General features: G+C 64.5%; 67 protein-coding genes and 1 pseudogene. 44 read left to right on the top strand and 24 right to left on the bottom strand.

Annotated elements, in window-relative coordinates; genetic code table 11:
• From DVDV_RS03535 to DVDV_RS03515, 5 genes are all read left to right on the top strand, one after another.
• Window positions 1-310, top strand: a 310-nt coding sequence (locus DVDV_RS03535) for a response regulator (RefSeq protein WP_139311503.1), incomplete at its 5' end; no start/stop codon positions are given.
• A 2-nt stretch (window positions 311-312) separates the two neighbouring features.
• Entirely contained in the window at window positions 313-2,673 is a 2,361-nt protein-coding gene (gene pbpC, locus DVDV_RS03530) for a penicillin-binding protein 1C (protein ID WP_075353334.1), read from the top strand.
• The gene (locus tag DVDV_RS03525; protein ID WP_075353333.1) at window positions 2,670-2,972 is read left to right on the top strand and encodes an MTH1187 family thiamine-binding protein; all 303 of its coding nucleotides are present in this window, start codon (window positions 2,670-2,672) and stop codon (window positions 2,970-2,972) included. The genes pbpC and DVDV_RS03525 overlap by 4 nt, the downstream gene beginning before the upstream one ends.
• Before the next feature lie 173 nt (window positions 2,973-3,145).
• A complete protein-coding gene (locus DVDV_RS03520; protein ID WP_075353332.1) occupies window positions 3,146-3,877 on the top strand; it encodes a hypothetical protein in 732 nt (243 codons plus the stop codon).
• 150 nt (window positions 3,878-4,027) lie between these two features.
• A complete protein-coding gene (locus DVDV_RS03515) occupies window positions 4,028-4,780 on the top strand; it encodes an N-acetylmuramoyl-L-alanine amidase (RefSeq protein ID WP_075353331.1) in 753 nt (250 codons plus the stop codon).
• On the opposite strand, the gene DVDV_RS03510 is transcribed toward DVDV_RS03515, so the two are convergent.
• A complete protein-coding gene (locus tag DVDV_RS03510) occupies window positions 4,781-5,767 on the bottom strand; it encodes a chemotaxis protein (protein ID WP_075353330.1) in 987 nt (328 codons plus the stop codon).
• 200 nt (window positions 5,768-5,967) lie between these two features.
• On the opposite strand from DVDV_RS03510, the gene DVDV_RS03505 reads away from it, so the two are divergent.
• Window positions 5,968-6,771, top strand: a complete 804-nt coding sequence (locus DVDV_RS03505) for an ABC transporter substrate-binding protein (protein WP_075353329.1) — start codon at window positions 5,968-5,970, stop codon at window positions 6,769-6,771.
• Between the two features lie 21 nt (window positions 6,772-6,792).
• Here the strand turns inward: DVDV_RS03505 and DVDV_RS03500 are convergent, their stop codons facing one another.
• Complete coding sequence (locus tag DVDV_RS03500) at window positions 6,793-7,242, bottom strand: metal-dependent hydrolase (protein ID WP_075353328.1); 450 nt, start codon at window positions 7,240-7,242, stop codon at window positions 6,793-6,795.
• A gap of 125 nt (window positions 7,243-7,367) precedes the next feature.
• Between DVDV_RS03500 and DVDV_RS03495 the strand changes: the two genes are divergently transcribed.
• From DVDV_RS03495 to DVDV_RS03480, 4 genes are all read left to right on the top strand, one after another.
• Window positions 7,368-7,724 (top strand): glutaredoxin domain-containing protein, encoded by a 357-nt coding sequence (locus tag DVDV_RS03495; RefSeq protein ID WP_075353327.1) that lies wholly within the window; start codon window positions 7,368-7,370, stop codon window positions 7,722-7,724.
• A 74-nt stretch (window positions 7,725-7,798) separates the two neighbouring features.
• Window positions 7,799-8,968 (top strand): pyridoxal phosphate-dependent aminotransferase, encoded by a 1,170-nt coding sequence (locus DVDV_RS03490; RefSeq protein ID WP_075353326.1) that lies wholly within the window; start codon window positions 7,799-7,801, stop codon window positions 8,966-8,968.
• 59 nt (window positions 8,969-9,027) lie between these two features.
• Window positions 9,028-10,677: a class I SAM-dependent methyltransferase gene (locus DVDV_RS03485; protein WP_075353325.1), complete on the top strand. Its 1,650-nt coding sequence runs from the start codon at window positions 9,028-9,030 to the stop codon at window positions 10,675-10,677.
• Between the two features lie 70 nt (window positions 10,678-10,747).
• A complete protein-coding gene (locus DVDV_RS03480; protein WP_075353324.1) occupies window positions 10,748-12,202 on the top strand; it encodes an MFS transporter in 1,455 nt (484 codons plus the stop codon).
• Between the two features lie 9 nt (window positions 12,203-12,211).
• On the opposite strand, the gene DVDV_RS03475 is transcribed toward DVDV_RS03480, so the two are convergent.
• Both DVDV_RS03475 and DVDV_RS03470 read right to left on the bottom strand, forming a co-directional pair.
• Window positions 12,212-13,951 (bottom strand): cation:proton antiporter, encoded by a 1,740-nt coding sequence (locus DVDV_RS03475; protein ID WP_075353323.1) that lies wholly within the window; start codon window positions 13,949-13,951, stop codon window positions 12,212-12,214.
• A 114-nt stretch (window positions 13,952-14,065) separates the two neighbouring features.
• A complete protein-coding gene (locus tag DVDV_RS03470; protein ID WP_075353322.1) occupies window positions 14,066-14,263 on the bottom strand; it encodes a hypothetical protein in 198 nt (65 codons plus the stop codon).
• Between the two features lie 147 nt (window positions 14,264-14,410).
• Between DVDV_RS03470 and DVDV_RS03465 the strand changes: the two genes are divergently transcribed.
• Window positions 14,411-14,890: a MarR family winged helix-turn-helix transcriptional regulator gene (locus DVDV_RS03465; RefSeq protein ID WP_075353342.1), complete on the top strand. Its 480-nt coding sequence runs from the start codon at window positions 14,411-14,413 to the stop codon at window positions 14,888-14,890.
• A gap of 91 nt (window positions 14,891-14,981) precedes the next feature.
• Window positions 14,982-16,952, top strand: a complete 1,971-nt coding sequence (locus DVDV_RS03460) for a monovalent cation:proton antiporter family protein (RefSeq protein ID WP_075353321.1) — start codon at window positions 14,982-14,984, stop codon at window positions 16,950-16,952.
• 181 nt (window positions 16,953-17,133) lie between these two features.
• On the opposite strand, the gene DVDV_RS03455 is transcribed toward DVDV_RS03460, so the two are convergent.
• The 5 genes from DVDV_RS03455 to DVDV_RS03435 all read right to left on the bottom strand — a co-directional run bounded on the left by DVDV_RS03455 (window position 17,134) and on the right by DVDV_RS03435 (window position 26,148).
• Window positions 17,134-18,012 carry a delta(1)-pyrroline-2-carboxylate reductase family protein gene (locus DVDV_RS03455; protein ID WP_075353320.1) on the bottom strand — a complete coding sequence of 293 codons (879 nt, stop codon included), beginning with the start codon at window positions 18,010-18,012 and terminating at the stop codon, window positions 17,134-17,136.
• Between the two features lie 251 nt (window positions 18,013-18,263).
• On the bottom strand, window positions 18,264-21,338 hold the full coding sequence (locus DVDV_RS03450) for an efflux RND transporter permease subunit (protein ID WP_075353319.1): 3,075 nt from the start codon (window positions 21,336-21,338) through the stop codon (window positions 18,264-18,266).
• Between the two features lie 2 nt (window positions 21,339-21,340).
• On the bottom strand, window positions 21,341-22,558 hold the full coding sequence (locus DVDV_RS03445; RefSeq protein ID WP_075353318.1) for an efflux RND transporter periplasmic adaptor subunit: 1,218 nt from the start codon (window positions 22,556-22,558) through the stop codon (window positions 21,341-21,343).
• A 198-nt stretch (window positions 22,559-22,756) separates the two neighbouring features.
• Window positions 22,757-23,875 (bottom strand): transporter substrate-binding domain-containing protein, encoded by a 1,119-nt coding sequence (locus DVDV_RS03440; protein WP_075353317.1) that lies wholly within the window; start codon window positions 23,873-23,875, stop codon window positions 22,757-22,759.
• Entirely contained in the window at window positions 23,875-26,148 is a 2,274-nt protein-coding gene (locus DVDV_RS03435) for a mechanosensitive ion channel domain-containing protein (RefSeq protein ID WP_254845221.1), read from the bottom strand. The genes DVDV_RS03440 and DVDV_RS03435 overlap by 1 nt, the downstream gene beginning before the upstream one ends.
• Before the next feature lie 232 nt (window positions 26,149-26,380).
• On the opposite strand from DVDV_RS03435, the gene DVDV_RS03430 reads away from it, so the two are divergent.
• Window positions 26,381-27,679: a M23 family metallopeptidase gene (locus tag DVDV_RS03430; protein WP_075353315.1), complete on the top strand. Its 1,299-nt coding sequence runs from the start codon at window positions 26,381-26,383 to the stop codon at window positions 27,677-27,679.
• A gap of 277 nt (window positions 27,680-27,956) precedes the next feature.
• Here DVDV_RS03430 and DVDV_RS03425 read toward each other — a convergent pair whose 3' ends face one another.
• From DVDV_RS03425 to DVDV_RS03415, 3 genes are all read right to left on the bottom strand, one after another.
• Window positions 27,957-31,544: a PEP/pyruvate-binding domain-containing protein gene (locus DVDV_RS03425; protein ID WP_075353314.1), complete on the bottom strand. Its 3,588-nt coding sequence runs from the start codon at window positions 31,542-31,544 to the stop codon at window positions 27,957-27,959.
• A 77-nt stretch (window positions 31,545-31,621) separates the two neighbouring features.
• Window positions 31,622-35,317, bottom strand: coding sequence for a pyruvate carboxylase (locus DVDV_RS03420; protein ID WP_075353313.1), 3,696 nt, complete (start codon window positions 35,315-35,317; stop codon window positions 31,622-31,624).
• 69 nt (window positions 35,318-35,386) lie between these two features.
• Entirely contained in the window at window positions 35,387-36,334 is a 948-nt protein-coding gene (locus DVDV_RS03415; RefSeq protein ID WP_075353312.1) for a biotin--[acetyl-CoA-carboxylase] ligase, read from the bottom strand.
• Between the two features lie 64 nt (window positions 36,335-36,398).
• Here DVDV_RS03415 and DVDV_RS03410 point away from each other — a divergent pair, with 64 nt between their 5' ends.
• The 3 genes from DVDV_RS03410 to DVDV_RS03400 all read left to right on the top strand — a co-directional run bounded on the left by DVDV_RS03410 (window position 36,399) and on the right by DVDV_RS03400 (window position 38,362).
• Window positions 36,399-37,583 carry an HD domain-containing protein gene (locus tag DVDV_RS03410; protein ID WP_075353311.1) on the top strand — a complete coding sequence of 395 codons (1,185 nt, stop codon included), beginning with the start codon at window positions 36,399-36,401 and terminating at the stop codon, window positions 37,581-37,583.
• A gap of 67 nt (window positions 37,584-37,650) precedes the next feature.
• Window positions 37,651-38,070 (top strand): HI0074 family nucleotidyltransferase substrate-binding subunit, encoded by a 420-nt coding sequence (locus DVDV_RS03405; RefSeq protein ID WP_075353310.1) that lies wholly within the window; start codon window positions 37,651-37,653, stop codon window positions 38,068-38,070.
• On the top strand, window positions 38,063-38,362 hold the full coding sequence (locus DVDV_RS03400) for a nucleotidyltransferase family protein (RefSeq protein WP_075353309.1): 300 nt from the start codon (window positions 38,063-38,065) through the stop codon (window positions 38,360-38,362). The genes DVDV_RS03405 and DVDV_RS03400 overlap by 8 nt, the downstream gene beginning before the upstream one ends.
• Window positions 38,363-38,468: 106 nt before the next feature.
• Here DVDV_RS03400 and lon read toward each other — a convergent pair whose 3' ends face one another.
• From lon to DVDV_RS03350, 10 genes are all read right to left on the bottom strand, one after another.
• On the bottom strand, window positions 38,469-40,928 hold the full coding sequence (gene lon, locus DVDV_RS03395) for an endopeptidase La (protein ID WP_075353308.1): 2,460 nt from the start codon (window positions 40,926-40,928) through the stop codon (window positions 38,469-38,471).
• A gap of 133 nt (window positions 40,929-41,061) precedes the next feature.
• Entirely contained in the window at window positions 41,062-42,315 is a 1,254-nt protein-coding gene (gene clpX, locus DVDV_RS03390) for an ATP-dependent Clp protease ATP-binding subunit ClpX (RefSeq protein ID WP_075353341.1), read from the bottom strand.
• A gap of 54 nt (window positions 42,316-42,369) precedes the next feature.
• Window positions 42,370-42,984: an ATP-dependent Clp endopeptidase proteolytic subunit ClpP gene (gene clpP, locus DVDV_RS03385; protein ID WP_075353307.1), complete on the bottom strand. Its 615-nt coding sequence runs from the start codon at window positions 42,982-42,984 to the stop codon at window positions 42,370-42,372.
• 161 nt (window positions 42,985-43,145) lie between these two features.
• Window positions 43,146-44,468 (bottom strand): trigger factor, encoded by a 1,323-nt coding sequence (tig, locus tag DVDV_RS03380; RefSeq protein ID WP_075353306.1) that lies wholly within the window; start codon window positions 44,466-44,468, stop codon window positions 43,146-43,148.
• A gap of 188 nt (window positions 44,469-44,656) precedes the next feature.
• Window positions 44,657-46,222, bottom strand: coding sequence for a hydantoinase B/oxoprolinase family protein (locus tag DVDV_RS03375; protein WP_075353305.1), 1,566 nt, complete (start codon window positions 46,220-46,222; stop codon window positions 44,657-44,659).
• A 16-nt stretch (window positions 46,223-46,238) separates the two neighbouring features.
• A complete protein-coding gene (locus tag DVDV_RS03370; protein WP_075353304.1) occupies window positions 46,239-46,982 on the bottom strand; it encodes a hypothetical protein in 744 nt (247 codons plus the stop codon).
• 153 nt (window positions 46,983-47,135) lie between these two features.
• Window positions 47,136-49,112 (bottom strand): hydantoinase/oxoprolinase family protein, encoded by a 1,977-nt coding sequence (locus tag DVDV_RS03365; protein ID WP_075353303.1) that lies wholly within the window; start codon window positions 49,110-49,112, stop codon window positions 47,136-47,138.
• Window positions 49,113-49,371: 259 nt separating this feature from the next.
• Window positions 49,372-50,523, bottom strand: a complete 1,152-nt coding sequence (gene icd / locus DVDV_RS03360) for an NADP-dependent isocitrate dehydrogenase (protein ID WP_075353302.1) — start codon at window positions 50,521-50,523, stop codon at window positions 49,372-49,374.
• Between the two features lie 56 nt (window positions 50,524-50,579).
• Window positions 50,580-50,990, bottom strand: a complete 411-nt coding sequence (locus tag DVDV_RS03355; RefSeq protein ID WP_075353301.1) for a hypothetical protein — start codon at window positions 50,988-50,990, stop codon at window positions 50,580-50,582.
• A 138-nt stretch (window positions 50,991-51,128) separates the two neighbouring features.
• Window positions 51,129-52,505, bottom strand: coding sequence for a M23 family metallopeptidase (locus DVDV_RS03350; RefSeq protein WP_075353340.1), 1,377 nt, complete (start codon window positions 52,503-52,505; stop codon window positions 51,129-51,131).
• A 101-nt stretch (window positions 52,506-52,606) separates the two neighbouring features.
• Here DVDV_RS03350 and DVDV_RS03345 point away from each other — a divergent pair, with 101 nt between their 5' ends.
• Window positions 52,607-53,161, top strand: coding sequence for a 3D domain-containing protein (locus tag DVDV_RS03345; RefSeq protein WP_254845220.1), 555 nt, complete (start codon window positions 52,607-52,609; stop codon window positions 53,159-53,161).
• Window positions 53,162-53,173: 12 nt separating this feature from the next.
• Here the strand turns inward: DVDV_RS03345 and DVDV_RS03340 are convergent, their stop codons facing one another.
• Both DVDV_RS03340 and DVDV_RS03335 read right to left on the bottom strand, forming a co-directional pair.
• On the bottom strand, window positions 53,174-54,613 hold the full coding sequence (locus DVDV_RS03340) for a sugar transferase (RefSeq protein ID WP_075353300.1): 1,440 nt from the start codon (window positions 54,611-54,613) through the stop codon (window positions 53,174-53,176).
• Between the two features lie 164 nt (window positions 54,614-54,777).
• A complete protein-coding gene (locus tag DVDV_RS03335; RefSeq protein WP_075353299.1) occupies window positions 54,778-56,136 on the bottom strand; it encodes a glycerate kinase in 1,359 nt (452 codons plus the stop codon).
• Between the two features lie 143 nt (window positions 56,137-56,279).
• Here DVDV_RS03335 and nudC point away from each other — a divergent pair, with 143 nt between their 5' ends.
• The 27 genes and pseudogenes from nudC (at window position 56,280) to DVDV_RS03205 (ending at window position 84,618) form a co-directional block, all read left to right on the top strand.
• The gene (nudC, locus tag DVDV_RS03330; protein ID WP_254845219.1) at window positions 56,280-57,224 is read left to right on the top strand and encodes an NAD(+) diphosphatase; all 945 of its coding nucleotides are present in this window, start codon (window positions 56,280-56,282) and stop codon (window positions 57,222-57,224) included.
• A gap of 94 nt (window positions 57,225-57,318) precedes the next feature.
• On the top strand, window positions 57,319-57,774 hold the full coding sequence (locus tag DVDV_RS03325) for an Rrf2 family transcriptional regulator (protein ID WP_075353298.1): 456 nt from the start codon (window positions 57,319-57,321) through the stop codon (window positions 57,772-57,774).
• Between the two features lie 138 nt (window positions 57,775-57,912).
• Window positions 57,913-59,215 (top strand): annotated as a pseudogene (locus tag DVDV_RS03320) (cytochrome ubiquinol oxidase subunit I).
• A gap of 80 nt (window positions 59,216-59,295) precedes the next feature.
• Window positions 59,296-60,324 (top strand): cytochrome d ubiquinol oxidase subunit II, encoded by a 1,029-nt coding sequence (gene cydB, locus DVDV_RS03315; protein ID WP_075353337.1) that lies wholly within the window; start codon window positions 59,296-59,298, stop codon window positions 60,322-60,324.
• Window positions 60,325-60,548: 224 nt separating this feature from the next.
• Entirely contained in the window at window positions 60,549-60,809 is a 261-nt protein-coding gene (locus tag DVDV_RS03310) for a hypothetical protein (protein ID WP_075353297.1), read from the top strand.
• A 28-nt stretch (window positions 60,810-60,837) separates the two neighbouring features.
• Window positions 60,838-63,069 carry a heavy metal translocating P-type ATPase gene (locus DVDV_RS03305; protein WP_075353296.1) on the top strand — a complete coding sequence of 744 codons (2,232 nt, stop codon included), beginning with the start codon at window positions 60,838-60,840 and terminating at the stop codon, window positions 63,067-63,069.
• Window positions 63,050-63,490, top strand: a complete 441-nt coding sequence (locus tag DVDV_RS03300) for an HMA2 domain-containing protein (protein WP_075353295.1) — start codon at window positions 63,050-63,052, stop codon at window positions 63,488-63,490. Before DVDV_RS03305 ends, DVDV_RS03300 begins: the two co-directional genes overlap by 20 nt.
• 22 nt (window positions 63,491-63,512) lie before the next feature.
• Entirely contained in the window at window positions 63,513-64,208 is a 696-nt protein-coding gene (locus tag DVDV_RS03295) for an HD-GYP domain-containing protein (protein WP_254845218.1), read from the top strand.
• 117 nt (window positions 64,209-64,325) lie between these two features.
• Window positions 64,326-65,756, top strand: coding sequence for an outer membrane homotrimeric porin (locus DVDV_RS03290; RefSeq protein ID WP_075353294.1), 1,431 nt, complete (start codon window positions 64,326-64,328; stop codon window positions 65,754-65,756).
• A 167-nt stretch (window positions 65,757-65,923) separates the two neighbouring features.
• The gene (gspD, locus tag DVDV_RS03285) at window positions 65,924-67,960 is read left to right on the top strand and encodes a type II secretion system secretin GspD (RefSeq protein WP_075353335.1); all 2,037 of its coding nucleotides are present in this window, start codon (window positions 65,924-65,926) and stop codon (window positions 67,958-67,960) included.
• A 4-nt stretch (window positions 67,961-67,964) separates the two neighbouring features.
• Window positions 67,965-68,978 (top strand): GspE/PulE family protein, encoded by a 1,014-nt coding sequence (locus DVDV_RS23140; protein WP_254845217.1) that lies wholly within the window; start codon window positions 67,965-67,967, stop codon window positions 68,976-68,978.
• On the top strand, window positions 68,968-69,786 hold the full coding sequence (locus DVDV_RS23135) for a GspE/PulE family protein (RefSeq protein ID WP_254845216.1): 819 nt from the start codon (window positions 68,968-68,970) through the stop codon (window positions 69,784-69,786). Before DVDV_RS23140 ends, DVDV_RS23135 begins: the two co-directional genes overlap by 11 nt.
• Window positions 69,787-69,886: 100 nt before the next feature.
• Window positions 69,887-70,480 carry a TetR/AcrR family transcriptional regulator gene (locus DVDV_RS03275; RefSeq protein ID WP_075353293.1) on the top strand — a complete coding sequence of 198 codons (594 nt, stop codon included), beginning with the start codon at window positions 69,887-69,889 and terminating at the stop codon, window positions 70,478-70,480.
• Window positions 70,464-71,474 carry a sialate O-acetylesterase gene (locus tag DVDV_RS03270; RefSeq protein WP_075353292.1) on the top strand — a complete coding sequence of 337 codons (1,011 nt, stop codon included), beginning with the start codon at window positions 70,464-70,466 and terminating at the stop codon, window positions 71,472-71,474. Before DVDV_RS03275 ends, DVDV_RS03270 begins: the two co-directional genes overlap by 17 nt.
• Window positions 71,475-71,542: 68 nt before the next feature.
• A complete protein-coding gene (locus DVDV_RS03265) occupies window positions 71,543-72,811 on the top strand; it encodes an efflux RND transporter periplasmic adaptor subunit (RefSeq protein ID WP_075353291.1) in 1,269 nt (422 codons plus the stop codon).
• Window positions 72,808-75,957 carry an efflux RND transporter permease subunit gene (locus DVDV_RS03260; RefSeq protein WP_075353290.1) on the top strand — a complete coding sequence of 1,050 codons (3,150 nt, stop codon included), beginning with the start codon at window positions 72,808-72,810 and terminating at the stop codon, window positions 75,955-75,957. The genes DVDV_RS03265 and DVDV_RS03260 overlap by 4 nt, the downstream gene beginning before the upstream one ends.
• 69 nt (window positions 75,958-76,026) lie before the next feature.
• Window positions 76,027-76,476, top strand: coding sequence for a MarR family winged helix-turn-helix transcriptional regulator (locus DVDV_RS03255; RefSeq protein WP_075353289.1), 450 nt, complete (start codon window positions 76,027-76,029; stop codon window positions 76,474-76,476).
• Window positions 76,477-76,616: 140 nt separating this feature from the next.
• Window positions 76,617-77,597, top strand: coding sequence for a tetratricopeptide repeat protein (locus DVDV_RS03250; protein ID WP_254845215.1), 981 nt, complete (start codon window positions 76,617-76,619; stop codon window positions 77,595-77,597).
• A gap of 25 nt (window positions 77,598-77,622) precedes the next feature.
• A complete protein-coding gene (locus DVDV_RS03245) occupies window positions 77,623-78,096 on the top strand; it encodes a type II secretion system protein N (RefSeq protein WP_075353287.1) in 474 nt (157 codons plus the stop codon).
• A 6-nt stretch (window positions 78,097-78,102) separates the two neighbouring features.
• Window positions 78,103-79,332 (top strand): type II secretion system F family protein, encoded by a 1,230-nt coding sequence (locus tag DVDV_RS03240; protein ID WP_075353286.1) that lies wholly within the window; start codon window positions 78,103-78,105, stop codon window positions 79,330-79,332.
• A 20-nt stretch (window positions 79,333-79,352) separates the two neighbouring features.
• Entirely contained in the window at window positions 79,353-79,832 is a 480-nt protein-coding gene (gene gspG / locus DVDV_RS03235; protein ID WP_075353285.1) for a type II secretion system major pseudopilin GspG, read from the top strand.
• Window positions 79,833-79,848: 16 nt separating this feature from the next.
• The gene (locus DVDV_RS03230; protein ID WP_075353284.1) at window positions 79,849-80,520 is read left to right on the top strand and encodes a Tfp pilus assembly protein FimT/FimU; all 672 of its coding nucleotides are present in this window, start codon (window positions 79,849-79,851) and stop codon (window positions 80,518-80,520) included.
• 3 nt (window positions 80,521-80,523) lie between these two features.
• On the top strand, window positions 80,524-80,895 hold the full coding sequence (locus DVDV_RS03225) for a type II secretion system protein (RefSeq protein ID WP_075353283.1): 372 nt from the start codon (window positions 80,524-80,526) through the stop codon (window positions 80,893-80,895).
• A complete protein-coding gene (locus tag DVDV_RS03220) occupies window positions 80,892-81,617 on the top strand; it encodes a prepilin-type N-terminal cleavage/methylation domain-containing protein (RefSeq protein WP_075353282.1) in 726 nt (241 codons plus the stop codon). Before DVDV_RS03225 ends, DVDV_RS03220 begins: the two co-directional genes overlap by 4 nt.
• A complete protein-coding gene (gspK, locus tag DVDV_RS03215) occupies window positions 81,614-82,621 on the top strand; it encodes a type II secretion system minor pseudopilin GspK (protein WP_075353281.1) in 1,008 nt (335 codons plus the stop codon). The genes DVDV_RS03220 and gspK overlap by 4 nt, the downstream gene beginning before the upstream one ends.
• A gap of 26 nt (window positions 82,622-82,647) precedes the next feature.
• The gene (locus DVDV_RS03210) at window positions 82,648-84,111 is read left to right on the top strand and encodes a hypothetical protein (RefSeq protein WP_075353280.1); all 1,464 of its coding nucleotides are present in this window, start codon (window positions 82,648-82,650) and stop codon (window positions 84,109-84,111) included.
• A 141-nt stretch (window positions 84,112-84,252) separates the two neighbouring features.
• On the top strand, window positions 84,253-84,618 hold the full coding sequence (locus tag DVDV_RS03205; RefSeq protein WP_254845214.1) for a hypothetical protein: 366 nt from the start codon (window positions 84,253-84,255) through the stop codon (window positions 84,616-84,618).
• Window positions 84,619-84,628: the final 10 nt, after the last annotated feature.

Here is an 84,628-nt window from a genome sequence, read left to right as displayed (position 1 = left end):
CCAGGCCCTTGCCGTCCTGGCCGAGCACAACGACATCCGGCTGGTCATCACCGACTACAACATGCCAAACCTCGACGGGTTCGGGCTGATTGAGGAGATTCGGGCCGGCAAACCCAAGGATCAAGTGGCCATCATCGGCGTCTCGGCCGAGGGTGGCGGCCAGACCGTACGGTTTCTCAAGGTCGGGGCCAACGATTTCCTGGTCAAGCCCGTGGAAGTCGAGGAGTTCACCTGCCGGGTGCACATGCAGCTCGACATCCTCGATCTGGTCGCCCATTGCCGGGAGTTGGTCGCGAAAGCCAACGCATAGCCATGGCCTTTGCATCCGTTGCCGGTTTTTCGTTGCGACGCGGGCTGGCCATCCTGGCCTGCGCGGCAACGCTTGGTGCGGCCGGGTTTCTGGCCGCCAGATACGCCCGCCTGCCCTTTCCCCTGTCCGCGCTCACTCCGCCCCCGTCCACGGTGGTTGCGGCCCGTAACGGCCAGCCCCTGCGCCTGTTTCTGGCCCCGGACCAGGCCTGGCGCTTTCCGGTGCGCCTTTCCGGCGTGGCCCCCATCCTGCCGCAGCTGGTCCTGGCCGCCGAGGACCGCCATTTCCACCGCCACCCCGGGGTCAATCCCCTGGCTCTGCTACGGGCTGCGGCAACCAATCTCGCGGCCGGACGGGTGGTTTCCGGCGGCTCGACCATCACCATGCAGTTGGCCCGGCTGGCCCGGCCCCGGGAACGCACCCTGGCCGCCAAGTTCGACGAGGCGCTGGCCGCCCTGGCCCTGGAACGCCGGCTCTCCAAGGACGCCATCCTGGAGCGCTACCTCAACATGGCCCCCTATGGCGGCAATATCGTGGGTGTTGGCGCGGCCAGCACGCTCTATTTCGGCAAAACGCCCGACCGGCTGTCCCTGGCCGAAGCAGCGCTTTTAACCGTCCTGCCCCGCTCGCCCCTGCGCCTGGACCCGGTGCGCCACCCCGAGGCGGCCAGGGCCGCCCGCAACCGGCTGCTGGCCGCCCTGGCCCGCTCCGGGATCGTGGCCGACGCGGCGGCCCGGGAGGCGGCCGAGGCGCCCGTACCCCGGGCCCTTGTGCGCCAGCCCTTTGACGCGCCCCATTTCAGCCAGCTGGCCCGTGAGCTTGGCGGCAATGCCCCGCGCATCGACACGACCCTGGACCCGGGCGCGCAAAAGAGCGCCACGGATATCCTGCGTTCCCGGTCGCGCTGGCTGGCCGGCCAGGGCATCGGCAGCGTGGCCGCCGTGGTCCTCGATCCGGCCAGCCGCGAGGTCCGGGCCATGGTCGGCGGCACGGACTGGTTTGGCGATGCCCGCTTCGGCCAGATAAACGGCGCAACCATCCGCCGTTCCCCGGGCTCGACGCTCAAGCCCTTTCTCTATGCCATGGCCATGGACCAGGGGCTGGTCTTTCCCCAGAGCCAGATGCTCGATATCCCAACCAGTTTTGCCGGCTATATTCCGAAAAACTATGACGGGCTTTTCCTGGGCCGGGTCAGCGCCGAACAGGCGCTTATCACCTCGCGCAACGTTCCGGCGGTGCGGCTTTTAAACGAGGTCGGACCGGCCCCGTTTCTGGAGCTGCTGCGCCGGGGGGGCCTGACCAGCCTGGATAAGCCGGCGGCCCATTACGGCCTGTCGCTGATCCTTGGCGGCGGCGAGACCACGCTGTTGTCCCTGACCAACTGCTACGCCGCCCTGGCCGACGACGGCCGTGCCCTGCCCCCGGCCATCCTGGCCAAGCACCCGGCCGTCCGTGGCGAACGGCTCTTTTCGCCCGAAGCCTGCGCCCTGGTGACGGACATTCTCACCCGACTCGAACGCCCGGACCTGCCCACCTCCTGGGAACGCGCCCTGGCCGTGCCGTCGGTGGCCTGGAAGACCGGCACCTCCTTTGGCCATCGCGACGCCTGGGCCGTGGGTATCAGCGCCGAGCACGTCATTGGCGTGTGGGTCGGCAACATGGACGGCACGCCCATTGCCGGCATTTCCGGCGCGGTCCATGCCGGACCGATTCTCTTTGAGCTGTTTCGGGCCCTGGAGCCGCGCGGTTCCAGGCCTGCCATTAAAAATGGCCTCAATATCGCCGAAATCGAGGTCTGCGCCGACAGCCGGCAACTGCCCGGCCCGGACTGCCCACGGCGGATCACAGCCAGGATCATCCCCGGCCGCACCCGCCTGGGGCCCTGCCCGGTCCATCGCCGGATGCTGGTGGATGCGGCCACGGGCGAGCGCCTTGGGGCCGACTGCCTGGCCGGCCGCGAGGCCAAAACCGTGGCTGTGGCCGAGTATCCGGCCGAGCTGGTAAGCTGGTGGCGCAGTTCCGGCATCCCCTTTGAAACACCCCCGCCGCCGGCTCCCGACTGCCTGGGCGCGGCCGGAGACGGGCCGCGCATCGTCTCGCCGAGCCCGGCTACGGTCTATGCCGTGCGCCCGGACATTCCGGACGAATTCCAGCAGATTGCCCTGGCCGCCGACACGGCCGCCGCCGCCAGCCGCCTGTCGTGGTACGTGGACGGCGTTCTGGCCGCCCAGGGCCCCCCCGGACAACGCCTTTTCTGGCATCCAACCCCTGGCGCGCACCGCGTGGCCGTGGCCGACGACCAGGGCCGCAGCCACGCCGTGACCGTGCACGTCGAACCGTTCGCCAAGGAGCAGCAACCATGAGCACCATTCTGGATTTTTCGATCTTCCCGCTGGATAAGGGCGAGAACCTGTCGGCCTACGTGGCCAGGGCCATCCGCATCGTGCGCGCCTCCGGCCTGCCCTACGTCTTTTCCCCCATGTCCACGAGCATCGAGGGCGAATGGGACGAAGTCCTGGCCGTGGTCACCCGCTGCAAGGATGAACTGGAAAAGGACTGCGGCCGCATCCACGTGGCCATCCGCATCGACTGGCGAAGCGGCCCGGCCGGAAGGATCACGGCCAAGATCGAGGCCGTCGAGGAAAAACTGCGCCAGGGCTGACACGAGCGGCCGGGTACGGAATTGGTGTCTGGCAAAACCGTTGCACCCGTTGCCAAGGACCGTTCCCGAAGGTACAAGGTACACCGATCACAACAATTCCCGAAGACCCGGACCGAAAGTCGGCCCGGATCTTCGGGCCACCACGCATGCACCGAAACGCCGAGGAGAGGACCATGCTCGACCAGCTCGCCCAGATCAACATGAGCATATACTTCCAGACTGTCGTCTTTATTGCCCTCATGGCGATCGTCATCCGCCTGCACTGGAAAATGGGTTCTCTCACCCATATGGCCCTGTGCGCCGTCAAATACTTCGTCTTTGTCCTTATTTTCATCTATCTGTTTCTCAACTGGGCCAGCGACGTCAATCCATCCCTTCGAAACAGCAGCATCCTCATCATGACCCTGATCAACCTCTATATGCTCTGGCAGGTCGGTATCGCCGCAGTGGAGTTGCCCTATCGCCGCGCGCTCAATAGCTGCGTCGAAGGAGTATGCACCGCGACGGATATGGAACAGGCCTTTTCCACGGGCAAGCGGTTCTATAAGGTCCGCTACTTCTTCGCCGCCCTGACCAGCGGCACGGCTCCCTGGCATTTCCTGCGCGGCATCGCGGCCGAGCGCACCCGCGACGATCTGCACCGCGTCTTTATCGGCGTCGATTCCAAGGCCTCGGTGTTTGGCTCCAAGCTCTATTACCATTTCCTGCGCAACCAGCTGGCCGCCGACAAGTCCATGCCGGCCGACAAGCGTTCCGAGCGCCTGCGCGCCGTTGACACCCTGGAGCGGGACCCGTGGCTGACGGAAAAGACCAGCGTTTTCCTCAATAACCTGCTGACCGCCCCGGAAGACCTGCTCGACGCCGGCCTCAAGGATTCGCTCATTGACGAAGGCAAGATGGTCTGATCCGCTTGTCGTCCGGCATCGGCCCTGTCCCGCCCTCATCCGGTCGGGACAGGGCCGGGACAGGGACGGGACGCCCTGATGCCTTGTTGCGAACCGCTCCCCGGCCGCCGGCCATCCGCCGGGCCCATCCGGGCACAAGGACGCCGCGCCATGATCCCTCGCCTCCTCTTCCTGCTGGCCGGCCTCCTGACGCTTTTCCCGGCCGACTGCGCCACGCTTTGGGCCGGCTGTTCGCCAGCCGCCCTGGCCATCGCCGTGGATGCCGGGCACGGCCCCAAAATCCCCGGAGCAACCAGCGCCTCGGGAGTGGCCGAATACCGCTTCAACGACCGCTTGGCCGGCAAGGTCGTGGACGCCCTCCAGGCTGCCGGTTTCCCCAAGGCCTTTCGCATCGACCCCACCGGTCTCGACCTGCCCCCGGCCGGCCGGGCCATGCGGGCCAATGCGGCCAAGGCCGGCCTTCTCATCTCCATCCATCACGACTCGGCCCAGCCGCAGTTTTTCACCAGCCGCAACGAAAACGGCAAGGCCAGGCCCTATTGCGACCTCTTTGCCGGCTATTCAATTTTCTATTCCGGCCGCAACCAGCACCCCGACGACAGCCTGGCCCTGGCCCGGCTCATCGGTCGGCAGATGCGCCGGGAGGGGTTGCCCTTTACCAGCCACCACGCCGCCGACATCCCGGGCGAGCGCCGCCCCCTGGTGGACGACCAGGTGGGCGTGTACCGCTACGACGGGCTGGCCGTGCTCCACGCCGCAGCCATGCCGGCGGTGCTGGTGGAGGCCGGGGTCATCGTCAACCGGGCCGAGGAAACGGCCCTGGCCGGCGAGGAGCGCCAGACGCAAACGGCCCGGGCGATTGCCCGGGCCGTGGTGAACTGGTGTGCGGGAATGCGCCCGTAATCAGGCGCTGGTGACGGCCAGGCGTTCCCAGGCCAGGGCCCGAGCCTTTTCGGCCAGCTGGAGCATTTCCGGCTTGGACACCTGATCGTCGGCCCCGACGGCCTCGCCCTTGTGGCGCAGGCTGTCGGTGATGAGCGAGGAGAAAAGGATCACCGGCAGCTGCTTGAGCACCGGGTCCTCCTTGACCTTTCGGGTCAGGCTGTGGCCGTCCATGGCCGGCATCTCGATGTCGGACACAAGGATATGCACAAAATCGGTGATGGGCCGATTTTCAGTGGCCGCCGCCGCCTTCCACTCCAGCAACTGATCCCAGGCAATGCGGCCGTTTATGGTGCGCGTCACCTCGAAACCGGCCTTTTCCAGCGACGTGCCGATCATGCGGCGGATGGTGGTGGAGTCGTCGGCGATAAGCGCCTTGAAGACCATGTCCTTGTCCGGCAGCTCTTTTTGCCGCTCGACAAAGGCTTCCTCGTCAAGCTCCTTGAGCGCCAGTTCCGGGTTGAGATCGGCCACGATCTTTTCCATGTCCAGAATAAAGACCACCCGGGTATCGAGCTGGACCACGCCGGTGACGGAATTGCCGGAATAGGCCTGGACCTGGATGCTCGGCGGCTCGATCTGCTCCCAGCTCAGGCGATGGATGCGGGTGACGCCGGACACCCGGAATGCGCTGACCACCCGGTTGAATTCCGTCACCACCACCTTGTCCGAGGCATTGTGCGAACGATCCTTGCCAAGCCACAGGCTTAAATCCACCAGCGGCACGACCTTGTCGCGCAAATTAAATGTCCCCAATACGCAAGGATGCGGCGTCTGCGGCATCTCCGTCACCTTGGGCAGCCGGATGATCTCCAGTACCTTGGCCACGTTGACCCCGTAGTACCCCACGTAGGTCTTGCCCGACGGCGTCGGCTCCTCCAGATAAAATTCAACGATTTCGAGTTCGTTGGTACCGGATTCAAGGAGGATGTTGGTATTGCTGCTCATGCGGCGGAACTCTCCTTCGCACTCAGGGATGGGTGGAATGGACGATCAGCGTCCCTTTGATGATGTATGCTGTTCGTTTCAAAAAAAGCAAGGACTCCGACGAAGATGCGGCTATTTGACAGCACATTTTTTTTCCGCGATAGAAGGAAGGTGGACTGCCCTTTCCTCTGTTTAGCAGCGCGTCGACGCGGGAACATGCCATGTCCAGACGTCTGTTGTGTGCCATTTTTGCTTCACTGGCCGCCATGGCCCTCCAGTCGTGGCCCGGGCCACTTTTGGCCGGTGAATCAGCCGATCCCCTGGCAGTGCTCGTATTCCATCGCCCGCCCTATTACATGCTCCACGATGGAAAGGCTGCCGGAGGCTTTCTCCTGCTGGCTGCCCTGGAAGCCTTTGAGCGGGCCGGAATCCCCGTCACGGTACGGGAAATGCCGCCGGGACGCATCGTCGCCACTGTCGCCGACGGCAAAAGCCAGGTCTGCGCCGTGGGCTGGATCAAAACCCCGGAGCGCGAGGCCTTTGCCCGCTTCAGCCTGCCGCTGTACCGCAACCAGCCGGTGGCGGTGGCCATCGGCCGCGCCGTGCCAATGGCGTCGGCCCCGCCGCCGACCCTGGTCGACCTGCTTGGCGCGGAACTGCACTGGGGGCTACGCGAGGGATTTTCCTATGGGAAGTATTTCGACAAGGCCTTTGCAGAACACCCGCCACGCTCGGTCAAGCGCTTTTCCGACACCACCCATCTGGTGGAGCTTGTCGCCCAGGGCCGCCTCGACGCCATGCTGGTCGATCCTGAAGAACTGGCCTGGATCATCAGCCAAAAGCCGGACCTTGGCGCCCACATCCGGCTGCTCCAACTGGCTGACGCGCCGCCCGGGGTTGAGCGCTCGATCATGTGCAGCACGGCCGTCCCGCCCGAAACCATGGCCCGCCTCGATGCTGCCATCACCGAATTCCTCGCCACGGACCAATACCGCGACATGACCAGCCTGACCCTGCCGCACTGAGGCCGGGGCCGGGAGTCCCGGTCAGAACTTGCGGTCAAGCAGCAGATGGGAAAAGTAGCCGAGCACCGTGGCCACATAGTAGGGAATAAACGGCTTCCAGGGCAGCCCGAGCAGGAGCATGGGAGCCAGAAGGACGGAACTGGGGATCAACAGGGCCGCCCACCAGGAATGGGTCCAGCCCCGGTGGGAGCCGATGGCCGGCAGCAGGGCGCAAAACCCCAGGACGGCCGCGTAGCGATACTGTTCGCGAAAGATGAGAAACCCGTCCACCACCAGGGCCGCGCCGTAAAAAAAACGCCGTCCCTTGGAGTCGGTGTCCACATCGGGAAACAGCCCGCCCAACACGGAAAAAAGCCCGAGGCAGATCGAGGTCTCAAATCCGGGGCGGTAAAACCCAAGCCACGACACCCCGGCCACGGCCGCACCGGTGACCGCTGCCGCACCGGCAATGTGCATCTTGTATCCCGGCATGGGGGCCTCCCTAGCATCGCCGGCCCGGTTGGGCAACCGCCGGATGCGGGCAATTGTCGTCTTGACGCGGCCTGCTTCCCCCGGCTAGGACCAGTGCTTGCCAACCCTCAAACCGGAAGCACATCATGCCCCGTATCCGTTCCCTGGCCACCCGCATCATTCCCCTGGCCCTGGCCGTCCTGCTCCTGGCCGCCGCCCGGCTCGCCGCCGCCGGCCCCGTGGTGGAGCTTTACGTCACCAGCTGGTGCCCCTACTGCACCAAGACCAAAGCCTTTTTTGACGGCAAGGGCATCGCCTATACGATGTACGACATCGACAAGGACCCGGCCGCCAACATGCGCTTCAAGCGCTACGGCGGACGCGGCGTGCCCCTGGTCATGATCGATGGCACGGCCATAGCCGGCTATTCCGTGGCGGAATTTGAAAAGGCCCTGGCCGCCCCCAAAACGGCCCCGTCCCATCCCAAAATCGCCACGCCCTAGCCGTCCGTTCCCGTTTCCTGCCGCACACTGCGCCGGGCCTTCGCACAGGCCCGGCGCTTTCCCATGGAGTTGCCATGACCAGCCTGCCCTACCGTTTCAGCCAGCGCGCCCACAACATCAAGATTTCCGCCACCAAGCTCATGCCCATGCTGGCCAGCGAAATCGGGGGCTGCGTCTCCCTTGGCCAGGGCGTGCCGTCCTTTGCCACCCCGCCCCACGTGGTCGAGGCCGTGTGCCGGGCGCTGACCGATCTGCCCTCGGCCGGCAAGTATTCGCTCCAGCCCGGAACAGTGGAACTGCGCCGGGCCGTGGCCGATCTGCTGGCGGCCGAGAAACGGCTGCTGGCCGATCCGGAACGGGAAATCGCCATCACCGTGGGCGGCATGGAGGCGCTGCTGTGCGCCGTCCTGTGCCTGTGCGAGCGCGGCGACGAGGTCATCGTGCCCGAGCCCTTTTATCCCTCCCATGTGGAGCAGGTGCTTTTGGCCGAAGCCCGTCCGGTCTTCGTTCCCCTGCGCCGCCACGACTGGAGCCTTGATCCCGAGGCCGTGGCCGCGGCCATCACCCCGCGCACCCGGGCGATCATCATCAATTCGCCGCACAACCCCACCGGTTCGGTCTTTGCCAAGGCCGACCTGCTGGCCGTGGCCGAGATTGCCCTGCACCACGGGCTCTACGTCATCTGCGACGACACCTACGACGCCCTGAGCTACGAAGAACCGGCCTTTTCCCTGGCCAGCCTGCCGCAGTTGCGCCCCTGGCTGGTGGCTGTGGGCAGCTTTTCCAAACGCTTCGCCCTGACCGGCTGGCGCGTGGGCTATGCCTTTGCCCCGGAGCCGATCATGGGCCAGATGCTCAAGGTCCACGACTGCACGGCCATTTGCGCCCCCACCCCGTCGCAGATCGCCGCCCTGGCCTCGCTGACCGGCCCCCAGCGTATCTACGCCGATTTCCTGGCCGCCCTGGCCGCCAGACGCCGGCGCATCATGGAGCGCCTCGACGCCATCCCCGGCATCACCTACAATGCCCCGGGCGGGGCCTTTTACATCATGGCCCGCTATGAACTGCCGGGCGCACCCATGGATGTGGCCACCCGGCTGATCCGAGAGGCCCGGGTGATCACTATCCCGGGCGACAGCTTCGGTCCGGGCGGGGCGCAAAGCCTGCGGCTGTCCTTTGGCGGCGACGAGGCCGAGATCGACACGGCCTGCGACCGCCTGGGCGAGTGGCTGGGCCGGCAATAAACCGGCCCACCCACCGGGCATCCCGCGCCTGTTGCCAAAACCGCCGCAAAGGACAGGACATGACCAACGGGGATGACGCCGGCATCGGCTACAGCGACGGCTCGGAAGCCTGGCTGCTCAAGTTTTTTACAGACCACACGGTCAACGAATACGAGCTCTATCCCAAGGATGCCTCCTGGGCCGTGCGCTACCATCTTTCGCCGCGCCGAAAGACCCTGCTCTCCTGGATCGATTTCGGTCCGGCCGGCCGCATCCTGGAACTCGGGGCCGGCTGCGGGGCGCTGACCGCCCATCTGGCCAGCCTGCCCCATCGCATAACAGCCGTGGAAGGCTCCCCGGACCGGGCGGCCGTCATCCGCGCCCGGTTGCCCGACGCCCCCAATCTGGAGATCATCACTGCCAACGCCGTGGGCCTGCCCTACGACGGCCTTTTTGATGTGGTGACCCTGGTTGGCGTGCTGGAATACGCCGGGGCCTTTGTGGAGGGTCCCGAACCCTACGCCCGGCTCCTGGCCGAGGCCCGGCGCTATCTCGCCCCGGACGGCTGCCTGATCCTGGCCATCGAAAACCGCCTGGGCCACAAGTATCTGGCCGGGCTGCCCGAAGACCACACCGGCCGGCCCTATGACGGCATAAACGGCTATCCCGGCCGGCCGGGAGTGCGCACCTTTGACCGGCCGGCCCTGGCCGCCATGCTGGCCCGCGCCGGCTTTGGCGCCACCCGCTGGCACTATCCCTCCCCGGACTACAAGATGCCCGACGCCGTGGTCAGCGAAGCGGCCCTTGGCCGCGACGGCTTTTCCGTCCTGCCGCTCCTGGAACTGCCCACCGCCGATCCGGGAGGCCGGGCCGTGCCGGCCTTTGGCGAACGCCAGTTCCTGCGCTCGGCCCTGTCCGGCGGCGTGGCCGGCCATTTCATGAACTCGTTTCTCGTCCTGGCAGCCAGCCGGGAGGACGCCCCCCTGCTCGCCGCCAACGCCGCAACCCTGGCCGTGGCCGTCAATGCCGACTCCTGCCCGCCGCATTTCCAGACCATGACCCGGTTTGTGGACAAGGGGGCAGGCGGCGTGGCCGTCACCCGGCGAAACCTCCACAACCTGCCGCCGCCGGCCTTTGCCGCCGGACGCCAGCAGATAAAGGCCGGCGAACCGTACCATCTCGGCTACGCCAGCTTTCTGGAAATGATCCTGGATGCGGTGGAAGACGGCGACCCGGCCCGGGCCGGCCGGCTGCTCATCGAATGGATGGAACTGGCCGCCTCCCGGGCCAGACCCGGCGACCCGGCCGCTGCGGCGGGCTTTGCCGCCTTTTGCCGCGGCCAGCTTGGGGCGGACCTCTACCCGGGGCACGAAAAGGCTCGCTGGCTGTCCGGCCGCCTCCTGGATGCCCATCCCGGCAATGTGCTGCGCCACCCGGCCACCGGCGACGTGCGCTATATCGACCTCGAATGGCAGCTGGCCTGCGACATCCCCCTGCAACTGCTCATTGACCGGGGGGTCAATCTCGTCGGCCAGAAACTCCAGGCCCAGGCAAAGTACCTGGGGCTGCCCGGGACGGCCGGCCTGCCCCCGGCCATGGACCGGATGCTCGCCCGCCATCCCCTGTCGCGCCAGGCCGACACCGACTCCCTGGCCCGCTTCACCCACTGGCTTTTTGCCGCCGTGACCAATGGCAGCCTGGACCATCGCCTGCCGGACGCCGCCCCATAATTCCCTTCCCCGTCGCCGCGCAGTGGCGTACACGGGGACCGGCATCGAGCCGCTCAAGGATTATACGTCTATGATACAGCTAAACGCCCCCGCCGGGCCGCAGCCGGGCACGCGTCCGGCCCTGGCCATGATCGGGGTCAATCTCATGGTCTTTATGGCCACGCTCGATATGAGCATCGTCAACGTGGCCCTGCCCACCCTGACGGAGAGCCTGAACACGGATTTCGCCACCATCCAGTGGGTCATCCTAAGCTACGTGCTGGTCATCGCCAGCCTGCTTCTCCTGATCTCGCGCCTGGGCGATATGCGCGACAAGAAACGCATTTTCTCCACCGGACTGGTCCTTTTCATCCTGGCCTCGCTGTGCTGCGGCCTGTCCCCGTCGGTGTATTGGCTGATCGGCTTTCGGGCGCTGCAGGGCATTGGCGCAGCCATGAGCCAATCCCTAGGCATGGCCATCGTGACCCAGATCGCCCCCCCGGCCAGCCGGGGCCGGGCCTTGGGCTTTATCGGCGGCACCGTAGCCATGGGCCTCATGATCGGGCCGCCCCTTGGCGGGGTGATTATCGGTCTGGCCGGCTGGCGGGCCTTGTTTCTGCTCAACGTCCCCCTGGGCCTTCTGGCCTATGTCGCGGTGCGCCGTTACATGCCCTCGCTGCCGCCGGTGCGCCAGGGGGAGCGCTTTGACGTGCCCGGGGCGGCGCTCGCCTGCCTGACCCTGGCCTGCTACTGCCTGGGCATGACCTTCATGCAGCGAAACGGCCCGTCCGATCCCCTTGCCCTGGGACTCCTCGGCATCAGCGCCGCCGGTCTGGCCGTTTTTGTGGCGGTGGAGCGCAAGAGCCCGGCCCCCATGCTCGACCTGACGCTCTTTGCCAATCCCCTGGTGTCGCTGCCCCTGGCCATGTCGGTGCTGGTCTTCATCACCGGGGCCAGCGGCTTTATCATGCCGTTTTTCCTGCAGTCGGCCCAAGGGCACACCGTCACCGAGGTCGGGCTTTTGCTCATGATCCTGCCGGCCTCCATGGCCCTGACCGCGCCACTCTCCGGCTCCCTGGCCGACCGCTACGGCACCCGGGTCATCAGCCTCGTGGGGCTTCTCGTACTCCTTGGCGGCTGTCTGGCCCTGGGGACGCTGACCGAACACACGCCCTGGTGGGGCTATCTGCTGCGTTCCATGCCGGTCGGCCTTGGCATCGGCATTTTCCAGGCCCCGAATAATTCCACCATCATGGGCCAGATGCCGCCCCACCGCCTGGGCGTCGGTTCCGGGCTGGCCAACTACGCCCGGGTGTTTGGCCAATCAACCGGCCTGCCGCTGGTGGCCACGATCTTCTCCGGGCTGGTGGCCGCCTCCGGAACCGTGGCCAGCCACGCCGAATTCACCAATGCCCCGCCGGCCGCCCTGGCCGCCGGCGTGGCCGGGGTGTTCCACGCCCTGGCCGGCCTGCTGGTTATGGCCATCGCCCTGGCGGCCTGGGCTTGGCAGTTGGAAAACGCCAAGGCCCGCAACGCGCGCTCCTGATCGCCGGCTTCAGGCCGGGACCGGACTGCCTGGCTCTGCCGGACTGACCGACTCGAAAAGCTCCCGGCGCACCCGTTCGCGCTCGCGGTCGATCTGCTCGTCCGTGGCCCCGAGTTCATGAAGCACATAGGCGGTCATGGACAGGGCGATCTCGCCCTCCCCGGAAAAGACCGCCTGGGCTCCGGCCCGACGCTGGGCAGCGGCCTCGCGCAGATAGCCGGCCCGACTGGCGATGTGAAGGCCCGGATGCAGATCCAGGGCCGCGGCCACGATCTCGGCCGCCGCCACTTCCGATGCGGTAATAAGCAGGCTTTGAGCCGACATGATGCCGGCATGGAGCAAAATCTCCCGGCTCGCGGCATCGCCGTGAACAACCGGCACGCCAGAGGCCGCCAGTGACCGCGCGGTTTCGATGTTCATCTCCACCACCACCGGCTCGATGCCGTTGTCGCGCAAAATGCGGCACAGCGTCGCGCCAACCGGCCCATAGCCCACCACCACGGCCCGGTGCCTGACGGCGTCAGTGGCAAACCCTTCCCCGCTTGGCGTCGCTTGCGCCCGGATAAGCCCCTTGCGCGAAAGCAAGGCCACAACCGGGGCCACGGCCTGATAGAGCCAGGGGTTTAAAATGATCGACACCACCGAGGCCAGGACCAGGGCGTTGGTGGCTTCCGGCGGCAAAATACCCAGGCTTGCGGCCAGGGCGGCCAGAATGAAGGAGAATTCGCCGATCTGGGCCAGGGCCACGGCCACGGACAGGGCGACCTCCAGGGGCCGGCGAAGGAGCAGCACGACCACAAGCGCGGCCAGCGGCTTGCCGAAAAGCACAATGCCGATGGTGGCCAGCTCCAGACGCCACTGGGCCACCACCGTGGTCGGATCGAGCAGCATCCCCACGGAAACGAAAAACAGCACGGCAAAGGCGTCGCGCATGGGCAAGGCGTCCGAGGCGGCCCTGGCCCCGAACTCCGACTGTCCGACGATCATGCCGGCCAGAAAGGCCCCAAGGGCCATGGATGCGCCGAAAAAGAGCGCCGAGCCCACAGCCAGCCCCAAGGCGGCGGCCAGCACGGCCAGGGTGAAAAGCTCCCGGGAACCGGTGCGGGCCACATGGCCGAAAAAGCGCGGCAGAAGCCAACGTCCGGCCACGGCCGTGACCGCAACCAGGGCGGCCAGCTTGGCCAGGGCAATGCCCAGGGTCAGGCCCAGGCCGTTGCCGCCGTCGGTTGGGCCATAGAGCGCCGGCAGCAGCACCAGCACCAGGATGGTGAACAGATCCTCGACAATGAGCCAGCCCACGGCAATGTGGCCGGTCGGGGTATGCAGCGCCCGGTTGTCGGCCAAAACGCGCGTCAGGACCACGGTGCTGGCCACGGAAATGGCCACGCCAAAAACGATTCCAGCCGTCCAGGACCAGCCCAGGGCATGGCTGACCACGGCCCCCAGGGCCGCCGAGGCGGCAATCTGGGCCACGGCTCCGGGCACGGCCACGCCGCGTACGGCCACCAGATCCTTGAGATGAAAATGCAGGCCCACACCGAACATGAGCAAAATGACGCCCAACTCGGCGAACTGGTTGGCAAGGCCGCCATCGGCCACAAAGCCCGGAGTGAACGGGCCGATCAGAAACCCGGCCGCCAGGTAGCCGACTATGGGCGACAGCGACAGCCGGCGGGCGGTCAGGCCCAGGATCAGGGCGGCCACCAGACCGCCGGTCAGGGTCAAAATCAGGTCAATATCATGGGGCATGACACCTCCTTGGGGGCAAAACGGCATAGCGCCGGCCCCGGAAGTTTCCGGGGACGGCTGCCGGCTGACCTGTTGGGGAACAAAACGTCCCCGTGGCCGCAGGTCTTCCCGCTGCTACAGTTGCAGAAATTCCAGGCTGCCGCACAAGGGGCAACAACTGCCACCCGGATGCTTTGTGCCGCAGCTGGCGCAGGCCACTTCCACCGGCGGCGCATCAGGATGTTTCTCGCCGCACATACGGCAATGCGTGAAATCCGGGTCGTTTTCAGCCTGGCACTTCTGACAGATCCACGGAGTCTTGGGCTGGGACATGGGATGCCTCCCGGCTGCGGCCACTGCCGGCGGCCACAGTCTCTGGCAGCAGTCTACACCATGGCCCGGCCAAACGCCATGGCGCATTCGTCTTTCTGCCTCTGGCGCATTGACAGTGCCGCCCGCGCTCCCTTAGGTGTGGGCATCATGTCCGACGTACCGTCCCCCGACGCCGATATCGCTGCCCGCCAGGCCAGACGCCTGCAGGAAGCGGTGGAAAATCTCTTTGCCTGTTGCCAGGCCCGCATCGCCATGCAAAGCGAGCGGTTCGGCCTGCCGCCGGCCGCCCTGCGCGCCCTCCTTGCCCTGGGTGAAAACCGCTATCTGGCTCCCGGCGAACTCGGCCGGCGCCTGGGTGTCACCAAAAGCCGGGTCACGGCCGTCGCCACCCAGCTCCTGCGGCAGGGGCTGATCGACAAACATCCCGATCCTGCCGATGCCCGGGTCACCTTGTTAAGCCTCACCCCGGCCGGGCGACGCGCCCGCGAGGATGTCCGGGCCTTCATGGCGGGCCTGTTCCAGAGCATGATGGAGCGGGTCGAACCGGCCCAACGCGAGGCCGTCCTGGCCTCCCTGGATGTCCTGCGACACTGCATGGAAGCCGCGCGCCAGGAAGCAAGCGCCTGAGCCAGCAAAACCGGCACGTTCCCCGAGATACCGCGTTCCGACAGCCCCGAAGCCCCTCCCCCTAAGCACCTTTTTGAGGCATACCCACCGTATGGATATCCCCGTCCTTCCAGACATCACCGTTGTTTTTGGCCTGGCCGTCGTGGTCATCCTGGTCTGCCACCGCATGAAAATACCGGCCCTGGTGGGCATGTTGCTGACCGGGATGTTGTGCGGCCCCCATGGCCTGGGTCTGGTCCGCTCGGCCCACGACGTCGAAATCCTCTCGGAAATCGGCGTCATCATGCTGCTTTTCACCATCGGCCTGGAACTGTCCCTGGCTGATTTGTCGCGGCTCAAGCGCCCGGTCTTCATCGGCGGCACGGCCCAGATGGGGCTAACCTGGGTGGTCTTTTTTGCCCTGGCCTTTTTCGGCGTGGATTTTTCCGGCGGCTCCTCAGTGCTGATCGGCATGTTGGCCGCCCTGTCCAGTACGGCCATCGTGCTCAAAACCCTCCAAGAACGGGCCGAGATGGAGGCTCCCCACGGCCGGGTGAGCCTTGGCATCCTCATCTTCCAGGATCTGCTGGCCGTGCCCATGATGCTGGCCGTGCCGCTCCTGACCGGACGCACCATCGGTTTCACCTCGTCCATCGTCTACACGGTGGGCAAGGGCGCGCTCATCCTGTTCCTGCTGGTGGTGATGTCGCGCAAGCTGATGCCGGGGCTGCTGCTGTCCATCGTTCGCACCCGCAGTCGGGAACTTTTCCTGCTGGCGGCCCTTGGCATTTGTCTGGCGGTCAGCCTGCTCACCGCCGCCATTGGCCTGTCCCTGTCCCTGGGCGCGTTTCTGGCCGGTCTGCTCCTGTCCGGGTCCGACTACCGCGAAAGTCTCCACGAGGCCGTGCTGCCGTTTAAAGACGTCTTTACGTCGCTGTTCTTCATTTCCATCGGCATGCTGCTCAATGTCTCCTCCGCCTCGGCCCATCTGGGCGAAGTGCTGGCCGCGGCGGCCCTGCTGCTGGCCATCAAAGCCGTGGCCGCAGGCGTGGCCACGCGCATCCTGGGCTACCCCACCCGCGTTGCCGTGCTGGTCGGGCTGGCCCTTTGCCAGGTGGGAGAATTTTCCTTTATCCTGGCCAAAGCCGGTTTTACCCAGGGGGTCATTTCCGAGCATTTCTACCAGAAATTCCTGGCCGCCAGCATCCTGACCATGGTCCTGGCCCCGTTTCTGATCGCCCTGGCCCCACGCGCCGCCGTACTCGTATGCCGGCTGCTCCGGGTCTGTGAAACGCCTGAGGACGCACCCACGGCCGAGTACAGCAACCACCTGATCATCCTCGGCTTCGGAGCCGGCGGCCGGCAGCTCGCCCGGGCGGCCAAGGCAGCCGGCATCGCCTATGTCATCTTGGAGATGAACCCGGACACGGTCCGAAACGAAGCCAAAAAAGGCGAACCCATCATTTTCGGCGACGCCTCCAAGCCCGGTGTGCTGACCCATATCTGTGTGCAGGAGGCCAAGGCCCTGGCCGTGGTCGTTTCCGATGCCGCCGCCGCCAGACGGGCCGTGGAGATTGCCCGGTTCGAGAACCCGGCCATCTATATCGTGGCCCGCACCCGGTTTAACACCGAGATCAAGGCCCTGCTCGACCTTGGGGCCAACGACGTCATTGCCGAGGAATTCGAGGCGTCCCTGGCCGTTTTCACCCGGGTGATGGACAAGTTCATGCTGCCACGCGACGACATCGAGCGCATGGTCCAGGACATCCGGCGCGAGGGGTACAAGGCCATGCTGCCGGGGTCCCTGGACGAGATGGTGGGGTTTGTGCCGGACAAGTCCCTGGCCGGCCTGCATGTGACCGTCTTTACCGTGGACACGGCCTCGCCCCTGGCCGGCCGGTCGCTGATGGACGTGCACCTGCGCCGGGAGCACGACCTGACCGTGGCGGCCGTCCGGCGCGGCGACGAATTCGTGCCCAACCCCGACGGCCCCTTCGTCCTGGCCGCCAACGACCGGCTCTACGTCATGGGCACGGCCGAAGCGCTCAAAAAAGGCGCAGGGTTGTTCCGGGGTGCGGCTTAGTTGACGAAGGGGGAGGAAGAGTGCCTCCGCGGCGGCCGGGGAGAAAAGGGAGAAGAGCCTCCGGCGGCCGGGGGCCTGAGGCCCCCGGACCCCCCAAATGGGCAAAGGGGGCCGGTGTTATCGCGACGGTGGGCGGGAGCCACGGGCCACGGGAAAAGGCCCTTAAAGCCTGGGGTATGGTTTACCGCAGACTCCCGGCAAAGGCATGGCGGGCCGCCGCCAGATCAAACAGGGCATGCCCAACCGTCTTAAAGACCACCGGACCGGCCGGACGCGGCGGTGGGCCGTCGAGCACCGCATCGAGCGGCGTGACCGTTCCCCAGTCCACGCCGGCGCGCAGATAATCCCCGGCCTCGACCTTGGCCGACTCCATATCATCGACATACAGGACGGCGCGGGCGACCAGCGAGGCCGGCAGCTCGGCCGCCTCCGGCGTGAATGACCCGACAGCCGAGACAAACGCGTCGCCGCGCACCACATCGGCCAGCACCGGCTCGCGGCTCGTGGTGGCCGTGACGATCAGGGCCGCCTGCCGCGCGGCCTGCTCCACTGCCGCACTATCCGTCGCCGCCTGTACCGTAATACCCGCCTCGGCCAGGGAGGCTGCCATGGCCTCGACCCGTGCCGGCGTGCGGCCGGCAAGGGTAATGGCCCGCACGCCAAGCCCCTGCCAAAAGGCCTCCACATGGGCTCTGGCCTGGACCCCGGCCCCGATGACCAGGAGCGGACCGGAAGGGTCCGCCGCCAGCAGACGGGCCGCCAGCAGGCTCACCGCCGCCGTGCGCCGGGCCGTCACGGTCGGGCCGTCAAGGGTCCCCAGACGCCGGCCCGTGGCCGCCTCGATCACGACCACCTCGCCCTGGATCACCGGCCGCTCCCGGTTGTCCGGATGGACGGTGATGGTCTTGACCACGGCGATCTGGTCGTCCGCCGCCGGCATACACAAGAGCACCCCACCCGGCACCGGCACGGACAGGCGTTCCGGGGCCACAGCCACACCAGCCAGCCGGGCGCGCAGCACAGCGGCAACGGCATCGGACAGCGCACGATACGCAAACATGGCATCTCCTGAGATCTTCCAGCCGGCTGGCCCGGCAGCAAAAATGCCGCCGGCCTCGGCCTTTGGACGTATGCACCAACCGGGCAATTGCACACGATCCGGCCCGGCATGGCAACCGACAAAGGCCGCAGCCCAAAAAACAGGGCCGGTGCGCCTTTCGACGCCCGGCCCCGTGCAACAACGCAATGCGGCAACTGCCCAGCCCTGCCGGGCTTCTCCAACCAGACGGCAAATTCCGGGCGGGCCGGCCTCTACCCTTCTTCCTTGTCGGCCTTGTGCCCGACGAGCCAGGTCTGCAACTGGTCCATGTAGGTGTAGAAGCACGGCGTCAGATAGAGCGTGACCACCTGGGAGATGATCAGTCCGCCGGCCACGACAAGTCCCAGCGGCTGTCTGGCGTCGCCGCCGGCCCCCATACCGAGGGCAATGGGGAAGATGCCGGCAATGGCCGCCACCGTGGTCATCATGATGGGTCGAAAACGCACGATACAGCCTTCGAAAACGGCTTCAAAGGGCGACTTGCCCTCTTTCTCCGCCTCAATGGCAAAGTCGATGACCATGATCGAGTTCTTCTTGACGATGCCGATCAGCATAATGATGCCGATAAATCCGTACAAGTCGAGCTGTCGGCCAAAGACCAGCAAGGTAATCAGTCCGCCAAGCGCTGCCGAGGGCAGACCCGAGAGAATGGTAATGGGATGGATAAAGCTCTCATAGAGAATACCCAGGATCAGATAGATGATCATGATGGCCAAAAAGAGCAGGAACGGCACGCTGGCCAGGGATTCCTTGAAGGCCGTGGCCTGCCCTTCAAAAATGTAGCTGATGTTGCTCGGCAGTTCTTTCTTGGACAAAACCTCGATGGCGGCCACAGCTTCACCAATGGAGTAGTTCCCGGCCGTGTTGTAGGAAATGGTGACCGAGGTGAGCTGGCCGGTGTGGTTGACCACCAGCGGCCCCACGCCCTCGGTCATTTTGACCAGACCGTTTAAGGGGACAAGCACGGCGTTGCCGTTTTTATCCACCTGGGAGGAACGCACATAGAGCTTGTTGAGCAGATCCGGCCGACGCTGGTACTCGGGCTGCACCTCGACGATGACCTTGTAGGTGTCGGTTGCGCCGTAGAGGTTGGTCAGCTGCCGGGCAGCGTAGGCGGTCATCAGGGCCGTTTCGATGGCCGACGCCGTGACACCCAGGGCTTGGGCCTTGTCGCGGTCGATCTCGATCTGGACCTGGGGGCCATCGATCTGCATATCGGTGTTGACGTCGGTGATTTCCTTGATCTTGCGCATATCCGCGGCCATCTTGCGGGCCACGGGATAGAGCTCGCCCGGATCAGGCGAGAGCAGCGTGTACTGGTAGAGCGCCTTGGTCTGCTTGCCGCCGATCTGGATCGAAGGCGGATTGTACATGAAGACAAAGAGGTCCGCCAACTGGGCCATCTTGGGGCGCAGATCGTCGATGATCTGCTGGGCGCTGCGTTTGCGGGTCTTCATGGGGCCAAGCAGCGGGAACATGGCGGCGTTGTTCATGGACGTGTTGGGCCCGCCAACCCCGACCACGCCGATGAACTTGAAGACGTCCGGATCGGACATGAAAATGCGCCCGACCTTGAGGACCCGGTCTTTCATGGTGTCATAGGAGGCGGATTGCTCGGCCATGCCGAAGGCGTAGAAGATGCCGGAGTCCGTGGCCGGAATAAAGCCCGTGGGCACGACGGTAAACAGCCAGAAGGTCAGGCCCAGGACAGCCACGGACAACAGCATGACGAAGAAACGAAACCGCAGGGCAAAGTGCAGGGATTTCTCATAACCCCGCTCGAACCATTTGAAAATCTTGCCGGACTCGGAAATTTTGCCCGAAAGAAAACGGCTGCACAACATGGGGGTCAGGGACAGGGTGACGAAGCCCGAAACAAGGATGCAAAGCGTAATGGTAATGGCCATCTCATTGAGCACGCGCCCCAGGATGCCGGCCATAAACATGATGGGGATAAAGACCGCAACCAGGGACAGGGTCATGGAAATGATGGTGAAGCCGATCTGGCGCGCCCCGTCCAGGGAGGCCTGCATCATCTTCTTGCCCATCTCGGTGTGGCGTACGATGTTTTCGATCATGACGATGGCGTCGTCCACCACGAACCCGACCGCCAGGATGATGGCCATGGCTGAAAGGTTGTCGATGGAAAAGTGGAAAAACACCATGAGCGAAAGCGTGCCGATCAGGGCCGTCGGCAGGGCCAGACTGGCGATGATGGTGGCGGGCAGGTTGTTTAAGAACAGATAGACCACAAGCACGACCAGCCCGATGGAGAGCATCAGGGTGAACTGGACGTCGTCGATGGCTTCCTTGATGGAGATGGAACGGTCATACAGGAATTCGAGGTTGACCGACGGCGGCAGCGTGGCCTCGATATTGGGGATCATGGCCCGGATGGAGTCCACGAGCTGGATGGTGTTGGTGCCGGCCGCGCGTTTGACGGCGATGACGATGCCCTGCTGCTGGTCGAAAAAGGCGGCGTTCCTGTTGTTGACCGTGGAGTCGATGGCCTCTCCCACGTCCTGAAGGCGCACCGGGCTGCCATTTCTGTAGGCGATGATCTGGCGGTTGTAGGCCGTGGCGCTGGTCAGCTGGCCCTGGGCCTTGATGGTGAAAAGCTTGTCCACGCCATAGAGCGAGCCGGTGGGCTGGAGGACGGTCTCACTGTTGAAGGCGGTGGCCACTTCGTCGATGCCAATGGACAGCGCCGCGAGTTTGTCGGGGTTGACCTGGACCCGGGGCGAATAGGTCTGATCGCCGTAGACCGCCACCTGGGCCACGCCGTTGATCATGGAAATGCGCTGGGCGATGTAGACCTTGGCGTAGTTGGTGACCTTGTACAGCGGCATGGTGTCGCTGGAGACGCGGATATAGATGATGGGCATGTCTGCCGGGTTGACCTTCTGGAAGGTCGGGGGACTCGGCATATTGGTGGGAAGGCTGCCCTGGGCGGCGTTGATGTAGGTCAGGACGTCCGTGCCGGCGCCGTCGATGTTGCGCGACAGGTCGAACTGGAGGGTAATGGTGGTTGTGCCCAGGGAGTTCGACGAACTCATGGACTGCAGGCCGGAAATGGACGTGAACTGCCGCTCAAGCGGCGTGGCCACGGCCGAGGCCATGGTTTCGGGGTCAGCGCCGGGCAGCGAGGCCGTCACCTGGATGGTGGGAAAGTCGATGCTCGGCATTTCGCTGATCGGCAGCGAAAAATAGGAGACAATGCCAAAGAAGATAAGCGCGGCCATCAGCAGCGTCGTGGCTACCGGCCGCTTGATGAAAAGGTCGGTCATGGCTAGTTCCCCTGACCTTCCCCGGAAGGCTTGGCCTTGTTTTTATCCCTGTCGGCCACGGCAGCCGGAGAAACCGGGCCTTCCTTGTAGGTGGCCGGCTGGACAATGGTCAGCGGCACGCCCGGAAAAAGCTTGATCTGTCCCGAGGTGATGACCCGCTCGCCCGGGGCCAGGCCCTTTTCGATGACCGTCTCGGCCCCGATCTTGCGGCCTGCCGTCACCGGACGGATTTCCACGGTGTTGTCCGGCTTGGCGATAAAAAGCGAAACGCCGTTTTGGGTGTTGGCCACGGCGCTTGAGGGCACAAGCAGGGTGTCGACGGTGTCGGCCAGGACCACGGTGGCGTCCACGAACTGGCCCGGCCACAGGGTGCGGTCGGTATTGGGGAACACACCCTGCAACGTGATGGTGCCGGTATTGGTGTCCACGGTGTTGTTAATCACGTTGAGTGTGCCCTTGGCAGCCACTTCCTGCCGGCCGGGATAGCGGGCCTCCACAGCCAGAGTCGCCTTGGCGGCGTGGCTGCGGATGTCGGGCAGATACTTTTCCGCCACCGAGAACTGGACATTGATCGGTTCGATCTGATTGAGGGTGACGATGATGTCGCTATTAGCCTCGATCAGGTTGCCGGTCTTGTACTGCTGCAAACCGACAACGCCGGTACAGGGGGCATAAATATAGCAATAGTCGAGATTGACCTTGGCATTGACCACGGCCGCCTCGTCCACCTTCACCTGCTCTTCGTCCTGCTGCCAGGCCGTGCGCTTTTGCTCATAGTCTTCCTGGCTGATGACGGCCTTGGCCACGAGGTCTTTATAGCGCAGCCACTCGCGTTTGGCCTGGGCGGCCGTGGCCTTGTCGCGAGCCAGGGTGCTCTTGGCCTCGTCCAGCTTGGCCTTGTAGGAATCGGGATTGATAACGAGAAGCAACTCGCCTTCCTTGACCACGTTGCCTTCGGCAAAAAGCGTCTTTTGCAGGACACCCGTGACCTGGGAACGCACACTCACCGTGCGCACGGCATAGACATGGCCGATGCCGTCGACATTGAGCGGCGCGGTGACGGGCTTGGCCTCGATGACGGTCACTTCAACCGGAGTGGGTTTCTCGGCCTGGGGCTTGGGTCGATCGCATCCGGCCACGGTCGCCAGCAGGGCCAAGGCCAGAGGGACGGCAAGGGAGGCAACGGACCGGGCGGCTGGACGGAAATTGGAAAAAGGCATGGATGCGGTCTCCTCTCGTTTGAAACACACTCCTGACGCGAGACGCCAAGCAGCGCATCCGTCATGAAGGCACTTGGCAAATACTGTTCGTTTCCACCAGTTATCACTGAAAGTCAAGATGTTAACCACCCACACGCCAAGATGTAACGCCGGCATTCGCTGCGTTGGCCCAAAGCGCCCGCCACTCCCCAAAAAGGGCTATTGAACGGCCTGCTTGCCCAAATACGCCCCGAACAGCCGGGTGCGGTAATCAGTATTTTCCAGCCGGCGCAAAATGGCCACATTGACGGATTTACGCAGCGCCGACCCGCGTGGAAAGGCGAAGCCATAGAGTTGGGGATCGAAAAAACCGGGCAGGATGCGGACATCGCCGGAGAAAGCCTTGTACTGGTAATAATGGAGGATGGGCTGGTCGTGGACAAAGGCGTCGAGATCGCCATCCACCAGAGCGGTCAAGCCCGCTTCCACCGACGGATACCGCCGGATGCCGATGTGGCTGGCCACGAGTTCTTCTTCGGCCGAACTGTCCGTCAAAACGCCGGCGCGCACCTTGTGCAGGTCATCTGGTCCCTGCACCCGGCCAAGCAGGTGCCCAACGGTCAGCGAGGAGGTGACGCCGGCCGTAAACGAGGCCAGCAGGGCGACCGAGGCGAACATCCAGATCATGGCCAGCACCCGGCCAACCAGGGTCTTGGGCGTGGCATCGCCATAGCCGACGGAGGTCATGGTGACCGCCGACCACCACATGCCGTCGCCGATGCCCTTGCCGCCGGGCCGGAAATGGCCGGGATTGCGGCGGCGCTCGACCGCCCAGATCAAAACCCCAACAGCGAGCAACAGCGCTGCCAAGGATCCGACGTAGAGCAACAACTGCTCGGAAAAAACGACCTCAACCACCCGCATAAACAGGGATTCCGTCTGGAGCGGCACAGCGATGCCCAGGCCCGAATAGTAAAAGGGCTGGGAGAAATCCATCGCCGTCTCGCGGTCGGGCGTAAGCGACAGGGCCGAGACGCCTACATCGACCGCGCCCAGGCGCACGGCCTCAAGCAGCCCTTCCAGGTTATATTCCCGGACGCTGAAGGTGAGGCCGATATCCCGGGCCACATCGGTCCACAGGTCATAGGCCACGCCGAAATACCGGCCATTGGCGTCCTTTTCCAGAAACGGCGGGGCAAGACAGACGCCCACCGTCAGGTTCCTGCCGGCCGGGGAGGGGTCAGGCAAGGGCAAAACCGTCTCGCAGCGCCCCTGCCCGGCCAGCACCGCGAAACACAATACTCCCCAAAGGACCAGTATCCCGACCAATCGCCGCATCATTCCTCCCCTGCGGCCACTGCCGCCGCCACCGGCCAGCGGCGTCTGGCATGGACCCGGCGCAACAGCCGCACCCGGCCAAACACCTGACCCCGCTTTTGCCGCAAGGCCTCCCGGCTGGCCTCCAGTTGCATCTCCTCGGTACCCTTGGGCTTGTATTTGACCTTGACGCCCTGAAACGGCACGAGGATTTTATTTTCTTGAAACGTCTGGTCAATGATGATGCCCAGTTCGGACTGGACCGCAAACTTTTTGATGAAGTTGTCGATCCACACCTGCAGATCAAACTCCAGCCCATACCGGCCAAGCGAACGCAGCAAGACCTCCGGACCCGGGTTTTTGAGCACGTCCTGATGGTCCTTGGCAATGGACAGCAGGAGCTTTTTGACCTTCTTGATCTTGGTGCCGGGAGCCACCGTCACCGGAATGGTCAGGCGCATGGTGGTGCCGTGGTAGGACAGGTTGACGATTTCGCCGCGCAGAAAACTCGAATTGGGAATGATGACCGTCGTGTTGTCGAGCGTGCGCACGATGGTGTTTCGCACCGACAGATCCACCACCTCGCCAAGGTTTTTGCCCTGCTGGATGATGTCGCCCTTCTTGACCGTCCCGCCGAACATGATGATCAGGCCGCTTATGAAATTGTTGACGATATCCTTAAGGCCAAAGCCTATGCCGACAGACAGGCCGCTGGCGATCCAGGTCAGCGCCCCGAGCGGCACTTCAAACAGGCGCAGGGCGAACAGGATAAAAAACGTCCAGGTCACATAGGCAAAGGCCGCGCCAACGGTATGGGCCAGTCCCGTATCCATGGGTTTGCCGCGAAAATTGACAAAGGCCAGAGCCTCTTGAAACCAGGCCTGGATGAGACGCAGCAGGAAAAAACTGATGATCAGCCAGGCCACGGCATCCAGGGAAACAACCGCCTTGCCGATGGAGAAATGCAGGGTGAAAACATATTCCACCAGTCCCGGCCCGCCCATGAATACGAGCATCCAGGCAATGTAGAGGGCCACCAGCAGGGTCGCGGCCAGGGGCTCGGCCAAATGGGCCAGGGACCGTTCCCGGCCGCCGGCCAGGATGCCAAGGCCCCGTTGCACGGCTCCGGAGATGTACACGGCCAGATGCAGCATGAACAAGGCCTGCACCACAACCACCGCCTGGGGTCCGAAACCGCACAGGCTGGCCCCGGCAGCGCCGGCAAGCAGCCACAAGGTCGGACAACGGCAACTCTCGCCCCGGGTCAGCCACCAGGCTCCAAGTCCGGCAACCGCCATCCACAGCGCACACACCAGCGAAGCCGGCACATTGAACATGTCCAAAACGACGCTGGCCAGAAAACAGGCAAACAGCACCGGCAGGACCCGGCCGCCGGAGGCCAGCCGGAACAGGCCGTAGGACAGAACCGTGACCCAGGCCAGGGCAACGAACTGGCTGGCGGTATAAAGGAGCGTGTAGCGGGCCGCCAACAGACCAAGGGCCAGGGCCATCCAGAGGAGCCCCGGTCGCAGTTGCAGCCAGGTGTCCGGACGACGGCGCAACAGCAACCGGAAAAACCCCAGGGCCACGGCACTGTCGAGGAGTGTCAGGCCGATAAACGCGCCCCAGGGCATGGTGGCCAGAATCGGTCCCCAGAAACGCGGCCCGGCATCGGCCCACTCCTTGAGATCATCAAGCATCCCATTCAAATTGGCCGGACGCAGCAGCGAACCCGACGAGGCAAAATAGGTTCGGCCAAACACCTCGATGAAACGGGCGACCTCATCCGTGCGGGCAGCCGCAATATCCGTCGACAAGGCCGCGGCCTGCCCCAGGGCCTCGTCCACCTCGACCTTGACCGCGTCCACATCGTGCTTGAGTTCCTTAAAGGCATGCCCGGGGCCGGCCAGTTCCTCGCTGACGAGCTCGGCATACTCCCGGCTGGCATTTTGGGCGCGTATCTGGCGCAGGGTGGTGTACTCCTGCTTGGTGCGGGCCAGGGTGTCCTGCATGTCCTCCAAGGGACTGCGGGCGGCGCTGACGGCATGGGACAATTCGGCCAACTGGAGCAGGAGTGTCCTGGAGGCCCAGGGGGTGTCCCCGGCCACGCCCCGCAGCAGGAGCAACTGGTCCAGGCGGCTGCTGATCCGGGACAGGTGCTCGGCCCACAGGAGCTTCTGCCCGGGCAGATCCTGCTGCATCCGGTCCAGCTCCTGGCGCTTGATCGCGATATTCTGGCTCAGTCCCTCGGCAATGGAACGCCAAAGGTCATCCTCGCCCGGCGTTGCCGCCAAGGTTCCCTGGCCGGAGACAAGAACCAGGAACAATGCAAAAATGCCAAGTCTGTGCCATCCTGCCTGCCTTCGCCCCATTGGTATGCTCCCGCCATCTGGATAGTTTCAGCCAAAAAACCCTAGCGCGTCCGGCGCATCCGACGCAAGCCCCGCTCCGGCGCATCGTCCGGGCTTGCGCTGCCAGGACCGGGCCGGTATGGAGTGACCTGCCCAATTGATGGAGAGGATAAAGATGAAAAGACTTGTTTTCGGCGTTTTCCTGATCCTGGCCCTGGCTGGCGGTGCAGCCGGCTATCTGCTGCTCACCGACCGGGGCAAACCGGAAATCGCCCTTTCTCCGGAAAGCGATGTGGCCGCGCCCAAGCGCGAATTCACCCTGACCCTTCGTGATGCCAGCTCCGGGCTTAAAAGCGCCAAGGTCGTGGTCACCCAGGCCGACAAGCAGATCACCCTGCTCGATACCACCTATGCCAATCCCGTGCGGGACGCCGTGGAAAAATTCACCCTGGAGCCGGCCGGGCTGCGCGATGGCCCCTTCACCCTGGCCATCACCGCCACCGACCGCTCCATTGCCAATTTCGGCGCCGGCAACACCACCTCCGTGACCCGGCAATACACCCTGGACACCACGCCGCCCCGGGTGGATGTGACCAGCCTGGCCCACAACGTGCGCCAGGGCGGGGTCGGAGCCGTCTCCTTCTCGGTCAGCGAAGCCCCGGAAAGCGCCGGCGTGGTGGTTGGCGACGACTTTTACCCGGCCTACAAGCTTGAGAACGGCAAGTACTTCGGCTTCTACGTGTTCCCGTACAACATGGACCCCAAAAACTTCGTGCCCAAAGTCAAAGTGACGGACAAGGCCGGCAACATCGGCGTGGCCTCTTTCCGCTATCAAGCCATCCCCAGGAAGTTTCGCCAGGACAAGCTCAATATCTCCGACAACTTCCTTGATTCGAAGATGCCGCAGTACTACGACATCATTACCGACACCCGGGACAATTTGCAGATTTACCTCAAGGTCAACAACGACATCCGCCGGCAAAACAGCGTGTTTCTCAAAGAGCTGGCCAAAAAAAGCGCCCCGACCATGCTCTGGGACAAAAAAGCCTTCCTGCGCCTGCCCAATGCCGCCCCCCGGGCCGGTTTCGGCGACCATCGGACGTATATGTACCAGAACCGGGAGATCGACCAACAGACCCACATGGGCGTGGATCTGGCTTCGCTTGAGGGCGCGCCGGTGCCGGCGGCCAATACCGGCAAGGTGGTCTTTGCCGGATTTCTCGGCATCTACGGCGAAACCGTGATCATCGACCACGGCCTGGGCCTGCAGACCCTCTACGCCCACTTGCGCCAGATCGACGTCAAGGTCGGCCAGGACATCAAGAAAGGGGAAGTTCTCGGCAAAACCGGCGTGTCCGGCCTGGCCGCCGGCGACCACCTCCATTTTGGCGTCCTGGTCGATGGCCAGGAAACCTCGCCCATCGAGTGGTGGGACCAGCACTGGATCGACGACAACATCTTAAGCAAGCTGTAGGCACGCGTGCCCCGGGGCCGGCTTCCGCCCGGCCCCGGCCTCCCCGCGTACCCGACCGCCGGCAACACGCGCGCCGTTGCCCTGCCCCGGAGTGCAGGCTACCCCATCCCGACATCCAGGTCCGGTCCATGCGCCCGGCAGTTCCCCCCCAATCGCCAAGCGCCTTCCACTCCCGACAGGTGCCCGTCCACCCTGCCCGTCCCAGGCCCCAGCCCCGGACCATAAAAAAGGCCTCCCGGCGAACCGGGAGGCCTTTTCCTTGAAGGCTTGAAGCGGCCTACCACTTCTTGGCGCGCTGGGCGGCCAGGGCCGTGGCCTGCTCCTCGTAGCTGTCAAAACCGGCCTGGCGCAGGGCGTCAAACACCGTTCCGGTCCAGTCCCAGGTGGCATACAGGGCCGGCTTGTGGAACAGACGGCGGAAGTTCTCCATCTCCTGGCGGTAGAAATTGGCCTTGGCCGTTTCCAGGTTTTCGCGCAACTGCTCGCCAAGGCGCGTCAACTCGCCGTCGTACCAGTCCTTGATGTCCGCAGCGGTGTCGTATTTTTTAGCGATGTGTTCGTATTTATTGTCCTGGAGCACCACTTTGAGCCGGGCCAGATGCTGCTCGCCAAGCCACTTGCCAAGGCCGTCCACGGCAATGCCCTCGGACTCGACATGGGCCATGTCGAACTTGGTCTGATAGTAGGTATCGGGCACGACCGACGCGCACACGATGCCGGCAATGGCGACCAGCCCCCGCAGGATGACGCTGTTGGACACGCCCTGGCCGCAGAAACCGACCTTCTTGCCGTACTTCTGGCCGGCAAAGATGGTGACCAAAAGCGCCCAGACCACGGCCGGGTCTTCTTCGTCATAGATGTGGCGCAGGGCCGGGTTGTCGCGGTCGGTGCCAAGCACCATCTGGGTCATGTCGTTGGAGCCGATGGAGAAGCCGTCGAACTCCTGGATGAACTGCTTGGCCAGGATGGCGTTGCTCGGGATTTCCGACATGATGAACATTTTGAGCCCATCATCGCCGGACTGGAGCTTGTGCACCCGCTCAAGATAGCGCTTCATGGAAGTGGCTTCCTCCACCGTGCGCACGAACGGCAGCATGATGTGGAGGTTTTTCCCGCCGTAGATGCCGCGCGCCAGCTTAAACGACTCGATTTCCCAGTCGTGGATGTTGCGTGACACGCCCCGGTAGCCGAGCATGGGGTTGTCTTCCAGCGCCTCGAACAGGTTGCCGCCAAGCAGGTTCCGGTATTCGTTGGATTTGAAATCCGTGGTGCGGTACAGGATCGGCTTGCCGTGGAAGGCCATGGCAAAAAGGCCCAGGCCCTGGGACAGGGTCTGGACGTAGAGCTCCTTGCCGCTGCGGAACCCGCGCGAAGTGAGCTGCTTGCGAATTTTGCCCAAAAGCGCGGTCAGATCGTCGAGCTGGCTCTTGATGCCGATCTGCCGGGCCACTTCCTGGCGCATGGCCGCAATCTTGGCCAGGGTGTCCTTGACCATGGGTTCTTCGGCCACGGCTGCCACACGGTCTTCGATGCGGGCCTTGATCTCGTAGCGGCGCTTGATGGCGTCGGGATCGACAGCCTTATGCTGCATCTCGTCCCAGTAGCCGAGAATAATGGCCACATGGGTTTCCAGGTCGGCCGAAGTTTTGAGCAGATCGAGCCGGCGGGTGACTTCTTCGAGATGGTGGTCGAGCTTTTTCTCGAACTCCCGAATGCGGCGATGGACCGCCATGACTTCGTCGGTGCCGCGGGCGCCGGAATGGTCGGCCAGGGTTTCCAGTTCAGCCGACAGGCCCGTTACCAGGCCGACGTAGCTGCGCAGCTTGATCTGGACGTTTATGAACCCGGCTCCGAGCTGGTCGCGCACGATCTTGGTCAGCTTGGCGTCGAGTTCCTTGACCTTGGTGTCAATGAGGGTTGGCAGCGTGCCGTTGTCATAGGCTTCAAGGGCCTGGGGATGCACGCCGATATTGCCGAGCATGAATTCGGCCCGAAGCAGCCCCACTTCAAAGTCCCCGACGCTGCGCAGACGTGACAGAAAGAGCGCCTGCCCGACGTCGGCCAGGATCAGGCCGACCTTGGTCTTGGTGTCGGGCAGCTTGGCCAGATCCATCTCGCCGCCGACTTCGACCAGCGGCAGCAGGCCGCGGTAGACACAGCCGCGCGAACCGTCAACCGTCACATACTGGCCGTCCAGGGAGCGCAGGGTCTCGGCGCGCTGGATGCCGATGATGGCCGGGATACCCAGCTCGCGGGAGGTGATGGCGGCGTGGCTGGTGTCGCCGCCGGCATCGGCCAGGATGGCCGAGGCCACGCGCATTCCAGGCACCATGTCCGGGTCGGTGCGCTCGGCAGCCAGGATGTCGCCCTTCTGGATCTTGTTGAGCTCCAGGGCCGAGCGCAAAAAGCGCACCATGCCCTGCCCGGCCCCGCGCGACGCGCCGTTGCCTTCGAGGATGACCTCGGCGGCCAGGGCCGCCCGCTTCTCCACTTCCATGCGGCGCATGAAAATGGTGTGGGGATGCAACTCCAGTTCGTCGTTCCAGCGGGTTTCCGGCCGAGCCTGGACAAACCACAGGCGGTCGGACTCATCGATGCAAAATTCCGTATCCATGATGCAGTTGCCGTAGGCGACCGAGATGGCGCGCACGCCCCGGGCCACTTCCTCGGCCTGGGCCAGGGACAGCGCCCAGCGGTAGGCTTCCTCTTCGGAAACCTTGACCAGCTTGGTGCCGCCTTCCTGGTCGTCGTAGACGATCTTTTTATCCTTGTAGCCCATGTTGCGGATGACGACTTCCGAGCCGTCGTCGCGCTGGAACACGTAGAGCTTGTCCGGGGTGACCATGCCGCCGACAACCGCTTCGCCCAGGCCGTAGCTGGCGTCGATGGAGACGAGGTCGTTTCGCGAGGTGCCCCGGCAGCCGGTGGCGGTATCGGCGGCAAAGGCCGTGCCGGAGATCACCGGGTTGATCATGCGCATGATGCACACGGACAGCGAGGTGTTCTCAATGGCCCATTCGAGCTTGGCCTGTTCGGCGATGGAATCGTCGCCGGTGCGCTCGGCCAGGGCCACGGCGTCGAGGATGGCCTCGCGGCGGTAGGTCATGGAACGCAGGTTGTAGGCCGAGGCGCAGTCCCACTGGTAGGCACGCACGCACTGGGCCGCGCCGACGATATTGAGATAGGTGTCCTGGAGTCCGGCAAAGGCCTTTTTGCGGCTGTCCTCGCCGGCGGCCGAGGAACGCACGGCCACGGGCACGTCTTCCAGGCCGGCCTCGCGGCAGATGTCGTTGTAGCCGTTGGATACGGCCTCGCGGACTTCGGCCGGCATATCCACGGACAAGATGGCCACCTGGACCAGGACGGAGCGTTTGCGCAGCTGGTCGATGCCTTCGGGGGAGGTGGCGAAGCCTTCGACCACGTTGTTTATAAACGTGCGCAACTTAATCGACGAACCCGGGGCGTCGGCGGTCTTGGAACGCACTTCCTCGGCCAGATCGCGCACGAGGTTTTTCATGTATTCCGGATCGCTGTTGACTTCCTCGTCGGTCCAGTTGACCCGGCGGTAACCGTCGTTGACGACTTCCCGGATAAGGGCCGCATTGACCTTGGTCTCGTCGAGAACGCGGTGGAAGGCCACCGAGGACACAGCCCGGAACTGGGGCGCCCGGATGCCCTGGATCTGGCTGATGAGCGCCGTATTATAATTCTTCCCACCGACCAGGATTTCGGCTTCTTCGCCGATGCCGACAATGTCGGCTCCCATCAGGATGAGCGTCTTGGCAGTATCGAAAGCCGCGTCCTGTCCCGGAGCGGACGCATTGTCGTCCTGGCGCGGTTTATCGTTGGCTTGGGTCTTGGCCATTCTCCCCTCCTTGTCTCTCCAGGCTCGGTGGTCCGGATCGTCTTGGCCGGCCACCGTTAACACGTTCGTGGTGAAATTTACACCTGCTGGCCGCAGTTGGGACAGAATTTGTAATGCTCTTCGCCTACAGGTTGATGGCAGGTCGGGCAGTCCTTGGTGACGGGTCCCAGTTCGACCAAAAGCTCCCCTTCCTTGACCGGAACCATCTTGCGGTCATTGGCGTAATCAGCATTCTTGATCACCCGCTTGATAATGCCGTCCAAGGGCGCGGCCACGGTCTTTTCCTGCTTCATGACGGAGATGTTGAAGAGCTCCTCACCGGTCTTCACGTAGTCGTTGGGCGAGACGTGCATGACCCACAGGTCGCCGGAGACCGGCGCACCCACATGGTAGGGATTGCTGGGATCGGCCATCTCGACCTGGCTGGCCGGGCCGCCCTGGGCGGCAGCCACCGGGACCTGGTGGCTGAGGATTTCCGAATCCAGGACATACCGCACGGTGGCCATGCCGCTGACGTCGGGACGCGAAATGTCAAGGAGCGAGAGGTGGTGCGGCTTGTCCTGGCTGTCCGAGAACGTCAGCTCTTCACCCTGCTCCAGGCCCTCGAACCAGACATCCAGGGGCAGGCGGTTGGCATCACCAAATTTCTTGCGAAATTCCATGGTCTTGAGCGCATCGCCCGGATGGTTGAGATAGAGCACGAACTCCTCATTGGAGGGTTCCCGGCCAAGCTGCTTGGTGAGCGCCGCCATCTCGGCGTCCATGTCGATCTCGCCCAGGGCATCCAGCGGCGACTCCTCGGTGCGTGCCTCGATGGCCCCCTTCCAGTCGGCCCCGAAAGCGCTTTCGTAGACCCAGTCCGGCGGGAACCCGAGCGGCATCTTGCCGAACTTGCCGAGAAGCAGATTGCGGAAGGCGTCGTTGCAGTTGGCGTAAAGCAGGAGCCGGTCGTGCTTGGCCGCCGGGGTCAGGCACTCGTCAGGATGTTCGGACACAACCTCGAGGACTTCGAGCATGTCCTTGACCGCCCGCTCGCCGCCGACCTTGTAGGCGCTGGTGACGGCCAGGAAGGCGGTATTCCAGGTGATCTGGGAACCGGGCGTGACGTCATGGTAGCGAACGATCTTGCGGGTGCCGGCCAGGAACTTGAGCATATAGGGCAGCAAGTGGATGTAGCCCTGCTTCATGGCCCCTTCCTGGGACGAGCTGGTGGCCCCGCCGGGCATGGCGTGCTCCACGACGTCGTAATCGATCCCCTGGAAGTACGGAGCGGTATAACGGTCGTAATAGGGCATGATCTGCTTGAGCACGAAGTTGGCGGCCCGGATCATATCCTTATTTTCATTGGTCAGGGCCACGGGCACACCGAGGTCTTCGCCGATGTAGGCCGCGGTGGAGAGCACCTCGCCCTGGCCGTACCAGCGCACGGATGCGCCGATGGCCGTGTCCACGATGTGGCAGCCGGCCTCGGCCGCCGCGCCCACGGCCGGAACGAACAGGCCGTCGGTGTAGTGGCGATGGTAGTCGATGACCAGTTCGGGATAGGCCTTGCGGATGGCGGTAATAAGTGCCTTGACGAAACGCGGCGGACACATGCCGGCCATGTCCTTGAGGCACAGGATAATGCTTTTGGCGGCCTTGGCCTTGGTCATGCCGCCGGCCTTGGCTGTCTGGTCGAGAATGGCCTCCAGCACACCCAGGTAATGGGGCACGTCAAAGCCCCGGGCATAGGACAGGGAGATGGCCGGTTCGAAGATGATGCCGGGCCGGGACAGGGCGACCTCGGCAAACGGATACATATTGTCGATGTGATTGAGGAAATCAAAGCAGCGGATGATGTCGTAATGCTCGCAGATCATCTCGCCCGTCAGCCGCATGAGGTTTCGCGGCTGGGGCTTGTAACCAAGCACGTTGGTCGAGCGGATGAGCAGCTGCTTCATGGTCTTGGGCGCAAACTCGTTCCACTTGGCCGCCTCGGTAAACGGGTAGGTCATGTTGGCCATCATGGCCACGTGGAAGTGCGCGCCGCCGCCGTTTTCGAGCGAGAAAAAGCCGCAGTTGTCGAGATACGGCCCGACCAGTTCGTCCTCGGCCAGCCGGAAACGGTTGCCGCTGTTGGACTGGGTGATGTCCCGGGTGGTGGTGTCCACAAAATGGACCTTGCCGGAGTCGCGCACCATGTCCAGGGCGGCCTGCCGGTCGCCGCGCGGGTAGGGGCTTTCCGGGCTGCGCAGGTCCACCTCGGGCAGATGGGGGGTAAACCGGCCCAGGCGGTAGTCTTCACGGCCCCGGTATTTGCCGAGCTGGACGTGGGGGTTGTAGCCACGGGCCGCGATTTCGGCCACGAGCCAGGACAGGCGCAGGGCTTCGGGCTCCTCGTCCAGGTAATTGAGCAGATAGGGATTCTGGTTGATGAACTTGGTGTCGAAGTCGCCCTTGATAAATTCCGGATGGCGCAGAATCTGGCGATGAAACGGAATGGTCGTCTTGAGGCCGCCGATGATGTACTCGCGCAAGGCCCGTTCCATGACCGAAACGACCTTGGGCCAGTTGCGGCCGTAGGAAATCAAAAGCGCCCCGGCCGAATCATACTGGGTGGGGAATTCGTAACCCGCCGTCAGGCAGGAGTCGAGCCGGATGCCCTGGCCGCCCGGGGACAGGTAGCGGGTGACGGTCCCGGCGTTGGGAGCAAAATTCTGCTTGGGGTCTTCGCAGTTGATGCGCAGCTGCATGGCCTGGAGCAGCGGGCGCGTATCAGCGCAGTTAAAGCGCAGCTTGCCGCCAAAGGCGATGTTGATCTGCTCTTCGACCAGATCCACGCCGTAGCGGCATTCGGTGATGCCGTGCTCCACCTGGAGCCGGGTGTTGACCTCGATCATGTACGGTTCGCCGTCGGCATCGACCAGAAATTCCACCGTGGCCAGGGAATAATATCCGGTCTCGCGCACAAGGCGCTCGCCGTAGTCCTTGAGGCGCTGGCGCAGTTCTTCGGTCATGCCGCGCCAGGGCGACGGGGTGATCTCCACGAGCTTTTGGTGGTTGCGCTGCACGGAACAGTCGCGCTCGTCAAAGGCGAAGACATTGCCGAAGCGGTCGCCGGCCACCTGGATTTCGATGTGGCGCACGCTGGTCAAAAGCTTTTCGACAAACAGGTGCGGGTTGCCGAACGAGGCCTGGGCCATGGCCGAGGCCTTGGAAAAGGCGGACTCGAGCTGGGCCTCGGAATAAATTTCGTAGATGCCCCGGCCGCCGCCGCCGCCCTCGGCCTTGAGCATGATGGGGAAGCCGATTTTTTTGGCAATTTCCCGGGCTTCGGGAATAGTTACCGAGCCTTCGGAGCCGGGCACGACCGGGATGCCCAGATTCATGGCCAGCCGACGGGCCTCGACCTTGTTGCCAAGGCTCTTCATGGCCTCGGCCGAAGAGCCGATGAAAATAATGCCGGCTTCGGCGCATTTGCGGGGGAATTCGCAATCTTCCGAGGCAAATCCCCATCCCGGATGGATGGCCACGACGCCGCGGGCCTTGGCTTTCTTGATGATGCCGTCGATATCCAGGTAGGCTCTGGGATCAGGGCCCAGGGTGATAAGCTCATGGGCTCCGGCCGTCGCCGGGGACGTCATGTCCACATCGGTGACGGTGAGCACGGGGATGGCGCGAAGCCGTTCACGGATGGAACGCAGAACCCGCCGGGCGGAAATGCCCCGGTTGGCGACCAGAATCTTCTTTCCTTCAACTTCGGAAAGCACTTCCTGAAACGTCTTGGCGATCATGCTGTCCTCTGACCCCTGGGGGCGACCTGTCCATTCGCTTAAAGAGTGACGATCCGGCGGGGGCCGGCATCAAAGGAGGGATATACTCCCGCTATGAAGCGTCAAATCCTGCCCTGGGCCGGAATCAATACGTCTCAGCCGAAGTCCCCCGTCCTCGGCCAAACCAATGATCCGCGCCCGAAAACCATCCGTCCCGCTCTCGCGCACAAACACTTCCCGGCCAAGCCATGCTAGGCGCTGCTCGACAAAACGGGATAAGGCATTTGAGTCTGATAGCGCAACGCACTGGAGGTAGCAGGTTTGCCCGGACTTCACAAGGTCGCTCCACAGCGTAACCGCGCCCGGGACCTCGCCAAACACCTGCAAACTGGCGGCCGGGGCGGCGTGATCCCGACGAAGCAACGCCGCATCGGGCGCGCTGGCGAAATTTATACCGATTCCGGCCAGGATCCGTCCACCCCGCTCTTCCAGCAGGATGCCGCCGATTTTCCGGTCGCATACCAGCAGATCGTTTGGCCATTTCACCTGGGTGGGAAACCCCCGGTCATACAGGGCATCCGACAGGCAGGCCCCCACCACCACCGGGGCCATGGCCGCCAGATTGCCGCTGGCCACGGGCCAGGCCAGGGCGGCGTACAAATTTCCCGGGGGCGAAACCCAGTCCCGGCGCATCTGGCCCCGGCCCCGGGTCTGGGACACGGCCACCACCGAGGCAAAAGGCGGCAGACACCCGGCTGCGGCCAACTCCCAGGCCACATCCAGGCTCGACGCGCACGGGCCGACAAGCAACACGGCGTCGGCCGCAGCCCCGCCCGGCCCCAGAGCCTCAAGCCAGCGCCCGGCCGCCGGCCCGTACTGCGGGCCAAGGACCACTTCGCGCCAGGGAGCCAGGCGAGCGGCATCGGCTGCCCAGATCGGATGGCAACTAGCCAATATTTCAGGCGAAATCTGTCCGGCCAGAGCCTCGTCCCCCGAGGTTCGCAGCCAGATGCCGCCGCCGGCGAAGGGGTTTTGCATTCCCTTTGTCTGTGCCCCTGGATTTTTCAAGGGTTTTGGGCCAATGTCCGCCCCGGAGTTAAGCATGAAACGGTATCTCGTAGGCGGCGCGGTCCGCGATATTCTTCTCGGCCGACCGGTTGTGGACCAGGATTACCTCATTGTCGACGCAACGCCCGAGGCGTTTGTCCGACGGTATCGAAGGGCACGGCAAGTCGGCAAGACCTTTCCGGTTTTCATGCTGGGCAGCGCCCAGTATGCCTGGCCGCGTGGGGATGACATCAACGAGGATCTGCTGGCCAGAGACCTCACCATAAACGCCATGGCCATGGGCGATTCCCGGCACATTGCCGGGCGGCTGCATTTCCATCCCCTGGCCCTGGCCGATCTGCGCGACCGGCTGCTGCGCCCGTGCGGCGAGATGTCGATGTTCGACGATCCGCTGCGGGTCTACCGGGCGGCCCGGTTTGCCGCCTCGTTGCCGGATTTCTCGCCCCATCCCGAGCTTATTGCCCAGATGCGGGCGGTTGCGGCCTGCGGCGCGCTGTCCGATGTTTTTGCCGAGCGGGTGGCCCAGGAAGTGCGCAAGGCCCTGGATGCGCCCATGCCGTCGCGATTTTTCTCGCTTCTGGCCGAAACCGGCTGTCTGCTGCCCTGGCTGCCCGAACTCGAGGCCGCCCGCCACATTCCGGCCGGGCCGCCCGAATTCCATGACGGCAGCATTTTTGCCCACATGCTCAAGGTGGTGGACAAGCTGGCCGGAGAACCGCTGGCCGGCTGGATGGCCGTTTGCCACGATCTGGGCAAGATCACCACGCCCCAGTGCGAATGGCCGCGCCATCACGGCCATGACGACCGGGGTGTGGCCATTGCCGAGGAAGTCGGCCGCCGGCTCAAGCTTCCCAACCGCGTGCGCGAGGCCGGGGTGGCGGCGGCCAAGCTGCACATGAAGGCGGCGCGCTACCAGGAACTGCGGGCCGGCACCCGGGTGGACATGCTCAGCTGGCTGCACAAGCATGAGATGGTGGAACCGCTTTTCGCGTTGGTCCAGGCCGACAGCGGCCATGACATCTTTCCCCTGGCCAAGCGCGACCTCAAGGTCATGCTCTCGGTGCATCTGCCCGGCCGCCAGCGCCAGCGCGGGCCGATCTCGGGCGAGCGGCTGCGCAACCTGCGCTGCCAGAAACTGGCCGAGCACGACAAGTCCCAGGGCCGCTCTCCCGAAGGACACGGGGACAGCGACGCCCCGCTGGAATTGCCGGGCGACTGATAGCGTGGGCAAAAGGTGTTTACGCCGTGACAGGATACGGTGACTCTTCGCCGCCAAGGAGGTTTCCGTGGCCCTCGACCTGACAAGCCTGGCCAAGGCCATTGATGCCCTGGCCCGGTCCCTCGACGCCACAGCAAGCGGCCTCGATGCCATCGACGAGGCCTTGCGAGACACCGTTCAGGCAGGAATTATTCAACATTTCGAAGTCGCTTACGAGCAGAGCTGGAAATATCTCCAACGATGGCTTCGGGAAAACGCCGCGCCTGACGCAGCGGATTTTCCCAGGTCCCGCAAGGACCTGTTTCGACAGGCCGCCCGGTACGGACTCCTGGACGATCCCCTGCCCTGGTTTTCCTTTGGCGAGGCCCGAAATCAGACCTCCCACACCTATGATGGAGCCACAGCTCTGGACGTGTACGCCGTGGCCCGGCAGTTCCTGCCCCACGCCCGCACCCTGCTGGCCCGGCTGGCCGAGCGCAATGATTGACCTTGACCCCGGACATCTGGCCGAAGTCCGGCGCATTCTGGCCGAACACCTGCCGGGAGTGGGCGCTTTGGCCTATGGTTCGCGGGTCCGGGGCACGGCCCGCCCCTTCTCCGACCTCGATGTGGCCCTGTGTGCCGCCGCCCCGCTGCCGCTTTCCCGCCTGGAGGCCCTGCGCGACGCCTTTGCCGCCTCCGACCTGCCCTTTCTCGTTGATGTTGTGGACTACAACGCCGTCTCACCGGCCTTTCGCCACAGAATTGACGCCTGTTGCGTCCCGGTTTTCCCGGCCTGACTCTGCCCCCCTGCCTTGGTCCATAAAAAAAAGCCGGGACGGCGAACCGTCCCGGCAGTGGATAGCTTTTGGATGCCGCAGTGTTGCGGCCAGCCCCGGAGTCGGCCTAGTGGCGATGCTCCAGGCGGTATTCTTCCTTGAGCAGCGATTCGGACAGGGGCGCGGCGTTTTCGTCGCGGCCGCAAAAAAGGCGGGCCTGCCCCTCGCACACCAGGGCGTTGGAGAGCACCTCGTCCATGCTCTCGACCTTGATGATCTCCATGTCCTTGAGGATCGGCTCGGGCACGTCTTTCAGGTCTTTTTCGTTCTCGGACGGGATGAGCACCGTACGGATAAGGCCCCGGTGGGCGGCCAGAAGCTTCTCGCGAAGGCCGCCGATGGGCAGCACCCGGCCGCGCAGGGTGATCTCGCCGGTCATGGCGATGTCGTTTCGCACCGGAATGTTGAGCAGGGCCGAAATGACCGTGGTGGCCAGGGTAATGCCGGCCGACGGGCCGTCTTTGGGAATGGCGCCCTCGGGCACGTGGATGTGCATGTCGATTTCCTTATGGAAATCCGACTTGAGGCCATACAGCCCCGAGCGCGAGCGCAGGTAGGACAGCGCCGCCCGGGCCGACTCCTGCATGACGTCGCCAAGCTTGCCGGTGATCTCCACCTTGCCCGTGCCGGGCATGATGGCCGCTTCGACCATGAGCAGTTCGCCGCCGACCTCGGTGTAGGCCATGCCGGTGCACAACCCGACCTTGGGCGAAGGCTCCATCTCGCCGTGGCGATGCTTGGGCACGCCGAGGTAGGATTCGAGGTTGGCCGAGCTGATCTCAAAGCCCCCTTCCGATTCCTTGCCCTCGACCAGCTTTCGGGCCACCTTGCGGCAGACACTGGCGATCTCGCGTTCAAGATTGCGCACGCCGGCCTCGCGGGTATAGCGGCGGATGATGGTCACCAGGGCGTCGTCGGTCAGGGTGATGTTGTCCCCGGACAGGCCGTGCTGTTCGATGTTTTTGGGCAACAGAAAACGGCTGCCGATCTGCGCCTTCTCGGTTTCGAGATAGCCCGGAATGCGGATGATCTCCATGCGGTCCTGCAGGGGCAGCGGGATCGAGTGCAGGGAGTTGGCCGTGGTGATGAAAAAGATCTTGGACAGGTCGTAGTCCAGATCGAGATAATGGTCGTTGTAGGCGTAGTTCTGTTCGGGATCGAGCACTTCGAGCAGGGCCGAAGAGGGATCGCCCCTGAAATCCGTGCTCATCTTGTCCACTTCGTCCAGGCAAAAGACCGGGTTGTTGAACTTCACGCGTTTGAGCGACTGGATGATCTTGCCCGGCAGCGCCCCGACATAGGTGCGCCTGTGGCCGCGAATCTCGGCCTCGTCGCGCACGCCGCCAAGGGACAGGCGGACGAATTCCCGGCCCATGGCCCGGGCAATGGACTTGGCCAGAGACGTCTTGCCGACGCCCGGAGGGCCGACCAGACACAGGATGGGTCCCTTGATGCGGTCCACGAGCTTTTGCACGGCCAGAAACTCAAGGATACGTTCCTTGGGCTTGTCCAGGCCATAGTGGTCGGTGTTGAGGATGGCCTCGGCCGCCAGGATGTCGAGATCGGTGTCCTGGTAGACCTGCCAGGGCAGATCCAGAATCCATTCCACGTAGTTGCGCACAACCGTGTATTCGGCCGAAGACGGCGGGATCTGGCGCAGCTTTTTAATCTCGCGCAGGGTCTTTTCCCGCGCCTCCTCAGGCATGTTCTTTTCTTCGAGGCGCTTTTCGAATTCAACGGCCTCGGCAGCAGGATCGTCCTCGCGGCCCATCTCTTTGTTGATGGCCTTTATCTGTTCGTTTAAATAGTACTCTTTCTGGTTCTTCTCCATCTGCTGCTTGACGCGGTTTTTGATCCGCTTTTCGATGGAGGATATTTCGATTTCGCCCTGGAGAAAGGCATAGGTCTCTTCCAGGCGGCGCATGGGTTCGAGCTCTTCGAGCACGCCCTGCTTCTTGATGTAGTCCACCTTGAGGTGCGGCATCACCGCATCGGCCAGACGGCCCGGGGAGGTGATGGAATTGATGGCCAGAATGGTTTCCGGGGCCAGCTTCTTGTTGATGCGGCCGTAGTGCTCGAGCGACTCCTGGGTGGCCCGGATCAGCGCATCGGATTCGGGACCATGGGTCTCCTCTTCCGGCACCCGGCGCACCGTGACCATGGGATAATTGGCGTCCTCGCCCATGGTCATGGTCTCGGATTCCCACTCGGCCCGGTACAGGCCCTCGAAAAGCACCTTGATGGTGCCGTCGGGCAGGCGCAGCATCTGCAGAATCTTGCTCACCGTGCCCATCTCGAAGAGGTCTTCGGAGGTGGGCTTTTCGGTTTCCGGCGAACGCTGGGCGACCAGAAAAATTTTCTTGTCATGGGCGGCGACGGCCTGTTCGATGGCTTTGATCGAAGCCTCGCGGCCGACGAAAAGGGGGGCTATGGAACGCGGAAACATCACGACTTCCCGCAGGCTCATCATGGGCAGACGTATGGTCTCGGCGGCGAACCGGTTGTTATCGAAGGTAAATCCAGTCATGCAACCTCCCGCTCACGGGGTTTATTTCGGCTCGCGCCACCGTCGGACCGGGTGTCACCCGATCCGGCGGCAAGGCGGCAGAAAGTGAGGTAAGGCCGGATAACCCGTTGTCAAACGAGAGGAGACAGGGGTGTCAGGCCGTTTTCACTTCCTGATGATAAAACAGAAGTGGTTCGATGCCCTTTTCCACCACAGCCTTGTTGACCACGCACTCCTTGACGCCGGACAGCGACGGCAGCTTGTACATGATTTCCAGCATGATGGTTTCCATGACGTTTCGAAGGCCGCGTGCGCCGGTTTTGCGTTCTATGGCCTTGTGCGCAATAGAATCCAGGGCGTTTTTGGAGAAACGCAGCTGCACCTTGTCCAGTTCGAAAAGCTTCTGGTACTGTTTGACCAGGGCATTTTTCGGTTCGGTCAGGATGCGCACCAGGTCTTCCTGGGTCAATTCTTCAAGGCTCGTCAGGATGGGGATACGGCCGACAAATTCAGGGATGAGCCCGAACTTGATCAGGTCGGCCGGATGGGCCTGGGTGAGCAGCTTGGACATGTCGTCGTCGTTTTTGGCCTCGACCTTGGCCCCAAAGCCCATGGCCGAGCCGCGCATCCGCTGGCCCACGATCTTTTCCAGGCCGATGAACGCGCCGCCGACGATAAACAGGATATTGGAGGTGTTGAGGCGAATGAATTCCTGCTGCGGGTGCTTGCGGCCCCCCTTGGGCGGAATATTGGCTTCGGTTCCCTCGATGATCTTCAAAAGGGCCTGCTGCACGCCCTCGCCCGACACGTCGCGGGTAATCGACGGGCTGTCGCCCTTGCGCGCGATCTTGTCGATCTCGTCGATGTAGATGATGCCCTTGCTGGCCGCCTCGATGTCGTAATCGGCGTTTTGCAGCAACTGGACCAGGATGTTTTCCACGTCCTCGCCCACGTAGCCGGCCTCGGTCAGCGTGGTGGCGTCGGCGATGGCAAAGGGGACGTTTAGAATCCGGGCCAGGGTCTGGGCCAGCAGCGTCTTGCCGGAGCCGGTGGGGCCGATCAGCAGGATGTTGCTCTTGTCGATTTCGACGTCGTCGGCGCCGGCGGCGCTGGCGTAGTAGACGCGCTTGTAATGGTTGTGCACGGCCACGGCCAGAATCTTCTTGGCCTGTTCCTGGCCGATGACGTAATCGTCGAGCAGGCGTTTGATCTCGGCGGGAGCCAGCAGCTTGCCCCCCTCGGTCTCTTCGCTGACGGATTCCTGGGCGATGATCTCGTTGCAAAGGGCCACGCATTCATCACAGATATAGACATCCGGGCCGGCGATGAGCCGCTGCACCTCGTCCTGGTTCTTGCCGCAAAACGAGCAACACAACTCGCCCGACACGGTACTTTTCTTCCTCGTCATACGGGAAAACCCACCCTGCCCGGCATTCCGGGCCATTTTAACCGCCAACCAGTCCTAGGCCTGTTCGGGTTCCTTTTTTCCAAGCGGTTCCCTGGTGGTCAACACCTTGTCGATAAGGCCGTACGCCACGGCTTCCTCGGCGCTCATGAAATTGTCGCGCTCGGTGTCCACCCTGATTTTCTCGATATCCTGGCCGGTATGGTGGGCCATGATCTCGTTTAAGGTGTCACGGGTGCGCCTGGTTTCCTTGGCATGGATCTCGATATCCGTGGCCTGTCCCTGGTATCCGCCAGAGGGCTGGTGGATCATGATGCGGCTGTGCGGCAGGGCGTAGCGCATTCCCGTGGCCCCGGCGCAAAGGAGCAGGGCTCCCATGCTGGCGGCCTGTCCCAGGCACAGGGTGGAAACCGGCGGCAGCACGTAGCGCATGGTGTCGTAGATGGCCAGCCCCGACGAGACAACGCCGCCCGGGGAATTGATGTACATGAAAATTTCCTTCTCGGGATCCTCGGATTCGAGAAAGAGCAGCTGGGCGCAGATCAGGTTGGCAATGTGGTCGTCGACAGCGTCGCCAAGCAGGATGATGCGGTCCCGAAGCAGCCGCGAATAAATGTCATAGGCACGTTCGGTGCGACCGGTCGTTTCGATGACTATGGGGATGGTGGCCATCACGTTCCCTTTGGTATGCCGGGGGCGACGGCTTGCGACGGTTTTGTCCGCAAACCGCGACCGCCACGACCGCCCGGCTTTGTTTGGCAGACGAAGCAGCCGGTGTGACGGGGCTGCTTCGTCCGGGTTTCATTTTAAATGCAAGAAACAGGCCTCGATGTCTAGGCCGTTCCCTCGGCAGCGTCGGCCGACTCGACCGGGGCCACCTTGGTCACCATGGCGCTGGCGTAGATCAAATCGGCTGCCTTGTCGCACAGCAGTTTGTCGCGCACCATGATCATCATGCCGTTGTCCTCGTAGTAGCGCTTGAGCAACACGACGTCCTGTCCGACCTGGGTCGAGAGGCGGTAGAAAAACGCATCCATCTCCTGGGGGGTGACGGCAAGTTCTTCCTTGAGGGCCACGGCGGCGAGGAAAATCTGGGTCTTGACCAGTTCCTCGGCCCGGGGCTTCATCTCGACTTCGATATCGGCCAGGGACTTGCCCGTGGACTCCAGGCTCTTGCCCCGGCGCTCCAACTGGGTGACGAACTCCTGGACCATCTGGCCAAGCTGCTGCTCGACGGTAGCCGGCGGCAGCGGGAAATCAACAGCGGCCAGCAACTTGTCGATCAGCTTTTTCTGGGCCGACGAGCGGTGCAGGTCTTCGCGCGATTTCTTGTAGGACATGGTAATGGCTTCGCGCATCTTGTCCAGGTCTTCGAAGTTGCCGGCCTTCTTGGCCAGCTCGTCGTCGACCGGCGGCAGGGTGCGGACCTTGATGACATGGACGGCGATCTTCATGGTCACGGTACGGCCGGCCAGATCGGTATTGATGAAATCGGCCGGGAAGGTGATCTCGCCCTCGCCTTCGGAGCCGGCGGGCACGGTCTTGACCAGGGCTTCGAAGTCGGCCAGGGACTGGCCCTCGCCAAGGGTCATCTCGAAATTCTCGGCCCGTACGCCGGGAATGGCCTGGCCGTTTTCAAAGGCCTCGAAGGTGACGGAAACCACGTCGCCGTCGGCCGGGGTGCGGTTGTCGCTTATGGGCGCGACTTCGGCCAGATTCTTGCGCACGCGCTCGATGACGGACTCGATGTCGGCTTCCGAGACCACGACATCCTCTTCCTCGATGGCCTGGCCCTTGTATTCGGGCAGGTCAAAGGCCGGGGCGTGCTCGAAGCTGAAGGTGTATTCCAGCGGTTCGCCCTTGGCCAGGGCGGCCTCGCTCACGTCCAGGCCCGACAACGGGGAGAGCTTGAGTTCGCCCATGATGTCGTTGATGTGGACGTTGATCAGGTCGGTGGTGGCTTCGCCGACGACTTCCTTCTTGAAACGCTGTTCAATGACGCTCGACGGCACTTTGCCTTTGCGAAAGCCCTTTATGTCGGCCTTGGAGCGAAAAAGCGCTACGGCGGTGGACAGGGCGGCGGTGGCTTCTTCGGCCGGAACGCTCACGTTAACCTGCGTTTTGACAGGGGAAATCTGAGTGACGGTATATTCCAAGGCTTCCTCCAAGATGTTCGCCGAAGCCCTCGTGGGCGCAGCGGATTGTGGGTCGTGTCGGGTAAATCAGGACTATGATACGAAATGGGATATGCTACAGGATGGCACGGGAAAAGGAAAGCGCCAAAATCCGGGACCCCCGGAGCGCCGCGAAGCCCCGCATTATGTGACTCCGGGGAAAAAGGCAATCAGGATGCGCAGCCAAAGCCCCCGCCGCCCGGCGTTTCGATGCGAAGCCGGTCGCCCGGGCGCAGCCGCACGTGAAATTTGCCCGGCATGACCATCTCGCCGGTCCGGCGCGTCACTACATTGACGCCTGCCGCCCCCTCGCCGCCGCCGTCCAGGCCCCACGGCCCGCGCAACCGTCGATCCGAGAGCACCGTCGCCTCCATCACGGCCAGGGCCTCGATTTCCCGCACCAGGCCCTCGCCGCCTGCATGCCGCCCGGCCCCGCCAGAGCCGTGCCGCAGGGCGTAGCGCGTCACCCGCAGCGGATAGGCGTATTCCAGGGCTTCAATCGGGGTATTGAGCGTATTGGTCATGTGGGAATGGACAGCCGATTGCCCGTTGCCGGCAGCATCGGCCCCGGCCCCGCCGGCCAGGGTTTCATAATAGGTAAAGGCCGCGCCGGTCCGGGGATCGACCCCGCCCATGGCCAGATTGTTCATGGTGCCCTGGGAGGCCGCGGGGATGCGTCCGGGCAGGGCCGGAGCCAGGGCGCGCAAAATCACGTCCACGATGCGCTGGGAGGTTTCCACGTTGCCGCCGGCCACTGCGGCCGGCGACAGCGCGTGCACCACCGTTCCCGGTTTGGTGCGTATGGTCAGCGGGCGCAGGCAGCCGGCATTGGCCGGTACGGCCTCGCCGGCCAGGGCGCGGAAAACGTAGAGCGCGGCCGACACGGCTATGGCCCGCACGGCATTGATGCAACCGCCGGACTGGGGGTCGCTGGCCCGGAAATCCAGCTCGGCCTCGCCGCCTTCGATGGTAAGCGTCAGGCGCACGGCCACTTCCCCGCCGCCGACCCCGTCGTCATCCAGGCTGTCTTCGGCTGTATAGATGCCGTCGGGTATGGCCGCTATGGCGGCGGCCATGAGCCGCTCGGCATAGTCGAGCAGCGCCCCGGCCATGGCCGTCACCGCGTCCGGACCGTGGGCCGCGACCAGGGCTTCCAGACGGGCAACACCGGTGCGGTTGGCCATGATCTGGGCCGAGAAATCGCCTTGCCGTTCTTGCGGCGTGCGCACGTTGGCCAGGAAAAGGCCCATGACGTCGGCGACGATTTCGCCCCCGGCCACCACCTTGACCGGCGGTATGATAAGGCCTTCCTGGTAGATGGAAGTGGAAAGCGGCATGGAGCCGGCGGCCATGCCACCGACGTCGGCGTGGTGGGCGCGGCTGGCCACGTAAAAAAGCGGTGTGCTGCCGCCGGCATAGACCGGGGCCACCAGCGTTATGTCGGGCAGATGGGTGCCGCCCTGAAACGGATCATTGAGCATGACCATATCGCCCGGGGCCATGTCCACGGCGTCGATGGCGGCGCGCACGGACAGCGGCATGGAGCCGAGATGCACCGGTATGTGGGCAGCCTGGGCCACCATATCGCCGGCGGCATTGAACACGGCGCAGGAGAAATCGCGGCGTTCTTTGATATTGGGCGAATAAGCGGTCCGGGTCAGGGCAACGCCCATTTCCTCGGCCACCGAAGCGAACTTGTTCTTAAACACCTCAAGGGTGATGGGGGTGATGTTCATGTACCTGCGCCGTCCGTCAACTGTTTTGCTTCGCGCCGTGCTGCGACAGAAATGCCGCAAAATCCCCGGCATAGGCCTTCGCACCAATGTGCGTAAATCGCCCCGGCACACTGACGTGCACCTGTCCGCCGATGTCGCGCCAGCGCCTGCAAAAGGCGTAATCCTCGGGCAGATAGTCGCGCGTCTCGGGATCAATCATCGTATCGAAAAAAGCGTAGTTCTCGGCCGCGGCCTCGTTGGTGCAGGCAAAACGGTAGCGCAATGCCGGGTAGGCGTCCACAAGGCGGGCAAACACGTTCCGACGGATCAGCATGAAGCCGGTGGCGGCGTATTCCACTTCCAAAAAGCCCTGCTCGTCCATCTTGCAGCCGGGCTTGACCTTGACCGCGTAATCGAGGCTGGCCGCCTCGGCCACGGCCGGCGGCGTGCCGGCCGGTTGGGCCATGACCCGCTCCACGGAGAGTCCCTTGACCGGATAGACGCCGCAGACAACATCCTTGTCCGCGCCCAAAAGCCGCGTGACCATGCGGGGGTCGAATTCGATGTCCGCGTCGATAAAAAGCAGATGCGTGGCCCGCTCGTCGCGTAAAAACTCACTTACAATGGAGTTTCGCGCCCGGGTGATGAGGCTCTCGTGGCAGGGGGTGAGCAGACGAAAGGGGACTTTCGCCCGATTGAGCACGTCTTTGAGCGCCAGCATGGACAGCATATAGGGCACGGTGACCATGCCGCCGAAACACGGCGTGCCGATGACAAGCATTACACCTCTCCCCTGCCCCGGCCCAAAGGCCGCAACGCCAAGCCAGGGGCCGTACCGGGAGCAGGCTGGCTCAGGCGACGACGGCCAGGGCCAAGCTGCCCGGTCACCATGCCGCCGCCACCGAGGGGAAAAATCCGCCCGGCCGCACGCCGTCTAGGCCTGTCCGCCCGTGGCGATGATGATATTGCCAAACCCGTCCACATGGGCCGTGGCCCGCGGCGGCACAAAGGTGGTGGCCGAAGTCTCGGCCACCAGCGCCGGGCCGTCGAAGCGGTTGCCGGGCAACAGATTGGCCCGGTCATACCACATGGCGGCCAGCTCCCGACCGCGCCAGATGAGCGGGCGTTCCCCGAGTTTCGCTTCTGCCGGCACGGCAGCGACGAGATGCTCGGCCTCCACCAACTCCGGTTTGTCGGTTACGACCTTGGCCCGGATACGCAGGGTCACCACCTCGATGACGGCCTTGGGATGCTTGAAGCCGAAGATGGCCTCGTGGCGGTTGTGGAAGGCCAGGAACGGGTCGGCCACGAAACGGATGGGCAGTTCGTGGGACTGGCCCTTATAACGCATGTCGAGCTGGCGTTCGAGGACGATGCGCGCTCCGGGCGCTTCCTCGGCCATGACCTGCCGGGCCCGGGTTTCCAGGGTGCCGAAAAGCCCGGCCACCTCGATGAGGTCGGTTTTGTCCGAGGCGGCCATGACCGTCTCGGAAAAGTCCCGGACAACATCGGCAAAAAGCATGCCCAGGGCGGAAAAAAGCCCGGGATGGCGCGGCACCACGACCGTTTCGACGCCAAGAAGCCGGGCCAGGGACACGGCATGAAGCCCGCCGGCCCCGCCGTAGGACAGCAAGGCGAACTCGGCCGGATCATGGCCGCGCTCGACAGAGATGACCCGGATGGCCCGCTCCATGGCCGACTCGGCCACGGCCACGACGCCCTCGGCCGCTTCAATGGCCGAAAGCCCGGCCGAGGCTCCAAGGGCTGCAAACAGTTCCGGCAGCCGCTCCGGGAAAAGCGGCATGGCCCCGCCTAAAAAGTGGTCCGGGGCCAGACGCCCCAAAAACAGGTTGGCGTCGGTGACGGTGAGGCCCTCACCCCGGCCGTAGCAGGCCGGACCGGGCACGGCCCCGGCGCTCTGCGGCCCGACCCGAAGCGCCCCGCCGGCATCGATGGCCGCCAACGACCCGCCACCGGCCCCGACCGTGTGGATGTCGAGCATGGGCGTTTTGATGGGCATGCCAGCCAGCACCGTCTCGGTGGCCATGGACAGGCTGCCGTCGAGCAGGGACACATCGGTTGACGTGCCACCCATGTCAAAGGTGATGAGCCGGTCAAAGCCGGCGGCCTTGCCAACGGCCAAAGCGGCCACGACCCCGCCGGCCGGGCCGGAAAGCACCGTGCGCACGGGTTCGCGCCGGGCGGTATCGGCGGCAATGAGCCCGCCGCTGGACTGCATGACGCAAAGGGCCGTCCCGTCCGGCAGCCCGGCGGCCAGATCGCCCAGATAGGCGCGCATGGCCGGGGCAACATAGGCGTTGACCACGGTGGTGGCGGCGCGTTCATACTCGCGAAATTCAGCCAGGATGTCGGAGGAAAGCGAGACCGAAAGCCCGGCTTCAGCCAGGGCTTCGCCAAGCAGCAACTCGTGTTCGGGCTTAAGAAAGGAAAAAAGCAGGCAGACAGCCACGGAATCGGCCCCGGCGGCGGCCACGCGCATGGCCAACTCGCGGGCGGCCTCAGGAGTCAGCTCCTCACGGACGCGGCCCTCGGCGTCAACCCGGCCCGGTGCACCGAACCGAAGCGCCTGGGGCACCAGACACGCTTCCTTGCGGCTGGACAGATCGTACAATTCGAGACGATCCTGACGGCCTATGGCGATGATGTCTTCAAAACCGGCATTGGCCACAAAGGCCGTCACAGCACCCCGGCGTTCGAGCAGGGCATTGGTGGCCACGGTGGAGCCGTGCATGACCTGGCCGGGGACAAGGGGCAAACGGCCAAGGCCCTCCAGGATGGCTCTTGAGGGGTTGTCCGGACTGGAGGGCAGCTTGACCACGACAAAGCCCTGCTCCGTCCGACAGATAATATCGGTAAAGGTGCCGCCGGTATCCACGCCGACAACGGCCATCGCGCCCCCTTTCTCCCTTGCTGCGAAGGGATGCGGTAATGCTCGGTTAAATAACGGCTGCGCAACGAAGCCCTGCGCCGTAGAAATGGAACGGACCGTGTCCCCGGAGGAAACACGGGCCGCAATTCCGGACGCGAGAGGACGGGCCTCATCCGGGATACGCCCACTATCGCGGGTTTCCGTTTTTTTTCAAGGGGCAACGCCGCCCCACCGAAAGGATGGAACGGCGTTGTCACCAGATCGGCAAAAAACGGAAGTTTTAGAGGTTGTTGGCCAGCAGTTCGCCAAAGGCGGCGCAGCCGACGGTGACCGCCCCCGGAATCTGGTCGGCCAGATCCACGGTGACTTTCTTGTTGGTGATGGTCTTGTCCATGGAATCGTGAATAAGCTTGGCGGCCTCGTGCCAGCCGAGGTGCTCAAGGAGCATGGCGCCGCTTAAGACCAGGCTGCCGGGGTTGGCCTTGTCCTTGCCGGCGATTCCGGGGGCCGTGCCGTGGGTCGGCTCGAAAAAGGCCAGCTTTTCGCTCATGTTGACGCCGGGAGCCAGTCCCAGGCCGCCGACCTGGGCGGCCAGGGCGTCGGAGATGTAGTCGCCGTTTAAGTTGGTGGTGGCGATGACGGAATAGTCCTGGGGACGCATGAGCGCCACCTGGAACATGTTGTCGGCAATGCGGTCCTTGATGACGATGGGCTTGGTTCCGCCGGCGGCGGCGTCCTGCTCGGTCATGCAGGCCTCGGCAAATTCCGTGGCCGCCACTTCATAGCCGAAGGCCCGGAAAGCGCCCTCGGTATACTTCATGATGTTGCCCTTGTGGACCAGGGTGACGCTTGGCAGCTTGTGGGCGACCGCGTGCTGGATGGCCTTGCGCACCAGACGCTTGGAGCCGGCCGGGGTGATGGGCTTGATGCCGATGCCGGCGGTGGCGTCCACCTTGGCCCCGAGTTCGTCGCACAAAAAGGCGATCAGCCGCTTGGCCTCAGGCGTGCCGGAGGCGTATTCGATGCCGGCGTAAACGTCTTCGGTGTTTTCCCGGAAAATGATCATGTCCACGAGGTCCGGGCGCTTGACCGGGGACTCGATGCCCTTGAAATAGCGGATGGGCCGGATGCAGGCGTAGAGGTCCAAAACCTGGCGCAGGGTGACGTTTAAGCTGCGAAATCCACCGCCGACCGGGGTGCCAAGGGGCCCCTTGAAGGCGAGTTCGGCCGTGCTCAGGGCGTCGACGGTGGCCTGGGGCAGGTAATCCCCGGTTTCCTTGAAGGCTTTCTCGCCGGCGAGCAGTTCCTTCCACACGAGCTTGCGACCCTCGCCGTAGGCCTTGGCCACGGCAGCGTCGAGAACCGGCCGCCCGGCCGCCCAGACATCCGGGCCGATGCCATCGCCTTCAATCCAAAATACCGTCTTTTCCATGCGCCTTGACTCCTCTGGGAAATTTTGAACAAACACTACGGTAAAAAGGGAGTCGGTCATTTGTCAACCGACCCTGCCGCCACGGGGTCAAGAAAAGCCTCGGCAAATTCCCGGGCCACCCGTTTCTGGTGCACCTCGGACATGGTCCAGTATTCGGCGTCGGCCCCGCACAGGATAAGGACCTGGGCAAGGGCCGCCTCCCGCCCCTCCCGGTCAAGCCCGGACCAGTCCTGTCGGGCCATGCGCCTGGCCGCCTCGCTGCGGCAGGCTTCGACGTAGCGCCGGGGGGCAGGGACCTCCGCCTTGGCCCGGACATCCGGCCCGCCCCCGGGTCCGGGCGCATACCGGCCCCCGAGCCGGACATGTTCAAACAAGGGGAACACCGGTTTGGGCACGATGTGCTGCAGGCCGAAAAGCAGCCCGGCCAAGGCAAGGAATGCGAGGGGAACAAGAGGCTTGCGATCCATGGACGTCCCCGGCCGGAGCGCGCGGGATGTCCCGTATGCGGCATAAAGCAGCGTACGGCTCCCGACGCCTCCCGGCAGCCGCGCCCAGCCAGGGGCAGCCCTGGCTGGCAGACGCGGGTTTGGAAGACATCCCGCCCGTTACTGCTGCGGGGTCTCGGCGGCATAACGCCGCATTTTCGTTGTCACATTGTCTTCGATCCAGTGGGCGTCCCACCACTCGATGGGAATGACCGGCTGGCCGGAGAGGTACACGGCAAACAGCACCTGATCGCCCGGGGTCAGCCCCGTGGTGCCGGTCGCGCCCACCGGGTCGCCCTTTTTGACGGCGTCGCCCGCGGCCACGGCCATTGAGGACAGGTTGGCGTAGACCGTGGACAGGCCCAGGCCGTGGTCGATGACCACGGTGTTGCCGTAGACGCCAAGCGGGCCGGCAAAAACGACGTTGCCGGAATTTGCCGCCGGCACCTGGGCTCCGGGAACCGAGGCAAGACCGATGCCGTTGCTCACCTCCCGGCCGATCTCCTGGCCGTTGGCGACATAGACCCGCTGCGCCCCAAAGGAGCCGCGCACAACCGACCGGGGCAGGTAGATGAACCCGCCCTCCCAAAGCGGCTCCGGTCCGGACTTGGCAGCCAGGGAGGCGATGAAGTCGGCATTTTGCCGGCGCAGTTCGCTGTTTAATTTTTTGAAACGCTCAACCGGATCGCGCTCCTGGGGGAACAGGCCGGCAAAGGCCGGCAGGCGGGCCGCCAGGAATTCGTCGGTGATCTCCACCCGCTCCTCGCGAAAGCGCCTTTTAATGGCCATATTGACGAAAAATCCGGTTTTTTCGTTGCCGGCGGCATCCTCGACAAAGAGCCTGGGTTTGTAGGCGTCGGGTTCCATGTCGCTCGGAAAGGCAAAGAGGCAGACGTATTGGCCGCTTTTTTGCTTATAGCCCGGATAGAACCTGTCGCCCACCATCACCCCGCTTCGGGCAACATCCTTGTTGACCTCGTAGACGACCAGACCGGCACCGCCCTGGCGCATGTAATGGGCCGGGGTGAGAGCCTTGATCGTGGGCGGCACGGGATCAAGGTGCATCCGCTTGGAGACGCGGGCGGCGTTGCCGGCGCCGAGATTGGCATGGGAGCCGTCAAAGGCGGCAATCTGCATCTCGAAGGTCCCGCCGCGCAGTTCCGAGGATTCCAGGGAGAAGCGCTCGGAGACGCGGTCGCGGGGCGGATCGTAGTTTTTGCGCAGGACGTCCACCCGGCGCTGGCCCTGGGCCACGGTGACCGTGAGGGAGCGGATGCCGGACTGGTCGTCGGAGGCCGAGACAACGAAGGGGCGCTTCATGGATGCGGCTTCGGCCTCGGGCGAGAGCGTCACCTGCGGCTTTTCCGCGTCCTTGAGAAACAGATAATAGCCGGCAAAACCGGCCACAGCCAACGGGGATGCGAGCAATCCCAGGGCGACAAACCAGAATATCGGGCCGGTTGCGCCGCGTTTTTTAAACGGCTTTCTGATGCGCATGTCAAACGTATCCCCTGTCTGCCGGATGACGACAGTATAGGTGAGGCCAGAGCCCCGGGCAAGCCGCATCGTGCCGCCCGGGATGACAACGGAGGTTTTCCATGACCACTGACAATGCAACAACGCCCCCGGCGGCGCCGGCTTCCCTGTCCCCGGCCCCGGACAGACGGCGTTCCCTGGCCGGGCCGGCGGCCGCGGCCTCGCTGGCCGTTGCCGCCCTGTGCCTGGGCAGTGCCGCCGACTGGTTGGCGGAGCGTACGGCCGCCCTTCGCCACGAAACCATCTGGCTGACCCAGAACGCGGCCATGCAGGCGGGCGAAGCCAAGCTTGCGGCCTCGCTTTTTTCCATCGACCCGGATGAGCGTCGACGCCTTCGCCTGACGGCCACGGCCTATTGCCCGGACTGTCTGGCCGACGAGGACGGCCCCCAGCTCTCGGCCCTGGGCGCGCCGGTGCGGGCCGGACGCACGGTGGCCGTCTCGCGCGACCTGCGCCGGCTGCTTGGCCGCACGGTCTATATCGAAGGATTCGGGGTGCGGGTGGTCGAGGACCTCATGCACCCGCGCTTTGCCGGCCGCATGGACCTGTGCCTGCCAGGCAAACGCCAAGCCCTGGACTTTGGCGTCCAGAACCTGGATGTCGTGGTTCTCGACTGAATCCCGGGCCGGCTAGTAGGCCCCGCGCATACTCAGCACCACCGGAATGGTGCGCAGCAGTATCCGAATGTCCATGGCCACGGACCAGGTATCGACGTATTCGATGTCCAGTTCCATCATGCGCTCAAAGGGCGTATCGTTGCGGCCACTGATCTGCCACAGGCAGGTGATGCCGGGTTTGACCCCAAAGCGCCGCCTGGGCCAGTCTTTTTCAATGCGCTCAACATCCCGAAGCGGCAGCGGACGCGGCCCCACAAGACTCATGTCGCCGCGCAGCACATTGACGAGCTGAGGCAGCTCATCAATGCTCGTGCGCCGCAGCCATCGGCCAAGCGGCGTGATGCGGGGATCATTTTTGATTTTAAAGATCGCCCCGTCCATCTCGTTTTGGGCCTCAAGCTCCTCCTGCATGGAGGCAGCGTTTTGCACCATGGTGCGAAACTTGTAAAACTTGAAAATCCGCTTGCCAAGCCCAACCCGGTCCTGGGCAAAGAGAGCCGGCCCGGGCGAGGTGAGCCGAATGAGCCCCCAGGCGGCGGCCAAAAGCGGCGACAAAACGATAAGCGCGGCCAGGGACACGGCCACGTCGAGAAAGCGTTTGATAATGCGCTCACGCTCATCGGCCAGGGTGTTGGAGATGGTCACCGCCACTTCGCCGCCATGGCCCCCCGGGCGGCTATGCGGGTTTTTCAGCTCGAAAAGCCGCGTCACCACGGTCACCGACACCCCCTGCTCCTCGCAGGCCGACACCAGGGCCGTGGCCCTGTGGCACAACTGCTCCAGGGACAGGCAGATGACCACCTCGTCCACCACATGCTGGCGCAGATAGTCGGTCAGCCCATCAAGGCCGGCCGCCAGTTGCATGGCTTCGGGAAGCGGCCCGGCGGGCGGGGCGGCTTCCCAGGCATCGGCCACAAAACCCAGGAACCGGTAGCCGTGTTCGGGATGGGCCAGCATATCCCGGGCGATTTCCTGGGCCCGCGCCCCGGTGCCCACCACCAGGGTGCGACGGCGCAGGAGCCCCTGGGCCTCGCCCAGAAAAAGCAGACGCCGGGTCATGAAGCGGACGACCACGCCGCCGGCGGCGGCCAGGAACCAGTAGGCGGCCAGAAAGGCGGGGGTGGCCAGGGGCGGGCGCAACACGGCGGCGGCCACAAGCAGCACAAGCAGGACGCCGGTGACGGCCTTGATGGTTGCCTTGAGTGTTTCGCGCCGGTTGTAGAGCGCCATTTCGGTGTACAGGCCAAACAGCGGAAACACGCTGACCGTCCCAACGAGCACGCTCAGAAGCAGGGCCACACTGACTGCATCAAGATGCAGATGGGCGGCGGAAGCCGTTTCCGGGGTCAGTGTTGTGGAGAAGGCCGCCGCAACAACCAGTGCAACTGCGGCCAAAGCCAGGTCTAGGGCGCGAAGCCAGGTAATGGCTCCCTGTCTGGATGCAAATGGCAAGACGTCCCCCCGATGCGATTGCGGCCCCAGTCCATGGCAGGCGGGCCATTCCTGCGCGTTCTCACCCGGCCGGCAGACCGATCCGGGGAAACCGCATTCAAACACTCTACCCCAACCGCTTCGGGAAATGCAACCTCCGGGCCACTTTGTGCGTCGTCGGCAGGCTAGGGCACCAGCAGCACCTTGATGTCGCAGACATTGGTATTGGTGGGACCGGTTTTGAGGAGTTGTCCGACCGCTTCAAAATAGTGGTAGGCATCATTGGCCGCCAGATAGGCCCGGGCATCGAGGCCAAGGGCGCGCCCCTGGCGCAAAATCTCCAGGCTGGCAAACGCACCGGTAGCATCCGTCGGACCATCGGAACCATCGGTGGAGGCGGCCAGGAACACGGCTTCCTCGGCGTTTTTGGCCTCGCCGGTCAACCCGGCCAGAAAGGCCAGGGCCATTTCCTGGTTGCGCCCGCCCTTGCCCGGACCGCGCAGGGTCACGGTGGTCTCGCCGCCGGCAATGACGCAGGCCGGCCGCGGCAGGGGCACGGCGTATTCGGCGATATCCTTGGCCATGCCAAGAAAAAGGTTGGCCATCTCCCGGGCTTCGCCGATCAGGTGCGAGGTCAGGACCAGCGTGGCGTAGCCCAGGGTGGCCGCCTTGTCCCGGGCGGCCAAAAGGGCCTGGAAATTGGTGCCGATAAGCACCGTGCGGGTGGTGTCGAAGACCGGGTCGCCGGCCTTGGGGGTTTCCGGGGCGCGCCCGGCAGCCACGTCGGTCAGCACGGCCAGGGCCTCGGGGGCCACGGTGTCGCGCACGGCGTAGCGGTCAAGCACGGCCAGGGCATCGGCGGCGTCGGTGGAATCCGGCACGGTCGGGCCGCTGGCAATGACGTCGAGGTCGTCGCCGACCACGTCGGACAGGAGCAGGCCCAGGCAGTCGGCCGGGGCGATGGCCGCGGCCAGCCGGCCGCCTTTGACTGCCGAAAGCTTTTTTCGAACGCAGTTTATTTCGTTGATGGTGGCCCCGCAAGCGAGAAGCGCCCGGGTGGTGGCCTGCTTGTCGGCCAGCGTCAGCCGGCGTCCGGGCACGGCCAGGGGCGCGGCCAGGATGGCCGACCCGCCGCCGGAAACCAGCACGATGACCAGATCCCCCGCCCCGGCCGCCTCGGCCATGGCCAGGACCTCCCGAGCGGCGAAAGCGCCGCGTTCGTCCGGCACGGGATGGGCCGCCTCCAGAAGCCGGATGCGGGAAAGCGTCTCCAGATAGCCTTCCTTGACCGCCACCACCCCGGCCGTGATGCGCTCGCCCAGAAGGCGCTCCAGACCAAGGGCCATGCGGGCCGAGGCCTTGCCCATGCCGAGCACGAAAATGCGTTTGTAGCCCGACAGGTCGTAGGCGTGGCACTCGGTTTCCGTGGTGACCCGAAGGACGTCCCCGGTCAGGGTCAGCACCCGCTGCATCATGGCCAGGGGATCGACGCGGGCAAGCCCGGCCCGGAAAATCGTTTCGGCATCGGCAAGGCTGCGGCCCATGGTCGTCCTCCGTGGCGGGGCATCTGGCCCCGGTTGGCTGTTGCCAGGGAGTGCCAGCCAGGGCACGGCGCGTCAAGGCGGTCTGGCCTTTTGGCCCGCTTCACCGGACCCCGGGATAGCCAAACGCCGCCGGCCGGCGTAGCATGGGCGGCACACGGCCTCCCCTTCGCCAACGCCGCCAGCCGGCAAACGAGAGCAGTTTTAACGCCATGCGCCAGCCCGACCCGACCCATCTGCCGTTTTCGCTCGCCGCCCTGGGCCACGATTTCGCCCCGGCCACCCCGGACCGGGACAGTCCGGGCACGCCGGGCTGCTGGATCATCCTGCGGGAAAACGGGCTCGTCCTATGCCGTGACGGACTCGGCCTGCCCGACGGCGTCCTGCCCGTAGCCGGACCTTTTGCCGTGCCGCCGGTGCTGGTCGGCTTCTGGCAGGGCCGGCCGCTTCGGGCGGCCCGGCTGGAACCCGAGGCCGGCCTGCCGGCCGGACTGATGGCTGTGAGCGCCTCCTACCGCAACCAGGCCCTGGACGACCGCCTCATCACCCTGGCCGGACTGGCCAGGCAGGTGCTCCACTGGCGGGACCGCAGCCGCATCTGCCCGGCCTGCGGCGGCTCGCCCGGAGAAATCGCCGGCAGCTTCGGGGCGCGCTGTCCGTCCTGCACCCGGGAGTATTACCCGCGCATCCACCCGGCCGTGATCGTGCTCATCACCCGGGGCGAGGAATTTCTGCTGGTGCGCAAGGCCGACTGGCCGGCCGGCCAGTATGGGCTGGTGGCCGGCTATGTGGAATTCTGCGAGACCCTGGAAGAGTGCGTGGTCCGCGAAGTCATGGAGGAAACAGGCCTCGCCGTCACCGACGTGCGCTATCTGGCCAGCCAGAGCTGGCCCTTCCCAAGCCAGCTCATGGCCGGGTTTGCCGCAACCTGCGCCGGCGGCGAACTGGTGCTGGACACGGCCGAACTGGAAGCCGCGGCCTGGTTTTCCGCCGAACGCCTGCCGCCGGTCCTGCCGCCCCGGGCCAGCATCGCCCGGGCCCTCATCGACCGCTTCGCCCCGGGCCTCGGCGGCGCTATCGAAAATCCATAAAATGGAGCCGGCGGCTGCGGGTATCCGTTGACAGGCCCGGCCCGGTCCTATATAGGATCAATCGTGTCCGATTACTCCAAATTTGAGGGGCGACATGCGTTTAACCAGAGCCGGCGAATATGCCATCCGCTGTGTCCTGTATCTGGCCATGCACAGCGACAGGGCGCTTATCGGGCGCAAGGAGATCGCCGAGGCCATGGACGTGCCGGCCCAGTTCCTCGGCAAGGTGGCCCAGCAACTGGCCCGGGCCGGAATCATCAGCATCCGCCAGGGCTCCCAGGGCGGCTACGAGCTGGCCCGGCGTCCCGAGGACGTCACGCTTTTGACCGTCATCGAGGCCATTGATGGCGAGATTTTTTTAAACGACTGCATCCATCGTCCCGAGAGCTGCGACCGGCAGGCCATCTGTTCGGTGCATCATGTCTGGGAACAGGCGCGGCGGCAGCTGCGAAGCACCCTCGGCGGCACGACCCTGGCCGAACTGGCGGCCATGGAGAAACGGACCTGCCAGGGGCGTTCACCCAAGCCGGACGCTGCGCGACATAGTTGAGGTTTTGTGATGGGGGTTGGTGCATTTTCCCTGGCCCGGTGCTAGAGTGGGGGCAGACCGCAAGGATGCCGCGAGGCCCCGTGACGGGGAAAGTGCGATACGGGTTTACGGTCAACACGGAGGAAAAGGAGACAGATCATGGACACGCTCATGCTTTCGCGACTGCAGTTCGCCTTTGCGACTTTCATCCACTTCATCTTTGTCCCGCTTACCCTGGGGCTATCCGTGCTCATTGCGATCATGGAGACCAAGTACGTGCGCACCGGGGACGAGACGTACAAACGGATGGCCAAATTCTGGGGCAAGCTGTTTCTCATCAATTTCGCCCTGGGTGTGGTCACCGGCATCACCCTGGAATTTCAGTTCGGCACCAACTGGTCGCGCTATTCGACCTTTGTCGGCGACATTTTCGGCTCGCTGCTCGCCATCGAGGCCACGGCCGCTTTTTTCCCTGGAATCCACCTTCCTGGCCGTCTGGGTCTTTGGCTGGAACAAGCTTTCGCCCAAAGTCCACCTGCTCTCCATCTGGCTGGTGGCCTTTGCCGCCAACTTTTCCGCCCTGTGGATCATCCTGGCCAACGGCTTCATGCAGCATCCGGTCGGGTATGTGATCCAAAACGGCCGGGCCGAACTGGCCAGCTTCGTTGACGTCGTCACCAACCCCTATGGCTGGAACGCCTTCCTGCACACCGTCACCGGCGGCTGGGCCCTGGGCGGCTTTTTCGTGGTCGGCGTGTCAGCCTGGCATCTGCTTCGCAAGCAAAACATCGACTTTTTCACCAAGTCCTTCCGCATCGGCGCCGGCTTCGCCCTGGTCTTCTCCCTGGTCGTGGCGGCCGTGGGACACCGCCAGGGCAACATCGTGGCCGAGGTCCAGCCGGCCAAGCTGGCGGCCATGGAATCCCACTGGGACACCCAGAAAAACGCCCCCATGTATCTTTTTTCCCTGCCTGATCCGGAGAATGAAAAGAACAGCATCGAGATCGGCCGCATCCCGAGCGTCCTGAGCCTCATGGCCTTCAACGACCCGTCGGCCGTGGTCAAAGGACTCAAGGACTTCCCCAAGGAAGACCGCCCGCCCGTCACCCTGACCTTCTCCGCCTTCCGCATCATGGTGGGACTGGGCACGGCCATGCTGGTCCTGGGCATCCTGGCCTTTATCGCCCGCCACCAGCCGGCTGAAAGCTCGCCCCGGCTTTTGAAGCTCTTCATCTGGGCCATTCCCCTGCCCTACCTCGCCCTGCAGGCCGGTTGGGCCGTGGCCGAAGTCGGCCGCCAGCCCTGGATCGTCTACGGCATCATGCGCACCAAGGACGCGGTCTCGCCCATCGAAACCTCCCAGGTGGCCATCAGTCTGGCGGCCTTTTTCGTGGTCTACATCCTGCTCGCCGCCCTGGACATCTTCCTTTTGGCCAAATACGCCCGCTCCCAGCCGCACTAGCCCCGGGCAGCCCTGTGACGGTGTGGCAATGCGCATGACTCAACCCGGCCCGGCCGGTTGTTAATCGAAGGAGAATGGCCATGGATCTCGGAACCATCTGGTTTATCCTGTGGGGCGTACTTTGGGCCGTCTATTTCATCCTGGACGGATTTGATTTCGGCATCGGCAGCATCATGCCCTTTTTCGCCAAAAACGATGAAGAAAAACGCATCCTGTACAACGCCATGGGGCCGTTTTGGGACGGCAACGAGGTGTGGCTCATAACGGCCGGCGGCGTGACCTTCGCCGCCTTCCCCAGAACCTACGCCGTCATGTTCTCGGCCCTCTATACGCCGCTTATGCTGCTCCTTTTCGCCCTGATCCTGCGCGGCGTGTCCTTTGAATTCCGCTCCAAGATCGACAGCCCGGGCTGGCGCAAGATCTGGGACACCTGCAACTTCCTGGGCAGCTTCCTGCCGGCGCTCCTCCTTGGCGTGGCCTTTGCCAACATCTTCAAGGGCATCCCCATCGACGGGGAAGGCATCCTGCACGGCAACCTGCTCACCCTGCTCAACCCCTACGGCCTGGCCGGCGGCGTCCTCTTCGTGCTGCTTTTCGCCCACCATGGGGCGCTTTGGCTGGCGTACAAGTCCGTGGGCGATGTCCACGACCGGGCCGTGGCCCTGGCCGGCAAGCTCTGGCCCATCCTGGCCGGCGTCGTTGTGCTGTTTCTCGTTATGAGCTTTGCCATGACCAAACTGTTCACCAACTATCTGGTCAACCCCATCCTGTTTGTCATCCTGTTGATCGCCGTGGCCGGCCTGCTGCTCACCTGCAAGTACCGTCGGGACGGCCGCATCCTGGCCTCCTGGGGCGCGTCAGCCGTGCTGATCGGCACCACGGCCCTGTTTGGCGTGGTCGGCATCTTCCCGGCCCTGCTCCCCTCAAGCCTCAACCCGGCCTTCTCCCTGACCATCGAAAACTCCTCGTCCACGCCCCTGACCCTGGCCATCATGCTGGGCGTGGCCCTGGTGTTCGTGCCCGTGGTCATCGCCTACCAGATCTGGACCATCCGCACCTTCCGCCACCCGGTGACGAAGGCGGACCTGGAGTACGACGAGGCTTACTAAGATCTTCATTTTCATTATCAAATGCCGGCGAAGTCAGCTTCGCCGGCATTTTTTTCGCCCCCACGCGGGTGCTGACCCAACGGAAACGCAGTACTTCTTTGTTGACAACGACTATCAAATTCAGTACCAACAGTTTTCGTCTTGCGAATGTTACTGAATTGTCACATTCCCTGACATGAACAGAAAACTGTTCGCAAATTGCACTGGTAGTGAAGGAGCGTGACATGAATGAGTATCTGAAGAACGGACTGTTTCTGGCGGCCGGCGTGGCCATCGGCGCTCTGGGCGCGGTGGCCCTGGGCAAGGGCAAATTCTCGATTCGCCCGGCCATGACCGATCTGTTGTCCCACGGCATGGATCTCAAGGAAAAAACCGCTTCCGTCCTGGAGCGGGCCAAAGAAAACATTGAAGACCTGATGGCCGAAGCCAAGCACGCCAAGGAAACCCGCGAGGGCAAGCCCGTCACTGAAGGCGAGTCGGCCTAACCCGGGCCTTCAGCTGGAGTTTTTACGCATGACGCACTGCGCCATTGTTCACGACATCCCGGGCCGTATGCGCCTGCGGTTCGCCTCGGCCGAAGCCTTTTCGGCCGAGGCCCCGGCCGTGGCCGCGGCCGCCGCGGCCCTTTCCGGCGTGGCCGAGGTGATTGCCTCGGCCCGTACCAGCGGCCTTCTGGTCCTGTACGACGGAGCGCCGGCGCGACTGGCCCTCCAGGCCATGGCCCGAAACGGCAATTCAGCCAAGGCCGCCCGGGCCGTTCCCCGTTCCCGCAAACCAGCTCTGGTGGCCCGGGCCGCTACAAGCGCCAAAAAAACGGCCCAAACCGCCCTGGCCACGGCTAAGCGCCATGCCCGGGCAGCCGGAGACAGGCTTGGGGCCCCGGCCGAAGCCCCGGTCACCACCCCGATGCAGTCCATGGCGCGCGAAACCGGCATGTTCCTGTTGCGTTCGATCCTGCCGCCGGCGTTTCGCCCGCTGTTTCTGCTTAAAAGGGTGCTGCCGTTTATCAAGCGCGGGGCGGCCGCCCTGTTGCGCGGCAAAATCAACGTCGAGGTCCTCGACGCCCTGGCCATCGGCGTGTCCATCGCCCGCCGGGACTACCGGGCCGCCACCGGCATCGCCATCCTGCTCGGCCTTGGCGAAGTGCTGGAAAGCTACACCCGCAAGCGCTCCCGCGACAGTCTGGCCGAAACCCTGGCCGCCACCTTCGACACCGTCTGGGTCCGCCGCGAGGGCGGTCCGGTGCACATCCCGGCCTCCGAGGTCGTGCCCGGCGATCTGGCCATCGTCACCATGGGCAACGCCATTCCCGTCGACGGCGTGGTGGCCGAGGGCGAGGGACTCGTCAACCAAGCCTCCATGACCGGCGAACCCCTGCCCGCCCACAAACGGGTGGGCCACACGGTCTTTGCCGGCACCGTGGTCGAGGAAGGCGAGATCGTTGTCCGGGTGGAAAAATCCGGCGGCGAGACGCGCATCCAGAAAATGGTGGCGGTCATTGAGGAATCGGAAAACTACAAGGCCAAGGCCCAGGATCTGGCCGAACGCTTCGCCGACGCCGTGGTGCCCTGGACCCTGCTTGGCGCGCTCGGGGTCTTTCTCGTCACCCGCAACCCGCGCCTGGCCTCGGCCGTACTGCTCGTCGACTTCTCCTGCGCCATCAAGCTCTCCGCTCCCCTGGCCGTTTTGGCCGCCATGCGGGAGGCTGCCACAGGCGGCGTCCTGGTCAAGGGCGGCAAGTTCCTGGAAGGCGTGTCCTCGGCCGACGCCTTTGTGTTCGACAAGACCGGCACGCTCACCCAGGCCCGGCCCAAGGTGGCGGCCGTTGAACCCTTAAACGGCTACACCCGCTACGATGTCCTCAAACTGGCCGCCTGCCTGGAAGAACACTTCCCCCATCCCGTGGCCCGGGCCGTGGTGCGTCAGGCCGAAACGGAAGGGGTCGAACACCAGGAATTCCACGCCGACGTGGACTACATCCTGGCCCACGGCCTGTCCTCCATGGTCGGGACCGACCGGGTCCGCCTGGGCAGCCGCCACTTCATCGGCGAGGACGAGGGCCTCGACATCGCCGAGGCCGACGCCGCCATCGAAGCCCGGGGGCTGGGCGGCCTGTCCACCCTGTATCTGGCCATCGGCGACGCCGTGGCCGGCGTGCTGGCCATCGAGGACCCGCTCGTGCCCGAAGCCAAGCACGTCCTTCGCGAACTGACCGCCCGGGGCGTGACCCGTCTGGTCATGCTCACCGGCGACGCCGCCGCTCCGGCCGCCATTGCCGCCCGGGAACTCGGCATCACCGACTACCATGCCCAGGTCCTGCCCGAAGACAAAACCCGCATCGTGCGCGAACTGCGCGACGCCGGACATGTCGTGGCCATGGTCGGCGACGGCATCAACGATTCGCCGGCCCTGTCTGCGGCCAACGTCGGCATTGCCCCGCGCCACGGCGCAGACATTGCCCAGGCCGCCGCCGACATCCTGCTGGCCGAAGGAAGCCTGGAGAGCGTGGTCGCCCTGCGCGACATCGCAAGCGGCCTCATGGGCCGGCTGCGCTCCAACTTCCGCACCATCTGCATCATCAACTCCGTGATCCTGGGTCTGGGACTGTTCGGCCGGGTCACCCCGGGCGTTTCCGCCCTGGCCCACAACCTGGCCACCGTGGGCGTTGCCCTGGCCAGCCTGCGTCCCTATCTCCCCAAACAATTGCCACGCGGAGGCGTCGCCCATGATAGCCAGCTGCATTGAAGGCCGTATCCGGTTCCGGCATCCGGCCCTGACCGACCCCGACCTGCTTCGAATCGTTGCCACCCAGTTGGCCGAGATGCCCGGCATCACCGCCATCGAGGCCAATCCCCGGACCGGCAGCGTGCTCGTGACCCATGACGCGTCCGTGGCCACCGACGATCTGGTGGCCATGGCCGAAGCCCTGGCCGCCACCCATGCCGAGGCCCTGGCCGCCAGTGCGCCGGCCGCCCCGCCCAGGAAAAAGATGACCACGGCCCAGCTCAAACGCCGCACCCAGAAAGTCGGACTGGCCAGCTGCATGGCCGCCACCCTGGTCACCGGCCTGGCCGACACCAAGGCCGCCCACCTGACCTTCGGTTTCGCCCTGGCCGGGTTTGCCGCCTGGCATCTGTACATGTACCGCCGCCGCTTTTTGGCTTGATGCCCAACCGGTTGTTGCACGCATGACCATGCCTACAAGCCCGCTTCTCGCCTCGCCCGGGGTCTTTGAGGTCCTGACCGCAACCGCCGGCCACGCCCCGGACGCCCTCATGGCCCTGGTCCACGAGTTGGCCGCCTCCCTCGGAAGAGCCATTGACGCCAAGGACCCGCATACCCTGGCCCATTCCGAGGAGGTGGCCGAAGTGGCCAACTTCCTGGCCACTGTCCTGGGCCTGCCCCGGGACGTGGTCGCCTGCATCCATGTGGCCGGCCATCTCCACGACATCGGCAAGATCGGCGTGCCCGACGCCGTGCTTGGCAAACCCGGCAGCCTGAGCCCGGATGAATGGAAAAAAATGAAGGCCCATCCGGCCATCGGCGCGGAAATCCTCCTGCCGCTGACCTGTTTTGCCCAGACCGGCATCGTTGAGATGGTTCAGGCCCACCACGAGCGCTTTGACGGCAGCGGCTATCCCCTGGGGCTTTGCGGCCAGCGTATTCCGCTTGGGGCCCGCATCATCAGCGTAGCCGACAGCCTGTCCGCCATGCTGCAGGCCCGGCCCTACCGCCCGGCCATGGGCTTTGCCGAGGCCGGCCGGGAAATCATGCGCTGCGGCGGCAGCCAGTTCGACCCTGATGTGGTTGCGGCCTTCGCTGCCGTGGCCGGGGATGTCTACCGGCTCTTCGGCTCCTGTCGGGGCGGCAGTCTGATGCCTTGACGGTCCTTCTATTGAGATTGATTTTAGCATTCATTACCGGAAACGAACAAAGACAGGCAGGCGCCCTGAGCCAAGGCGCCTATAACCCTCGCGGAGCAAAGGAAGGAGTAACGGATCATGCGAAAAACGGTTTTACTGCTGCTGGCCCTGGTCGTGCTGGCCACTGCGGCAGTCCCGACCCACGCGGCCACTGAAGTGAAAATGGCCGGAGACGCCCGGGTGTACGGCGTTTTTTTCGCCAACCGCAACTTTACCGGCTGGAATGAAACCGGAACCCAGACCGAAGACCGCACCACCATCTGGCAGCGGCTGCGGCTGCGCACAGATTTTGTGGCCAACGAAAACCTCAAATTCCGCTTCGGGATGCGCGTTGATGATGAAACCTGGGGGTCGGGCTATCTCACTGCCGCCAACCCGCAAGTGGCCATCGAACCCTATCTGGCCTATCTCCAGTTCAAATGGCCCGGCACCGACATCGAAGTGACCGCCGGCTACCAGCCCTTTTCCGTGCCCCATGCCTCGGTCTTTTACGACAGCATCGTGCTGGCCGCCGACGACGGCGACCAGTCCAGCGCCGCCCTGTTCGTGAAACTCCCGATCATCGAGGACACCCTGGCCATTGAGGCCGCCTACGGCCGGCTGCTTGACGCCTACCGCACCTACCAGCCCACCACCACCCAGGTCGGGGACACCTTCGACGTCTACCGTCTGGCCCTGCCCATCACGGTCGAAGGCTTTGACGTCGCCCCCTGGGCCCTGGTCGGCGTCTACGGCAAGGATTCCGATCCCGAAGGCTATTTCGCCACCGGACTGCGCTCGGCCGGCAGCTATCTCGATCCCACCGGCTACAAGGACAACCAGAATCCCATGTGGTGGACCGGCCTGGCCCTGTCCGTCACGGCCCTGGACCCGGTGAACCTCTATTTCGACGGCATCTACGGCAACGCCGCCGGTTCCGACCGCTCCCGCAACCGTCGCGAGGGCTACTTCTTCGACGCCGGCCTGACTTACACCGGCCTTGACTGGGCCACGCCCGGCCTGTTCGGCTGGTTTGCCAGCGGCGAGGATTCGAGCCTGTCCAACGGCAGCGAGCGCCTGCCGGTCATCACGCCCAAGTGGGGGCCCGGCACCTCGTTCCTGTTTGACTGCGACCAGGAATTCGCCAACAACTCCATGGCCATCGACCCCACCGGCACCTGGGGCGCGACCATCGCCATCCGCGACATTTCCTTTATCGAAGCGCTCAAGAGCCGGCTGACCCTGGCTGCCATTGCCGGACGCAACAGCCCGGCCGGCCTGCGCAAAGCCGTGGCCGCAACCGGCGGTCCGGGCGAGTACGTCACCATGGGCCGCAATCTGGCCGAGGGCGAATGGGTGCTCGGCGTCAACTTCGACCACAGCTACGCCATCACCGAAGCCCTGTCCCTGACGCTCCAGACCGGCTTTGCCTCGCCCCAGGGCCTCAAGACCAGCATCTGGGGCCATCGCATGACCAATCAGGCCAACGACGCCTGGATGACCTCCCTTGGCTTCCTGTATACCTTCTAGGCCGGCCTGACCGAGACCCGCCCTGGACGCTTCACAGCCGCCGTGCTATGAAGCGTCCAGGCATCCAGGGCGCGCCGGCCACCCAGAGCTGCTGGGTGTGTTGCCTCGGTTCTCCGGCCTCCCGCCCCCGCCTGTCCATCAATGACCGCCATCTCCAAGGTGCCGCCATGACGCGTCCCCGCTCTTTCCCGTTCCCGGCACCGGCCGGATGCGCCCTGGCCCTGCTCCTGGCCGGTTGTTTCCTCTGGCTGGCCCTCCTGGGGCAGGCCCGGCCGGCATCGGCCCAGGCTGCAGTCCCGAACGCGCCTGAGGCAACTCCGGAAGACGAATCGGCCAAGACCATCAGCATCAATTTCGACGGCGTGGATCTGCGCGCTTTTATCAAATACATAAGCCAGGTTACCGGCAAAAATTTCGTCATCGACGACGCGGTCAAGGGCAATGTCACGGTCATTTCCCCCAAACCCTTGTCCGTGCCCGAGGTCTACAGGGTTTTCGAGTCGGTGCTCGAGGTCAACGGCTACACCGCCCTGCCCACCGAGAACTTCGTCAAGATCGTGCCGGCCAAGACCAGCCGGGCCCGTAGCATGCCGCTTATCGAGGGCCGCGAAACCGTGGCCTCGCCCAACGACAGCATGATGACGCAGATTGTGCCGCTCAAAAACATCCGCTCCCCGGAACTGCGCAAGGTCCTCGCCCCGCTGGTCTCCCCGGACGGCATGTTGGCCGATTTTCCCGACACCAATACGCTCATCATCACCGACTACCGCCCCAACATCCAGCGCGTCATCGGCATCGTGGACCAGCTCGATCTGGCCTCGGCCAAGGCCTCCCTCTATCTCTTTCCCCTCAAGCACGCCTCGGCCGCCAAACTGTCCCAAAAGATCGAAAAGCTGCTGACCCAGGCCGCCACCAAGGAAGGCGGCGGAGCCAAGATCAGCGTGGTCCCCGAAGAACGCACCAACGCGGTCATCGTTCTGGCCGAACCGCAGTACGTCACCCAGATCAAATCGCTGCTGACCCGCCTGGACGTGCCCAATCCCATGGAACAGGGCAATCTGCACGTCTACAAGCTCCAGCACGCCGACTCGGAAAACCTGAGCAAGGTCTTAAACGAACTGTTCACCAAGGGCAGCAGCGCCTCGGGAGACGCGGCCAAGGCGCAGGCCCCCACCATCTCCGGTGGCTTTAATTTCGTGGCCGACAAATCCACCAACAGCCTCCTCGTCACCGCTGCCCCGGAAGATTTCGCCTTTGTCGACCAGGTGGTCAAAAAGCTCGACGCCCCACGCAAGCAGGTCTACGTCGAGGCCCTGATCATGGAAGTCTCCACCGACAAGTCCGTGTCTTTTGGCGTCAACTTAAACGTGGCCAACAAGCAGTCCGGTCTTGGCGACAGCAAGTACGGCGGCCTCATTTACGGTTCGTCCAATCCGTCCGGCTACGAATCCCTGTACAATTCCTCCGGGGCCTTTGTCCCCCCGGCCGGCGGATCGCTTGGCGCACTGGCCTTCCCGGTCAAGATCGGCGAGGTCGTCTATTCCAACCTCCAGGCCATGGTCAACGCCTCCAAGTCCGACAACAGCTTCAACATCATCGCCACGCCCCAGTTGATGACCCTCGACAACGAGGAAGCCACTATCACCGTGGCCGAGAACCGGCCCTACCTGACCAGCCAGGATGTGGGCCAGTCCACCACCGACCGCCCCTACCAGCGCTTTGACTACAAAGACGTCGGCACAACCCTCAAGGTCACGCCGCAGATAAACGAAGGCGACTCCATCAAGCTCAAGATCAAGCAGGAAACCAGCCGCATCGATGAAACCGTGACCCAGGAAACGGGTACCCTGCAGCCGACCACCCGCAAGCGCGTCACCGAGACCACGGTGATGTGCCAAAACGCCGAGACCATCGTGCTCTCCGGGCTCATCGGCAAAAGCCGCAGCGAAGGCAACAGCAAGGTCCCGGGCCTGGGCGACGTCCCGGTCCTCGGCTGGCTTTTTAAAAACAAGTCGGTCAACGACCAACGCACCAATCTCTATGTCTTCATCACCCCGCGCATCACCTCGCCGGGAGTTGAGAGCAGCCAGATCCTGCACGCCAAGAAGATGGAGATCGAACGCCAGATCGAATTCAACGAGGAAGAGCTGTCCAAACCGATCCGCAAGGCCCCTGTCTTTTTTGCCGCCGGAGCCGGCAGCTGATTCCATGGCCCTGACCCTGCCCGGGAGCCTTGTCCCCAAACGCATCGGGGACCGTCTGGCCGCCCTGTGCCGCCTGCCGGCCGGCACCGGCCGCGAGCGCGGTCCGGGCCTGGCCCCGGCTCCCTGCCTGCCGCGCCCGGTGCTCCTGGAACCGGTGGCCGAAACCCTGGGGCTCACCGTGGCCGCCCTGGAAGACGTCTTTGCCGAAGCCGCCCGAAGCGGCCACAACCCCTTTCGCCGGCTGGCCGAAGTGCACAAGGCCGACCCGGCCCTGGCGGCCTGTGCCCTGGCCAAGGCGCTTGGCCTGCCCTATCTCGAAACCATACCCGTCAGCGATGCCGACGCCGAACGGCTGCGCGCCCTGCCCTTTGCCTATCTCAAGCGCAATCTGGCCGTGCCCTTCACCGACAACAACGGCCGGCTTGTCCTGGCCCTGGCCGATCCCTTTTCCCCGGAACTGGCCGACGACGTGCGCCGGATGCTTGGCGCGCCCGACCTCGAACCGGCCCTGGCCCTGCCCGAGACCATCCTGGCCGCCATCAACCACGCCTTTGGCCAGGCCGAGGCCGATGGGGAAACGCGGCTGGGCGACGTCAGCCTGGATGATTTCATGGGGCCGCCGCCGGAGAACATGTCCACCGAGGATCTCCTGGACGAGACCTCCAACGCCCCGGTCATCCGGCTCGTCAACCAGCTCCTCACCCAGGCCGTGCGCGACCTGTGCAGCGACATCCATATCGAGCCGTACCAAAATTCGCTCAAGATCCGCTTTCGCCTCGACGGCGTGCTCTACGACATCAAGACCCTGGACAAGCGCTGGCATCCGCCGGTGGTTTCCCACGTCAAGATCCGCTCCAAGCTCGACATCGCCGAACGCCGCCTGCCCCAGGACGGCAGTTTCGACATCCGGCTTGGCAACCGCAACGTGGACATCCGCGTCTCGGTCTTTCCCACCAAGTTCGGCGAGCGGTTGGTGCTGCGCCTGCTCGAAAAAAATCAGCCGCATCTTGAGCCTTGAGGAACTGGGCCTGTCGCCGGCCCACTTTACCCGGCTTAAAACCCTGGTCACCCTGCCCCACGGCATCATTTTGGTTACCGGCCCGACCGGCTCCGGCAAATCCACCACCCTCTACGCCATCATCAACCACATCAATTCCTCGGACAAAAACATCCTGACCATTGAGGACCCGGTGGAATACCAGATCGAAGGTGTCGGCCAGATGCAGGTCAACGCCAAGATCGACCTGACCTTTGCCGGCGGGCTGCGCTCGATTTTGCGCCAGGACCCGGATGTCATCCTGGTCGGCGAAATCCGCGATGCCGAAACCGCCCAGATCGCCTGCCAGGCGGCGCTGACCGGCCACCTCGTCTTTTCCACCCTGCACACCAACGACGCCGCCTCGGCCATCACCCGCATGGTCGATATGGGCATCGAAGCCTACATGGTCTGTTCGGTGGTGCGGGCGCTTGTGGCCCAGCGGCTGGTGCGCGTCCTGTGCCCGCATTGCCGGGAGGCCTTTGTCCCAAGCGACGACGATCTGCTCCCCTTCGGCCCGGCCGCCGCCCGACTGGCCGGGCGCACCATCTGGCGGGCCAAGGGCTGTCCCCAGTGTATCCACACCGGCTTTCGCGGCCGCACCTCCATCCACGAATTGCTGGTCATCGACGAAGCCATGGCCGATCTTATCCTGCACAGTTCCGAGGCCGGCCGGCTCCGGGCCAAGGCCATCGCGTCGGGCATGACCACCCTGCGTGAGGACGGGCTGGAAAAAATCCTCAACGGAATCACGACTATCGAAGAAGTCATTCGGGCCACGGTGGTCTGACGGCCAAGCCTCTTGACAGCGCAGCCAGCCCGTTTTATCTCCCGCCGCCAGCCGAGGCATCCTTCTTGACAGTTTGTAAACCGGTGTTAACTTCCTCCCCATGACTGAACGCCTTGATTCCCCCCTGCGCCGCGAACAGATCGCCGAAGCCGCCCTGGCCATTGTCGTCAGCCAGGGGATCGGTGCTGTTACCGTGCGCCGGGTGGCCGACGCCGTCGGCATCTCGGCCGCCGCCCTGTACCGGCATTATAAAAACAAGGCTGCAATCCTCAAGGCCATTATTGAAGAACACCAGGAATTCTTCATGGCCAATATACGCCAGGCAAAAGCTGAAGCATCAAGCCCCTTGGATGCCATACGCCGCCTTTATTTTTCCTCTATGGCCCTGGTCAATCGTTATTGTGCACTGCCAGTCGTCTTTTTATCCGATGTCCTGTGGTTTGAAGAAACGCAACTCCGCGACCTGAAGCTCAAACACCACAAGCTTTTGCGTGAGATAATCATCGACCTCATTCATGCAGCCCAAAAAAGTGGTGAGATACGCACCGATGTACGGCCTGAAGAAATATTTGTGAACTTTATCGGCCTCATTGCCATGCCAGCGATGATCCAGGCCAGAACGCCGGAAGACCTGGATATGCCCCGCCAGACCACAGCCAATTGGGAGTTGTTTGCCCATGCCGTTGCCGCGTAATTTTCTTGGCCCTGCAAGTGAACAGCCGTTAACCCCTCCCTCCAACCGGGTGCACCGCCTGACGCTGAGTGTTGCCGGTCTGGCGGCCCTGGCGCTTTTGGCCGTGCATCCTTCTGCAGACGGGGCGGGGGCCCTTGAAGTCCTTTCGCCGGACGCCATCCAGGCCCGCTATGCCGGGCGCGTGCCGGTGTTGCCCGAAACCGGCGAATTGGCCGTCTTCCCCGGACCGGCCGGGGAGCCGGCCGGAGACTGCGCCACCCTGGCCGTGGGGCGCACCATGGTGGCCCTGGTCTTTGGCCAGTCCAACGCCTCCAACACGGTTGACCCGGGCTATGATTCCAGACAGCCGGTCTACGCCTTTTTCGGCGGGACCTGCCAGAAGGCCCATGACGCCCTGCCCGGTGCAACCGGAACCAAGGGCAGCACCTGGCCGCGTCTGGGTGACCGGGTGGTGGCCAGCGGCCTGTACGACACCGTCGTTTTCGCCGACATCGCCCGGGGTGGTTCCTCCATCCTCAACTGGGGACCGGGCGGCACGCTCAACCCCTTGCTCCTGGCCACCCTGGACGACCTCATCGCCCAGGGCCTGCCCCCCACCCATATCCTTTTCCACCAGGGCGAGGCTGACTGCGCCCTGGGCCTGGACGCGCGCGACTACCGCGCCCTGCTTGAGGCCGTGATCGCCCAGATACGCCAGCGCGTCGGCGAGGCCAGCGACATTCTCGTGGCCAGGGCCTCGCTGTATCTCGACCCCGGGTGTTCCGACCACAGCGATCCGGCCTGCTACCGGTCCTGCCCGGCCCTGACCGCGGCCCAGACCGAGGTTGCCAACCCGGCCCGGAACGTCTTTTCCGGACCCAACACCGATTTGCTCGTCCCCTGGTTTGACCGCAACGACGGCTACCATTTCACCGCCAAGGCCGCTGACCGTTTTGCCGCCGCCTGGATGCCGCTTCTGGCCCGGGGCGACGGCCCGGGCCAGGTGGTGCAATGAACACTGGCCGCGATTGTGCCGCATTCCCGCTCCGACATTCGGAGCGGCTACCTGTTTTGGAGGTTGCCATGTCCGCATCCGTTTTAGCCCAGACACTCCGCCGCACTGCGGCCCTTTGCCTTCCCCTGGCCCTTGTGGCCGCCCTGTCCGGCTGCGCCACGGACAGTTCCGGCCAGGAGGCCGGGGCTGGCGCACCGCCACCGCCCGAGATCGTGGCCCACACCGTGGCCCGGGCCGACATCCCCCTGGAGATGGCCTACATGGGCCAGACCGCCGGTTCGCGCGAGGTCGAGGTGCGGGCCCGGGTTGGCGGCATTTTGCTGCGCCGCAACTATGAGGAAGGTTCCCGGGTGCGCCAGGGCGAACTCATGTTCGAGATCGACCCGGCACCCTATCAGGCCGCCCTGGAGCAGGCCAAGGGGGCCCTTGGCCAGGCTGAGGCCAGTTTGGCCCAGGCCAAGCGCGATGCCGAACGCATGGCGACGCTCTACAAGGGCGATGTGGTGGCCAAAAAGGACAACGACGACGCCAAGACCACCCTGGAATCCACCACTTCCGCCGTGGAAACGGCCCGGGGCAAGCTCCGGGAAGCCTCGCTCAACCTCGAATGGACCAAGGTCACGGCCCCCATTTCCGGCATGACCAGCAAGGAAACCCGGTCCGAGGGCAGCCTGGTCACCACCAACACCGACGCCAGCCTTTTGACCACCATTTCCCGGGTCGATCCGATCTACGTCAACTTCTCCATGTCCGGTCCGGAGATGATGAAGCTGCGCAAGCTGCGGGCCGAGGGCAAGGTGGTCATCACTGGCGGCAACGACTTCGGCGTGCGCCTGACCATGCCTGACGGCGTGGATTATCCGGACACCGGCCGCATCAACTTCACCGACACGCAAGTGGATTCCACCACGGGCGTGGTCAAGGTCCGGGCCGAGTTCGCCAACCCCGACGGGCTGGTGCTGCCCGGGCAGTTCGTGCGGGTGCGCCTGGAAGGGGCTCGCTACAAGGACGTGCTGGCCATTCCCCAGGGGGCTGTGCTCAACACCCAGCAGGGGGCCATGGTCTGGACCGTGGACGACAAGAACCAGATTGCCCCGCGTCCGGTGGTCCTCGGCGAGACGGTCGGCAACACCTATCTTGTTGAAAAAGGTCTGGAGCCGGGTGAGCGCATCGTGGCCGAAGGGGTCATCAAGGTCCGTCCCGGCATGACCGTCACGGTGCGCGGCGACACCCCGGCCCCGGCGGCCAAGGCCGAGCCGGCCGGCGGCGGGGCTTCCGACGCCACTACCAAGACCGGCGAGGCTGCAAAGGTCGAGGGCAAGGAGGCCCGTTCATGATTTCACGCTTCTTCCTGGGCCGTCCGGTTTTCTCCATCGTCATCTCGCTGGTCATCGTGCTGGCGGGTCTGGCGGCGATTCGAAACCTGCCCATTGCCCAATTTCCCGACATCATTCCGCCGGAAGTCAACGTCACGGCCGTCTACCCCGGGGCCAGCCCCGAGGTCATCGCCGCAACCGTGGCCGCGCCGCTTGAGCAGCAGATAAACGGCGTCGACAACATGCTCTACATGCGCTCGACGAGTTCCGGCGACGGCTCGCTGTCAATCACCGTGACCTTTGCCGTGGGCACCAACCCCGACCAGAACACGATCAACGTCAACAACCGCGTCCAGGCCGCCCAGACCACCCTGCCCGCCGAGGTCCGACGCCAGGGCGTTACCGTTACCAAGAAATCCTCCAACATCCTCCAGATCGTTGGTTTCGACTCACCCACCGGCCGGTACGATTCGGTCTTTATCAGCAACTACGTCCTGGTCAACGTCTTAGATGAGCTCAAGCGCCTGCCCGGCGTCGGTGATGCCTCCATCTTCGGAGCCAAGGACTATTCCATGCGGGTGTGGCTGCGCCCGGACAAGCTGGCCCAGGTCAAGCTGACGCCGGCGGACGTGGCCGCAGCCATCACCGAACAAAACGCCCAGTTCGCCGCCGGCCGTGTCGGGGCCGAGCCGACAAACCCCGATCACCCTGTGGCGCTCAACTATATGGTGACCACCCAGGGGCGGCTCATGACCCCTGAGGATTTTGGCGACATCATTTTGCGCGCCCTGCCCGACGGGTCGCTCCTGCACTTAAAAGATGTGGCCCGCGTCGAACTGGGGGCCAAAGACTATAACTCCATTTCCAAACGCAACGGCAGCCCGACCGTCAACATCGGCATCTTCCTTGCCCCAGGGGCCAACGCGCTGGACACGGCCGATCTGGTGACAGCCAAGCTGGCCGAACTGTCCAAACGGTTCCCCGACGGCGTCACCTATTCGGTGCCACTTGATACCACCACCTTTGTGCGCGTCTCCATCAAGGAGGTCATCCATACCCTCGTCGAAGCCATGGTCCTGGTCTTTCTGGTGGTTTATATCTTCCTGCAAAACTTCCGGGCCACGCTCATCCCCTGTCTGGCCGTGCCGGTGTCGATCATCGGCACCTTTGCCGGAATGCAGGCGCTCGGCTTTACCATCAACACCCTGACGCTCTTTGGCATGGTCCTGGCCATCGGCATCGTCGTGGACGATGCCATCGTGGTGCTTGAAAACGTCGAACGCATCATGACCACCCAGAAGCTCCCGCCCAAGGAAGCCACGGCCAAGGCCATGGAGGAAGTGACCGGACCGATTGTGGCCATTGTGCTGGTCCTTTGCGCCGTGTTCATCCCTGTCGCCTTCCTCGGCGGACTCACCGGCCAGATGTACAAGCAGTTCGCCATCACCATCGCCGTCTCCGTGGCCATCTCCGGCCTGGTGGCCCTGACCCTGACGCCGGCCTTGTGCGCGAGCCTGCTCAAAGCCGGCCACCAGGAGCCCAATCGCCTGTTTCGGGCCTTTAACCGGGCCTTTGACGGCCTGACCCGGGTCTATGGCGCCGGCGTGGCCTTTTTGCTGCGCCGCAGCTTTGTCGCCATTCTGCTCTTTGCCGGACTGTGCCTGGCCACGGGCTGGCTGTTTAAGCAGGTGCCGGGCGGACTTGTCCCGGACGAAGACCAGGGCTATGTCATTGCCGTCAACATCCTGCCCGACGGCACGTCGCTTCGCGCCACCGAAGCCATTGGCGACGCCATGGACGCGATGAACATGAAGGATCCTTCGACCAAAGACGTCATCGCCATCAACGGTCTGGATCTCTTGAGCTTCACCTACCGCTCCAACTACGGCACAACCTTTATGCCGCTCAAACCCTGGGGCGAACGCGAGGCCCCGGGACTGTCCTCCTTTGACGTGGTCAAGCGCATCTTCGGCCGGGGCATGGCCCTGCCCAAGAGCCTGACGCTGGCCTTTAATCCGCCGGCCATCTCCGGCATGTCCAATACCGGCGGCTTCGACGCCTATCTGCAAAGCCGTGGCGAAGGCGACGTCAAGGCCCTGGCCGCCATGACCGACAAGCTGGTGGCCGAGGCCTCAAAAAACCCGGTGCTCGGCCGCGTGGCCACCACCTTCGGGGCCAACGTGCCCCAGCTTCGCATCGACCTCGACCGCGCCAAGGCCAAGGCGCTGGGCGTCGCCATAAGCGACGTCTATGACGCCATGCAGGCCACGTTCGGTGCCTACTACGTCAACGACTTCAATAAATTCGGCCGGACCTTCAAGGTCCAGATCCAGTCCGAAGCGGATTTCCGCGACCGCCCCGAGGATCTGCGCGACGTATTCGTGCGCTCCAGCAAAGGCGAAATGATTCCCCTAACCGCCCTGGCCACCATCGAAAAGTCCACCGGCCCCGAGGTCATGGAGCGCTTCAACGTGTTCCCGGCGGCCAAGATCATGGGCCAGCCCGCCCCGGGCCATACCTCGGGCGAGGCCCTGGCCGCCATGGAGCAGGCGGCGGCCAAGGTGCTGCCCTCGGACTACACCCTGGCCTGGACCGGCTCGGCCTACCAGGAAAAAGCAGCCCAAGGCTCATCGACCGTGGTCTTTGCCATGGGCATCGTCATGGTCATCCTGATCCTGGCCGCCCAGTACGAACGCTGGAGCCTGCCCTTTGCCGTGGTCCTGGCCGTGCCCTTTGCCCTGTTCGGAGCCATTGCCGCCGTCTACGGCCGCGCGCTCAGTAACGACATCTACTTCCAGATCGCCCTGGTGACGCTGATTGGCCTGGCAGCCAAAAACGCCATCCTCATCGTGGAATTCGCCGTGCTTGAGGTCAAGGCCGGCAAAACCCTGGCCGAGGCGGCCCTGTCGGCCTCGATGCTGCGCTTTCGCCCCATCATCATGACCTCCCTGGCCTTTATCCTCGGCTGTCTGCCGCTGGCCATCTCCACCGGAGCCGGGGCCAACAGCCGCCACGCCATCGGTACCGGCGTCATCGGCGGGATGCTCGGGGCCACCATTATCGCGCCCTTTTTCATCCCGGTCTTTTTCAAGCTCATCATGGGCGCGGGAGCAGGATTGAGTCGTTTTATGGGAAAACGTATTGCTAAGGAGACAAAAGCAGGCTAATCATTGCATATCTGATACATGCCAAGCGCGCGGTATGTCGCGACGCGCGTCGTGCAAGGAGTTTCCATCATGGCCCATTCTCCTTCAGCCGCCGCTCCCGACAGTGCTCCCGAATCCATCCCTGTGGCCCTTAACGACGTGGCCAGGGCTTGGCGATCCCGCCTGGATGAACGGCTGCGCCCCTTGGGGTTGTCCTGCGCCATGTGGGCCGTCATCCGTCGCCTGGACGCAGGCCCTGCGGCCCTGACCCAGCGCGAGCTGGCCGATGCCGTGGGCATCGAGGGCCCGACCCTGGTTCGCCTGCTTGATCGGCTGGAACAATGCGGCATCGCCCGGCGGGTCTCCGATCCGAGCGATCGCCGCATTAAAAGGGTGGAACTGACCGAAACAGCCCGGCCGAACTGGGACGCGTCCCTGCGGGCCGGCCTTGAACTGAGCAGCGAACTGACCCGGGGCATCTCCCCCCGGGACCTGGAGACCACCCGCCAGGTCCTTAAAACCATGCTTGAACGCCTGTAGCCGGACACCGGGGAAAAACCGCCTTGTCCATCCCCGGGCTTTGGGGCATACTGACAACGATTCTGCCATCGGCGCATCAGTTGGCCCCAACCCCTTACGATACCGGCCGTGGTCCTGCCTCCCGCCGGCAATCATTCACTATGCCCAATCGTTTCTTGCCGTTTCTGTCGGGTCGCCGAATGCGCCATGGGCTGCGCCGTTGTCGTATGGGTCTGGCTGCCGCCTCGGTTCTGGCCGCCCTGCTGGCCGGATGCACCGCCAAACCACCAGTCACCCCGGTGCGCCTCGCCCCGGAATCGGCTGGTGAAAACCCGGCAGACGTCATCCACAAAACCTCCCCGGCTATCGCCGCCGGCAATGCCTCGTCCGCCGCCTATCAGGAACGCGGCGAGGCCTACTACCGCATGGGCCAATACGAACTGGCCCAGAAGGATTTCGAACAGGCCCGGTCCGGCAACGGCAAAAGCGCCCAGACCGCCTACGACCTCGGCGCTGCCGCCTACATGCGCCAGGACTATGACAAGGCCGTGGTCCTTTTCACCGAAGCCCTCACCATCGACGCCGGCATGGCCCAGGCCTACAACAACCGGGGCGTGGCCTCCTATGCGCTTGGCCACTACGACAAGGCCGGCGCGGATTTTTCCGCTGCCGCCAAACTGGCCGGGCCAAATGGGGTTGCCTCGCTTTTCAACCGCGCCCTGGCCTATCAGGCCCAAAACGAATTCGACCGGGCCATGGCCGATTACGACAAGGTCGTGGCCATGGACCCGGCCAACGCTGCGGCGCTCAACAACAAGGCCGACATCCTCATCACCCTGCGCCGCTACGAGGAAGCCGCCATGGTGCTCGATGCCGCCGTGCGCCTGTCCCCCAGCGACGCCGACCTCTACTACAACCGGGCGCTCGCCCGGGAAAAACTCGGCCAGTATCCCCAGGCCATGGAAGACTACGATCGGGCCGCCAGACTGCGTTCCAACTTTGCCCAGGCCTACCGCAACCGGGGCGTGCTGCGCCTTCGCCAGCAGATGACCCGCGACGGGTGCGGCGATCTGGCCCTGGCCTGCCAGCTCGGCCTGTGCGGACATCTGGAAAAAGCCCGCAATTTCGGCCTGTGCCAGTAACCCCGAGAGGCCACCCCCGGACGTTATGACCGAATCCGGACTCAAACGCCTCGTGGCGCTGACAAGCGCTGCCGCCCTGGCCGGGGCGCTTTGGCTTGTGGCCCACACCTTCATCTTTCCGACCGCCCCTGCGCCTCCGGTGTCTTCGACCGCGGCAACGGCGACGGCTCCCCCCCCTGCGGCCAAGCCGGCCACGCCGGCCGACCTGACCCGCACCATCCTCTCCAATGATGTTTTCGGCCTCAAGCCCCTGCCCGGCAGCCAGGACAAGCCCAAGGAACCACCCAAACCGGCCGAGATCGACATGGAGCTGGCCGGCACCGTGGTGTCCGCCGACGGCCGGTTGAGTTCGGCCTTTTTGCGCGACAAGGGCACCAAGGTCCAAAAGCCCTACGCCGTCGGAGCCACGGTCAAGGACGCCCGGATCAAGAGCATCGGCAGGAATTTCGTCATCCTCGAACGGCAGGGCCGCGAGGAAATCCTGTCCATGAAACCCTAGGTCGCCATGCCCGTCTACGAATACACCGCCGTTGACGCCAAGGGGCGCACCAGACAGGGCATCATCTCGGCCGAGAGCACCCAGGCGGCCAGACAGCTTCTGCGGGCCAAGCGCCTGTTTGTCAGCACCCTGGCCGAAGCGGCCGGGGCCGGAGCCTCGGCCCGCACCGCTGCCGCGTCGTCCGTGCCGCTGTTTGCCCGCCGGGTGGGCCGGGCAGAGTTGTTGACCGCGACCCAGGTCCTGGCCACTCTCCTGGAGGCCGGCCTGCCCCTGGACAAGGCCCTGGGTTCGCTCATTGAACAGATGCGCTCAGGCCGGGCCAAATGGGTCTTTTCCCATATTCTGGAGCGCATCCGCGAGGGCCAGGACTTTTCCACCGCCCTGGCCGCCTACCCGACGGTTTTTCCGCCCACCTACGTGAGCATGGTGCGTTCGGCCGAGGCCACCGGCATGTTGCCCATCGTTTTGGCCAATCTGGCCGAATACCTCGACCGGCAGATGGCCCTGACCCGGACGCTCCAGGCCGCCCTGGCCTATCCGGCCTTCATGTTCCTGTTTGGCATCGTGGTCATGGGCCTGCTGCTCGTCTACGTCATCCCCGAGGTCACCCGCATCTTCGTGGACCTGCGCCGGGCCTTGCCGCTGCCGACCGTCATCCTCATTGCGGTCAGCGATTTCTTCCGATCCTGGTGGCCGGTGCTCCTTGGGGCCATGGCCGGCCTGGCCTTTGGCGCCAACCGGCTGCTGCGCACCCGCCGGGGCCGGGCCGTAAAGGACCGCCTGACCCTGGCCCTGCCCGTGGTCGGGACCATCGCCCGAAACGCGGCCACCGCCCGCATGGCCCGCACCCTTGGCACCTGCCTCAACCAGGGGGTGACCATGCTGGCTGCCCTGCGCATCGCCGGGTCCGTATCCGGCAACGTGGTCTTTGAGCAGGCCATGGAACGCATCCGCGACGAAGCCAGCCAGGGCGGCGGCCTGACCGATCCCATGCGCGAGGCCGACATCTTTCCGCCCATCACCATCCAGCTCGTTTCTGCCGGCGAACAGAGCGGCCGGCTGGGCGAGCTGCTCATCGGTCTGGCCCGGATGCTCGAAAACGACGTCAGCACCCGCATCAAAAGCGCCAGTTCCCTGTTTGAACCCATCATGATCCTGTTGCTTGGCGGCATGGTGGGCCTTATGGTGTTGGCCGTGCTCCTGCCCATCTTCGAAATGAGCAGCTTAATTGGCTAAATGCCGCCCAAGGAGACCCCATGTCCACATGTGCCATACGAGCTTGCGGCCGCGCCGCCGCAACGGGCCGGGGCGCAGCCAGCGCCGGCTTCACCCTGATCGAACTCATGGTGGTCATCGTCATCCTCGGCGTCCTGGCCGGGCTGGTGCTGCCGCGCATCGTGGACCAGCCCGACAAGGCCCGGGTGGTCAAGGCCAAGATGCAGATCGAAAGCCTGTCCATGGCGCTTAAACAGTACAAGCTCGACAACGGCGTCTACCCCACCACCGAGCAGGGTCTGCGCGCCTTGCGGGAAAAGCCCAGCATCGGCCGCGTGCCGCAGAACTATCCGGCCAAGGGCTACCTCGACACCATGCCCAAGGACCCCTGGGGCAAGGACTACGTCTACATCTGTCCGGGTGAACACGGTGATTTTGATCTTATTTCGCTTGGGGCCGACAGCCAGGAAGGCGGCGAGGGCGTCGATGCCGACGTGAAAAGCTGGGATCTTGGCGGCTAAAAGGACCCGTCTCCCCTTGCCCGCCCGTCATCATGCCGGATTCACCCTGGTGGAGCTGACCATCGTCCTGGTGGTGCTTGGCATATCGGCCGGTCTGGCCCTCCCGGGCCTGTCCGGGCTGCTGGCCCGGGAAGGGGAAAAATCCGCGGCCCGCATCCTGACCGGGGTGCTGCGCCGGGCCAGGAGCGAGGCCATCCTCACCGGCCAGCCCTGGCGGGTGGACATCGACTGGGACAAGGGGGAATGCCGGCTCGGGCCAACCGCCCCGCAAAAGCCTCTGGCCCGGACGCCGGTCTCCAGGGAAAAAACCGCTGCAAACAGCCCCAAACCAGCTTCACCCTCGGCCTCTGCGACCATTGACGCGGCCATGACGCCCAAGGCGGCACCGACGATCCCGGCCGTAAAGCTGCCCGGGAGCGTCCGCCCGCGGCTGGCCGTGACCAGGGGCAGGACCATTGACCATCCGGCCGTTGTCTCCATCGTGGTGCGCCCCGAAGGCCTGTGCCAGCCGGCCTTTATCCGCCTGCCCGGCTCTGACGGCACAGACGCGGCCCTGACTGTTTCCCCGGTGGGCTGCCGGGTGGAGATGGTCACTGCCGATCTGGACGCAGCTCAGGCGCGGTTTGAAAAGAAACAGGGACTGGCCGATCCGCCCTGGGCCGATACCGCCGTCGGGGAGGGACGCTGAGCCATGCCCCGCCCATCCCGAACTCCAAGCGGCCAGGCCCTGCTTGAAACCCTGGTGGCCGTGGCCATCCTGGCCATTGCCCTGGTCTCGATTCTGGCCGGGCTCGTGCGCCTGCAGGACCAGCGCCTGGAGGCGGCCCGGGCCAGACACGCCGCCTGGCTGGCCGAGGACAAGATGGCCGATCTGCTCCTGGCCGGCAGCGGCAACCTCAAAAGCGGGAACGGCACGTTCCCCGCCCCGGACGAAAGCTACACCTTTGCCGTGGAAGTGACCGGCCCGGCCGGGGCCGTGCTGCAAGAGATTTCCGTGACCGTGCGTCCGGTCGGTTCTGAGCGCGTGAGCGTTCGCCTGTCGCGGCTGGAGCCCAGGCCGTGACGGCCCGTTTCAACCAGCCGGCCGGGTTCACCCTGGTCGAGGTGCTCCTGGCCCTGCTCATTGCCGCCCTGGTCATGGTCGGGTCCTATTCCGTCACCACCCAGGTCATGGGCCTGTCGGAAGATGTCCAGACCGGTCTGGCCGCTGAAGACACCCTGGACATCATGCGTCTGGCCCTTGGCAACGACCTGGGGTCGGCCATCTGGACCGATGTACAGAAAAAAGACGTGGCCGAAACCATGGCCTTTTACGGCGGCCAGGACGCCGCTTCGCTGTCGTCGCAGTCCGACCAGCTCCTGCTCTCCCTGGCCACGGCCGCCAGCCTGGACCCGGGCGCGCCGTTTCCCTCCCAGGCCTTTAACCGGGTGGAGTACGTGCTGCGTATGCCCCCGGAAAACGATCGGGCCAACCGGAACGTCCGCCAGCTTGTCCGCCGGGAAATTCCCCTGGCAACGCTCAGTTGGCGTGACCGGGACCACATGCCCGTAGCCGAAACCATCCTGATCGGAGCCCTGGAACAGTGCGCCATCCGGTTCCTGGAAAGCGCCGCCACCGCCCCCCAGACGGCCTGGGACAGCCGCACCCGGCATGCCGCCCGCCTCTCCCCCCTGCCCGCCCAGGTGCGTCTCACCGGGACGGCGGTCTTTTCCGGCAAACGCCGGACCATGGATCTGCGCTTCCCCCTCCCCCCGCAAACCTATGCGACGGGAGCGGGGTCATGAAGCCGTCCGGGCCCCAGGGTGCGGTGCTCCTTTTTGTGCTGGCCCTGGTGGCGCTCCTGGCCTCCCTGGCGGTTTCGACCATCCGTACGGCCCAGATCGAAGTGTTTGGCGCCTACGGCGGCATCTACTCCAGGCAGGCCCAGGCCATCGCCGAATCCGGCCTGCTGGCCGCTGCCGCCGTTCTCATCCAGGATGGCCAGAAACTTGAAACCGACAATCTGACCGAGGACTGGGCCTATTTTCCCGATCTGGCCGCCTACCCGGGCATCTGGTTCCTGGACGGCCACCTTGACGGCCGCATCGAGGATGAAAGCGGCAAATTCCCGGTCAACAGCCTCCACCCCGGCCTGTCGGACCATGCCGTCTTCGAGGGCATTTTCCTGCGCCTGCTCTGCGCCCCACCCTTTTCCCTGCCAGGCGACAAAGCCAAAGCCCTCCTCGCCGCCTTGATCGACTGGCTCGACCCTGACGACAATCCCGGCGACGGCGGCGGCGAGGATGCCGCCTACGCCGCAGCCCTCCTGCCCTACCGCGTGCGCAACAACTCCCTGGACACCCTGGCCGAGCTGCTGCTTGTCCGGGGATTTTCCCGTGATCTGCTCTACGGCCGGGACTCGCGCCCCGGCCTGCTCTCCATGGTCACGATCTGGGGCAGCGGGCTCATCAACGTCAATACCGCCCCCTTGCCCGTCCTGGCCGCCCTGCCCATCAACCTCGACTCGGCCCGGGCCGCCTCTCTGGCCGCATCCCTGGACACCTACCGCCGGGATCCGGTGCGCCGCGACGAGTTGAACACGCTTGGCTGGCTTGGCAAGTCCGGCGGGGATCTCGGCGTCGAGTGGCCCCGGGGAGCCCTGACCACCCGGAGCCTGTATTTCTCCGTGCTACTCACGGGACGTTCCGGCGCGGCCCAAAGACGTCTTTACGCGGTGCTCAAGCGGGACCAGGGCCGGCAGTCGGCCCAAACGCCCAACTGCAAGGTGCTCTATCGGGAGTTGCGTTAAGGCCCCTGGCGTGCCACAAGGACTGTATGCGGGAATTCATCCTGGCTGTGTGCCAACGGCCGGAATCACTCGACGTTTTGCGTCTGGAACGCACTCGGGGGCGCCTTGCCGTCACCCTGGCGGCAAGTGCCGCCCTGCCGCCAGGCGCTTCTCCCGAGGCCATGGCCGCCCAGGCCGCCTCCCTGCTCCCGGACGGGGCGCAGCCCGCCGACCAGACCATCCTGGGCCTTGACGGGGCTAACGCCGTCCTGCGCCGCCTGCCCTTTCCCTTTACAGCGCCAAACAAGATCGATCTGGTCCTTGGCCCGGAATTCGAGCCCTATCTGGCCACTCCCCTGCCCGAAGCCGCCCTGAGCTGGACCCCGACGGCCCTGGCCACACCCCCGGCTGCCGTGACCCTGGCTGCGGCCGTTCCCCTCAGCGCCCTGACTGCCCAAACGGCCGCCCTGACCGCCCACGGGTTGCCGCCAAGCGCCGCCTGCCTCGATCTGGCCGGCCTCGACACCCTCCTGGCCAGCCTGCTGCCCGGAGCCGAGGCCGCCCTGTGCGTCAGCCTGCTCAATGGCCGGGCCGATTTCGTCTGCCGCCTGCACGGCGCTTCCCTGGCCTGGCGCAGCCTGCCTGCCCCCATGGCCGTCGCTGGCGATACGGCCGGCGTCAGCGCGTTTCTGGCCCGGGAAGCGGCCCTGACACTGTCGGCCATGGCCTCGCAATCCCCGGCCGGGCTGTCCCTGGCCCTTGTCGGCGAAGCCTGCCTCGAAAGCCACGCCAGCGCCCTGGAACAGGCTCTGGCCGTGCCGCCCACCCGGTTGGCCGCCTGTGCCGGCTGGCCGCTCCTGCCCGGGGGCGAGCCCCTGCCCGATGCCTATGCCGCGGCCTACGGTCTGGCCCTGTTGGCTGCCAAGGGTCCGGGAACGGCCAATTTTCTGCGCGGCGCCCTGACCCCGGCCCTGTCGCGTTCGTCCCTGCGCCGGGCCATCGGCCTGGCCGGCGGCTCCCTGGTTCTCTTGGCCCTTTGCGGCGTTGTGGCCCTGGTTGCCGCCTACTGGCGACTCGACGCCGCCCTGACCAGGACCCTGGACGAAACCAGCGCCATCGTGGCTGCGGCTGCGCCGGAACTGGCTGCGGGCCTGACACTCTCCCAGAAACTCTCGGTCCTTCGCGGCCGGCTGGCCGAACTGACGGCATCGGCCCGTGAACAGGGCCAAACCGGGACAGGCTCCATCCTGGAAGTGCTGGCCGCCATCCACCAGGAGCTTGGCGCAAACGGCACGGTGCAGGCCCGCCGCATTGCCGCCGACGACACCCGGGTGACCATCGACGCCGTGGCCGACGACTACACCACGGTTGACGCGGTCAAACGCCGTCTGTCCGCCGTGCCTGTGTTTCGTTCCGTGGAGATCAAGGGAGCCAAGAACCTGCCGGATAAAAAGCAGGTGGAATTCCAGCTCGACCTGCGGCTGGCCGGCGGACGGGAGCAGGCCCCATGAAGCGGCCGTTGCCCCATCCCCTGCTCCTGGCCGCTGGCGGGGCAGCCCTGGTCCTGGGGCTGTACCTGTGGGTGGCCGTCCCCCTGGCCGACGGGCTGGCTGTGCGGGAAAAACGACTGGCCGAGGCCCGGCGCGCCCGGGATGAAGCCGGAAGACTGGCCGGACAACTGGCTGCCGCCGGCCAAACCCCGGCCGGCGAGACGCTGCCGGAAGGATTTTCGCTGTTTTTCCCTGGTCGAAAACGTGGCCACCAGGGAAAACGTCAAGAACAATGTCGAATTCATGCGCCCGGCCAATCGCGAACTTGGCGGCGGACGTCGGGAGATGGCCGTCGATCTGCGCCTGACCGGTCTTGGCATGAACCAGTTCCTGGCCTTTGTGCAGCAGGTGGAATCGCCGGGACGCGGCATCCGCATCCGACAGCTCGTCTTGCAGCCGTCCCAGAAAGGCGGCGTTGACGCCGACCTGTCCGTGGCCGTGACCGTCCAATCGGACAAGACCAGATAACCCCCCCCCG

The organism is Desulfovibrio sp. DV (genome assembly GCF_001936595.1).
Lineage (GTDB): Bacteria > Desulfobacterota > Desulfovibrionia > Desulfovibrionales > Desulfovibrionaceae > Solidesulfovibrio.
Note: the sequence above shows the minus strand (reverse complement) of the source record. Positions and strands in the feature narration are given on the sequence as shown.

Bases quoted from the DNA above. Each gene is read 5' to 3' on its own strand.
- pbpC (WP_075353334.1), top strand. From the start codon at position 313: ATGGCCTTTGCATCCGTTGCCGGTTTTTCGTTGCGACGCGGGCTGGCC.
- DVDV_RS03525 (WP_075353333.1), top strand. From the start codon at position 2,670: ATGAGCACCATTCTGGATTTTTCGATCTTCCCGCTGGATAAGGGCGAG.
- DVDV_RS03520 (WP_075353332.1), top strand. From the start codon at position 3,146: ATGCTCGACCAGCTCGCCCAGATCAACATGAGCATATACTTCCAGACT.
- DVDV_RS03515 (WP_075353331.1), top strand. From the start codon at position 4,028: ATGATCCCTCGCCTCCTCTTCCTGCTGGCCGGCCTCCTGACGCTTTTC.
- DVDV_RS03510 (WP_075353330.1), bottom strand. From the start codon at position 5,767: ATGAGCAGCAATACCAACATCCTCCTTGAATCCGGTACCAACGAACTC.
- DVDV_RS03505 (WP_075353329.1), top strand. From the start codon at position 5,968: ATGTCCAGACGTCTGTTGTGTGCCATTTTTGCTTCACTGGCCGCCATG.
- DVDV_RS03500 (WP_075353328.1), bottom strand. From the start codon at position 7,242: ATGCCGGGATACAAGATGCACATTGCCGGTGCGGCAGCGGTCACCGGT.
- DVDV_RS03495 (WP_075353327.1), top strand. From the start codon at position 7,368: ATGCCCCGTATCCGTTCCCTGGCCACCCGCATCATTCCCCTGGCCCTG.
- DVDV_RS03490 (WP_075353326.1), top strand. From the start codon at position 7,799: ATGACCAGCCTGCCCTACCGTTTCAGCCAGCGCGCCCACAACATCAAG.
- DVDV_RS03485 (WP_075353325.1), top strand. From the start codon at position 9,028: ATGACCAACGGGGATGACGCCGGCATCGGCTACAGCGACGGCTCGGAA.
- DVDV_RS03480 (WP_075353324.1), top strand. From the start codon at position 10,748: ATGATACAGCTAAACGCCCCCGCCGGGCCGCAGCCGGGCACGCGTCCG.
- DVDV_RS03475 (WP_075353323.1), bottom strand. From the start codon at position 13,951: ATGCCCCATGATATTGACCTGATTTTGACCCTGACCGGCGGTCTGGTG.
- DVDV_RS03470 (WP_075353322.1), bottom strand. From the start codon at position 14,263: ATGTCCCAGCCCAAGACTCCGTGGATCTGTCAGAAGTGCCAGGCTGAA.
- DVDV_RS03465 (WP_075353342.1), top strand. From the start codon at position 14,411: ATGTCCGACGTACCGTCCCCCGACGCCGATATCGCTGCCCGCCAGGCC.
- DVDV_RS03460 (WP_075353321.1), top strand. From the start codon at position 14,982: ATGGATATCCCCGTCCTTCCAGACATCACCGTTGTTTTTGGCCTGGCC.
- DVDV_RS03455 (WP_075353320.1), bottom strand. From the start codon at position 18,012: ATGTTTGCGTATCGTGCGCTGTCCGATGCCGTTGCCGCTGTGCTGCGC.
- DVDV_RS03450 (WP_075353319.1), bottom strand. From the start codon at position 21,338: ATGACCGACCTTTTCATCAAGCGGCCGGTAGCCACGACGCTGCTGATG.
- DVDV_RS03445 (WP_075353318.1), bottom strand. From the start codon at position 22,558: ATGCCTTTTTCCAATTTCCGTCCAGCCGCCCGGTCCGTTGCCTCCCTT.
- DVDV_RS03440 (WP_075353317.1), bottom strand. From the start codon at position 23,875: ATGCGGCGATTGGTCGGGATACTGGTCCTTTGGGGAGTATTGTGTTTC.
- DVDV_RS03430 (WP_075353315.1), top strand. From the start codon at position 26,381: ATGAAAAGACTTGTTTTCGGCGTTTTCCTGATCCTGGCCCTGGCTGGC.
- DVDV_RS03425 (WP_075353314.1), bottom strand. From the start codon at position 31,544: ATGGCCAAGACCCAAGCCAACGATAAACCGCGCCAGGACGACAATGCG.
- DVDV_RS03420 (WP_075353313.1), bottom strand. From the start codon at position 35,317: ATGATCGCCAAGACGTTTCAGGAAGTGCTTTCCGAAGTTGAAGGAAAG.
- DVDV_RS03415 (WP_075353312.1), bottom strand. From the start codon at position 36,334: ATGCAAAACCCCTTCGCCGGCGGCGGCATCTGGCTGCGAACCTCGGGG.
- DVDV_RS03410 (WP_075353311.1), top strand. From the start codon at position 36,399: ATGAAACGGTATCTCGTAGGCGGCGCGGTCCGCGATATTCTTCTCGGC.
- DVDV_RS03400 (WP_075353309.1), top strand. From the start codon at position 38,063: ATGATTGACCTTGACCCCGGACATCTGGCCGAAGTCCGGCGCATTCTG.
- lon (WP_075353308.1), bottom strand. From the start codon at position 40,928: ATGACTGGATTTACCTTCGATAACAACCGGTTCGCCGCCGAGACCATA.
- clpX (WP_075353341.1), bottom strand. From the start codon at position 42,315: ATGACGAGGAAGAAAAGTACCGTGTCGGGCGAGTTGTGTTGCTCGTTT.
- clpP (WP_075353307.1), bottom strand. From the start codon at position 42,984: ATGGCCACCATCCCCATAGTCATCGAAACGACCGGTCGCACCGAACGT.
- DVDV_RS03375 (WP_075353305.1), bottom strand. From the start codon at position 46,222: ATGAACATCACCCCCATCACCCTTGAGGTGTTTAAGAACAAGTTCGCT.
- DVDV_RS03370 (WP_075353304.1), bottom strand. From the start codon at position 46,982: ATGCTTGTCATCGGCACGCCGTGTTTCGGCGGCATGGTCACCGTGCCC.
- DVDV_RS03365 (WP_075353303.1), bottom strand. From the start codon at position 49,112: ATGGCCGTTGTCGGCGTGGATACCGGCGGCACCTTTACCGATATTATC.
- icd (WP_075353302.1), bottom strand. From the start codon at position 50,523: ATGGAAAAGACGGTATTTTGGATTGAAGGCGATGGCATCGGCCCGGAT.
- DVDV_RS03355 (WP_075353301.1), bottom strand. From the start codon at position 50,990: ATGGATCGCAAGCCTCTTGTTCCCCTCGCATTCCTTGCCTTGGCCGGG.
- DVDV_RS03350 (WP_075353340.1), bottom strand. From the start codon at position 52,505: ATGCGCATCAGAAAGCCGTTTAAAAAACGCGGCGCAACCGGCCCGATA.
- DVDV_RS03345 (WP_254845220.1), top strand. From the start codon at position 52,607: ATGACCACTGACAATGCAACAACGCCCCCGGCGGCGCCGGCTTCCCTG.
- DVDV_RS03335 (WP_075353299.1), bottom strand. From the start codon at position 56,136: ATGGGCCGCAGCCTTGCCGATGCCGAAACGATTTTCCGGGCCGGGCTT.
- nudC (WP_254845219.1), top strand. From the start codon at position 56,280: ATGGGCGGCACACGGCCTCCCCTTCGCCAACGCCGCCAGCCGGCAAAC.
- DVDV_RS03325 (WP_075353298.1), top strand. From the start codon at position 57,319: ATGCGTTTAACCAGAGCCGGCGAATATGCCATCCGCTGTGTCCTGTAT.
- cydB (WP_075353337.1), top strand. From the start codon at position 59,296: ATGGATCTCGGAACCATCTGGTTTATCCTGTGGGGCGTACTTTGGGCC.
- DVDV_RS03310 (WP_075353297.1), top strand. From the start codon at position 60,549: ATGAATGAGTATCTGAAGAACGGACTGTTTCTGGCGGCCGGCGTGGCC.
- DVDV_RS03305 (WP_075353296.1), top strand. From the start codon at position 60,838: ATGACGCACTGCGCCATTGTTCACGACATCCCGGGCCGTATGCGCCTG.
- DVDV_RS03300 (WP_075353295.1), top strand. From the start codon at position 63,050: ATGATAGCCAGCTGCATTGAAGGCCGTATCCGGTTCCGGCATCCGGCC.
- DVDV_RS03295 (WP_254845218.1), top strand. From the start codon at position 63,513: ATGACCATGCCTACAAGCCCGCTTCTCGCCTCGCCCGGGGTCTTTGAG.
- DVDV_RS03290 (WP_075353294.1), top strand. From the start codon at position 64,326: ATGCGAAAAACGGTTTTACTGCTGCTGGCCCTGGTCGTGCTGGCCACT.
- gspD (WP_075353335.1), top strand. From the start codon at position 65,924: ATGACGCGTCCCCGCTCTTTCCCGTTCCCGGCACCGGCCGGATGCGCC.
- DVDV_RS23140 (WP_254845217.1), top strand. From the start codon at position 67,965: ATGGCCCTGACCCTGCCCGGGAGCCTTGTCCCCAAACGCATCGGGGAC.
- DVDV_RS03275 (WP_075353293.1), top strand. From the start codon at position 69,887: ATGACTGAACGCCTTGATTCCCCCCTGCGCCGCGAACAGATCGCCGAA.
- DVDV_RS03270 (WP_075353292.1), top strand. From the start codon at position 70,464: ATGCCGTTGCCGCGTAATTTTCTTGGCCCTGCAAGTGAACAGCCGTTA.
- DVDV_RS03265 (WP_075353291.1), top strand. From the start codon at position 71,543: ATGTCCGCATCCGTTTTAGCCCAGACACTCCGCCGCACTGCGGCCCTT.
- DVDV_RS03260 (WP_075353290.1), top strand. From the start codon at position 72,808: ATGATTTCACGCTTCTTCCTGGGCCGTCCGGTTTTCTCCATCGTCATC.
- DVDV_RS03255 (WP_075353289.1), top strand. From the start codon at position 76,027: ATGGCCCATTCTCCTTCAGCCGCCGCTCCCGACAGTGCTCCCGAATCC.
- DVDV_RS03250 (WP_254845215.1), top strand. From the start codon at position 76,617: ATGCCCAATCGTTTCTTGCCGTTTCTGTCGGGTCGCCGAATGCGCCAT.
- DVDV_RS03245 (WP_075353287.1), top strand. From the start codon at position 77,623: ATGACCGAATCCGGACTCAAACGCCTCGTGGCGCTGACAAGCGCTGCC.
- DVDV_RS03240 (WP_075353286.1), top strand. From the start codon at position 78,103: ATGCCCGTCTACGAATACACCGCCGTTGACGCCAAGGGGCGCACCAGA.
- gspG (WP_075353285.1), top strand. From the start codon at position 79,353: ATGTCCACATGTGCCATACGAGCTTGCGGCCGCGCCGCCGCAACGGGC.
- DVDV_RS03225 (WP_075353283.1), top strand. From the start codon at position 80,524: ATGCCCCGCCCATCCCGAACTCCAAGCGGCCAGGCCCTGCTTGAAACC.
- gspK (WP_075353281.1), top strand. From the start codon at position 81,614: ATGAAGCCGTCCGGGCCCCAGGGTGCGGTGCTCCTTTTTGTGCTGGCC.
- DVDV_RS03210 (WP_075353280.1), top strand. From the start codon at position 82,648: ATGCGGGAATTCATCCTGGCTGTGTGCCAACGGCCGGAATCACTCGAC.
- DVDV_RS03205 (WP_254845214.1), top strand. From the start codon at position 84,253: ATGAAGCCGGAAGACTGGCCGGACAACTGGCTGCCGCCGGCCAAACCC.